General features: G+C 67.1%; 95 protein-coding genes, 1 other RNA gene, 1 pseudogene and 2 riboswitches (1 of these 99 running past the window's edge). Of the genes and pseudogenes, 38 read left to right on the top strand and 59 right to left on the bottom strand.

Annotated elements, in window-relative coordinates; translation table 11 throughout:
• Both ACW5IY_RS03270 and ACW5IY_RS03265 read left to right on the top strand, forming a co-directional pair.
• On the top strand, positions 1-1303 hold the 3' portion of the coding sequence (locus ACW5IY_RS03270; protein WP_049435586.1) for an ABC transporter permease. Its footprint begins 1211 nt before the window's first position; 1303 of the gene's 2514 nt are visible here — the last part of the coding sequence; its start codon lies beyond the left edge, outside the window; it ends in the stop codon at positions 1301-1303.
• 113 nt (positions 1304-1416) lie between these two features.
• A complete protein-coding gene (locus ACW5IY_RS03265) occupies positions 1417-1902 on the top strand; it encodes a hypothetical protein (RefSeq protein ID WP_049435587.1) in 486 nt (161 codons plus the stop codon).
• A gap of 92 nt (positions 1903-1994) precedes the next feature.
• Here ACW5IY_RS03265 and ACW5IY_RS03260 read toward each other — a convergent pair whose 3' ends face one another.
• From ACW5IY_RS03260 to ACW5IY_RS03240, 5 genes are all read right to left on the bottom strand, one after another.
• On the bottom strand, positions 1995-2921 hold the full coding sequence (locus tag ACW5IY_RS03260) for a DUF6607 family protein (protein ID WP_049435588.1): 927 nt from the start codon (positions 2919-2921) through the stop codon (positions 1995-1997).
• 73 nt (positions 2922-2994) lie between these two features.
• Positions 2995-3594 (bottom strand): ChuX/HutX family heme-like substrate-binding protein, encoded by a 600-nt coding sequence (locus tag ACW5IY_RS03255; RefSeq protein ID WP_043398020.1) that lies wholly within the window; start codon positions 3592-3594, stop codon positions 2995-2997.
• Between the two features lie 4 nt (positions 3595-3598).
• On the bottom strand, positions 3599-5842 hold the full coding sequence (locus ACW5IY_RS03250) for a TonB-dependent hemoglobin/transferrin/lactoferrin family receptor (RefSeq protein WP_425602577.1): 2244 nt from the start codon (positions 5840-5842) through the stop codon (positions 3599-3601).
• 153 nt (positions 5843-5995) lie between these two features.
• The gene (hemP, locus tag ACW5IY_RS03245; protein ID WP_005412278.1) at positions 5996-6190 is read right to left on the bottom strand and encodes a hemin uptake protein HemP; all 195 of its coding nucleotides are present in this window, start codon (positions 6188-6190) and stop codon (positions 5996-5998) included.
• 247 nt (positions 6191-6437) lie between these two features.
• Positions 6438-7409 (bottom strand): aldo/keto reductase, encoded by a 972-nt coding sequence (locus ACW5IY_RS03240; RefSeq protein ID WP_049435655.1) that lies wholly within the window; start codon positions 7407-7409, stop codon positions 6438-6440.
• A 193-nt stretch (positions 7410-7602) separates the two neighbouring features.
• Here ACW5IY_RS03240 and ACW5IY_RS03235 point away from each other — a divergent pair, with 193 nt between their 5' ends.
• Together ACW5IY_RS03235 and ACW5IY_RS03230 are read left to right on the top strand one after the other, a co-directional pair.
• Complete coding sequence (locus tag ACW5IY_RS03235; protein ID WP_010481870.1) at positions 7603-8901, top strand: NupC/NupG family nucleoside CNT transporter; 1299 nt, start codon at positions 7603-7605, stop codon at positions 8899-8901.
• A gap of 25 nt (positions 8902-8926) precedes the next feature.
• Positions 8927-9892, top strand: coding sequence for a ribokinase (locus tag ACW5IY_RS03230; RefSeq protein ID WP_049486753.1), 966 nt, complete (start codon positions 8927-8929; stop codon positions 9890-9892).
• 64 nt (positions 9893-9956) lie between these two features.
• Here ACW5IY_RS03230 and ACW5IY_RS03225 read toward each other — a convergent pair whose 3' ends face one another.
• Positions 9957-11174 (bottom strand): MFS transporter, encoded by a 1218-nt coding sequence (locus ACW5IY_RS03225; RefSeq protein ID WP_049435591.1) that lies wholly within the window; start codon positions 11172-11174, stop codon positions 9957-9959.
• A gap of 92 nt (positions 11175-11266) precedes the next feature.
• On the opposite strand from ACW5IY_RS03225, the gene ACW5IY_RS03220 reads away from it, so the two are divergent.
• From ACW5IY_RS03220 to ACW5IY_RS03205, 4 genes are all read left to right on the top strand, one after another.
• Entirely contained in the window at positions 11267-12184 is a 918-nt protein-coding gene (locus ACW5IY_RS03220; protein ID WP_049435656.1) for a LysR family transcriptional regulator, read from the top strand.
• 109 nt (positions 12185-12293) lie between these two features.
• The gene (locus ACW5IY_RS03215) at positions 12294-12725 is read left to right on the top strand and encodes a hypothetical protein (protein WP_049435592.1); all 432 of its coding nucleotides are present in this window, start codon (positions 12294-12296) and stop codon (positions 12723-12725) included.
• Positions 12726-12872: 147 nt separating this feature from the next.
• Positions 12873-13868 (top strand): tRNA dihydrouridine synthase DusB, encoded by a 996-nt coding sequence (gene dusB / locus ACW5IY_RS03210; protein ID WP_049435657.1) that lies wholly within the window; start codon positions 12873-12875, stop codon positions 13866-13868.
• A gap of 62 nt (positions 13869-13930) precedes the next feature.
• Positions 13931-14758: a class I SAM-dependent methyltransferase gene (locus ACW5IY_RS03205; protein ID WP_049435593.1), complete on the top strand. Its 828-nt coding sequence runs from the start codon at positions 13931-13933 to the stop codon at positions 14756-14758.
• A gap of 89 nt (positions 14759-14847) precedes the next feature.
• Here the strand turns inward: ACW5IY_RS03205 and ACW5IY_RS03200 are convergent, their stop codons facing one another.
• The 3 genes from ACW5IY_RS03200 to olsF all read right to left on the bottom strand — a co-directional run bounded on the left by ACW5IY_RS03200 (position 14848) and on the right by olsF (position 18526).
• A complete protein-coding gene (locus tag ACW5IY_RS03200; RefSeq protein ID WP_010481878.1) occupies positions 14848-15894 on the bottom strand; it encodes a metal-dependent hydrolase in 1047 nt (348 codons plus the stop codon).
• A gap of 119 nt (positions 15895-16013) precedes the next feature.
• Complete coding sequence (locus ACW5IY_RS03195) at positions 16014-16814, bottom strand: UDP-2,3-diacylglucosamine diphosphatase (protein ID WP_010481879.1); 801 nt, start codon at positions 16812-16814, stop codon at positions 16014-16016.
• The gene (gene olsF / locus ACW5IY_RS03190; protein WP_049435594.1) at positions 16811-18526 is read right to left on the bottom strand and encodes a bifunctional ornithine lipid synthase OlsF; all 1716 of its coding nucleotides are present in this window, start codon (positions 18524-18526) and stop codon (positions 16811-16813) included. The genes ACW5IY_RS03195 and olsF overlap by 4 nt, the downstream gene beginning before the upstream one ends.
• 312 nt (positions 18527-18838) lie before the next feature.
• Between olsF and metK the strand changes: the two genes are divergently transcribed.
• Together metK and ACW5IY_RS03180 are read left to right on the top strand one after the other, a co-directional pair.
• Positions 18839-20050 carry a methionine adenosyltransferase gene (gene metK / locus ACW5IY_RS03185; RefSeq protein WP_010481882.1) on the top strand — a complete coding sequence of 404 codons (1212 nt, stop codon included), beginning with the start codon at positions 18839-18841 and terminating at the stop codon, positions 20048-20050.
• Between the two features lie 140 nt (positions 20051-20190).
• Positions 20191-20697 carry an acyl-CoA thioesterase gene (locus ACW5IY_RS03180; RefSeq protein ID WP_010481883.1) on the top strand — a complete coding sequence of 169 codons (507 nt, stop codon included), beginning with the start codon at positions 20191-20193 and terminating at the stop codon, positions 20695-20697.
• Between the two features lie 67 nt (positions 20698-20764).
• Here the strand turns inward: ACW5IY_RS03180 and ppc are convergent, their stop codons facing one another.
• A complete protein-coding gene (gene ppc / locus ACW5IY_RS03175; protein WP_049435595.1) occupies positions 20765-23476 on the bottom strand; it encodes a phosphoenolpyruvate carboxylase in 2712 nt (903 codons plus the stop codon).
• A gap of 234 nt (positions 23477-23710) precedes the next feature.
• Complete coding sequence (locus ACW5IY_RS03170; protein WP_049435596.1) at positions 23711-26227, bottom strand: prolyl oligopeptidase family serine peptidase; 2517 nt, start codon at positions 26225-26227, stop codon at positions 23711-23713.
• Positions 26228-26347: 120 nt separating this feature from the next.
• Positions 26348-26431: riboswitch (S-adenosyl-L-homocysteine riboswitch) on the top strand.
• Positions 26432-26467: 36 nt separating this feature from the next.
• On the opposite strand from ACW5IY_RS03170, the gene ahcY reads away from it, so the two are divergent.
• The 3 genes from ahcY (at position 26468) to ACW5IY_RS03155 (ending at position 29060) form a co-directional block, all read left to right on the top strand.
• Complete coding sequence (gene ahcY, locus ACW5IY_RS03165; RefSeq protein WP_019338084.1) at positions 26468-27913, top strand: adenosylhomocysteinase; 1446 nt, start codon at positions 26468-26470, stop codon at positions 27911-27913.
• Positions 27914-28083: 170 nt separating this feature from the next.
• Positions 28084-28557, top strand: coding sequence for a Cys-tRNA(Pro) deacylase (ybaK, locus tag ACW5IY_RS03160; RefSeq protein ID WP_049435597.1), 474 nt, complete (start codon positions 28084-28086; stop codon positions 28555-28557).
• Positions 28557-29060, top strand: a complete 504-nt coding sequence (locus tag ACW5IY_RS03155) for a hypothetical protein (RefSeq protein WP_049435598.1) — start codon at positions 28557-28559, stop codon at positions 29058-29060. The genes ybaK and ACW5IY_RS03155 overlap by 1 nt, the downstream gene beginning before the upstream one ends.
• On the opposite strand, the gene ACW5IY_RS03150 is transcribed toward ACW5IY_RS03155, so the two are convergent.
• Positions 29057-29575, bottom strand: a complete 519-nt coding sequence (locus ACW5IY_RS03150) for an energy transducer TonB (RefSeq protein WP_160314066.1) — start codon at positions 29573-29575, stop codon at positions 29057-29059. The two genes, ACW5IY_RS03155 and ACW5IY_RS03150, sit on opposite strands and share 4 nt — an antisense overlap.
• 204 nt (positions 29576-29779) lie before the next feature.
• A complete protein-coding gene (locus tag ACW5IY_RS03145) occupies positions 29780-30337 on the bottom strand; it encodes a DUF3228 family protein (protein WP_049435658.1) in 558 nt (185 codons plus the stop codon).
• 105 nt (positions 30338-30442) lie between these two features.
• Between ACW5IY_RS03145 and ACW5IY_RS03140 the strand changes: the two genes are divergently transcribed.
• The 3 genes from ACW5IY_RS03140 (at position 30443) to ACW5IY_RS03130 (ending at position 33554) form a co-directional block, all read left to right on the top strand.
• Positions 30443-31573, top strand: a complete 1131-nt coding sequence (locus ACW5IY_RS03140) for a DJ-1/PfpI family protein (protein WP_049435602.1) — start codon at positions 30443-30445, stop codon at positions 31571-31573.
• Positions 31574-31575: 2 nt separating this feature from the next.
• Positions 31576-32265: a response regulator transcription factor gene (locus tag ACW5IY_RS03135; RefSeq protein WP_049435603.1), complete on the top strand. Its 690-nt coding sequence runs from the start codon at positions 31576-31578 to the stop codon at positions 32263-32265.
• A 71-nt stretch (positions 32266-32336) separates the two neighbouring features.
• The gene (locus tag ACW5IY_RS03130; RefSeq protein WP_160314067.1) at positions 32337-33554 is read left to right on the top strand and encodes a histidine kinase dimerization/phospho-acceptor domain-containing protein; all 1218 of its coding nucleotides are present in this window, start codon (positions 32337-32339) and stop codon (positions 33552-33554) included.
• A gap of 47 nt (positions 33555-33601) precedes the next feature.
• Here ACW5IY_RS03130 and ACW5IY_RS03125 read toward each other — a convergent pair whose 3' ends face one another.
• The 3 genes from ACW5IY_RS03125 to ACW5IY_RS03115 are packed head-to-tail and all read right to left on the bottom strand — an operon-like array spanning position 33602 to position 36342.
• Positions 33602-34333, bottom strand: a complete 732-nt coding sequence (locus tag ACW5IY_RS03125; protein WP_049435605.1) for a LytR/AlgR family response regulator transcription factor — start codon at positions 34331-34333, stop codon at positions 33602-33604.
• Complete coding sequence (locus ACW5IY_RS03120; protein ID WP_457326971.1) at positions 34330-35391, bottom strand: sensor histidine kinase; 1062 nt, start codon at positions 35389-35391, stop codon at positions 34330-34332. Before ACW5IY_RS03120 ends, ACW5IY_RS03125 begins: the two co-directional genes overlap by 4 nt.
• 24 nt (positions 35392-35415) lie before the next feature.
• Positions 35416-36342, bottom strand: coding sequence for an alpha/beta fold hydrolase (locus ACW5IY_RS03115; protein WP_049435607.1), 927 nt, complete (start codon positions 36340-36342; stop codon positions 35416-35418).
• Positions 36343-36545: 203 nt separating this feature from the next.
• Between ACW5IY_RS03115 and metF the strand changes: the two genes are divergently transcribed.
• Positions 36546-37373 (top strand): methylenetetrahydrofolate reductase [NAD(P)H], encoded by an 828-nt coding sequence (gene metF / locus ACW5IY_RS03110; RefSeq protein WP_004143823.1) that lies wholly within the window; start codon positions 36546-36548, stop codon positions 37371-37373.
• Between the two features lie 40 nt (positions 37374-37413).
• Positions 37414-37998, top strand: coding sequence for a DUF4124 domain-containing protein (locus ACW5IY_RS03105; protein WP_019338075.1), 585 nt, complete (start codon positions 37414-37416; stop codon positions 37996-37998).
• A gap of 44 nt (positions 37999-38042) precedes the next feature.
• Here ACW5IY_RS03105 and ACW5IY_RS03100 read toward each other — a convergent pair whose 3' ends face one another.
• From ACW5IY_RS03100 to ACW5IY_RS03090, 3 genes are all read right to left on the bottom strand, one after another.
• The gene (locus tag ACW5IY_RS03100) at positions 38043-38999 is read right to left on the bottom strand and encodes a Nudix family hydrolase (protein WP_049435609.1); all 957 of its coding nucleotides are present in this window, start codon (positions 38997-38999) and stop codon (positions 38043-38045) included.
• 113 nt (positions 39000-39112) lie between these two features.
• Entirely contained in the window at positions 39113-41845 is a 2733-nt protein-coding gene (gene secA / locus ACW5IY_RS03095) for a preprotein translocase subunit SecA (RefSeq protein ID WP_049435610.1), read from the bottom strand.
• A gap of 237 nt (positions 41846-42082) precedes the next feature.
• A complete protein-coding gene (locus tag ACW5IY_RS03090) occupies positions 42083-43039 on the bottom strand; it encodes a M23 family metallopeptidase (RefSeq protein WP_049435611.1) in 957 nt (318 codons plus the stop codon).
• Between the two features lie 12 nt (positions 43040-43051).
• On the opposite strand from ACW5IY_RS03090, the gene ACW5IY_RS03085 reads away from it, so the two are divergent.
• Entirely contained in the window at positions 43052-43501 is a 450-nt protein-coding gene (locus ACW5IY_RS03085; RefSeq protein ID WP_049435612.1) for a DciA family protein, read from the top strand.
• A gap of 282 nt (positions 43502-43783) precedes the next feature.
• On the opposite strand, the gene lpxC is transcribed toward ACW5IY_RS03085, so the two are convergent.
• From lpxC to ACW5IY_RS03010, 15 genes and pseudogenes are all read right to left on the bottom strand, one after another.
• Complete coding sequence (gene lpxC, locus ACW5IY_RS03080) at positions 43784-44695, bottom strand: UDP-3-O-acyl-N-acetylglucosamine deacetylase (RefSeq protein WP_005408085.1); 912 nt, start codon at positions 44693-44695, stop codon at positions 43784-43786.
• 192 nt (positions 44696-44887) lie between these two features.
• Positions 44888-46123 carry a cell division protein FtsZ gene (ftsZ, locus tag ACW5IY_RS03075; protein ID WP_043397963.1) on the bottom strand — a complete coding sequence of 412 codons (1236 nt, stop codon included), beginning with the start codon at positions 46121-46123 and terminating at the stop codon, positions 44888-44890.
• A 178-nt stretch (positions 46124-46301) separates the two neighbouring features.
• The gene (ftsA, locus tag ACW5IY_RS03070; protein WP_005408083.1) at positions 46302-47537 is read right to left on the bottom strand and encodes a cell division protein FtsA; all 1236 of its coding nucleotides are present in this window, start codon (positions 47535-47537) and stop codon (positions 46302-46304) included.
• 68 nt (positions 47538-47605) lie between these two features.
• Positions 47606-48283 (bottom strand): annotated as a pseudogene (locus ACW5IY_RS03065) (cell division protein FtsQ/DivIB); the annotation flags it as partial.
• The gene (locus ACW5IY_RS03060) at positions 48280-49242 is read right to left on the bottom strand and encodes a D-alanine--D-alanine ligase (RefSeq protein ID WP_049435615.1); all 963 of its coding nucleotides are present in this window, start codon (positions 49240-49242) and stop codon (positions 48280-48282) included. The gene ACW5IY_RS03060 and the pseudogene ACW5IY_RS03065, both read right to left, overlap by 4 nt.
• Positions 49239-50675 carry a UDP-N-acetylmuramate--L-alanine ligase gene (gene murC / locus ACW5IY_RS03055; protein ID WP_010481926.1) on the bottom strand — a complete coding sequence of 479 codons (1437 nt, stop codon included), beginning with the start codon at positions 50673-50675 and terminating at the stop codon, positions 49239-49241. The genes ACW5IY_RS03060 and murC overlap by 4 nt, the downstream gene beginning before the upstream one ends.
• Positions 50676-50715: 40 nt before the next feature.
• Positions 50716-51801, bottom strand: a complete 1086-nt coding sequence (murG, locus tag ACW5IY_RS03050; RefSeq protein WP_049435617.1) for an undecaprenyldiphospho-muramoylpentapeptide beta-N-acetylglucosaminyltransferase — start codon at positions 51799-51801, stop codon at positions 50716-50718.
• Complete coding sequence (gene ftsW / locus ACW5IY_RS03045) at positions 51798-53117, bottom strand: putative lipid II flippase FtsW (protein ID WP_049435618.1); 1320 nt, start codon at positions 53115-53117, stop codon at positions 51798-51800. The genes murG and ftsW overlap by 4 nt, the downstream gene beginning before the upstream one ends.
• 1 nt (position 53118) lies before the next feature.
• Positions 53119-54204, bottom strand: a complete 1086-nt coding sequence (gene mraY, locus ACW5IY_RS03040; protein ID WP_010481929.1) for a phospho-N-acetylmuramoyl-pentapeptide-transferase — start codon at positions 54202-54204, stop codon at positions 53119-53121.
• Positions 54194-55588, bottom strand: coding sequence for a UDP-N-acetylmuramoyl-tripeptide--D-alanyl-D-alanine ligase (locus ACW5IY_RS03035; RefSeq protein ID WP_049435619.1), 1395 nt, complete (start codon positions 55586-55588; stop codon positions 54194-54196). Before ACW5IY_RS03035 ends, mraY begins: the two co-directional genes overlap by 11 nt.
• A complete protein-coding gene (locus ACW5IY_RS03030) occupies positions 55585-57093 on the bottom strand; it encodes a UDP-N-acetylmuramoyl-L-alanyl-D-glutamate--2,6-diaminopimelate ligase (RefSeq protein ID WP_029379787.1) in 1509 nt (502 codons plus the stop codon). Before ACW5IY_RS03030 ends, ACW5IY_RS03035 begins: the two co-directional genes overlap by 4 nt.
• Complete coding sequence (locus ACW5IY_RS03025; RefSeq protein WP_049435621.1) at positions 57090-58934, bottom strand: peptidoglycan D,D-transpeptidase FtsI family protein; 1845 nt, start codon at positions 58932-58934, stop codon at positions 57090-57092. The genes ACW5IY_RS03030 and ACW5IY_RS03025 overlap by 4 nt, the downstream gene beginning before the upstream one ends.
• Entirely contained in the window at positions 58931-59194 is a 264-nt protein-coding gene (gene ftsL, locus ACW5IY_RS03020) for a cell division protein FtsL (protein ID WP_005412242.1), read from the bottom strand. The genes ACW5IY_RS03025 and ftsL overlap by 4 nt, the downstream gene beginning before the upstream one ends.
• Complete coding sequence (gene rsmH, locus ACW5IY_RS03015) at positions 59191-60159, bottom strand: 16S rRNA (cytosine(1402)-N(4))-methyltransferase RsmH (RefSeq protein ID WP_049435622.1); 969 nt, start codon at positions 60157-60159, stop codon at positions 59191-59193. Before rsmH ends, ftsL begins: the two co-directional genes overlap by 4 nt.
• A gap of 14 nt (positions 60160-60173) precedes the next feature.
• Positions 60174-60575: a division/cell wall cluster transcriptional repressor MraZ gene (locus ACW5IY_RS03010; RefSeq protein ID WP_008266948.1), complete on the bottom strand. Its 402-nt coding sequence runs from the start codon at positions 60573-60575 to the stop codon at positions 60174-60176.
• 368 nt (positions 60576-60943) lie between these two features.
• Here ACW5IY_RS03010 and ACW5IY_RS03005 point away from each other — a divergent pair, with 368 nt between their 5' ends.
• Both ACW5IY_RS03005 and ACW5IY_RS03000 read left to right on the top strand, forming a co-directional pair.
• On the top strand, positions 60944-61696 hold the full coding sequence (locus ACW5IY_RS03005; protein ID WP_049435623.1) for an NRDE family protein: 753 nt from the start codon (positions 60944-60946) through the stop codon (positions 61694-61696).
• Positions 61697-61797: 101 nt separating this feature from the next.
• Positions 61798-62277 carry a DM13 domain-containing protein gene (locus ACW5IY_RS03000; RefSeq protein WP_010481944.1) on the top strand — a complete coding sequence of 160 codons (480 nt, stop codon included), beginning with the start codon at positions 61798-61800 and terminating at the stop codon, positions 62275-62277.
• Positions 62278-62366: 89 nt separating this feature from the next.
• Here ACW5IY_RS03000 and rnpB read toward each other — a convergent pair.
• Positions 62367-62718, bottom strand: an RNA gene (gene rnpB, locus ACW5IY_RS02995) — RNase P RNA component class A.
• Positions 62719-62912: 194 nt separating this feature from the next.
• Here rnpB and ACW5IY_RS02990 point away from each other — a divergent pair.
• Both ACW5IY_RS02990 and ACW5IY_RS02985 read left to right on the top strand, forming a co-directional pair.
• Positions 62913-63572: a type IV toxin-antitoxin system AbiEi family antitoxin domain-containing protein gene (locus ACW5IY_RS02990; protein ID WP_239682835.1), complete on the top strand. Its 660-nt coding sequence runs from the start codon at positions 62913-62915 to the stop codon at positions 63570-63572.
• A gap of 89 nt (positions 63573-63661) precedes the next feature.
• Positions 63662-64438: a nucleotidyl transferase AbiEii/AbiGii toxin family protein gene (locus tag ACW5IY_RS02985; RefSeq protein ID WP_457326964.1), complete on the top strand. Its 777-nt coding sequence runs from the start codon at positions 63662-63664 to the stop codon at positions 64436-64438.
• Between the two features lie 177 nt (positions 64439-64615).
• Here ACW5IY_RS02985 and rsmI read toward each other — a convergent pair whose 3' ends face one another.
• On the bottom strand, positions 64616-65434 hold the full coding sequence (gene rsmI, locus ACW5IY_RS02980) for a 16S rRNA (cytidine(1402)-2'-O)-methyltransferase (protein WP_005412235.1): 819 nt from the start codon (positions 65432-65434) through the stop codon (positions 64616-64618).
• Between the two features lie 81 nt (positions 65435-65515).
• Between rsmI and ACW5IY_RS02975 the strand changes: the two genes are divergently transcribed.
• The 4 genes from ACW5IY_RS02975 to ACW5IY_RS02960 all read left to right on the top strand — a co-directional run bounded on the left by ACW5IY_RS02975 (position 65516) and on the right by ACW5IY_RS02960 (position 69732).
• A complete protein-coding gene (locus ACW5IY_RS02975; RefSeq protein WP_049435659.1) occupies positions 65516-67237 on the top strand; it encodes a penicillin-binding protein activator in 1722 nt (573 codons plus the stop codon).
• Positions 67227-67595, top strand: coding sequence for a YraN family protein (locus tag ACW5IY_RS02970; RefSeq protein WP_026347139.1), 369 nt, complete (start codon positions 67227-67229; stop codon positions 67593-67595). The genes ACW5IY_RS02975 and ACW5IY_RS02970 overlap by 11 nt, the downstream gene beginning before the upstream one ends.
• A 110-nt stretch (positions 67596-67705) precedes the next feature.
• Complete coding sequence (locus ACW5IY_RS02965) at positions 67706-68350, top strand: metal-dependent hydrolase (RefSeq protein ID WP_049435626.1); 645 nt, start codon at positions 67706-67708, stop codon at positions 68348-68350.
• Positions 68347-69732 (top strand): FAD-binding oxidoreductase, encoded by a 1386-nt coding sequence (locus tag ACW5IY_RS02960; RefSeq protein ID WP_049435627.1) that lies wholly within the window; start codon positions 68347-68349, stop codon positions 69730-69732. Before ACW5IY_RS02965 ends, ACW5IY_RS02960 begins: the two co-directional genes overlap by 4 nt.
• Positions 69733-69894: 162 nt before the next feature.
• On the opposite strand, the gene ACW5IY_RS02955 is transcribed toward ACW5IY_RS02960, so the two are convergent.
• On the bottom strand, positions 69895-73116 hold the full coding sequence (locus ACW5IY_RS02955; RefSeq protein WP_049435628.1) for an autotransporter outer membrane beta-barrel domain-containing protein: 3222 nt from the start codon (positions 73114-73116) through the stop codon (positions 69895-69897).
• Between the two features lie 347 nt (positions 73117-73463).
• Here ACW5IY_RS02955 and ACW5IY_RS02950 point away from each other — a divergent pair, with 347 nt between their 5' ends.
• Together ACW5IY_RS02950 and ACW5IY_RS02945 are read left to right on the top strand one after the other, a co-directional pair.
• Positions 73464-75863, top strand: a complete 2400-nt coding sequence (locus ACW5IY_RS02950; RefSeq protein WP_043397917.1) for an autotransporter family protein — start codon at positions 73464-73466, stop codon at positions 75861-75863.
• 539 nt (positions 75864-76402) lie between these two features.
• A complete protein-coding gene (locus ACW5IY_RS02945) occupies positions 76403-76813 on the top strand; it encodes a hypothetical protein (RefSeq protein ID WP_049435629.1) in 411 nt (136 codons plus the stop codon).
• A 95-nt stretch (positions 76814-76908) separates the two neighbouring features.
• Here the strand turns inward: ACW5IY_RS02945 and ACW5IY_RS02940 are convergent, their stop codons facing one another.
• Genes ACW5IY_RS02940 through ACW5IY_RS02930 form a run of 3 tightly spaced genes read right to left on the bottom strand, consistent with a single transcriptional unit; the run spans position 76909 to position 80992 of the window.
• Positions 76909-77418 (bottom strand): fimbrial protein, encoded by a 510-nt coding sequence (locus ACW5IY_RS02940; protein WP_239682836.1) that lies wholly within the window; start codon positions 77416-77418, stop codon positions 76909-76911.
• A 38-nt stretch (positions 77419-77456) separates the two neighbouring features.
• Positions 77457-79973, bottom strand: coding sequence for a fimbria/pilus outer membrane usher protein (locus ACW5IY_RS02935; protein ID WP_049435631.1), 2517 nt, complete (start codon positions 79971-79973; stop codon positions 77457-77459).
• Entirely contained in the window at positions 79970-80992 is a 1023-nt protein-coding gene (locus ACW5IY_RS02930; protein WP_239682837.1) for a fimbrial protein, read from the bottom strand. The genes ACW5IY_RS02935 and ACW5IY_RS02930 overlap by 4 nt, the downstream gene beginning before the upstream one ends.
• Before the next feature lie 202 nt (positions 80993-81194).
• On the opposite strand from ACW5IY_RS02930, the gene ACW5IY_RS02925 reads away from it, so the two are divergent.
• The 3 genes from ACW5IY_RS02925 to ACW5IY_RS02915 all read left to right on the top strand — a co-directional run bounded on the left by ACW5IY_RS02925 (position 81195) and on the right by ACW5IY_RS02915 (position 85583).
• Positions 81195-81707 carry a fimbrial protein gene (locus ACW5IY_RS02925; protein ID WP_049435632.1) on the top strand — a complete coding sequence of 171 codons (513 nt, stop codon included), beginning with the start codon at positions 81195-81197 and terminating at the stop codon, positions 81705-81707.
• Between the two features lie 60 nt (positions 81708-81767).
• Positions 81768-82490, top strand: coding sequence for a fimbria/pilus periplasmic chaperone (locus ACW5IY_RS02920; protein ID WP_049435633.1), 723 nt, complete (start codon positions 81768-81770; stop codon positions 82488-82490).
• Positions 82491-82667: 177 nt separating this feature from the next.
• Entirely contained in the window at positions 82668-85583 is a 2916-nt protein-coding gene (locus ACW5IY_RS02915) for an ATP-binding protein (protein ID WP_239682838.1), read from the top strand.
• 9 nt (positions 85584-85592) lie between these two features.
• On the opposite strand, the gene thiL is transcribed toward ACW5IY_RS02915, so the two are convergent.
• The 5 genes from thiL to ACW5IY_RS02890 form a co-directional block, all read right to left on the bottom strand.
• Positions 85593-86558, bottom strand: coding sequence for a thiamine-phosphate kinase (gene thiL, locus ACW5IY_RS02910; RefSeq protein ID WP_049411221.1), 966 nt, complete (start codon positions 86556-86558; stop codon positions 85593-85595).
• Positions 86559-86688: 130 nt separating this feature from the next.
• Positions 86689-87168: a transcription antitermination factor NusB gene (gene nusB / locus ACW5IY_RS02905; RefSeq protein ID WP_005408062.1), complete on the bottom strand. Its 480-nt coding sequence runs from the start codon at positions 87166-87168 to the stop codon at positions 86689-86691.
• Positions 87165-87632 (bottom strand): 6,7-dimethyl-8-ribityllumazine synthase, encoded by a 468-nt coding sequence (gene ribH / locus ACW5IY_RS02900; RefSeq protein ID WP_010481977.1) that lies wholly within the window; start codon positions 87630-87632, stop codon positions 87165-87167. Before ribH ends, nusB begins: the two co-directional genes overlap by 4 nt.
• 178 nt (positions 87633-87810) lie before the next feature.
• The gene (gene ribB / locus ACW5IY_RS02895; protein WP_049435635.1) at positions 87811-88911 is read right to left on the bottom strand and encodes a 3,4-dihydroxy-2-butanone-4-phosphate synthase; all 1101 of its coding nucleotides are present in this window, start codon (positions 88909-88911) and stop codon (positions 87811-87813) included.
• Positions 88908-89534, bottom strand: coding sequence for a riboflavin synthase (locus ACW5IY_RS02890; protein WP_049435636.1), 627 nt, complete (start codon positions 89532-89534; stop codon positions 88908-88910). The genes ribB and ACW5IY_RS02890 overlap by 4 nt, the downstream gene beginning before the upstream one ends.
• Positions 89535-89608: 74 nt before the next feature.
• Positions 89609-89754: riboswitch (FMN riboswitch) on the bottom strand.
• Positions 89755-89942: 188 nt separating this feature from the next.
• Between ACW5IY_RS02890 and ACW5IY_RS02885 the strand changes: the two genes are divergently transcribed.
• The 3 genes from ACW5IY_RS02885 to ACW5IY_RS02875 all read left to right on the top strand — a co-directional run bounded on the left by ACW5IY_RS02885 (position 89943) and on the right by ACW5IY_RS02875 (position 92401).
• Entirely contained in the window at positions 89943-90563 is a 621-nt protein-coding gene (locus ACW5IY_RS02885; RefSeq protein ID WP_049435637.1) for a hypothetical protein, read from the top strand.
• A gap of 153 nt (positions 90564-90716) precedes the next feature.
• A complete protein-coding gene (locus ACW5IY_RS02880; RefSeq protein ID WP_049435638.1) occupies positions 90717-91601 on the top strand; it encodes a hypothetical protein in 885 nt (294 codons plus the stop codon).
• A gap of 131 nt (positions 91602-91732) precedes the next feature.
• Positions 91733-92401 carry a hypothetical protein gene (locus tag ACW5IY_RS02875; protein ID WP_049435639.1) on the top strand — a complete coding sequence of 223 codons (669 nt, stop codon included), beginning with the start codon at positions 91733-91735 and terminating at the stop codon, positions 92399-92401.
• A gap of 36 nt (positions 92402-92437) precedes the next feature.
• Here the strand turns inward: ACW5IY_RS02875 and ribD are convergent, their stop codons facing one another.
• The 6 genes from ribD to ACW5IY_RS02845 all read right to left on the bottom strand — a co-directional run bounded on the left by ribD (position 92438) and on the right by ACW5IY_RS02845 (position 97150).
• The gene (gene ribD, locus ACW5IY_RS02870) at positions 92438-93523 is read right to left on the bottom strand and encodes a bifunctional diaminohydroxyphosphoribosylaminopyrimidine deaminase/5-amino-6-(5-phosphoribosylamino)uracil reductase RibD (RefSeq protein WP_049435640.1); all 1086 of its coding nucleotides are present in this window, start codon (positions 93521-93523) and stop codon (positions 92438-92440) included.
• 78 nt (positions 93524-93601) lie between these two features.
• Positions 93602-94123, bottom strand: coding sequence for a transcriptional regulator NrdR (gene nrdR / locus ACW5IY_RS02865; protein ID WP_010481984.1), 522 nt, complete (start codon positions 94121-94123; stop codon positions 93602-93604).
• Between the two features lie 149 nt (positions 94124-94272).
• Entirely contained in the window at positions 94273-94722 is a 450-nt protein-coding gene (locus ACW5IY_RS02860; protein ID WP_049435642.1) for a hypothetical protein, read from the bottom strand.
• A gap of 27 nt (positions 94723-94749) precedes the next feature.
• On the bottom strand, positions 94750-95169 hold the full coding sequence (locus ACW5IY_RS02855) for a hypothetical protein (RefSeq protein WP_049435643.1): 420 nt from the start codon (positions 95167-95169) through the stop codon (positions 94750-94752).
• Between the two features lie 68 nt (positions 95170-95237).
• A complete protein-coding gene (gene glyA / locus ACW5IY_RS02850) occupies positions 95238-96491 on the bottom strand; it encodes a serine hydroxymethyltransferase (protein WP_010481990.1) in 1254 nt (417 codons plus the stop codon).
• Between the two features lie 185 nt (positions 96492-96676).
• Positions 96677-97150, bottom strand: a complete 474-nt coding sequence (locus ACW5IY_RS02845) for an RcnB family protein (protein ID WP_019338039.1) — start codon at positions 97148-97150, stop codon at positions 96677-96679.
• Between the two features lie 253 nt (positions 97151-97403).
• On the opposite strand from ACW5IY_RS02845, the gene ettA reads away from it, so the two are divergent.
• The 3 genes from ettA (at position 97404) to ACW5IY_RS02830 (ending at position 101636) form a co-directional block, all read left to right on the top strand.
• Positions 97404-99068, top strand: a complete 1665-nt coding sequence (gene ettA, locus ACW5IY_RS02840; RefSeq protein ID WP_005412220.1) for an energy-dependent translational throttle protein EttA — start codon at positions 97404-97406, stop codon at positions 99066-99068.
• Positions 99069-99231: 163 nt separating this feature from the next.
• The gene (locus ACW5IY_RS02835; protein WP_005408048.1) at positions 99232-100548 is read left to right on the top strand and encodes an NCS2 family permease; all 1317 of its coding nucleotides are present in this window, start codon (positions 99232-99234) and stop codon (positions 100546-100548) included.
• Between the two features lie 95 nt (positions 100549-100643).
• Positions 100644-101636 carry a DUF4434 domain-containing protein gene (locus tag ACW5IY_RS02830; protein WP_049435644.1) on the top strand — a complete coding sequence of 331 codons (993 nt, stop codon included), beginning with the start codon at positions 100644-100646 and terminating at the stop codon, positions 101634-101636.
• On the opposite strand, the gene ACW5IY_RS02825 is transcribed toward ACW5IY_RS02830, so the two are convergent.
• The 8 genes from ACW5IY_RS02825 to ACW5IY_RS02790 all read right to left on the bottom strand — a co-directional run bounded on the left by ACW5IY_RS02825 (position 101630) and on the right by ACW5IY_RS02790 (position 115296).
• Entirely contained in the window at positions 101630-104461 is a 2832-nt protein-coding gene (locus ACW5IY_RS02825; RefSeq protein ID WP_049435645.1) for an NfrA family protein, read from the bottom strand. The genes ACW5IY_RS02830 and ACW5IY_RS02825 overlap by 7 nt on opposite strands.
• Positions 104458-106605, bottom strand: a complete 2148-nt coding sequence (locus ACW5IY_RS02820) for a glycosyl transferase family protein (protein WP_010481996.1) — start codon at positions 106603-106605, stop codon at positions 104458-104460. The genes ACW5IY_RS02825 and ACW5IY_RS02820 overlap by 4 nt, the downstream gene beginning before the upstream one ends.
• A 6-nt stretch (positions 106606-106611) precedes the next feature.
• On the bottom strand, positions 106612-108813 hold the full coding sequence (locus ACW5IY_RS02815) for a membrane protein (RefSeq protein WP_049435646.1): 2202 nt from the start codon (positions 108811-108813) through the stop codon (positions 106612-106614).
• The gene (gene wecB / locus ACW5IY_RS02810; protein WP_049435647.1) at positions 108810-109994 is read right to left on the bottom strand and encodes a non-hydrolyzing UDP-N-acetylglucosamine 2-epimerase; all 1185 of its coding nucleotides are present in this window, start codon (positions 109992-109994) and stop codon (positions 108810-108812) included. The genes ACW5IY_RS02815 and wecB overlap by 4 nt, the downstream gene beginning before the upstream one ends.
• A 266-nt stretch (positions 109995-110260) precedes the next feature.
• The gene (locus ACW5IY_RS02805; protein ID WP_049435648.1) at positions 110261-111295 is read right to left on the bottom strand and encodes a fimbrial protein; all 1035 of its coding nucleotides are present in this window, start codon (positions 111293-111295) and stop codon (positions 110261-110263) included.
• The gene (locus ACW5IY_RS02800) at positions 111286-113850 is read right to left on the bottom strand and encodes a fimbria/pilus outer membrane usher protein (protein ID WP_049435650.1); all 2565 of its coding nucleotides are present in this window, start codon (positions 113848-113850) and stop codon (positions 111286-111288) included. The genes ACW5IY_RS02805 and ACW5IY_RS02800 overlap by 10 nt, the downstream gene beginning before the upstream one ends.
• A gap of 92 nt (positions 113851-113942) precedes the next feature.
• Positions 113943-114671 carry a fimbrial biogenesis chaperone gene (locus ACW5IY_RS02795; protein WP_049411192.1) on the bottom strand — a complete coding sequence of 243 codons (729 nt, stop codon included), beginning with the start codon at positions 114669-114671 and terminating at the stop codon, positions 113943-113945.
• Between the two features lie 85 nt (positions 114672-114756).
• Entirely contained in the window at positions 114757-115296 is a 540-nt protein-coding gene (locus ACW5IY_RS02790) for a fimbrial protein (protein ID WP_010482005.1), read from the bottom strand.
• Positions 115297-115343 lie beyond the last annotated feature (47 nt).

The following is a 115343-nucleotide window of genomic DNA, read 5'->3' as shown; positions in this document are numbered from 1 at the left end:
GCTGGCGGTGCAGGTCACCGGTGACCTCAAGCTGGCGCTGTGGGTGCTGGGTGGTCTGGCCGCGCTGGCGGTGGCGGCCGGGGTGGTCGGCTTCGTGCTGCTGCAGTTGCTGCGCGGCCTGCAGCATCGCCTGCATGGCAACTGGCGACTGGGCCTGGCCGCACTGACCCGGCGCCGCCTGCTGGCGGTGATGCAGCTGGTCGGGCTGTCGCTGTCGCTGTGCGCGCTGTTGCTGCTGGCGGTGACCGGCCCCGGCCTGCTGCAGCAGTGGCGCGAGCGGCTGCCCGCGGACACGCCGAACTACTTCCTGATCAACATCCAGCCCGAACAGCGCGACAGTGTGCTGGCAACGCTGCGCGGGCTGGGTGCCAACGACGCCAGCATCGAACCGATGGCCACCGGGCGCCTGATCGCCATCAACGGCAAGCCGCCGCTGCGCGTGGACCGCGAGCCGGGTCAGGACGGGCAACCGGCGCAGGGCGGCCAGCGCGACGACGATGACGAGAACCGGCCACTGAATTTCAGCTGGCGCAGCACGTTCCCGCCGGCCAATACGCTGGTCAATGGCGCGTTCTGGAAAGCCGACAGCACCGCACCGGAAGCCTCGGTGGAGATCGGCTGGGCCAAGCGCTACGGCGTGTACCCCGGCGACCGCATCACCATTGCGGTGGGCGAGCAGGAGCGCGAATTCACCGTCACCAGCCTGCGCAAGGCGGACTGGAACACCTTCCGCCCCAACTTCTTCGTGCTGTTGAACCCCAATGCCGTGGGTGACACCCCGCACAACCTGCTGTCGGCATTCCATCTGCCTGCCGGCAAGGCGGCCGGGCTGGGCGAGCTGGTGCGTGCGCAACCGAACCTGTCGCTGCTGGACGTGGATGCGGTGATCTCGCAGGTGCGCGATGTGATGGAGCGGGTGGCGCAGGCGGTGCAGCTGGTGATGGTGTTCAGCCTGCTGGCAGGTGTGCTGGTGCTGCTGGCCGCGCTGCAGGCCACGGCCGGCGAGCGCCGCTACGACAGCGCGGTGCTGCGCACGCTGGGCGCGACCCGTCGCCAGCTGCGCGGTGCGGTGCTGGTTGAGTTTGGTGCACTGGGCACGCTGGCCGCGTTGCTTGCGGTGGGTGCGGCCGCCGCCATCGGCGTGGCGGTCTCGCAGAAGGTGTTCGAGCTGCCGTTGCTGCCACCCTGGCCGGGACTGCTGCTGGGCGGCGTGGCCGGCATCGGATTGAGCCTGCTGGCCGGCTGGTGGGGCACGCGGCGCATCCTGCATACCTCGCCGGCGCTGGCCCTGCGCGAAGCCTGACGCGGTTGTGACTCACACGGGTGGGACGGGCGGTATGCTGCGCGCCCCACCCGATCAGATCGTCCGGAAACGCGGAACGTTGCTCCCGCGCTCCCGATGTTCAAGGAACGAAGATGAAATACTGCGTCTGTCTGCGCGCCCTCCTGGCCAGTTCCCCGCTGCTCGCCGCGGTGCTGCCCGCAGGCGCCCGCGCGGCGGATGGCTATGTTCCTGACGCGGTTCAGACCTTCGTGCTGGAAACAGTGCTGGCCGACGAGGTGCGCGCCTTCCACGAAGGCCGCGAGACCTATCTGGTTCCGGCAGGCATGGCGCGCACGCGTGGCGATGTTGAGGTCCTGGCCGACCTGCGTGCGGAATTCGACCGGTTCTACCAGGGCCAACCGAAGCCAAGAAAGGAAGTGGCGCACATGGCGATCCTGGTCGCACAGACCGCGCTGCTGCTGCCCGACCGGAAGGCGTGCAGCACCGATCGCGCGCGCTGCAACGAAGCGATCATGGGCGTCCGCACACGCGATGACGAGGCAAGCCTGCAGGCCACTCTGCGTGCTTTCCAGGACGCCGGGCTGGACCTGAACACCTTTAGTGGGCCGACGTCCTGAGTGCAGGGCATCCACGCGTGGCGTGTGCGTTCAACGCCGAGAGCGTGCCGAGCAAGCTCGGCACCTACCAGGAGCGGATATCCGGCGTGGATCTACTGGGCTTTTTCCACGTACTTGGCGAACACTTCGTCGATCTGCTTGTCCTTCACCTTCTTGCCGGACTGGATTTCTTCGGCCTGGGTGAACAGCGGAATGATCATCGCCATGCCGTCGATCCTGGTCTTCAGGTGCACGCCCGGGGCCTGGGTCAGGAAACCGTCCCAGCGCTGGCGCACCTTGGCCCAGTAACCGGCGGTGGCCTTCCAGTAGTCGCGCGCCGGGGTGAAGTCGACCTCGGTGGTCTTCACGTAGTCGTTGAAGCCGAACTCGCGTGCGATCTCCACCTGGCTGCCGTCGGCGTTGCGCTGCACCTTGGTGTTGAACTGTTCGTGGGTCCAGCCGTTCGGGGTCAGCGTGTGGCGGTTGATCACGGCCAGCGCGTTGTAGTCGCTGCGCTTGGTGTACTCACGGCGCGGCAGCGGGCGCCAGCTCAGGTCGCTGGTCCAGCTCGGCACGTTGTTGGTGTAGGTCCAGGTGCCGGTGCCGCAGTAGCGTGGCGCGTCGCTCACTTCGTACACGCACTGGGTCCAGGCGCCCTGGTTTACCGCCGCCGGAATGCTGCGCACCTTCCAGGTCTGGTCTGCACTGAACTCGAAACGGTTCGGTGCTTCATACACCCAGTCCTGGCGCCAGTGCTTGGTGATGTGGCCGCTCTTCTCGTCCAGCAGCAGGTGCTGCAGCACGATGCGCTTCGGCGTGTCCTCGACCACGATGACCACTTCGCTGCCACCGCTGCGCATCGCCGGTGCACGCTCGTAGCCCGGCTTCAGCAGCACGGTCTCGTCGAACGCGAAGTCCACGGTGTACTCACCCTGCATGGCAAGGATGCTGTCGTGGTCGCGGGCGATATCGGAGGGCTGCGCGCTGGCCACGCCGCTGGCGGCGAGCAGCAGCATGGCGCTGGCTGTCTGGAGCTTCATCGGGGTCTTCCTTCGGGGTTGCAGATTCATTGAGCGGCCATCCGTGGCCAACGGGCGTTCCATCAGGAGAGGGTCACAGGCGGATCAGCGGCAGGTCGCCGGGAATCCGTGGCGCTTGGCGCCGGGCGGCGTCGGCACAACAACAGTCGTCGATTGCCAGTTCGCCTTCAGCGTTTTCCAGGCGTGCGATGCGGCGCGCGGTGGCCGCGCCCAGCGAGGACAGGGTCGACAGGCTGGCCGCCAGGGTGCGCCCGTCGTCGGCGGCATGCAGGCGCAGCGCGCACAGGCGCCAGCGCTGGCCACCGAGATGGCCGGCCAGGCGCCGCCACAGTCGTTCGCCGACGCTGCCATCGCTGTCGTGTTCCGGTCCCGGCGGCAGCGCCGCGACCAGGCGGTCCCAGGCCAGGAAGTCGCTGTCGGGCAGCAGGTACAAACGCCACACGCAGCGGCCGCGGCCATCGAGGAAACACAGGCTCTCGCGCAGGCCTTCACTGTCCACGCCCTGGCAGGCGTGCACGCGTACGGCCTGGCGCCAGCCACCCAGCTCGTTGCCGTCGGCGTGGTACAGGCACAACACGGTGCCGAGCGTGGCCAGCTGTGCCGGGGTCGGCCAGGCCGCGCTGTGCGGCGCGGCGATGGAGTCATTCCTGCGTGCGGACAGTGCTCGGCTCATGAGGTCACCAGGAAACGGCAAGGCTGGCGGAGAAGGTGCGGCCCGGGCTGCTGAAACGATCGCTCAGTGCGCGATTGGTGATCAGGCTCGGGGAGATCGACGACCATTCGATGTAGCGCTTGTCGGCCAGGTTGAACACGCCGACATTGAAGGTGGCACCCGGTGCGAAGTTCCAGTGCGCCATCAGGTCGAGCACGCCATAGCCGGCCGGCTGGTAGACGAAGGGTGCCGGTGCGTTCGGATTGGTCTGCGCAGCAGGCGGCGGCAGGCGCTTCTTGCGCTGCACGAAGGTGCCGGCCAGTTCGACGCCCCAGGTATCGGTGTCGTACATCAGGCCCAGCGTGCCACGCAGCGGATCGACCGAGGCCAGCGGTTCGTCATCGGTCCGGTTGTCACCACGCGACCATGCCAATGCACTGCGCAGCGCCCAGCCCTTCAGCGCCGGGCTGAGCTCGCCGAACTCGATGCCGGCCTTCATTTCCGCGCCATAGATGCGTGCTTCGGCGATGTTCTGCGACTGGAACACGGTCAAACCCTGTGCGTTGCGGCCGGTATCGACGTTGGACTGGATGAAATCCTTGTAGTCGTTGTAGTAGCCGCTGACGCTGACGTACGCCGCCGGCGCGATGAAGCGCAGGCCCAGTTCGTAGCCGTCGCTGGTTTCCGGCTTCAGGTCCGGATTGGCGATGGCGGTATAGCGGAAGGCGACATTGGTCAGGCCGATGTTGACGTCGTTGTACGGCGGCGAACGGAAGCCACGCGCATAACCGGCGAACAGCGACCACTGGTCGGTGAAGCGCCAGACCATGCCCAGCTTCGGCGACACGCTGGTCTTCTTCAGCTGCGCCACGGCCGTGGTCGGGTTGTCTTCGGCGAAGATGCTGTCCACTTCCGGCTTCAGCTCGTAGCGGTCCACGCGCACGCCCGGCACCAGCGACAGCTTGCCGTCGGCCAGGCGCATCTCATCCTGTGCATACAGGCCCAGCTCGGTGGTCTTGCTGATCGGGAAGTCACGCACCGGGAAGGTGTCCGGCAGCACCGTGTTGCTGACCACGCCCGCCTTGCTGACCTGGTAGCCGTCGCGCTTCTGGCGGATCTCGGTACGGGTGCCTTCGAAACCGTAGGTCACTGCGTGCTCGACGCTGCCGGTGGTGAACGCCTTGTTGAACTGCGCCTGCAGGCCATAGGCATGCTGGTCGAAGGAGAACACGCGGTGGCGGCGGGTGCCGTCGGTGCGCGTTTCGTCGGTCTGCTGCCGGGTTTCGCTGTTCTGCGCGTACACCTGCCAGTGCAGGCTGTCGGCGAACGGCTGGTCCAGCGCATCCATTTCGTGGGCGAAGGACACTCGATTGCGCTTCTGGGTGTCGTGGGACTTCATGCCAGTGGCCGCAGCCGTCGCGCCGGGACGCGGCGCAACACTGGCAATCGCCGACAGCACATTGGTATCGGTGGTGTCTTCGTTGCCTTCCACGGTCAGGCGGAAGCGCTGGTCTTCGCTGGGTGCATAGACCAGCTTGCTGAGCAGGCTGCGGCCGTCGCGATCCTGCGGATTGGACGCGGTGCGGGTGTCGTTGTCGCTGCGCACCGTGCCCTTGTTGTCGGTTTCCTGGCCCTGGTGGTGGTTGACGTTGACCAGGCCGCTCCAGTGGTCGCCACCAAAGGCGGCCGTGGCACCGCCGAGCAGGCCCTTCCACTCACCGTCGTAGCCGAACTTCAGGCCGAAGTAGCTGTTCTTGCCGTCCTTGAGGTAGTCGGCCGGGTCCTTGGTGACGAACGCGACCACGCCACCGAGTGCATCGGAGCCGTACAGCGAACTGGCCGGGCCACGCACGATCTCCACGCGCTTGAGCGTATCGAGGTCGGTGAAGTTGCGGTTGGAACTGGCGAACGAACCGATGTCGAACCGGGTCGGCATGACGATGCCATCGGTCTGGATGCGCACGCGGTTGCCGTCCAGGCCACGGATGCGGAAACCATCCAGGCCGAAGCGGGTCGCGCTGCGGGTGACCGACAGGCCCGGTTCGTAGCGCACCAGATCCTTGATGTCCTGCGCCAGGTGCCGGTCCATCTGCTCACGGTCGATGACGTCCACGGTGGCCGCCACGTCGCTCACGGCCCGCTCGGTGCGGGTGGCGGTGACCTGCACCCGATCGAATTCGCGCGCATCGGGTGCGGCAGTGGCAGCAGCGTGGGCGGACAGCGGCAGCGCCATCCAGACAGCAAGGCAAAGGGCGGTATGGCGGGTCATCGGGTTCGTTCGATCAGGCAGGGGAACCCCCGGTTACCGGCACACCCGGAAGGTGCACGCGGTAGACCGAGGGGGAGAGAGCAGGAGCGGACGGGTCGCCCACCCTGCCGGCGCTGCCGGCAGGAGGGAGGGAGGCGGGCGACCAGGCCGCGATTACTTGGTCAGGATCAGCTTGTCGTTGCTGGTGTGCCGCAGGCGATAGAAGCGGTCGCCGTGCTGGATCAGGATTTCACGACGGCCCTTGAGCAGGGCTTCGCTGTCGATGACCTCTTCCGGCGGAACGACGCGGACCGGTCGATCGCGGAGGGTCAGCGTTTCGGGGCGCAGCAGTACAGGTTGAGCATTCATGAGCATCTGGACTCGTGCGAGGGACGAGTTAAATGATAATGATTCTCAGTTGACAATCAACAATCATTCTCAATTTCATTGATGAGATTAATGATCGAATTCGTAAATTCGATAGACATCATCAATCAAAAGCTTGGGCGCGGCACCTTTGTAGAGTCGAGCCACGCTCGACTGCTCCTGGCGCCGTCGCCGGGAAACGCCCGCACTGCGCGCGGAGTCGAGCACGGCTCGACTCTACAAAGGGCTGTCAGGCGAAGACGGCTTCGACCTGGGCCCAGCCGGCCGCGTCGACCTGCTCCAGCACGTCCAGTGCCTGCAGGTTCTGCAGCAGCTGGCTGACCCGGCTGGCGCCGAGGATCACGCTGGAGACATTCGGGTTGCGCAGGCACCAGGCAATCGCCAGCGTGGCCGGGGCGTGGCCCAGCGCGCGTGCCACCTCGCTGAAGCGCCGCACCTGGCCCAGGCGGGCCCCGGCGTCGGCCCCCAGTACCAGGTCCTGCAGCCACTCCATGCCTTCGCGCCCCAGCCGTGCATCGGACGGGATGCCCTGGTCGTACTTGCCGGTGAGCAGGCCCGAGGCCAGCGGCGAGAAGATGGTGGTGCCCAGCCCGGCACCGGCATACAGCGGCGCGTACTCGACCTCGACCCGCTCGCGGTGCAGCAGGTTGTACTGCGGCTGCTCCATCGACGGGCCCTGCAGGTTGCGCGCCTCGGCGATGTCCAGCGCCTGCTGGATCTGCGCCGCCGACCACTCCGAGGTGCCCCAGTAAAGAATCTTGCCCTGCCGTACCAGGGTATCCATGGCGTGCACGGTCTCGGCGATCGGCGCGTCCGGATCCGGGCGGTGGCAGTAATAAAGGTCCAGGTAGTCCACCCGCAGGCGCTTGAGTGCAGCGTGGCAGGCGTCGGTCACGTGCTTGCGCGACAGTCCGCGCTGGGTAGGTCGCGGGTCCTTGGCGCTGCCGAAGAACACCTTGCTGGACACGCAGAAACCGTCGCGCGGCAGGCGCAGGTCGGTGATCACGTCCCCCATGACCTGTTCGGCACGGCCGTTGGCATAGCCCTCGGCGTTGTCGAAGAAGTTGACGCCATGATCCCAGGCGGCGGCCACCAGGTTGCGGGCCTCATCGCGCGGAACCTGATCGCCGAAGGTCACCCAGGCGCCGAAGGACAAGGCGGAAATCGGCAGGCCGGTGGAGCCCAGGCGACGGTATTGCATGCGAATCTCCTGCTGCGGGCCCGCATCCGGGCCGGGATCGAACCCCATTCTACCTGCCGCCGCAAGCCGCAAGCCCTTGCCGTTGCTGGCCTGATCGGCACCGATGGCCGCGCACACGCTGCTTTTTCTTGCCCCGGCCCCTGCCCTGCACTAGGCTTCCCGTTTTTCGCGACGCCCCAGGGGAGTCACTCACATGGTCGAAGGTTTGGGCAGGATCGGCTTCGGCCTGTTCGGGTTGGCGGTGCTGATCGGCATCACCTGGTTGTTTTCCAATAACAAGCGCGCGGTTGACTGGAAGCTGGTTGCCACCGGTATCACCCTGCAGATCGCCTTTGCGGCGCTGGTGATCCTGGTGCCGGGCGGGCGCGACGTGTTCGACGCGCTGGGCAAGGGCTTCGTCAAGATCCTCAGCTACGTCAACGAGGGCTCGGGCTTCATTTTCGGCTCGTTGATGGACACCAAGAATTACGGCTTCATCTTCGCCTTCCAGGTGTTGCCGACCATCATCTTCTTCTCTGCACTGATGGGGGTGATGTACCACCTCAACATCATGCAGGGCATCGTGCGCGTGATGGCCTGGTCGATCACCAAGGTGATGCGCGTGTCGGGTGCGGAAACCACCAGCGTCTGCGCCAGCGTCTTCATCGGCCAGACCGAGGCGCCGCTGACCGTGCGCCCGTACATCGCCAGGATGACCCAGTCCGAGCTGCTGACCATGATGATCGGCGGCATGGCGCACATCGCCGGCGGCGTGCTGGCGGCCTACGTGGGCATGCTTGGCGGCGGTGATCCGGCGCAGCAGGCGTTCTACGCCAAGCACCTGCTGGCAGCCAGCATCATGGCCGCGCCGGCCACCCTGGTCGTGGCCAAGCTGCTGATTCCGGAAACCGGCACCCCGCTCACCCGCGGCACGGTGAAGATGGAAGTGGAGAAGACCTCCAGCAACATCATCGACGCGGCCGCTGCCGGCGCCGGTGACGGCCTGAAGCTGGCGCTGAACATCGGTGCGATGCTGCTGGCCTTCATCGCCCTGATCGCGCTGCTGAACGCACCGCTGACCTGGATTGGCGATGTGACCGGCCTGGCCGCCGCCATCGGCAAGCCGACCAACCTGTCGACCATCTTCGGTTACGTGCTGGCCCCGATCGCCTGGGTGATCGGCACCCCGTGGGCCGATGCCACCACCGTCGGTTCGCTGATCGGCCAGAAGGTCGTGATCAACGAGTTCGTGGCCTACACCGAGCTGTCGCAGATCGTGAACGGCCAGATCGCCGGCGTGAGCCTGTCCGAAGAAGGTCGCCTGATCGCCACCTATGCGCTGTGCGGCTTCGCCAACTTCAGCTCGATCGCGATCCAGATCGGCGGCATCGGCGGCCTGGCCCCGGAACGTCGCCACGACCTGGCCAAGTTCGGCCTGCGCGCCGTGCTGGGCGGTACCATTGCCACCTTCATGACGGCGACCATCGCCGGCGTGCTGACGCACTTCAGTTGAACCCTTGGTTGAGAAAAGATTCCCTATGAGCAGCAGTGTCGTTGTCGTCGGTTCCTTCAATGTCGATCACGTGTGGCGGTGCGAGTCGCTGCCGGCACCGGGTGCGACCATTGCCGGCCGTTACAGCACCGGCCCCGGTGGCAAGGGCTTCAACCAGGCCGTGGCGGCCTGCCGCGCCGGTGCCGACACCCACTTTGTGTGCGCGCTGGGCGACGACGCCGGTGGCGCCACCGCCCGTGAGCTGGCCGCGCAGGACGGCTTCGGCCTGATCGCCGAAGCCAGCAGCGAACCGACCGGCACCGCCGGCATCTATGTGGACGCGCGCGGCCGCAACACCATCGTGATCGGCCCGGGTGCCAACGCCGCGCTCAGCACCGACTTCCTGCAACAGCAGCAGGCGCTGCTGACCGGCGCCAAGGTGGTGCTGGTGCAGCTGGAATCGCCGGTGCAGACCATCGAAGCGGCACTGGCCACGGCCCGCGAGGCCGGCGTCACCACCGTGCTCAACACCGCACCGGCCGATGCCCCCTCCACCATCGGCCTGCTCAAGCTGGCCGATGTGATCACCCCGAACGAGACCGAGTTCGCCGCCCTGCTCGGCCGTCATGTCGGTGAGCGCGTGGATGCCAACGACGTCGCCGCGCTGGATGGCGCCAGCCTGCACGCGCTGTGCCGCAAGCTGGTCGGCAACGGCACCGTGGTGGTCACCCTGGGTTCGGTGGGCGTGTTCGTGTCGCATGCCGACGAGAACCTGCGCGGCGATACCCAGCCGTACTACCGCGTGGGTGCCGAACAGGTGCAGGCGATCGACACCACCGGCGCCGGCGACGCCTTCAACGGTGCGCTGGCCGCATCGCTGGCACAGGTGGCCGACGCCCCGTTCGCCCGCCACGTGCGCTTCGCCAACCAGTTCGCCGGTCGTTCGACCGAGAAGGAAGGCGCGGCGGCGGCAATGCCGCGTTTCACCCCGTCCGACGCCGAAGCAAAGTAATTCCACGCCATGCGTGGATGAAGAAGCCCGGGTGTGCAGACACCCGGGCTTTTCTGTTTGCCTTTCAATGAGGCAGATCCACACCATGCGTGGATGAACGAGACCGCGCAAGCCGCAGCAGCAGGCCCGTGACGATTGCCAGCAGCGCCACGGCAGCGGCCACCACGCCCAGCGATGCCAGGCCGAAGCGTTCGATGGCCCCACCCCCCAGCAGCGCGCCCAGGCCGATGCCGGCATTGGCCGCTGAGACATTCAAGGTTCCGGCCAGCGCCTGTGCCTGCGGCGCTGCACGCATCACCCGCACCTGGCACAGCGGGAACAATGCGGTATGCGCCACGCCCCACAGGGCCAATGCGATCAGCACGAACGTCCCGTGGCCGGCCAGCCCGACACTGGCCAGCATGCCCAGCGCCAGCACCGCGCAGAACACCAGGGTCGCGCCCAGCGGCGCACGATCGACCCAGCGCCCGCCCAGTGCATTGCCGATCAACCCGACAGCTCCGAAGCCCATCAGCCACCAGCCCACCTGTGCCGCCGGTACCTGCATCAGCCGCTCCAGCACATCGGCCAGGTAGGTGTAGGCAGCAAACATCGCGGTGAACACCAGCACCGACAGCAGCACATGGCCCAGCAACTGCGGCTGGCGCAGCACTCGTGCCTGTTCGCCCAGCGCGCGCCGCGGTCCGGCCACGGTGTCCGGCATCCACAATGCCAGCGCGCCCGCCATCAACAGCGACAGAGCCGCCAACAGCCAGAAGCTGCCGCGCCAGCCGAGGGCGTCGGCGGCCAACGTACCCAGCGGGATACCGAACAGCATTGCGGCGGTGATACCCAGGTAGACCCGGGCGACCGCACGACCTCCCTGCCCCGCAGGGGCCAGCTGCGCGGCAGTCTCACTGGCCGTGCCCCAGAACACCGGCAGGGCCAGTGCCGGCAGCACCCGCGCCAGCGCCAGCAGCCACGGCTGCGTGGCCACCGCGGCCAACGCGTTGGAACCCGCGAACAACAGCAGAATGGCCACGAACAGGCGGCGCCGGCCGACGTGTGACAGCAGCGCGGTCAAGGGTGGCCCGGCCAGCATCACGGTGAACGCGAACAAGGTGACCAGTTGCCCGGCACGGGCAATGCCCAGGCCAAGGTCGCGCGCCAGCGCGGGCAACAGGCCGACGATCAGGAACTCGGTGGTGACGATGACGAAGGCGGACACCGCCAGCAGGACGACCGAAAGACGTGCGCGAGGATTTGCGTGGACAGCGGTCACGGCGGAATCGAGGGAGGACATGAGCGGGCATCAGAACAGGGGTCGCCAGCCTATTTCCTCCATGAGTTCCGATTGCTGCTATGTTTTCCACCGATTCCGGACAGAATTTCCCCATGCTTCCCACCGAGCGCCTGCGCGGCATCGAGGCCTTCGTCGCCACCGCCGATGCCGGCAGTTTCACTGCCGCCGCCGAACGCCTGCACCTGACCAGTTCGGCGGTGGGCAAGACCATCGCGCGGCTGGAGGCGCGGCTGGGAGCGCGGTTGTTCGAACGCAGCACGCGCCGCCTTCGCCTGACCGAGGCCGGTGAGGGCTTCTATCGCACCTGCGTGCGGGTGCTGGGCGAACTGGCCGATGCCGAGTCGGTGCTGGTCTCGCACGCAGACGCGCCCGTGGGCCGCCTGCGGGTGGATGCGCCGGCCACCTTCGGGCGCCTCAAAGTCTGGCCGTTGCTGCTGCAGCTGGCCGCCGAGTTTCCACAGCTGCATCCGCAGGTGACCTTCAGCGACCGCTTCAGCGACCTCGCCGAGGACGGCGTCGACCTCGCCGTACGCATCGGCGGTCCCGAGCCGCTGCCCGCCACGCTGGGCAGACGCCTGCTCGGTTACGAATGCCTGCGCTTCTGCGCCTCCCCGGCCTACCTGCTTCGGCATGGCCAGCCCCGCTCGGTCGCCGAGCTGGCCGGGCATGACGGTGTGCTGTTCGGACGCGCCGACGGCAGCATCGGGCCGTGGCAGGTGGCCGATGACAGGCAGCGCAGTACACCGCTGCAGGCCCGTGCGCGCCTGGTGGTTGGCAGCGCCGAGGCCCAGGTGGCGGCGGTCGAGGCCGGCTTCGGCATCGCACAGCTGGCCACCTGGCTGGTCGATGACGCGCTGGCGCGCGGCAGCCTGGTCTCGATCCTGCCGTCGCTGGACTGCCGCGGCCTGCCGCTGCGCCTGTTGTGGCCGCAGGGCCGGCAGCGGCTGCCACGCGTGGACGTGGCCCTGGACCGTCTCGGCGCCGGGTTGCAGATCGATCCGCCGCGCTGAGCGCAGCGCTATCACCTGTGGTCGCATCGAACGGCTGCGACCGCCGGTCGCATTGCCCGCATCCCGCCCCTCACCCACCATCCGCGCAGCGTTTCAGCGTGGGCAGGACATGGACGGATTCCCCTGGTTGCTGGTTGCCGCCGCCGGCAGTGCCACCGCAGCCTTGCTGCACATCGGCTGCATTGCCTTTGGCGCCCCTTGGTACCGGTGGTTCGGCGCTGGCCCGCGCATGGTCCGGCTGGCGCAGGCCGGGCATTGGTGGCCACCACTGATGACCGCCGGCATTACGGCCGTGCTGGTGGCCTGGACACTGTACGCACTCGCAGCCGCAGGCTGGCACTCGCCGCTGCCGGCCAATCGCATGGTCCTGTCGGGCATCACCCTGCTGTTGCTGCTGCGCGCGGCGATGGGCTTCGCGCTGGCGCTGCTCCGGCCCGGCTACAACGGCCGGCGCTTCTGGGCAATCAGTTCACTGGTCTGCCTGGGCCTGGGGCTGGCCTTCGCGCTGGGTACCCGCCAAGCCTGGCAGAGCCTGGGGTAGCCCCCTACCATCGCCCGCCCTTGGGGGCGGCGGAAGCAACCGTCAAGCATCTGCTGATGCCGGTAAGGCATGAGGTCGGTGCCGATCGGCCTGAACCGGACCGCGCCCGACACGGCCGTACCGCCGCCCGCGCCCTACAATGGGCGCATGCAGATCGGCCCGTACACCATTGCCCCCAACGTCGTGCTGGCGCCCATGGCCGGCGTCACCGACAAGCCCTTCCGCCTGCTGTGCAAACGGCTGGGCGCGGGTCTGGCCGCCTCGGAAATGACCATCAGCGATCCGCGCTTCTGGAACACGCGCAAGTCGATCCACCGCATGGACCATGACGGCGAGCCGGCCCCGATCAGCGTGCAGATCGCCGGCACCGAACCGCAGCAGCTGGCCGAGGCCGCGCGCTACAACGTCGACCACGGCGCGCAGATCATCGACATCAACATGGGCTGCCCGGCCAAGAAGGTGTGCAACGCCTGGGCCGGTTCGGCACTGATGCGCGACGAGCAGCTGGTGGCGCGCATCCTCGAGGCCGTGGTCAACGCGGTGGACGTGCCGGTCACGCTGAAGATCCGCACCGGTTGGGACTGCGACCACCGCAATGGCCCGCTGATCGCACGCATCGCCGAGGACAGCGGTATCGCGGCACTGGCGGTGCACGGCCGTACCCGCGACCAGCACTACACCGGCCAGGCCGAGTACGCCACGATCGGCGAGATCAAGGCTGCGCTGCGCATTCCGGTGGTCGCCAACGGCGATATCGATTCGCCGCAGAAGGCCGCCTACGTCCTGAAGGAAACCGGCGTAGACGCGGTGATGATCGGCCGCTCGGCACAGGGCAGGCCGTGGATCTTCCGCGAAGTGGCGCACTATCTGGCCACCGGCGAGGAACTGCCACCGCCGTCGCTGGCGGAAGTGCGCGACATCCTGCTCGGCCACCTGCACGCACTGCATGCGTTCTATGGCGAGCCGCAGGGCGTGCGCATCGCGCGCAAGCACCTGGGCTGGTATGCCAAGGACCGGCCGGAGAATGCTGCCTTCCGCGCCGTGGTCAACCGCGCCGAAGACCCGCAGAGCCAGATCGCGCTGACCACCGAGTACTTCGACCGCCTGATCGCCGGGGAACCGGCGTTGTCTTCGGCCGCCTGACCGCATCGCTGCGTCGCAGAGTCGAGCCTGCTCGACCGTCTTGAACACCGAGAGCCCGCCCCATGACCCCGCCGATTTCTTCCCCGACCTACCTGCACGGGTTTTCCGGCACCGAGCAGCAGCGCCTGATGACCCAGGCCCGCCTGCTGGAATCGAGCATCTTCGGCCAGATCGACTACAGCGGCGCGCGGCGCCTGCTGGAAGTCGGCAGCGGCGTCGGCGCACAGACCGAGATCCTGCTGCGCCGCTTCCCCGAGCTGCACGTGACCGGTGTGGATCTGAGCGAGACCCAGCTGGCCACCGCGAGCGAGAACCTGGCGCGCACGCCGTGGTGCAGCGACCGCTACACCCTGCAGCAGGCCGACGCCGGCGAGCTCCCGTTCGAGGCACGCAGCTTCGACTCGGCGTTCCTGTGCTGGGTACTGGAGCACGTGCCGTCACCTGCGCGCGTGCTGAGCGAGGTGCGCCGGGTGCTGGCACCGGGTTCGCCGGTCTACATCACCGAGGTGATGAATGCCTCGTTCCTGCTCGACCCGTATTCGCCGCACATCTGGCGTTACTGGATGGCGTTCAACGATTTCCAGTACGACCACGGGGGCGACCCGTTCGTTGGCGCCAAGCTGGGCAACCTGCTGCTGGCCGGCGGCTTCCGCGACGTGCACACCGAGATCAAGACCATCCACCTGGACAACCGCGAACCGGCACGCCGCAAGACGATGATCGCGTTCTGGGAACAGCTGCTGCTGTCGGCCGCCGACCAACTGCTGCAGGCCGGGTCGGTTGACGAGGAAACCGTGGAAGGCATGCGTCGCGAGTTCCGCCTGGTGCAGAACGACCCGAATGCGGTGTTCTTCTATTCGTTCGTGCAGGGCCGCGCCACGGTGTATTGAGCCGACGCGGCACTGCTGACTGAATCAGTAGAGCCACGCCATGCGTGGCTGCCACCGTCGATGTCCCTTCATCCACGCATGGCGTGGATCTACTCGACAGCGCCGACTACGGGCGCATGCCAGATCCGCTGCCACATCGCCGCCAGCCGGCGCCCGGCATCAGCGCGCGCGGCGGGACTGCTGTAATCCGCCCGCAGCTGCTCGGGCGTGATTGGCCGCCACTGCCCGTCGACCTGCTCGGCCACGGCGAAGTTGAAGGTGTAGTCCGGCTCCAGGCCCATGCGCAGGTCGCTCAGCACCAGCCGGCCGTCCATCACCTGCGCACGCATGAAGCCACGGTTGAACCAGGTCAGCTGCTGCACCGCCGGGATGCCCCCTGCTTCACGCAGTGCCTGCACGTTGGACGCGTGGCCTTCGAACTGCATCGGCCCATGGTCGGCCACCAGCGAGCGGTCGCCCACCACGTAGCCGTTCGGCGTCATCGCCACCACCCGCCACAGCAGGGTGTTGAACGGCATCGGCACCGAGAAGCGCGGGGCATCGCCCAGGCCCATCGCCGCCAGGCTCTGCTGGGCAGCACGGTCGACCTGGGCCTTGGCGATCAGGCCCCAGCCCAGGTAGGCACTGCTGGCCAGCAACGCCACACCCAGCACCTTGCCAGCCCAGGGGCGGGCGCGGCCAAACCAGGCCAGCACGCAGCCCAGCAGCAGCCACACCGTGTAGCCGGGATCGATGATGAAGACGCTGGAGCCCATGGTCGGGTGTGGACGCAACGGCCACCACAACTGGGTGCCGTAAACGGTGAATGCATCCAACAGCGGATGGGTGACCAGCGCCAGCTGGATCGCCCAGAACCAGCGCACCGGTGACTGCGCAACGCGGCCGTTGCCGAAGCGCTTGAACAGCCACCAGATCAGCGCTGCCACCCAGGGCAGCACCAGCAGCGAATGGCTGAAGCTGCGGTGCTCGATCATGTTCGCCACCGGGTCGGCGGCGGTGAAGCCGAGCCACAGGGCATCGAGGTCCGGCAAGGTGCCGAGCGCGGCACCGGCCAACAGGGCCGCGCGGCGCTGGCCGGGCGGAGCGATGGCAGCGGCGACGGCGCCGCCGAGCACGATCTGGGTCAGGGAATCCATGGACCGATGCTAGCGGCTTGCGGGCGGTGCATGTAGAGCCGAGCCCATGCTCGGCTGCCGTTACACGCAATGAAGAGCAGCCGAGCATGGGCTCGGCTCTACAAGGGGACAATCGCGGGTTACGCCGCCTGCGACAGGCGCGCGCCCGGCAGCTCCACCAGCGTCTGGCCGTTGTGGTCCAGCAGGCGCAGCGCGCCATCGTGGTCTTCGGCCAGTGCTGTCAGGCTTTCCACCCAGTCGCCGTCGTTGGCATAGACCAGGCCGTCGCGTTCAATCAACGCAGCGCGGTGGATGTGGCCACAGACGATGCCATCCAGTCCGCGACGGCGCACGTCGTCCAGGCCGGCCTGCACGAAGCGCTCGATGTAGCGTTCGGCCGCACCGCTGCGCTTCTTCAGGAATTCAGACAACGACCAGTAGCGCATTCCCAACAGCCGCCGCACCGCGTTCAACGCCTGGTTGCCGGTCAGGATGCGGTAGTACAGCCAGTCACCGAACTTTTCCTGCAGGCCGCCGAAGTGGGTCACGCCGTCGTACTCGTCCCCATGCGCGACCAGCAGCCGGCGGCCATCGGCGGTCACGTGGATGGCGCGCCGGCGCACCTGCATCGCCGGCAGCATCAAACCGCAGACCTGGCGCAGCGAAGCATCGTGGTTGCCGGGGATGTAGACAATCTCGGTCCCGGCACGGCGCAACGCGTGCAGGGCCTGGATGACTTCGCTGTGTGACTGCCGCCAGTTGGCCCGGCGATGCGCCATCCACCACAGGTCGATGATGTCGCCGACCAGGTACAACCGTTCGCAACGCAGCTGCGAGAGGAACCGTGCCAGCTCGGTGGCATGGCAATGACGTGAACCCAGATGCACATCGGAGACGAACACTGCGCGCCGGTGCGGCGACAGGTTCGCCAGCGCGCTCATGCCGGCGTCCCCGCGTCGCGCAGGTAGCGTTTGCGCTTGTTCGGCCGGATCGCACACAGGTCTACTTCGATCAGGCCGTCGATCGAATCACTGAAGTCCGGGTCGACACCGAAGGCGAGGAAGCGGGCACCACCGGGTTCGCACAGATCGGTGTACTGGCGGTACAGCGTCGGCACCCCCGTGCCGAGTGCGGCCAGGTTGGCCTTGAGCACATCGAACGCGGCACCGGCATCCAGCTCGCCGAAACTCGGCGGCGCGGCGAAGTACTGGAACGGCCGGTTCGATTCGGCCAGGCCAGCAGTACCGCTGTAGTAGCGCTGGTAGTAGGCCACCAGCTGCTCGCGCGCATCGCGTGGCAGCGCCGCGCTGATCGACACCGCGCCGAACAGGTAGCGGATACCCGGCCGGCACTGCAGGTAGGCACCGATGCCCTGCCACAGGTAGTCCAGGCTGCGGCTGCCCCAGTAGTCGGGCACCACGAAGCTGCGGCCCAGTTCCAGGCCCTCGGCGATGTGGGTGATGGCATCGTCGGAATAGCGGAACAGCGACGCGCTGTAGAGCCCGGACAGTCCGTGCCGGGCCAGCGCATGGGCGCCGCGCATGATCCGGTACGCGCCGGCGATGCGCTGCGCGGCCGCGTCCCAGATCACGATGTGCTCGTACCGCGGGTCATAGTCGTCCAGGTCGCGGCTGCGCCCGGTGCCCTCGCCCACCTGGCGGAACGTCAGTTCGCGCAGGCGGCCCAGTTCAAGCAGCAGCGGTGAATCGGCGCTACAGGTCGCCAGCAGGATCTGCTTGCCATCGGCGGTCTGGCCCAGCTGGGTCGCCGCGGCGATGCCGGCGGCGACCTGCGAAGGCGGCACGGGGGACGCCAGTGGCTCGGGGCCTGCGCAGGCAGCGGCATTACCGGCTGCGCCATTGCGGCCCAGCGCATAGAGTGCGCGGCGTACCGCCAGCAGCTGTGCGCCCGGGTCGCCGCCTTTGCCCAGCTGCATCGGCTCGCCGATGCTCAGGCGCAGCGGGCGGCCACGGCGGGTGAACATCTCGCGCGCCAGCAGCGCGGTGCCAGCCGGCTTGAACAGGGTCGAGGCGCCGTAGAACAGTGCCGAATTGCGTGCTTCCACGCGCACCGGCAGCACCGGCGCACCGGCGGCACGGGCAAAGCGGACGAACCCGCGCTGCCAGCGGCCATCGCGGATGCCGCGCAGCGACAGGCGCGAGACCTCACCCGCCGGGAACACGATCACGCACTGCTCGGCGGCCAGCGCCTCCTCCACCGCGTGCAGACTGCCGCGCTGGGCCTTGCCGCCAAGGATGCGCACCGGCAACAGCAGGTCCTGCAGTGGCGCGATGGCTCCCAACAGATCGTTGGCCACGATCCGCACGTCACGACGGATGCGGCCGACCGCGTCCAGCAGCGCGAGGGCGTCCAGCGCCCCCGAGGGGTGGTTGGCGACGATCAGCAAGCGGCCGGTGGCGGGAATCTTCGCCAGCGCGGCCGGATCCACCTGGTACTGGCCATCGATGAATTCCAGGCCGGCGGCGACGAAGCCGAATCCGCGCAATCCTGCACTGCGCTGCAGGAACGCTTCGATCTGATCCAGGCGCGACCAGCGGCCGACGCTGCGCAGCAACGGCCGTGCCAGTTGGCCCCGGCGGCCGTGGAACCAATCGGGGAAGCGTTGCTGGAGACGCTGTTCAAGTTCCTGCATGGAGGATCCACTCATGCCCGGCGGCCGGATTGGCCGACAGCCTGCGCCCGGCAGGCGGCAGCCAGATGGCGGTTTTTGGGCAGAACGATGACGGCTGGCAGCGTCCGGCCAGGCCGGTAGCCGCCTGCTCCGTTGTCACGCAGGTGGAACACTGGGCCTCGAGGCTGGGGCCCAATCCCGGCCGGACGGCCTCTGCCGGGCCTACACGGGCTTAACCACCGGCAACCGGTACCGGTTCACAATGCACAGGCGGCGCACCCCGTGTATCATTCGCGCCCATCTTTCCATCCGAATCAAGGGATATTACGCCTGATGTCCAGCTATCTCTTCACCTCCGAGTCGGTCTCCGAAGGCCATCCGGACAAGGTTGCCGACCAGATCTCCGATGCGGTGCTGGACGCGATCCTGACCCAGGACCAGCGCGCCCGCGTGGCCTGCGAGACCATGGTCAAGACCGGTGTTGCCATCGTGGCCGGTGAAATCACCACCAGCGCCTGGATCGACCTGGAAGCGCTGACCCGCAAGGTCATCACGGACATCGGCTACGACAGCTCCGACGTCGGCTTCGACGGCGCCACCTGCGGCGTGCTGAACCTGATCGGCAAGCAGTCGCCGCACATCGCCCAGGGCGTGGATCGCAAGAAGCCGGAAGAAATGGGCGCTGGCGACCAGGGCCTGATGTTCGGCTATGCCACCAACGAGACCGACAGCTACATGCCGGCCGCGATCCACCTGTCGCACCGCCTGGTCGAGCAGCAGGCCAAGATCCGCAAGAAGAAGAACTCGCCGCTGTCGTGGCTGCGCCCGGACGCCAAGAGCCAGGTCACCCTGCGCTATGAAAACGGCGTGGTCTCGGCCATCGACGCCGTGGTCCTGTCGACCCAGCACGCCCCGGGCATCAAGCAGAAGGACCTCATCGAGGCCGTCCGCGAAGAAATCATCAAGCCGGTGCTGCCGGCCAAGTGGCTGCACAAGGGCACCAAGTTCCACATCAACCCGACCGGCAAGTTCGAGATCGGTGGCCCGGTGGGCGACTGCGGCCTGACCGGCCGCAAGATCATCGTCGACACCTACGGCGGCTGGGCCCGTCACGGTGGTGGCGCCTTCTCCGGCAAGGACCCGTCCAAGGTCGACCGTTCGGCAGCCTATGCGGCCCGCTACGTCGCCAAGAACGTGGTTGCCGCCGGCCTGGCCGACCGTTGCGAAGTGCAGGTCTCCTACGCCATCGGCGTGGCTGAGCCGACCTCGATCTCGGTCACCACCTTCGGCACCGGCAAGATCAGCGACGACAAGATCGAGAAGCTGATCCGCAAGCACTTCGACCTGCGCCCGTACGGCATCATCAAGATGCTGGACCTGGTGCACCCGATGTACCAGCAGACCGCGGCCTATGGCCACTTCGGCCGCAAGCCGAAGGAGTTCAGCTACCTAAACGGCGAAGGCGAGACCGTCAACGCCACGGCCTTCTCCTGGGAGAAGACCGATCGCGCCGCCGCCCTGCGCGCCGATGCGAAGCTGAAGTAAGAAACACGAAGGGCCGCTCACGCGGCCCTTCTGCTTTCTGTAGAGCCGAGCCCATGCTCGGCTTTCTTTTTCCTGCGACAAGAGCAGCCGAGCATGGGCTCGGCTCTACAAGAGCTACGCCACGCCGATACAATCGCCCCATGTCGACCGAACTGAAAACCCACCAGCTGTCCATGACCGTGCTGATGTCGCCGGAGATGGCCAATTTCTCCGGCAAGGTCCACGGTGGCGCGATCCTGCGGCTGCTCGACCAGGTCGCCTATGCCTGTGCCAGCCGCTACGCCGGCAGCTACGTGGTCACCCTGTCGGTCGACCAGGTGATGTTCCGCCAGCCGATCGCGGTGGGCGAGCTGGTCACCTTCCTGGCCTCGGTGAACCATACCGGTACCTCGTCGATGGAAATCGGCATCAAGGTGGTGGCCGAGGACATCCTCAAGCGCAGCGTGCGCCACGCCAACAGCTGCTTCTTCACGATGGTGGCGGTGGACGAGGAAGGCCGGCCGACGCCGGTACCGCCACTGCAACCGGCCACCTCCGACGAGAAGCGCCGCCAGGCCGCCGCACAGATCCGCCGCCAGCTGCGCCAGGAAATGGAACAGCGGCACCTGGAACTGCTGGCGTCGAATCCGCCGTCGCCGGAGGAGTGAGGGCGTGCGGGGCACGCCCCGCACCCACCGAGGCAGGTAGCGCCGGGCCATGCCCGGCGGACACGCATCACCCGGTGTTCTGCACGCCCTGCGAAACACCGTTCACGCACGCCACGAGCGCGCGCAGCAGTTCGTCATCCTCGCGTCCGCTGGCCCGCCAACGCTGCAGCAGATCCACCTGCAGCACGCTGATCGGATCGACGTAGGGATTGCGCAGGCGGATCGACAGCGCCAGCCGCGCATCGTGGTCCAGCAGCGTCTGCTGGTCCATCAACGCCAGCAGCCAGTGCCGGGTGAGTTCCAGTTCACGCTGCACCTGCGGGAAGAAACGCCCATGCAGGTCGCCCGACAACAGCGAGAACTGCTCGGCGATGGTGATATCGCCCTTGGACAGCACCATCGCGATGTCGTCCAGGAAGGTGCGGAAGAACGGCCAGTCACGCGCCATATCGCGCAGGGTCTGTTCGTGGCCGGCATCGACCGCCGCCTGCAGGCCACTGCCCACGCCGTACCAGCCGGGGATGACCGCGCGTGCCTGGCTCCAGGCGAACACCCAGGGAATCGCGCGCAGGTTGCCCAGTGCCGCGTCCTGGCCGAGCCGACGCGAAGGACGCGACCCCAGCGTCATCCGCTCGATCACGTCGATGGGTGTGGCGGTACGGAAGTAGTCCATGAAGCCGGCCTGGCCAACGAACACGCGATACACCTCGCTGCTGGCCGAGGCCACCGCGTCCATCACCGGCCGCCACTCATCCTCGCGCGGCTCGGCGGCACGCGGGCGCAGGCTGGCGCGCAGCACTGCACCGGTGGCCTGTTCCAGCGAGCGAAGGGCCAGCGCGCGGATGCCGTATTTGCGATGGATCACCTCGCCCTGCTCGGTCACCCGCAGGCGGCCATCGATGCTGCCGCGCGGCGACGCATCGACCGCGTGCGTGGTCTTGCCACCGCCACGGCTGATCGAACCGCCACGGCCATGGAAGAAAGTCAGGCGGATGCCGGCCTCGGCCGCCACCTCCAGCAGTTCCACCTGCGCGCGCTGCAGGCCCCAGCGCGAAGCGGCAATGCCACCATCCTTGCTGCTGTCCGAATAGCCGAGCATCACCATCTGCACGTCGCCGCGCGCACGCAGATGGGCGCGATACACCGGGTCGGCCAGCAGGTCGCACAGGGTGGCCGTGCCACGCTTGAGGTCATCCACGGTCTCGAACAATGGGGCGATGTCCAACGGCACCGCCCCACTCTCTTCCACCAGGCCGCCACGGCGCGCCAGCGCCAGCACCGCCAGCACATCGCTGCGGTCGTGTGCCATCGAGATGATGTAGCTGCCCAGTGCATCGTTGCCATGCCGCGCGCGCGCATCGGCCAGCGACGCGAACACGGCATCCAGACGCTGATTGCCCTCGTCATCACCCTTGGGAAGCGGTGCTTCGCCGCTGGCATGCGGGCCCAGCAGCCGCGCACGGCCCACCGCATCCAGCGCCTGCCAGGCCTCCTCGCCGCCCAGCACGGCGGCCAGCGCGCGCGCATGCACGCTCGACTCCTGGCGCACATCCAGCCGCGCCAGATGGAAGCCAAAGGTCTTCACCCGCCACAGCAGGCGCTGCACCGCAAAACCACCAGCGTGCTCGCCACGGTTCGCACGCAGGCTGTCGAGGATCAGCTGCAGGTCGTCGATCAGCTCGTCCGGGCCAGCGTAGTTGCCTTCGCCATGATCCAGCGTGGCCTGCAGGCGCGCGCGCATTCGGTCGTTGAGCAGGCGGTACGGCATGTCGGCATGGCGTGGGCGCGACTGCACCTGCGGCAGCAGCTGCTGGTAGTGCGCCACGCGCGCCTGCAGCGCCTCGCTCACGCCCACCCGCTCGGTGGACTGGCTGAGCAGGCTGGCCAGCTGCAGCAGTTCCTTCTGGTAGCGCCCCAGCACTGCCTGCCGCTGCGCATCCAGTGTGTTGCGGATGGTGGTGGCATCCACGTTCGGGTTGCCGTCCATGTCGCCGCCTACCCACGTGCCGAAACGCAGCAGGCGCGGCAGCGGCAGTTCTTCACCGTAGGTATCGCGCAGTGCCTGCTGCAGCGATTCGTACAGCACCGGGATCACCCGGTACAACACCTGCACCAGATAGAAGCCGACGTGCTCGCGCTCGTCATCGACGGTAGGCCGCACCGGCGAAGAATCGGTGGTCTGCCACGAAGCGGTCAGCGCCATGCGGAAGCGCGCGGCATCGGCGGCAGCTTCCCCCGGCGTGCGTTGGCCGTCGAGGTTGTCGACCAGGCTGGCCACCATCAGCTGCTCTTTTTCCAGCAGCGCGCGGCGCACCGCCTCGGTCGGGTGCGCGGTGAACACCGGTTCGATGTCGATGCGCGGGAGCCACTGCGCCAGTTCGTCCAGGCCCACGCCCTGCGCCTTCAGGTGCTGCAGCGCATCCTGCAGGCCATCAGGCTGTGCACCTGCGGTACCGGCGCGCTGGTAATCACGGCGACGGCGGATGCGGTGCACGCGCTCGGCGATGTTGACCACCTGGAAGTACGTGCTGAACGCACGCACCATGGTTTCGGCCTGCTGCGGCGTGCGCCCGGCCAGGCCATCGGCCAGCTCCGACAATGGAGCTTGATTCTCGCGGCGGGCGATGGCGCGGGTGCGCACGTCTTCGACGTCGTCGAGAAACGCGGCGGACACCTGTTCAACCAGCAGGTCACCGACCAGCGCGCCGAGCCGGCGCACGTCATCGCGAAGCGGAAGATCGGGAGAAGCAAACTCGATGCTGCTGCGGTACTCGTTCATCGGCGACGCACAGGCCTCGGTCAACGGATCCAGGCCCCAAGCCTAAACCAGAACGGGCGTCGTGCTGCGATGCAAAAATGGTTTCATCTGCACGTATCCATGACGGACGCAGCCGAGCATGGGCTCGGCTCTACAAGCGTCGTGGCGCGTGACACCGTGTAGCGCCCGAGCCCATGCTCGGGCGGCGGCGCAGCCGCACAGGCGGCCCCGTTGCGGGGGCCGCCGTCACACTAGTCAGCGCTTCTTCTTCGCCTTGACCTGCTCGGCCGGGCCGATGGTCTGTTCCAGCCAGCGCTCGCTTTCGGCCAGCATGGTCATGATCGATTCGCGTGCGCGGTAGGCGTGCGATTCGTTCGGCAGCATCACCAGCCGCGCGGTGCCACCCAGGCCCTTCACCGCGGCGAACATGCGCTCGCTCTGGATCGGGAAGGTGCCAGAGTTGTTGTCGTCCACGCCGTGGATGAAGAGGATCGGGTCCTTGATCTTGTCGGCATAATTGAACGGCGCCATCTTCTGGTAGACGTCCTGCGCCTGCCAGTAGTTGCGTTCCTCGGCCTGGAAACCGAACGGGGTGAGCGTGCGGTTGTAGGCGCCGCTGCGCGCGATGCCGGCCTTGAACAGGCGGGTGTGCGCCAGCAGGTTGGCGGTCATGAACGCACCGTAGGAATGGCCACCGATGGCGATGTGCTCGCGATCGGTCACGCCACGACGCACCACTTCATCCACCGCGGCCTGCGCGTTGGCCACCAGCTGTTCGATGTAGGTGTCGTTCGGCTCCTTGTCGCCCTCACCGATGATCGGCATCGATGGGCTGGCCAGCACCACATAACCCTTGGCCAGGAACGCCTGCGGGCCCCAGTAGCTGACCGCATTGAAGCGGTACGGCGAATCGGTCACCTGGCTGGCCGCCGCCGCGCTCTTGAACTCGCCCGGGTAGGCCCACATCAGCAGCGGCCGCGGGCCGCCGCGCTTCGGGTCGTAGCCCGGCGGCAGCAGCAGGGTCGCGGTCAGGTCGACGCCATCCTTGCGCTTGTAGCGGATCTGCTCCTTCTGCACGCCCTTCAGCTGCGGCAGCGGATGGGCGAAATGGGTCAGCGCGCGCGGTGCGGCACCGGCATCGGCCAGCGACTGCACGTAGAAGTTGGCCGGCTCATCCGGGCTTTCACGGCTCAGCAGCAGCGAGCTGCCCCGGTCGTCCAGCAGCGCCACTGGCGCGGCGTAGCTGGGCGCCTGCGAGTGGAACAGGCGGGTAGCCTTGCCACTGGCAATGTCGAAGCGGTCCACGAACGGGCGGTCGCCCTCCGGCGAAGCACCGGCACCGGCCAGATACAGGCTGCCGCCATCGGCGGTGGTCTGCAGCAGCGAGCGGCCGCGGTCGTCGCTGGACAACAGCGGACGGCCCGGATCGGAATAGCGGTCCTGCGCGTCACGATCCCACAGCAGGCGCGGCTCGGCACCGGCATTGTCCGGGGCAATCAGCCAGGTCCTGGTCTTGCGCGTCTTCCACCACGACTCGGTCAGCAGGGCCAGGTCGCCACGGCCCCAGTTGATACCCACCAGACGGCTGCCGAGCTGGGCCAGGGTCACCGGCGGCTTGTCGAACGGCGCGGCCTGCATCAACACCGCATCGCGCACCTTGGCCTCCCGGTTCGGATCGCCGCCGTCCTGCGCTTCGGCCCAGACCAGGGTGGCATCGGCATCACCGCGCCAGCTGATGTCGCGCACGCCGGTCACTTCGGCGTCGTTGCCGGTAGGCAGGCCTTCCACCAGCGGACGCACGGCCACGGTGTGCACCAGCTTGCCGCTGGCACGGTCGATCACTTCGATGCGGCGCGGGAAACTGCTCACCGGCACCACGTAGGAGTACGGCCGCTGCACCGGCTGGCGCAGCACGAAGCGGCCATCCGGCGACACTGCAAAGCCCATGAAGATGCCGGCCGCGCCGATCGCGCGGGTACGGCCATCCAGGCTGACTTCCATCGGCTGGGTGGTGGCGTAGTAATCGAACTGGCGCGCGTCGGCCTCGTTCTTCAGCAGGTCCTGGTAGGTACGGATCGACACGACGCCGCCGCCCTGGCTGGTCTGCTGCACGGCCGGACCGGTCGGAATGCCGTCGGCGGCCGGGGCCGCACCGAGGTTGGCCGGGCGGGTGAACACCACCAGGCCGCGGCTGTCCGGCAGCCACTGGTAGCCGCTGCCGATCACCGTGTTCAGGCCGGCAACCAGACGGCGGGCACTGCCACCGGCCACGTCCACAAGCCACAGTTCATTGGCGCCACTGGCGGCATCGACCTGGTTGAAGGCCAGCCACTTCTGGTCCGGCGACCACATCACACTGGCGATCGACAGCTTGGCCGGCAGGCCGCTGATCTGCCGTTCCTTGCCGTCGGCAACGTTCATCAGCCACAGCTTCTCGCCGAAGCTGAAGCGGCTGTCGGAGAACGTGCGCGGGTTGATACGCAGGCCGGCCAGCTTCAGTTCCGGCTGCGCCACCACCTGGATCGACGGCAGCGACGGCATCTGCATCATCGCGGCCACGTCGCGGCGTGGCGACAGGTACAACGAGGGCGCACGGGGCGCGTCCACCACCGCCTGCAGCGCGGCCGACGGCAGTTCGTAGCCATTGACGCCCTGGGCCTGTGCGGCCACAGGCTGCGGCGCTGCCGCCCAGGCCAGCGGGGCCACCGCCAGCAGTCCCATCGACAGGACCAGGCCGGTCCAGCGCCGTGTGCGGCGCGCGTGCATGCTCATCGTTCCACCTGTGTGATGCGTGAAAACACCGACCTTAACAGTCTGTGCACGCGATCCCATCTGCCGATGGTTGGGTCGTTCCGATGTCATGCCGGGGCCGCGATATACTGGGCGTTCTCCCCTGCCGAGGGGCGCTGCGACCGGATCCCATGAGGCCCGGCCAGGCTCGGTAAGGTGGCTTTGTAACAACGGCGCCCGGCTAGATGCGAGCACCCGCTCGTCCACAACCGGAGCACACGAATGAACGCTGTTGCCAAGACCTTCTCCACCGAAGGTGATTACAAGATCCGCGATATCACGCTGGCCGACTGGGGCCGCAAGGAACTGGACATCGCCGAGCACGAAATGCCGGGCCTGATGTCGATCCGTCGCAAGCACGCCGCCAGCCTGCCGCTGAAGGGCGTGCGCGTGACCGGCTCGCTGCACATGACCATCCAGACCGCAGTGCTGATCGAGACCCTGAAGGACATCGGCGCCGACGTGCGCTGGGCCTCGTGCAACATCTTCTCGACCCAGGACCACGCCGCTGCGGCGATCGCCGCCACCGGCACCCCGGTGTTCGCGTGGAAGGGCGAGACCCTGGAAGAATACTGGGACTGCACCCTGGACGCGCTGACCTTCACCCTGGCCGATGGCACCCTGACCGGCCCGGAGCTGGTGGTGGACGACGGCGGTGACGTGACCCTGCTGATCCACAAGGGCTACGAGCTGGAAAACGGCAGCGACTGGGTCAACACCGCCTCCGCCTCGCACGAAGAACAGGTCATCAAGAACCTGCTCAAGCGCGTCGCCAAGGAGCGACCGGGTTACTGGGGCCGCGTGGTCAAGGACTGGAAGGGCGTCTCCGAGGAGACCACCACCGGCGTGCACCGCCTGTACCAGCTGGCCCAGGCCGGCACCCTGCTGATTCCGGCGATCAACGTCAACGACTCGGTCACCAAGAGCAAGTTCGACAACCTGTACGGCTGCCGCGAGTCGCTGGCCGATGGCCTGAAGCGCGCGATGGACGTGATGCTGGCCGGCAAGGTGGCCGTGGTCTGCGGCTACGGCGACGTCGGCAAGGGCTGCGCCGCCTCGCTGCGTGCCTATGGCGCGCGCGTGATCGTCACCGAGATTGACCCGATCTGCGCCCTGCAGGCGGCGATGGAAGGCTATGAAGTCAACACCATCGAATCGACCCTGGGCCGTGCCGACCTGTACGTCACCACCACCGGCAACAAGGACATCATCCGCATCGAGCACCTGAGCGCGATGAAGGACCAGGCCATCGTCTGCAACATCGGCCACTTCGACAACGAGATCCAGGTCGATGCGCTGGTGTCGTTCGCCGGCATCAAGCACGTCAACATCAAGCCGCAGGTGGACAAGTACATCTTCCCGAACGGCAACGCGATCTTCCTGCTGGCCGAAGGCCGCCTGGTGAACCTGGGCTGCGCCACCGGCCACCCGAGCTTCGTGATGTCCAACAGCTTCGCCAACCAGACCCTGGCACAGATCGACCTGTGGGCGAACAAGGACAGCTACGAGAAGAAGGTCTACCTGCTGCCGAAGAAGCTGGACGAAGAAGTGGCCCGCCTGCACCTGGAAAAGATCGGCGTGAAGCTGACCACCCTCAGCCAGGAACAGGCCGACTACATCGGCGTGCCGGTGGAAGGCCCGTTCAAGCCGGACCACTACCGCTACTGATGACTGTGGGGTGCCGGCCAACGGCCCGCACTTCCGGTGCATGCGACACGGACGGGCGCCTTCGGGCGCCCGTTCAGCGTTTGCGCACGGCCGAACATCACGCATCCACCAGAGTGGGGGCCAATAGCCTCGGTCAAGGCAGCACTCTCAGCGCGCGCTACGATGCCCCCATGACCCCGGCCATCAACCTGCTCAAGCGCGAGAAGATCGCCCACACCGTGCGCAGCTACGTGCACGACGCCCACGCCGAATCCTATGGCGGCGAAGCCGTCGACAAGCTCGGCCTCGATCCGGCCCAGGTGTTCAAGACCCTGCTGGCCAGCACCGAGGCACACGAACTGCTGGTGGCGATCGTGCCGGTGGCCGGCCAGCTGGACCTGAAGGCATTGGCCGAAGCGGCCGGCTGCAAGAAGTGCGAGATGGCCGCCGCCGACGCCGCACAGCGCGCGACCGGTTACCTGGTCGGTGGCATCAGCCCGCTCGGGCAGAAGAAGCGCCTGCGCACCTTCCTGGACGCCAGCGCGCAGGCATTGCCCGCGCTGCATGTCAGCGCCGGTCGCCGCGGCCTGGAAGTGGAACTGGCGCCCACCGATCTGCTGCGACTGACAGCCGGCCACTACGCGGCGATCGGCAAGGCACGTTGATGCGCTGGCCGTGGTCCGCAGCGCCGTCGCCCCGGCTTGAGGATGCTCAGGCCGATGTGCTGCTGCAGGACCTGTTGTCGCGCGACGCAACGCGCATCACCGATGCCGCACCCACCGTCGCCCGATTGTTCACTCCCGCATCCCTGGAGGCGTTGAGCGCGCATGCGGATACGATTGAACGCAGCTGCCAGGGCGTCGCCCTTGGCGGCATGCTGATCAGCAACCAGGCTCACCTCAAGGCGGCCCTGCAACGGCTGCGCTACTGGCAGGCGCGCGAAGGCTGCCTGTGCGCGCTCTACCCTTCCTATGTGTTCTTCAGCCCCGAGCCGCTGCTGGAACAAGGTCACGTGCAGCTGCGTGCACGGGGCGAAGCGGAGGACGGCTGGGGCGAATGCTACCGGCTGACGTGCACCTGCTGCGCGCAGCCATGGAGCGCGACCGAGCGCGAGTACCACTACCGCTGGTGGGAGTGGAAGGCCGAGCCCGCCCTGCAGACGCCCTAGTTGAGCTTGAACGTGACCGTTCCGCGTATCAGGCTCATGTTTGGCGCCTTGCCCGCCGCTTCACGCTCATAACGCCAGTCACGCGCGTGCTTGAGCGCCGCCGCATCGAGCAGTGGGTACCCACTGGACCGGGACAGGATGATCGCCTGGGTCTTGCCCTGTGCATCCAGCAGCAGCATCAGCTCGACACCGCCCTGCTGGGCTTCGCGCATGGCAGCCGCAGGATACGCCGGGACCGACGAGAGCCGCCGCTGGTGCCAGCCTCCTTCCCGGCCAATCAACGGCGTGCTGGAAGAGAGCGGGCAACGCGCAGGCATCTGCAGGTCGAAGCCCGCAGCCCCTTGCGAAGGCCGGGTGGTGGCTGGCCCACCACAGGCAATCGCCGACACGCTCTGGAGCAACGACTGCTGACGCGAAAGCGCTGCTGCGTCATCCGCTTCCACATGGAACGTGCAACGCCCCGAGGTTGCCTGCGCGTGCAGTGAACCCACGCCCGCGTCGCGGATCAGCGTCACGTCGGACAGGGCCCCACAGGCAGCGCCTGCATCGTACTTTGCTGCCGAGCTTTCACTTGCGGCCAGCAGGCCTGCGGCGCCCCATGCAAACGGCATCCAGCTGCGAACATTCATCCCTGTGCTCCCTGCGTTGATTCACCGCCATGGTAGCGCTCCACTGCCGTCACCCTGTTCACATGCCGGCTGTCCGGCCACAGCGTGGGCTCAGGGCCGCCAGTTGGCGTTGTTCTCCCAGAACGCCACCGAGCGCCGGTAGGCCTCCCGGTCCAGCGGCACACCGGAACCGCCCTCCTCCACGCCCAGCGCATTGCGCATCATCGTGATCGGCGCCATCGGCACCTCTTCCGGTTCGGCGGTGTAGATGCAGCCGACGATGCCCCACTCGGCCTCGATCGGTGAACCTTCCTTCGCCAGCTGCCCAGCGCTGTACAGGATCACCACCAGGTAGTTCGCACGCGGTGATTCCACGCCCTCGAACCAGCGCACCAGCACCGGCAGTTCCTCGCGGTTGCGTGCCTCGTAACCACTGCGCAGCAGATGGCGGTTGGCCTCGGTGACCGGCACCGTCAGGCAGCGCGTGCTGGTCCAGTTCTCGTAGACGAACAGCTTGCAGAACGGGGCGTAGCCGTCGAGCACCTTCAGCGGCGCATGCGCGTTGAGGTGTGCCTCGAACTGCTCGGCAGTGCAGTCCTGGATGGTGTTGCCGCGCGGCACGCGCGGAAACAGACGGGGACGGGCGAAATCGGTGAGGACGATGGACATGGCATGCACGAGCGGGAACAGGCCCTCAGGGTAACGGTCGATGCGCTTGAAGTCTGCTTCACATTTGCCGGCCACAGTGCGCGTACATCTCCCGGAGAATCCTGCATGAACCGCTTCCGCTCCCCCCTGCTGTCCGGCCTGCTGGCCGTCCTTCTCCTCCCTGCCATGACCCCATCTTCCGCGTCTGCCGCAGCATCGCGGGTGCTGCTCGTTGTCAGCAGCGAAGGCCGGGACCAAGGGAAGACCCGCCCGGGCTTCGAGATGGACGAATTCGCCCAGGCCTGGCTCATCCTCAAGCAGAACGGCTTCGACATCGACGTGGCAAGTCCGCGTGGCGGCGCCGTCGAGGCTGACAAGTACAACCCCACCGAGGCCTTCAACTCAGCCGTCCTTGCCGATTCCCAGGCAATGGGCAAGCTTGCCGCGACGCTGCCCACTGCACAACTGCGCGCCAGCGACTACCAGGGCGTCCTGGTGATCGGCGGCAAGGGTGCCATGTTCGACCTTCCGGCCGACAAGGCCCTGCATGCCACGATTGCCGGAATCTGGCAGCAGGGTGGACTGGTCGCGGCGGTATGCCATGGTCCGGCCGCACTGGCAGGTGTTCGCCTTCCCGATGGCCGGGCCATGGTGGAAGGCCGCGCCATGACCGGATTCACGGAAGAGGAAGAAGCACTGTTCGGCAAACGTTGGGCGAAGGAATTCGCGTTCCAGCTTGAACCGCGCATGCGCGAGCTGGGCGCACGCTGGCAGGAGGCACCGCTGATGATGCCCAAGGTCGTAGTCGATGGACGCCTGCTGACCGGTCAGAACCCGTTCTCGACCGCCGCACTGGCTGACGCCTTCGTGCGCGCCAGCGGGCGTGTGCCACTGGCACGGCAGGCATGGCGCGATGAACGCAGCATGGCGCTGGTGGAGCAGCACCTGCAGCAGCGCGATGGGCAGGCGGCGCAGATACTGGCGCAGCGCCCGTCCGACCATCACGTCGAGCTGATCGGCATGCTGGGTTTCTACCAGCTGAAAGCGGCAAAGGACGCCACTGCGACCGCCGACGCGCTGTCCATCATGCAGTTGGCCAGCCCGCATATGGACGAGCCGAGGCTGCAGGTTGCGATGGCAGAAGCGCACTGGCGCCTGGGCCGGACCGATCTGGCCCGTTCGCAGGTACTGGCGGTGCTGGAAAAGCAGCCCGGTCTGGACGAAGCTAACGCTCTCCTGGCCCGCATGCAGCCCTGACCATGGACGCCGAGCGCCTGCGCCTGCTGTTGATTGAAGACAACCTGCCGTTGGCCTCGGCCATCATCGACATGCTGCAGGTGCATGGCCATCTGGTCGATTTCGCCGCTGACGGACACGTCGGGCTGCAGTTGGCGCTGGCGTCACCGCCGGATGTGGTGCTGCTCGATATCGGGTTGCCGGGCACCGATGGTACGACGGTCTGCCGTCGGTTGCGCGAGTGCAGTGATCGGCACGTCCCCGTCCTGATGCTGACCGCACGCGATGCGATCGACGACAAGCTGCAGGGCTTCGCTGCGGGTGCGGATGACTATCTGGTCAAGCCCTTCGACGATGCCGAGCTGCTCGCCCGCTGTCTCGCCCTCGCCCGCCGCCATCGCGTGGGCCAACCGAACCTCCTGCAGATTGGACCGTTGAACATCGACCGCCGCAGCGGCCAGGCCTGGCGCGCGGGATTGCTGCTGGAGCTGGCACAGGTTCCGCAGCGCATCCTGCTCGTACTGGCCGAGGCCTGGCCGCGAACCGTCACCCGCAGCGAGCTCGTTCAACGCCTGTGGGGGGACGAAGCACCTCCTTCCGATCCGCTGCGCTCGCATCTGTACCTGTTGCGGCAGGTACTGGACAGGCCGTTCGAAGGCGAGATGCTGCGCACCGTCCACGGTGTCGGCTTCCGTCTGGAAGCTTCGCCATGAAACCGCGGCCCACCCAGCACCTGCGCCGTCGACTGCTGATCACATTCACAGCCTTCGCGCTGTTCACCGCCATGGTGTTCGGCACCTACTCGCTGGTGTTCATGTATGTGGTGGAAGACAGCATCTTCAACGCCCAACTGGACCGTGAAGCACGCACTCAGCTCGCCCGGTACGCGCACGAAGGGGACTGGCGCACACCTGCCGATGCCGCAATCCAGCTGCATCGTTCACCCTCTACCTTCCCCGACGATCTGCGCAGCGGGTTCGTAAAGGAACCGTGGCGCTCGGAGTTCGCGGGTGTCGATGGCCGGCACTACCATCTCAAGCGGATCGATCCCCCGGCCGGCGCCCGCCCTGCTTGGCTTGTGTCGGAGGTCAGTGCGCAACTGGTGGTCCGGCCGATCCGCGATCGGGTCGTAATGCTGCTTGCCGGCACAGCACTGCTGGTCCTGATTGCGGCGATTGTCCTCGGCATCTGGCTCGCCCATCGCAGCACACGCTCGCTCTACGCGCTGGTCGAAGAGGTTGAAGCGCTGAAGCCGGAACCAGGCCCCGGCGTGCGCCTGGCAGCACGTTTCGATGATGACGAGATTGGCGTGCTCGCGCGCGCGCTGGATGGATTGTCCGCACGCGTCGCTGCCTTCGTTGCCCGCGAACACGCGTTCACGCGCGATGCCAGCCACGAACTGCGCACCCCCTTGAGCGTCATCTCCAGTGCGGCGGGCCAGTTGGCCAGCGAGTCGGGCCTGTCCGAGCGTGGCCGCCAGCATGTGCAGCATATCCGTCTTTCGGCACTGCAGCTGCAACAGGCCATTGCGGCGCTGCTGGCGCTGGCTCGCGAGGAAACCGCCAGCCACGGCGCTCCGCCGGTCAAACTTGTGCCGCTGCTGGAACGGGTGATCATCGAGCAGTCTCCGTTGCTGGCTGCACGGCCAGTCGAGGTACAGCTGACCGTGCCCGAAGGGGCCACGCTGCGCGCGCCCGAGGCGGCCCTGCGCGTAGTCCTGGCCAATCTGGTCGGCAATGCGTTCGCGCATACCACGCAGGGCCAGGTCCTGATTGCATGGCAGGACGCTCAGCTGCTGGTGCACAACACGGCAGGTACTTCACCCTTCCTTGGCAACTGGCCCGAGCCGCGGCCATTCGACAAGCGTGATGGCAGCGAGGGAAACGGCCTGGGCCTGGATATCATGCGGCGACTGTGCAGCCACTACGGGCTCGAACTGGTCATCCAGCAAGGCGGTGGCGGGGTGATGGCCCGCTTGAGGGGGCAGCCAGCCGAGGCATGAAGCGCCTCCGGCGGTCCAGCCCCGTCAGTGCCGAGTTGTAGCGGCCCCTACAACGCCATCCGTTCACGCAGTTCACGCGCCTGCCGGCGCGACACCTCCACCTCGCTGCCGTCATCCAGCGTCAGGTCGTAACCATCGCCGATGCTGGGCGTCACGCCGCGGATGCGGCGCAGGTTGACCAGGGTATTGCGGTTGGCACGGAAGAACAGATCCGGCGGCAGGCGTGTTTCCAGTGCGCTCAGGCTGCGGGTCAGCAAGGCGTTCTGGTCGCGGAACCACAACCGGGTGTAGTTGCCATCTACCACCAGCCGGCGGATCTCGGAGACCGCCACGAACCAGCAGCGTTCGCCCTCGCGCACGAACACCTGGTCCTGCGCGCCCAGCGTGCCACGCATCTCTGGCGCTTCGGCTGAAGCCACTTCGCGCTGGCGTGCCCGCTCCAGCGCCTCCAGCAACCGGGGCGCTTCCACCGGCTTCATCAGATAGTCCAGCGCGTTGGCCTGGAATGCGCGCACCGCGTAGGTGTCGTAGGCAGTAACGAAGACCACCGCCGGCACCGTCTCCAGGCCGTCCAGCACATCGAACCCACTGCCGGAAGGCATCTGCACATCCAGCAGTACCAGGTCCGGCGCCAGCGTGGCGATCGCCTCGCGCGCGGCAGGCACATCGTCGGCCTCACCCACGCACTGCACCCAGGGCAGCGCCGACAACAGCGTGCGCAGCTCCTGCCGCGCCAGCCGCGCATCATCAACGATCAACACACGCAGCATGGCACTCATTGTGGAATCTCCAGCAGGGCCTGCATGCGATCGCCGACCGGTTGCAGGGTGAAACGGCCGCGCGAACCGAGCTGCGCACGCAGGTAGGCCAGGCCGACGCCATGCCCGTCGGCAGGCTCGCTGGCGCTGCCCAGCGGGTTGTCCACCTGCAGTCGCAATACATCGCCGTCCAGCGTGGCCTGGATCTGTACCTCGCCACCACCGGGGCGGCTGGCAATACCGTGCTTGATCGCATTCTCCACCAGCAGCTGCAGCGCCATCGCCGGCAACTGCGCCTGCAGGGCGTCAGCATCGATGCGCCGAGCTACCTGCAGGCGCTGCTCGAAGTGGATGGCCTCGATCGCCAGATAGTCGTCCACCACCGCCAGTTCTTCGGCCAGCGTGACCTGCTCACTGCGGTTGTGCGCCAGCGCCTGGCGCAGTGTGCGCGACAGGCGGGTGACCATGTCACGCGCACGCTCGGGATCTTCCAGGATCAGCGCGCGCAGGTTGTTCAGCGCATTGAACATGAAGTGCGGGTTGAGCCGTGCGCGCAGTGCATCGCGCTCCAGTGCGCTGCGTTCGGCTTCGGCGCGCAGCCGGGCCAGTTCACTGTGGCGCGCCCGGCGCAGACCGTGCAGGCCGGCCCACAGGCCGGCCCACAGGCCGGTCCACATCAGCAGGAACAGCGCGGTGTTCATCCAGTACACCAGCAGCGAAGACCACCGGTAATCCGCGTGGCCGCCAGGCAGCTGCACCCAGCCCAGTGCCAGCGCCGGCAGCAGCAGCGCCGCCGTCATCGCCTGTGCGACGCTGGCACCGGCCACCACACCGGCGGCCAGTTTCAACACCAGGCTGCCCAGGCTCCCCTCCCACCAGCGCTGGCGCAGCGCCATCGCGCGCAGCATGCCGCTGCACACCCAGAGGCAGGCGGCCACGCTGACGGTGATCAACACGATGCCGCTGAACACCACGCCGCCGCCGATCCGCATCCCGGCCCACAGCCCGTACATCGCATAACCCGCCCATGCCAGTGCATTGAGCGTCCAGAAGCGGCGGGATGAGGTGGTGGCGTCCATGCGAGCTCTCGGCGAGGACAAGGGTCAGGGGTGCGCGGCGAGGAAACGCTGCACCTGCTCCTGCAGCCAGCGCGGATCATCCCACATCAGGAAGTGGAACCCCTGTGCGCTCATCGCGATCTGCACGCCCTTCAGTTTCGCGTACTGCGCCTGAAACACCGCGCGGGTGCTGTCCTCGGTGCCGCCCATCGGCTGGTAGCCGGCCCAGCTGCCCAGCACCAGCGTCGGTGCGCTGATCGAGGCGATGCTGTCGCGCAGGTCGGTGGTCATCACCGCATGCATGGCATCGGCGGTGGTCTGGCGGTCACTGCCTTCGCCCCAGCGGCCCAGCTCGGCCTGGCGCTGCGGATCACGGGTCATGCCCGGCAGGCCCGCCTTCAACTGCGCCTGCCATTGCGGGGCGTCGGCAGCGAGCATGCCCTTGCGCAGCTGGTCGGCCATCGGGCGCACGCTGTCTGCGGTGGCCTTCGGGTCACGCGCGGCTGGCAGGAACGGCAGTGCATCGACCACCACCAGTGCGCTGACCGCCGTCGGCTGGGCCTGCGCCATCTGCATGCCCAGCAGGCCACCCAGGCTGTGTCCGATCACCACCACCGGGCCCAGGTGCTGGTCATGCAGGTAGGCCAGCAGCTGCCCACGCATCGCCGGCAGGAACTCGGCCGGGCGCGGATCAGCGGCTTCGGCGCCGGCAAAACCGGGCAGCTGCACCAGATGGCACTGCACGTCCTTCAGCGCCAGGCAGGTCTCGCGCCAGACCTCGGCGCTGCTGTTGAGACCGGGAATCATCAGCAGCGGACGGCCCTTGCCGACCACCTCGACCTGCACCTTGCCGGTGCCTGTGGCGGCCGCCGCATGGGCCGAACCGGAGCCAAGCACGGCCATCGCCATGCCAATCATCGCCAGCCGGGCCAGCGCCTTCATTGCGTACCACAGTGCCAGGAAGATCTTCATCGTCTGCTCCTTCGTCGGGTGGATGTTGCCGGGATGGGAGCAGCGTGGGCCGGGCCGAGGCGTCCCGGTTGTGATTTCGGAGCAACGGCCGGACACCGGGGCGAACGGTCGCGTGCCACGGATGGCCTGCCCTCACGCAGCCGTCAAACATCCATCTTGATGAAGCGATATACTGACCCGCACCCGCCGCCACCGCCCGTGCCATGACTGCCATCAGCTTCGAGTTCTATCCGCCCAAGACCGACGAACAGCGCAGCCAGCTGGACCGCGCCGCGGCCAAGCTGAAGGACTACGGCCCCGAGTACGTGTCGTGTACCTTCGGCGCCGGTGGCTCGACCCTGAGCTACACCTCCGAAACCGTGCGCCATCTCAACCAGCACCACGGTTTCGATGCCGCGCCGCACCTGTCGTGCGTGGGCGGCACCCGCCAGGAAATCCGCGAGCTGCTCAAGCTGTACCGCGCCATCGGCTGCCGCCGCCTGGTCGCGCTGCGCGGCGACCTGCCGTCGGGCATGGGCTTTCCCGGCGACATGCGCTATGCCGCCGAACTGATCGACTTCATCCGCGCCGAGCACGGCGATGCGTTCCATATCGAAGTGGGCGCGTACCCCGAAACGCATCCGCAGGCCTCCGATGCACTGGCCGACCTGAAGCACTTCAAGGCCAAGATCGATGCCGGTGCCGATGCGGCGATCACCCAGTACTTCTTCAACCCGGACGCGTACTTCCATTTCGTCGACGAAGTGCGGCGGTTGGGCGTGCAGGTACCGATCACCCCCGGCATCATGCCGATCGCCAACTTCAGCCAGCTGCGTCGCTTCTCCGAACAGTGTGGTGCGGAGATTCCGCGTTGGATCAGCCGCAAGATGCAGGCCTACGGCGATGATGCGGAGTCGGTGCGTGCATTCGGCACTGAAGTGGTGGCCCGGCTGTGCCAGCGCCTGATCGAAGGCGGCGCACCCGGCCTGCACTTCTATACACTGAACCTGGCCAAGCCGACCACCTCGGTGCTGAAGCTGCTGCAGGGCTGAGCGCACGGCGCGCCAGCGTGATCGGCGCTACCCTGTGGCGATGATCCGGCTTTCCTTCCTGCTGTTGCTGCTGCCGCTGTGCGTGCTGTCGAGCGTCGCCCAGGCACAGTCCACGCGCCTGAACCGCTGCACCGATGCCCAGGGCCAGAGCGTGTATACCGACCGTCCCTGCGACAGCCTGGGTGCGCAGTCGCGGCTTCCGCCGCCTGCGCCCGCCGGCAACACCCTGCAGCGCGACACCCTGGGGGCACGCTGCCCGCGGCGGCTGAGCGAACTGGTGGATGCGCTGCGTACTGGCATCCTCAGCAACGACGTGAACCGGCTGTCCTCGCTGTACCTGTGGGGCGCGGTCTCCGATGCGGGTGCGCAGCGCATCCTTGGCCAGCTGGAATCGTTGGCGCGGCGGCCATTGGTGGACGTGGTGCCGGTGTATCCCTCGCAGGCGCTGCCGCAATCGCAGGATGAGGGCCAGAGCCCTGCTGCGCAGGGATCCGACTCTGTGGCCTCTGTGGCGCGGCATCCGATCGGCCTGCGCCTGGAACAGACCTTGCCCGGCAGCGTGTCGCGCGCTTCGACGGTGCTGGGGTTGCGGCGGCAGTATGGGTGTTTCTGGATCACGTTGTGATCGGGAGGGTCAGAGCCCCGCGTTGCGATGATCCGACCCTGACATCACGCCGGCCACAGCGCACGAATGGCGGCGATGCCCTGCCCACCATGGCGACGCGCCTCACTGATGTGGCCACTACCCATGCCACCCAGCGCGTAGATCGGCAGTGACACCTGCGCACGCAGCTCGGCGAAGGCATCCCAGCCCAGCGGCACGGCATCGGGATGGCTGGCCGTGGCCTGCACCGGACCCAGCACGGCGAAGTCGCAGCCCAACTGCTGTGCGGCCTGCAGCTGCTGCAGGTCATGGCAGGACGCGGCCACCAGCTGGCCTTCGGGCAGCGGACGCTGCGACAGCTCCAGCAGCTGCTCGCTGCCCAGATGCACGCCCACGCCCAGTGCGCGTGCCAGCTCGATATCGCGGTTGAGCAGCCACTGCACCCCGCTGCGACGATGCGCGCGCAGGGCCTGCTCGACCATCGCCTGGCGCTGCGGATGCGCCGTCGGCAAGCGCAGCTGGATGCGCTGCTGGCCCGCGGCCACCGCGCGCTGCAGCTGTTCGTGCCAATGCTGCATGCCGCCCTCATCATCCGCCGGCGCCGGGGTGATCAGGTAGCTGTCAGGCTGGCGCAGGGCGGCCACCACCGGCAGGTCTGCCGGTGGCATTGAATAGCAGCCCAGCTTGTCCGGCGCCACCCAGGTAATGGCCTGCCCTTCACGGCCCCGGGGGGTTCCCTTCCAGCTGCGCACGTGGCGCACCTCCAGGGTCAGATGCTTGTCCGGATAGCGCTGCGGCACGTCCATCAGCCACTCGCCGATATCGGCCTCGATGCCCAGTTCCTCGCGCAGCTCGCGCACCAGCGCCTGTTCGGAGGTCTCGCCGGATTCGCGCTTGCCGCCGGGGAACTCCCACAGGCCGGCCATGTCGCGGTTCTCGGTACGGCGGTTGAGCAGCACGCGGCCACGGGCGTCGGTGATGACGGCGGCCACAACGTGGATCGATCGGGTGGGGGAAGGCATGGAGGAAGCATGCCCAGAACAGGGCGGCCCGCGCAATCTCGGATCGGGCCGGATCAGCCCTGCGAAACAGCCGCCCTAAAAGAAGAGCCCCGCTTTCGCGGGGCTCTTCGGGGTCAGCTCAGCTGGCCGTGGCAGTGCTTGTACTTCTTGCCACTGCCGCACGGGCATGGATCGTTGCGGCCGATCTTCGGCTCGTCGCGCTGCACCTGTGCGATGCCCTGCTGGGCAGCCTGCACCTGCGCGGCTTCCTCGTCGGCGCTGTAGCCGCCCACGTCCTGGTGCTGGAACTGCGACTGGCTCAGGCGGGCTTCGGCCTGCTGGCGTTCTGCCGCTTCCAGCGCCTGCACTTCCTCGTCGCTGCGGATGCGCACGCGCGACAGCAGGGTCACCACTTCGCGCTTGACGTTCTCCAGCATGTCCGAGAACAGTTCGAAGGCTTCCTTCTTGTACTCCTGCTTCGGCTGCTTCTGCGCGTAACCACGCAGGTAGATGCCCTGGCGCAGGTAATCCATGCGGGCCAGGTGCTCCTTCCAGCTCTGGTCCAGCACGGTCAGCATCACGTGCTTCTCCAGTGCGCGCATGGTCTCTTCGCCCACGCCGGCTTCCTTCTCGGCGAAGTGCTGGTTGACGCGCTCCTGCACCTTGGCGGCGATGGCTTCGGCGTCCAGCTCTTCGTGCGACTTGACCAGGTCGGTCAGCGACATCTGCAGGCCGAAGTCCGACTCCAGGGTCGCTTCCAGGCCACGCAGGTCCCACTGCTCGTCGATCGAGTTCGGCGGCACGAAGCGGGCCACCACGTCGAAGATCACGTCGTCGCGGATGCCGTCGACGTTGTCCTTCACCGACTCGGCGTCCAGCAGTTCGTCGCGCTGGGCGTAGATCACCTTGCGCTGGTCGTTGTTGACGTCGTCGAAGTCCAGCAGGTTCTTGCGGATGTCGAAGTTGTGGGCCTCGACCTTGCGCTGCGCCTTCTCGATCTGGCGGCTGACCAGGCGGTCTTCGATGACGTCGTCTTCCTTCATGCCCATCATGCGCATGGCCTTCTGCACCCAGTCAGAGGCGAAGATGCGCATCAGGTTGTCTTCCAGCGACAGGTAGAAGCGGGACGAACCCGGGTCACCCTGGCGGCCCGAACGGCCACGCAGCTGGTTGTCGATACGGCGCGATTCATGGCGTTCGGTACCGACGATGTGCAGGCCGCCGGCAGCCTTGACGGCCTCGTGGCGCTTCTGCCATTCGGCCTTGACCGCGGCCTTCTGCTCGTCGGTGGCACCTTCGCCCAGCTCGTGGATTTCCGCTTCCAGCGAACCGCCCAGAACGATGTCGGTACCACGGCCGGCCATGTTGGTGGCAATGGTCACGGCCGCCGGACGGCCGGCATTGGCGACGATGGTCGCTTCGCGGTCATGCTGCTTGGCGTTGAGCACTTCGTGCTTCACGCCCGCCTTGCGCAAGTGCTCGGACAGCATTTCCGAGGTTTCGATCGAGGTGGTACCCACCAGCACCGGCTGGCCACGCTTGGCGCACTCTTCGATGTCGGCCAGCACCGCATTGAACTTGCCCTTGCGGTTGAGGAACACCTGGTCCGGGCTGTCCTTGCGGATGGTCGGGCGGTTGGTCGGAATCACCACCACTTCCAGGCCGTAGATGCTCTGGAACTCGAAGGCTTCGGTATCGGCCGTACCGGTCATGCCGGACAGCTTCTTGTACATGCGGAACAGGTTCTGGAAGGTGATGCTCGCCAGCGTCTGGTTCTCGCGCTGGACCGGCACGCCTTCCTTCGCTTCCACGGCCTGGTGCAGGCCATCGGACCAGCGGCGGCCGGACAGGGTGCGGCCGGTGAACTCATCGACGATGACCACTTCGCCATCGCGCACGATGTAGTCCACGTCACGCTGGTAGATCGCGTGCGCGCGCAGTGCGGCGTTGAGGTGGTGGACCACGGTCAGGTTCTGCGGCGCGTACAGGCCTTCGGTCTCGCCGTCGAGGATGCCGGCCTCGACCAGCAGCTGCTCGGCGTGCTCCATGCCCGCTTCGGACAGGTGCACCTGCTTGCCCTTCTCGTCGACCCAGAAGTCGCCCTCGCCGTCTTCCACTTCCTGCTTGACCAGGTTCGGCACGACGCGGTTGACGCGGATGTACAGCTCCGGGGAATCATCGGCCGGGCCGGAGATGATCAGCGGGGTACGCGCTTCGTCGATCAGGATGGAGTCGACTTCGTCGACGATGGCGTAGTGCAGGCCGCGCTGGTAGCGGTCGGCCTTGGACAGCGCCATGTTGTCGCGCAGGTAGTCGAAACCGAATTCGTTGTTGGTGCCGTAGGTGATGTCCGAGGCGTAGGCTTCGCGCTTGTCGCTGTGCGGCATGCCCGGGTACACCACGCCCACGCTCAGGCCCAGCCAGTTGTACAGCTTGCCCATCTGCGCGGCGTCACGGCGCGCCAGGTAGTCGTTCACGGTGACCACGTGCACGCCCTTGCCTTCCAGCGCGTTGAGGTACACCGGCAGGGTCGCCACCAGGGTCTTGCCTTCACCGGTGCGCATTTCTGCGATCTTGCCCAGGTGAAGCACCATGCCGCCGATCAGCTGCACGTCGTAGTGGCGCATGCCCAGCACGCGGCGACCGGCTTCGCGGCAGACCGCGAACGCTTCCGGCAGCACCTTGTCCAGGGCTTCACCATCGGCGATGCGCTGCTTGAACTCCGGCGTCTTGGCCTGAAGCTGCTCGTCGGAAAGCTTCTCGATCTCCGGCTCCAGCGCATTGATCTTGGCGACGATGCGGTTGAGCTGGCGCAGCTGTCGTTCGTTACGACTGCCAAATACGCGGGTAAGCAGGCTGTTGATCATTGAAGGAACCGGGTTGGATGGACACGACGCCCGGCCTCCCCCTTGGGATCCGTCCGCCGCAAACGAAACAGGGCGCCTGGCGCCCTGTCGATGGCAACACCCATTGTAGCTTGGGACGGCCGGCTGAGGTTTCAAGCGTCGATCCGGTCGCGATCGCCCCGGATTCGGCAAAGAAACACGAATGCGGGGTCGGATCCCTTTCGCCACGGCGAATGGGATCCGCCCCCGGACCGGGGATCAGCCGCGGCTGACGCGGCCGACCGGCGTGTTGCCGCCGTCGCCGAGGAACTTGCGCGGGTTGACCACGTTTCCGTTCTCCCACACCTCGAAGTGCACGTGGGCGCCGGTCGAACGACCGGTGGAACCGGCCTTGGCCACTTCCTGCCCGGCACGGACCAGGTCGCCGACCTTCACCACCAGGCGCGAATTGTGCGCATAGCGGGTGACGTAGCCGTTACCGTGGTCGACGTCGACCACGTTGCCGTAGCCGCCCTTGACGCCGGAGAAGCTGACCACGCCTTCGGCCACGGCCATCACCGGGTCACCGACCTTGGCGTGGAAGTCCATGCCCTTGTGGGTGGCGGCACCGCGGCCGAACGGGTCGGCACGGGTGCCGAAACCAGAGGTCACATAGCTGTTGCGGATCGGCATGCGCGAGGGCACGGCGTTCTGCTGCAGCTGGTGGTCGAACATCAGTGATTCCATTACCGACAACTGGCGGCCTGAAGCAGCGAAGCGCTGCTCCAGCACCTGTAAGTCGGCGTTGACGTCCTTGACCGGGATGTCGCTGGTCGGGCCGCCTGCGTCACCGTCACCGAGACCGGGGGTCTCGTTGAAGTCGAACTCGCCGTCTTCCAGCTTGCCCATCTGGGTCAGCCGTTCGCCGAGGGCGTTGAGGCGGGTGGCCTGGGCCTGCAGCTCGCCGAGGCGGGCCGCCAGCGCGTTGACCTGGGTCTGCGCATCGCGCTTGACCTTGGCCAACTCCGCATCCTGGCGCTCGACCTTGGCCTGCAGCCGGGAATCATTCAGCGCGCTGGCGCCAATGCCGCCAGCAAGGCCGATAATGCAGCCTACCCCGAGCACGCTGCCCAGCAGGGCGCGGGGGCGGTCCTCGAAATAGAACCGCAAACGCGCGATGGGCGACGATTTGGCCTGTCCTTCACGCGTTTTGATTACGATCTTTTTGAATGCCATCAGTGAGTTTTCATGTCTGAGCCGAAATCCAGCGTTCGCCCCGCGTCAGTGCCGAAGCCGGCGCTGGATGCGGTGATGGCGGACAAAAGCGGGAACCCGCTGCGGCGTGCCTTGTGGCTCGACGCGCTGGACCGTCAGTTGCGCCCCCAGTTGCCGCCACCTCTGCGCAGCCGTTGCCGGCTGGCCAATGTGGACGGGGAACACCTCGTTTTTCTCGTCGAGTCCCCGGTCTGGCATGCCAAGTTGCGGCTTGCCGAAGCCCAGTTGCTCGACGCGGCCCGTTCCATCGGGCTGAAGGCCACCAAGGTGACCATCAAGACTGCGTCTCCCACTCCCACGCACTCCCCAGCGCTCGACAACCGGAATGGACCCCACGCAGTTTCAGCCGCCACGCACAAAGGGCTACGCGACGCCTTGGCTTGCCTGCAGGACGTTCCTTCGAAGCCGAAGAAGCGGTCCTGACGACAACGGAGCATCCGGCTCCGCTCCCCGTCGCACGTGTCACCACGGCGTGAAACATTTCGGGGGCCGGGTCGCATCCTAGCTGCCATCCGGGGGCCTGTCGTTAGATTGTTGTTAAAACTACGTTAAATTCAGGCTTCCGATCCAACAGGTTCACAAAACCGTGACCTCGAACCGGCCTTGACGCGCGTCAAGCATGCTGAATGCGACGAAGACACCTGAAACGACAACGCCGCCCTGGAAGGCGGCGTTTTTGTCTTTCAATTCAACAACCTGCAGGAATCAGGCGTAGGCCGGAGTGGCATATTCCACCGGATCCGGCGTGGCCGGCGAGTCGAAGCTGACCCATTCCCAGGCGGTAGCGTCGGCCATCAGCGCGCGCACCAGCTTGTTGTTGAGGGCGTGACCCGACTTGAAGCCCTCGTAGGCACCCAGCACCTGGCCACCGGCCAGATAAAGGTCGCCGATCGCGTCGAGGATTTTGTGGCGCACGAATTCGTCGGCGTAGCGCAGGCCGTCTTCGTTGAGCACGCGGAACTCGTCCAGCACGATGGCGTTGTCCATCGAACCGCCCAGGCCCAGGTTGCGCTCGCGCATGTATTCCAGGTCGCGCATGAAACCGAAGGTGCGCGCGCGGGAGATTTCCTTGGTGTAGGCCAGCGTCGAGAACTCGATTTCCTGGCGCGACTGCTTGGCCGGGATCATCGGGTGATCGAACTGGATGGTGAAGCCCAGCTTGTAGCCCTCGTACGGGCTGAAGCGGGCCACCTTGTCGCCCTCGGTCACTTCCACGGTCTTCAGCACGCGGATGAAGCGCTTGGGCGCATCCTGTTCCACGATGCCCGCCGACTGCAGCAGGAACACGAACGGGCCGGCCGAACCGTCCATGATCGGCAGCTCGGCCGAGGACAGTTCGACGATGATGTTGTCCACACCCAGGCCGGCCAGCGCCGACATCAGGTGTTCGACGGTCTGGATCTTGGCGTCGTTGCAGGTCAGGCCGGTGCACAGGGTCACTTCGGTGACCAGCTCGGCCTTGGCCGGCACTTCCACCACCGGGTCCAGGTCCACGCGGCGGAACACGATGCCATGGTTGACCGGTGCCGGGCGCAGGGTCATGTAGACCTTGTCACCGCTGTGCAGGCCAACGCCGGTGGCGCGGATCGTGTTCTTGAGGGTGCGTTGCTGGATCATGGGGGATGGACCGGAAGTGACACATTAGATTAACACGCACGGTCCCCTACCCCGGCTGAAAGGCAGGCAGGACACACCGGCGCGCCAATGGGACGCACATGAAGCAGGGCGGCCGGGCCCATCCTGGCCCGGCGCCCGCGTTTTCAGGACATGGTGGCGCAACCCGGGGAGGACAACCCCGGGCCGCCCCGCTCAGTCCGCCTGGCGGCGCAGGAACGCCGGGATGTCCAGGTAGTCGTTCGGCAGTTCCGCCGCCGCCGGTGCCGAAGCCGCCGGGGCCGACGGGGCCGAAGCCGCCGCGGTATCGCTGCTGGCACGACGCAGGCCCAGGCCCATGCCACCGACGGCCTTGGACACAGCGTCGCCGCCGTTGTCGAAGTCACCGAATTCCGGCTGGCCGGTGGTGGCATTGCGGACCAGCTTGATCGGCGCACGCTCGCCCGGACGCTGGGTCTTGCTGGCCGACACGCGGTTCAGGCCGGTAGCGACCACGGTCACGCGCACTTCGTCCTGCATGTCCGGATCCAGCACGGTACCGACCACCACGGTGGCGTCTTCGGAAGCGAAGCCATCGATGGTGCGGCCGATCTCGTCGAACTCGGCCATGGTGAAGTCGGCGCCGGCGGTGATGTTGACCAGGATGCCGTTGGCACCGGCCAGGTTCACATCGTCCAGCAGCGGGTTCTGGATCGCGGCTTCGGCAGCGGCCTGGGCACGGTCATCACCACGGGCGGTGCCGGTACCCATCATCGCCAGGCCCATTTCGGACATGACGGTGCGCACGTCGGCGAAGTCGACGTTGATCAGGCCCGGACGCACGATCAGGTCGGCGATGCCCTGCACGGCGCCCTGCAGCACGTCGTTGGCGGCACGGAAGGCCTGGATCATGGTCGCGTTGCGGCCCAGCACGGTGATCAGCTTCTCGTTCGGGATGGTGATCAGCGAGTCGCAGTGCTGGCTCAGTTCCTCGATGCCCTTCAGCGCCACCTGCATGCGGCGACGGCCTTCGAACGGGAACGGCTTGGTGACCACGGCCACGGTCAGGATGCCCATTTCCTTGGCCAGCTGTGCCACCACCGGTGCCGCGCCGGTGCCGGTGCCACCGCCCATGCCGGCGGTGATGAAGACCATGTCCGCGCCCTGCAGCGCGTCCATGATGCGCTCACGGTCTTCCAGCGCGGCCTGGCGGCCAACTTCCGGATTCGCGCCTGCGCCCAGGCCCTTGGTCACGTTGGTACCCAGCTGCAGCTGCAGCTTGGCACCACAATTCTTGATGGCCTGCGAGTCGGTGTTGGCGGTGATGAATTCCACGCCATCCACCGCCGAGTTGACCATGTGCGCCACGGCATTGCCGCCGCCGCCGCCCACGCCAACCACCTTGATCACCGCATTGGGTGCCATCTTTTCGATCAGTTCAAAATGCGCCATGTCCGTGTCCTCGTTGTATCCGCTTTGGCTGGCATGGGCATTCGGGCGTCCTGCCGTCCTGCCGTCCTGCTGCATGCCAACGTTGCGGCTGTGTGGGTTGTGTGTTGCCGGTGTTGCGTTGTGATGCGGGTACTGCGGGTACTGCGACCGGGCCAGGCCCAGTATTACGGGTTCCGCGTCAGAACTCGCCGCGGAACCAGGTCTTGAGTTTCTTGAACATGCTTCCAGCGCGCCCGGTCGGCAGCGACGGCCGGCGCGGATGCTCGATCTGGCTGCCCATCAGCAGCAGGCCCACGCCGGTGGCATGCACCGGGTTGCCCACCACTTCGCCGAGGCCGGTGACGTGCTGCGGAATGCCCACGCGCACCGGCATCTGCAGCATTTCCTCGGCCAGCTCGACCACGCCTTCCATCTTCGAAGCGCCACCGGTCAGCACCATGCCGGCGCGCACCAGTTCCTCGAAGCCGGAGCGGCGCAGTTCGGCCTGCACCATCTCGAAGATCTCCTCGTAACGACCCTGCACCGCCTGCGCGAGCGAGTGGCGCGGCATGCGACGCGGCGGGCGGTCGCCCACCGACGGCACCTGGATGCTTTCCTCGGCGGTGGCCAGCTGGGCCAGGGCGCAGGCGTAGCGCACCTTGATCTGCTCGGCTTCCGGGGTCGGCGTGCGCAGCATGTGCGCGATGTCGTTGGTCACGTGGTCACCAGCGATCGGCAGCGAGGCGGTGTGGCAGATCGCACCCTGCACGAACACCGCGATGTCGGTGGTGCCGGCGCCCATGTCGACCAGCACCACGCCCAGCTCGCGCTCGTCGGCGGTCAGCACCGCCACGCTGGAGGCCAGCGAGGACAGCACCAGGTCATCCACCTGCAGGCCGCAGCGCTGCACGCACTTGCTGATGTTGGCCGCGGCCGACTGCGCGCACACCACCAGGTGCGCGTGCACCTCCAGGCGCACGCCGGTCATGCCGACCGGATTGCGGATGCCTTCCTGCGAATCGTCCAGCACGTACTCGCGCGGGATCGCATGCAGGATCTTCTGGTCGGCCGGAATCGCCACCGCCTTGGCCGCATCGAGCACGCGATCCAGGTCACCCCAGGTCACTTCCCCGTCGCGGATCGGCACGATGCCCGGCGAGTTCTTGCACTGCACGTGGTTGCCGGAGATCGAGGCGTACACCGAGCGGATCTCGCAGCCGGCCATCAGCTCGGCTTCTTCCACCGCGCGCTGGATCGACTGCACGGTCGATTCGATGTCCACCACCACGCCGCGCTTCAAACCGCGCGACTCGTGCGAGCCGATGCCGATCACTTCGATCGGGTTGCCCGGCGAATACTCGCCCACCAGCGCCACCACCTTGGAGGTGCCGATGTCCAGGCCAACGATCAGCGATTTGTCACCCTTGCGATTCATGTCCTTTCCTGCGTCCTGCTGGCTGGGGTCGCCGGCGTTTTCGCCGGCGTGGCCGGGGTACCCCAGCTCAGCGTGAAACCATTGGTGTAACGGAGGTCGGCGCGCTCGATCGGCGCGTCCTGGCGGTTCAGCTGCGGCAGCACCTTGACGAAGCGCTGCATGCGCGAGCGCGCGTCGTCACGGCCGACCACCACTTCGGTGCCGTTGCTCAGCACCAGCGACCAGCTGCCGCGTGCATCCATCGTCACCCGGCGCACATCGACGCCGGCCGGTGCGAACAATGCACGCGAGTCGCTGTACAGCTTCATCACTTCTTCGGTCTGGCTGTCCGGGCCATCCAGTTCGGGCAGCGCCAGATCGGCCAGCTTCTTCGGCGTGGGGAACAACTTGCCCTGCTCGGAAACCAGGCGGTCGCTGCCCCAGCGTGCGAACGGCTTGTGCTCGACCAGGGTCACTTCCAGCACGTCCGGCCACTGCTTGCGCACCTGCGCGCTTTCCACCCACGGCAGCTGTTCCAGCGCGTCCTGCGCGTCCTGCAGCTTGACCGCGAAGAAACCCGCGTGCGCATACGGCAGCAGCACCTGCTGCAGCTGCTCGGCCGGCACCCGCTTGAACTCACCATGCACGCGCAGCTTCGCCAGCGGCCAGCGCTCGGCGCCGACCCAGCCATTGACCACGGCCACCACCGGCAGTGCAACCACCGACAGCGCCAACAGCCAGACGAAGATGCGCAGCACCGCGTTCATGCGTGCGAGGCCTCCAGGGTCTGTTCCAGCACGCGCCACACCAGCTCTTCGAAGCTGATGCCGGCCTGGCCCGCGGCCTTGGGCACCAGCGAATGGCTGGTCATGCCCGGCGCGGTGTTCACTTCCAGCAGGAAGAAGCGGCCGCTGCTGCGGTCACGCATCACGTCCACGCGGCCCCAGCCACGGCAACCGGCGGCACGGAACGCGGCCAGTGCGATGCGCCGGATTTCTTCTTCGTCGCCACCGTCCAGGCCCGGGCACAGGTACTGGGTGTCCTCGGCGATGTACTTGGCGTTGTAGTCGTACCACTGGCCCTTGGGCACGATGCGGATCGACGGCAGCGCGACGTCACCGAGGATGGCCACGGTCAGTTCGTCGCCGACCACCATCTGTTCCATCAGCAGCTGGCCGTCGTAGCGCGCGGCCAGCGCCACGGCCTCATCCAGGCCGGCATCATCGGTCACCCGGCTGATGCCCACGCTGGAACCTTCGTTGGCCGGCTTAACCACTACCGGCAGGCCCAGTTCGGCGGCATTGGCGTGCACGTCCTCGGCAGTGACCTTGCGGTACTGCGGGGTCGGCAGGCCCAGCGACAGCCACACCTGCTTGGTGCGGATCTTGTCCATGCTCAGCGCCGAGCCCAGCACGTTCGAGCCGGTGTACGGCACGCCGAAGGCGTCCATCAGGCCCTGCACGATGCCGTCCTCACCACCACCGTTGTGGCCATGCAGGATGTTGAACACGCGATCGATGCCGCCGGCGGCCAGCGCCTTGGCCAGCGCCGGGATGCCGTCCACGGCAAACGCATCGACGCCGCGTGACTGCAGGGCTTCGAGCACGTTGCGGCCGGAATCCAGCGATACCTCGCGTTCGCTGGAGGTGCCACCGAGCAGCACGGCGACGCGGCCGAAGCGGGCCGGGTCGGTCACGTGCAGCGGCGGGAAGGTCAGGGTGCTCACGCCTCGCCCTCCCCCTTGAAGCCTTCCACCGCGATGTGGGTGGCCACGGCGCCGATGTCGCCCGCCCCCATCATCAGCAGCAGGTCGCCGTCCTGCAGCACGTCCGGCAGCACGCTGGCCAGTTCGGCAGCCTTGCCCACCACCACCGGCTCGCTGCGGCCGCGCGCACGGATGGCACGGGCCAGCGCGTGCGAATCGGCACCGGCAATCGGCTCTTCACCGGCCGGGTAGACCTCGCTCAGCACCAGCGCGTCGACACTGGACAGCACCGCGGCGAACTTGTCGAACTGGTCGCGGGTACGGCTGTAGCGGTGCGGCTGGAAGGCCACCACCAGGCGCTTGTCGGCCCAGCCACCGCGGGCGGCGGCGAACACGGCTTCCAGCTCGCTCGGGTGATGACCGTAGTCGTCGATGATGCGGACCTTGGCACCGCTGGCGGTGGTCACTTCGCCCAGATCGTTGAAGCGACGGCCGACACCGGCAAAGGCTTCCAGCGCGCGTGCGATGGCATCCGGGGCCACGCCCAGCTGCCAGCCCACTGCAGCGGCGGCCAGCGCGTTCAGCACGTTGTGCTTGCCGGGCAGCGCCAGCACCACTTCCTGGCTGGTGCCCTGCGGCAGGCGCAGGGTGAAGCGCATGCGCGAGCCTTCCTGCACCACGTTCTCGGCGCGCACGTCGGCCTGCGGGCTCATGCCGTAGCTCATCACGTGGCGCGGGGTCTTGGCGGCCAGTGCAGCCACTTCCGGGTCGTCGATGCACAGCACCGCCAGGCCGTAGAACGGCAGGCGCTGCAGGAACTCGGCGAACGCCGCCTGCACGCGGGCGAAGTCGTTGCCGTAGTTCTCCAGATGATCGGCATCGATGTTGGTGATGATCGACATCAGCGGATTCAGGCGCAGGAAGCTGCCATCGCTTTCGTCGGCCTCAGCCACCAGCCACTGCCCACCGCCCAGCTTGGCGTTGGCGCCGGCGGCCAGCAGCTGGCCACCGATCACGAAGGTCGGGTCCAGGCCACCTTCGCTCAGCACCGCAGCGGTGAGGCTGGTGGTGGTGGTCTTGCCATGGGTACCGGCCACGGCGATGCCACGGCGGAAACGCATCAGTTCGGCCAGCATCGCTGCGCGCGGCATGATCGGAATGCGCTGGCTGCGCGCTTCCATCAGTTCCGGGTTGTCTTCGCGGATGGCGCTGGAGACCACCACGCAGTCGGTGCCCAGCACGTTGGCCGCCGAGTGGCCGCGCATGATGCGCGCACCCAGGCTGGCCAGGCGGCGGGTCGCCACGTTGTCGGCGTTGTCCGAACCGGACACTTCATAGCCCAGCGTCAGCATCACTTCGGCGATACCGCTCATGCCGGTGCCGCCGATGCCGACGAAATGCACGCGCGGGAATGCGCGCACCAGGTCGTTGGTATCGTGCAGGCGGCGGATCATGCGCGGCCTCGCGCAGGGCAGGCGCGGTGGCATGCCTTCTTCATACAGCTTCCTCAAGAATGATATCGGCGATGCGCTCGGCGGCATCGACCTTGGCCAGGGCACGCGCGGCTTGCGCCATCTGCATGCGGCGGGCGGGATTTTCGGACAGATCGCGCAGCAGTGCGGCAATGCCGTCGGCCAGCGTTCCGTCCTGCTTCAGCAAAACCGCCGCGCCACGCTCGACCAGGAACTCCGCATTGCGGGTCTGGTGATCGTCGACGGCGGCAGGGAATGGCACCAGCACGCTGCCGACACCGACCGCGCACAGCTCGGCCAGCGTCGACGCGCCGGCACGGCACACGACCAGATCGGCCCAGGCGAAGGCTTCGGCCATGTTCGCGATGAACGGGGTGATTTCAGCCTGCACGCCGGCCTTGGCATACGCCTCGACCGCTTCGGCATGCAGCTTCTCGCCGCTCTGGTGGCGCACCTGCACCGGCACGCTCGTGCCCAGCGCAGCAATCGCCTGCGGCACGCCGGTGTTGAGCGCACGCGCGCCCTGGCTGCCACCGACCACCAGCACGCGCAGCGGGCCATGGCGGTCGGCGAATCGCTGTTCCGGCGGTGCGATGGCGGCGATCTCCGCACGTACCGGGTTACCGACGAACTCCTCGCCCTTGGCGAAGGTACCCGGGAAACCGGTCAGCAACCGGCGCGCATAGCGCGACAGGATGCGGTTGGTCATGCCGGGCGCGCGATTCTGTTCGTGCACCAGCAGCGGCAGGCCGTGCAGGCGGGTGGCCATGCCACCGGGGCCAGAGGCAAAGCCACCGAAGGCGACCACCGCACGCGGCTGGCGCTTGCGGATGATCATGCCGGCCGCGCGCAGCGCGCGCATCAGCCGCCACGGCGCGCCCAGCAGGGCCAGCTTGCCCTTGCCGCGCAGGCCGGTGATGGCCAGCGTGTCGATTGGAATGTCGTGCTGCGGCACCAGGCGCGTTTCCATCGCACCGTCGGCGCCCATCCAGGTGACCGGCACGCCGCGCTGGCGCAGCACCCGGGCCACGGCCAGGCCGGGGAAGATGTGACCGCCGGTGCCACCGGCCAGGATCATCACCGGGCGCACGTTGGAAGCGCTGCTCATGACAGCCTCCCGAAGGTCGGTTCGATGCGCGACTGCAGGCGGCTGGTGCCACGCGCAGCGTTCGGCGCAGCGGCAGCCACCGGCTCGGCGCTCATCGGTACGCTGGAGGCCACCGGCGCGACCGGCGCGTCGCTCGGCTCGGCAGCGGCGTCTTCGGCGCCGCCGATGCGCACGGCCTGGCGGCGCTCGGCGCGCTTGAGCTCATAGGACACGCGCAGCAGCAGGCCCATCGCCACGCAGGTCATCAGCACCGACGAACCACCGGAAGAGATCAGCGGCAGGGTCAGGCCCTTGGTCGGCAGGATGCCCAGGTTCACGCCGATCGAGACGAAGGTCTGCATGCTGATCCACAGGCCGATGCCGAAGGCGATATAGCCGGAGAAGTGGCGCTTCATTTCCACGCAGCGCATGCCCAGCCAGAAGGTGCGGCCGACCAGCAGCGCGTACAGCGCCACGATCACGCAGGTGCCCAGGAAGCCGAATTCCTCGGCGGTGACCGAGAAGATGAAGTCGGTGTGCGCTTCAGGCAGGTAGTACAGCTTCTGCACCGAGTTGCCCAGGCCGACGCCGGTCCACTCGCCACGGCCCACCGCCATCAGCGCGTTGGACAGCTGGTAGCCGTCGCCCTGCTGGTCGGCCCACGGGTCCAGGAAGGAGGTGATGCGGCGCATGCGGTACGGCTCGATGATCGCCAGCGCACTCATGCCGACCAGGCCGATGATCACCGGCATCGACATGCGCGGCATGTTCACACCGCCCAGCACCAGCATGCCGGCGGTGATCGCCAGCAGCAGGGTGGACGAACCGAAGTCCGGCTGCAGCAGCAGCAACAGCACCAGCGCACCGGCCACGCCCAACGGCTTGAGCATCGCCGGCCAGGTCGCGTTGACCTCGTCGCGGAAACGCACCAGGTAGCTGGACAGCCAGACGATGTAGAGCACCTTCACCGCTTCCACCGTCTGGAACTTGGAGATGCCCAGGTTGATCCAGCGGCGTGCGCCGTTGACCGTGCTGCCCAGGCCCGGTGCGAACACCGCCAGCAGCAGCACGAAGCAGCCCAGCAGCAGCATCTGGTTGTACTGCTCGATGGACTTCAGTTCAGTGCGGGCGGCAACGACTGCCAGCACGATGCCCACCGCCAGGAAGATCAGGTGGCGGTTGAGGTAGTAGAACGGGCTGCTCATCAGCGCGATCGAACTGGACGCCACCATCACCACGCCAATGCCCGTGAGCGCGATGATCGCGCCCAGCAGCCACTTGTCGTAGCTGCCTTCGATGGCTTCAAGGCGTGTTGCCTGGCGGGACAGGTCGTTCATCTCAGCGCACCTTCAACGTAGCCAGGCCGATCAGCACGAGCACGACGGAGATGATCCAGAAGCGCACGATCACGCGCGGCTCCGGCCAGCCCTTCAGTTCGAAGTGGTGATGGATCGGCGCCATGCGGAACACGCGCTTGCCGGTCAGCTTGAACGAGGCGACCTGGATCATCACCGACAGCGTTTCGATGACGAACACACCGCCCATGATCACCAGCACCAGTTCCTGGCGGGTGATCACCGCGATCGTGCCCAGCACCGCACCCAGCGCCAGTGCACCGATGTCGCCCATGAACACCATGGCCGGATAGGTGTTGAACCACAGGAAGCCCAGGCCCGCACCGGCGATGGCCGCGCAGATGATGACCAGCTCGCCGGCGCCCGGGATCTGCGGGATCTGCAGGTAGTTGGCGAACACCACGTTGCCCGAGGCGTAGGCGAACACACCCAGCGCGCAGGCCACCAGCACGGTCGGCATGATCGCCAGGCCGTCCAGGCCGTCGGTCAGGTTCACCGCGTTGGAGAAGCCGACGATCCAGAAGTAGGCGATGGCCACGAAGCCGATGCCGGCCAGCGGCAGCGCGATCGACTTGAACATCGGGATGTAGAAGGTCAGCGCCGCCGGCACGTCGGCCGTGTAGAACAGGAACAGGCCCGCGGCCAGGCCGAAGATCGACTGCAGCAGGTACTTCCAGCGCGACTTCAGGCCGTTCGGGTCGCGGCGGACGATCTTGATCCAGTCGTCGTACCAGCCGATGGCGCCGAAGCACAGCATCACCGCCAGCACCAGCCACACGTAGCGGTTACGCAGGTCGGCCCACATCAGCACCGACAAGGTGATGGTGAGCAGGATCAGCGAACCGCCCATGGTCGGCGTACCGGCCTTGGAGAAATGGGTCTGCGGACCGTCCTTGCGGATCGGCTGGCCGCCCTTGAACTGGGCAAGCTTGCGGATCATCGCCGGGCCAAGCCACAGCGACAGGAACAGGGCCGTCAGCGCGGCAAGGATGGCGCGGAACGTCTGGTAGTTGAACAGCCCGAACAGGCTCTCCAACTGCTGCAACCATCGAGCCAGTTCATACAACATGCGGGGATTCCTCTCCTTGCGCCAGCAGCGCTTTGACAATCGTGTCCATGGCGCTGCCACGGGAACCCTTGACCAGGCAGCGCACGCCGGCGTGCAGCTCGTCCTTCAGCGCCTGCGATAGCGCGTCATGGGTGGCGAAATGACGGCCGCCTTCGCCGAAGGCAGTGGCGGCAGCGGCGCTGAGCGGGCCCAGCGCATACAGGCGCTTGAGGCCAGCAGCGCGCGCGCGGAGCCCCGCCTGCGCGTGCAGTGCCTCGGCGTCCGGACCCAGCTCGCGCATGTCGCCCAGCACCAGCCAGCCCTCTTCTGGCGCCGCGACCAGGGCGTCGATGGCCGCAGCCAGCGAACCGGGATTGGCGTTGTAGCTGTCGTCCACCAGCACCGCGCCGTTGCGCAGCTGATGGGCGATCTGGCGGCCCGGCACCGGCTGCGCTTCGGCCAGGCCGGCCGCAATCAGCGCCAGATCGACACCAGCGGCCAGCGCCAGGCTGGCAGCGGCCAGCGCATTGCTGACGTTGTGGCGACCCGGAAGGCCGAGCACCACGCGCGCTTCGCCGGCCGGCGAAACCAGGGTGAACTGGCTGCCCTGCGCACCGGCGCGGATGTCGCGCGCGGTCACGTCGGCGGTATGTTCCAGGCCATAGCGCAGCACGCGGCAGCGCGGCAGAGTGCCGACGAAATGCTGTTCGAACCAGCGGCCGTAGGCATCGTCGGCGTTGATCACCGCCACACCATCGGCCGGCAATGCGGCATAGATCGCGCCCTTGGTCACCGCCACGCCGAGCAGGCTGCCCATGCGTTCCAGGTGCGCCGGGGCAATGTTGTTGACCAGCGCATAGCGCGGGCGGGCGATGTCGGTCAGGTAGGCAATGTCGCCCGGCTTGCCGGCGCCCATCTCGTAGACGGCGTAGTCGGCATCTTCCGGTGCATCGATCACCGCCAGCGGCAGGCCGATCTCGTTGTTGCGGTTGCCCGGGTTGGCGTAGACCACCTTGTGCGCGTGCTGTGCCATCTGCTGCAGGATCGACAGCAGCAGGCTCTTCACGCTGGTCTTGCCGTTGCTGCCGGTGATCGCGAACACCTCGGTGCCGCGGTCACGCTGCATGCCGGTGGCGATCTTCGCCAGCGCCAGTTCACTGTCGGCCACCAGCACCTGCGGCAGCTCGATCGGCAGCAGGCGCTCGACCAGCAGCGCACTGGCACCGCGCGCCTGTGCGTCGGCGGCGAAATCATGGCCGTCAAAACGCTCGCCGCGCAGCGCCACATACAGGCTGCCCGGACCGAGGCTGCGGGTGTCATTGCTGACCGCATCGATGGCCACGTCGTCGCCGTGGATCTCGCCGCCGGCCCAGTGTGCGATCAGCGAAAGCAGGGTGCGCTTCATGCGATGCCCTCCCCGGCCTGCGAGCTCAGAACACCGGCCTTGGCAGCCAACGCAGCGGCGGCCACTTCGGTGTCGTCGAAGTCATGGCGTACGCCATTTACTTCCTGGTATGGCTCGTGGCCCTTGCCGGCAATCAGGATGATGTCGCCGGCACCGGCGCGCTTCACCGCCAGGCCGATCGCACGCGCGCGGCTGCGCTGCACGGTCACGGCATCGGCATTCTGGAAGCCCGCCAGGATGTCGGCCACGATCACGTCGCCATCCTCGCCACGCGGGTTGTCGTCGGTGACGATGACCTGGTTGGCCAGGCGCTCGGCGATCGCGGCCATCTGCGGACGCTTGCCGGTATCGCGCTCGCCACCGCAGCCGAACACGCAGAACAGCGCGCCGTGCAGGTGGCCGTGCAGGCTGTCCAATGCCTGTTCCAGCGCGTCCGGGGTATGTGCGTAATCGACCACCACGGTCGGCAGGCCGTCTTCGCCGCCGAGGCGGTTCATGCGGCCACGGATCGGCTGCAGCGCCGACAGCACTTCAGCGATGCGCGGCAGCGGCTGGCCCTGTGCATGCAGGGTACCGGCCACGGCCAGCAGGTTGTCCACGTTGAAGCGGCCCAGCAGCGGCGACTGCACTGCAGCACGTTGGCCGTCGATGACCAGTTCGAAGGCAATGCCTCGGCCATCCAGCTGCAGCGCTTCAGCGCGCACGCTGGCATCGCTGGCACCACGCGAGCTCAGTCCGATCGGCTGCACGCCCGCCGGCAGGCCGGCAAACAGCTGGCGGCCGAAGGCGTCGTCAAGATTGATCACCGCGGCCTTCAGGCCCGGACGATGGAACAGCCGCGCCTTGGCCGCGCCATAGCTGGCCATGTCGCCGTGATAATCCAGATGGTCGCGGGTGAGGTTGGTGAACACCGCCACGTCGTAGTGCACGGCGTCGACGCGGCCCTGGTCCAGCGCGTGCGAGCTGACTTCCATCGCCACCGCGCGCGCACCGGCGTCGCGCAGCTGCGCCAACAGCGCGTGCATCTGCAGCACCAGCGGCGTGGTGAAGCCGGTCGGTTCAACTGCACCATAAAGTCCGGCGCCCAGCGTGCCGATACTGCCACTGGGCGTGCCGAGCAGGTGCCAGGCCTGGGCCAGCAGCTGCACGGTGGAAGTCTTGCCGTTGGTGCCGGTCACGCCGACCATCGCCATCGCCCGCGACGGTGCGCCATGGAACTGGTCGGCCATCGCGCCCATGCGCGCACGCAGGCCCGGTACCGCGATCGCATCGGCCGGGGCCGGCAGTTCGGCGGGCGCCGGCGGTTCGAACAGGATGGCGCCCGCGCCGGCCGCACGGGCCTGCTCGACAAAGCCCAGGCCATGGGCGCCGAAACCGGCGATGGCGACGAAGGCATTGCCGGGGCGCACGGCGCGGCTGTCCAGCACCAGGCCGGTCAGAACGGGATCATGGCCCGCCAGGGCCACGTCCGGAAGCAACTGCGAAAGCAACATCGAAGGACTCATTGCGTGCCTCCCGTAGCGGGGGGCGTCTGGGCATGCGCGCTGGGCAGCGCAGCATCGAATTCAGCGGCGGCATCGGCCGGCAGCGCGGCTTCGGCCGGCGGCGCGGGCAGGATCGAGGCCGAGTGGCCGACCTTGCCGGACTGCTGCGCGGCCAGCCACGACTGCAGGTCGTCCAGCGGCACGTCCATCAGGCGCAGGGTGCCTTCCATCACGTTGTGGTAGACCGGCGCCGACACCAGGCCGCCGTAGAACTTGCCGGCCTGCGGGTCGTTGATGACGATGACGGTGGCGAAGCGCGGGTTGGTGGCCGGCACCACGCCGGCGAACAGCGCGTTGTAGTGACCGCGCTCGTAGCCGCCCGGACCGGCCTTTCGCGCGGTACCGGTCTTGCCGGCCACGCGGTAACCCAGCACCGCCGCCTGCTTGGCGCCGCCCTGGGTGACCACCGTTTCCATCATCGCCACCACCTGCCTGGCGACGTTCTCGTCGATGATCTGCTGGCCTTCATTGCGCTGGCCCTTGACGAAGGTCGGCGCGATCAGACGACCGCCGTTCGCCAGTGCCGAATAAGCGGTAGCGATCTGCAGCGGCGTCACGTTCAGGCCGTAGCCGTAGGACATCGTGGTCTTGGTGGTGCCCGACCAGCGTGCCGGGCGCAGCACCACGCCACCGGACTCACCCGGGAAACCGCTGTGCGGTACCGAGCCGTAACCGAAGCGGCGCACGCCGTCATAGAACACCTGGTCCGGCATCTTCGCCGCAACCTTGGCCGCGCCCACGTTCGAACTGCGGGTGATCACGCCGGTCACGTTCAACACGCCGTTGTTGCGCGGCACGTCGCGGATGGTGAAGCGGCCCAGGGTCATGTAACCCGGGTTGGTATCGATGATGGTGTCCTTGGTCACCGCACCCGCCTGCAGCGCGGTGGCGATGGTCAGCGGCTTCATCGTCGAACCCGGCTCGACCAGGTCGGTCACCGCGCGGTTGCGGCGGGTGTCCGGAGCCGCACCACCCACCGAATTCGGGTTGTAGGTCGGCAGGTTGACCATGGCCAGGATCTCGCCGGTGGTCACGTCCATGATCACCATCGAACCGCCGGCCGCCTTGTTGGCCACCAGCGCGTTGCGCAGTTCCTTGAACGCCAGGTACTGGATGCGGCGATCGATGCTGAGGGTCAGGTCCTTGCCCGGTTCAGCAGCGCGCAGCAGATCGCTTTCGACGGTCTCGCCCTTGCGGTTGCGGATGACCCGCTTGGCACCGGCCTTGCCGCGCAGCCATTCGTCGAACGCCAGCTCCAGGCCTTCCTGGCCGCGGTCGTCGATGTTGGTGAAGCCCAGCACGTGCGCCATCGCCTCACCCTGCGGGTAGAAGCGGCGGAACTCGCGCTGCGCGGCCACGCCCGGAATCTTCAGCGCGACCACCTTTTCCGCCTCGTCCGGATTGATCCGGCGGCGCAGGTACATGAATTCCTTGTCCGACTTCTGCGACAGGCGGCTGCTCAGCTCGTCCACCGACATGCCGACCGCCTGGGCCAGCTCCGGAATGCGCTCGGGCGAACGCAGCAGGTCCTGCGGATTGACCCAGATCGAGGCGACCGGGGTGGACACCGCCAGCGGCTCGCCGTTGCGGTCGGTGATCATGCCGCGCGAGGTCTTGATCGGCAGCTCGCGCAGGTAACGGGCCTCGCCCTGGCGCTGGTAGAAGTCGCTGTTGATGATCTGCACGTAGGCGGCACGACCGACCAGCGACACCGAGCACAGGCCGAGCGCCAGCGCGACCCAGCGCAGGCGCTGGCGCAGGTTGAAGGCGTTGCGCGGGCGGTTGCGGCCGGTCTTGCTCATGGCCGCACCACCACGATGTCGGCGGCCTCGGGGAACTTCATGCCGAGCTTCTCGCGGGCGATGCGATCGACACGGTTGGCTTCGGCCAGCGTGGCCTGCTCCAGCTGCAGGCGGCCGAATTCCAGATTGATGTCATCGCGCTTGCGCTCGGCGCGCGACAACTCGATGAACGTCTGCCGGTGACGGTGGCGCACGAACACGACGCCGATCGCCGAGGCCACGGTGGAAGCCAGCAGGATGATCAGCAGCAGCCGGCTCATGCGTCGGCCCCCCGCTTCTGGGCCACGCGCAGCACGGCGCTGCGGGCGCGCGGGTTGGCGGCCAGCTCTTCGTCGGTGGCCTTGATGGCACCGCCAATCAGGTCCAGCGTCGGCACGAACACCTGCGCTTCGGGCAGGCGGCGGTTGGCCGGCGGCGCCTTGGCCAGGCGGTTCATGTACTGCTTGACGATGCGGTCTTCCAGCGAATGGAAGCTGATCACCGCCAGGCGGCCACCGGGCTTGAGCCGTTCCACTGCCGCATCGAGCCCGGCTTCCAGATCGGCCAGCTCGCGGTTGATGTGGATGCGGATGGCCTGGAAGCTGCGCGTGGCCGGGTGGATCTTGTCTTTCCCACGCGGCATCACCGAGGCGATCAGCTCGGCCAGTTCGGCGGTGCGGGTGAACGGCTGCTTCTCGCGGCGGGCCACGATGGCGCGGGCGATGCGGCGGCTCTGGCGTTCTTCGCCGTAGGTCCACAGCACGTCGGCAATTTCGCGGTCTTCCACGCGGTTGATCCACTGCGCGGCGCTTTCACCGCTGTCCGGGTCCATGCGCATGTCCAGCGGGCCGTCCTTGCCGAAGCTGAAACCCCGCTCGGCCACGTCCAGCTGCGGCGACGACACACCCAGGTCGAACAGCACGCCGTCCAGGCCCTCGGCCGTCGCATCCCACTGCAGCAGCTGGGCGAAGCTGCCACGGAAGATGGACACGCGCGGGTCCGGCGCGAAATCGCGCTCGGCAACGGCGATGGCTTCCGGATCCTTGTCCATGACCAGCAGGCGCCCCTCGGGACCAAGCTGGGTGAGCACGCCACGTGCATGACCGCCACGACCGAACGTGCCATCCAGATAACGTCCGTTTTCGATCACCCTCAGGCCTTCGATGACCTGGGTGTACAGGACCGGCAGGTGCACCGCCGGCGACTGCGACACCGGAAGGTGACCGGCCTGCGCTTCTGGGCGCATCCGGGCACCCCGGCTCACAACTTCAGGTCGAGCAACCCATCACCCAGATCCTCGTCAGACAACGTCTGCTGGATCAGGGCCCGATGCGCCTGCTCGCTCCACAATTCGAACTTGTCGCCCATACCGAGCAATACCGCCTTCTTCTCAATGCCCACCGCACCGCGGTGGCTGGCGGGGATGCTGATGCGACCGTTGCCGTCCAGCTCCAGATGGGCGGCCGAGCCGACCAGCTTCTGCTGCAACAGGCGCACGACGCGCTGGGTGTTGGGCTTGGACATGACGTCGTCGCGGACCCGCTCCCATTCCGACTCTGCATACAGCCACAGGCAGCCGGCTTCGAACGGGTTGTAGGTCAGCACGAGACGGTTGTTGCTGGCGCGCGCGACGAGGTCGCGGTAAGCGGTGGGAACCGCCATGCGCCCTTTATCGTCAACTGTGATGGCCGTCTCGCCCTGGAACACGACGCGTGCACCTATCCTTCGCCCGGTGAAACATTGAACCACGAAAACCCACAAAACACCCGGATTTCCCTCTGATGCCCACCTTAGCAGCGGCCGAAGGGTTGTCAACAACTTTTCAGCGGGGAAATCGCCAGCCGCATCAATGGCTTGCAACAACCTTTAGAGAATTGTTCAAGGCTTATCCACAAGTTGCTGATCCGTCTCAATTTTTGAGATTGAACGGAAGTTCAGGGCTGTGGACAGCGCGTGAAACATCGCCCGCGCATTCATCCAAAACGGGCCGGAAGCGGCGCCAGACTGCGCAAACCGTGCACAATGAAGCCATGTGCCTGCTCGCTCTTGGCTGGATGCACCACCCGCGCTGGCGGCTGGTGATGACCGGCAACCGTGATGAGTTCCACGCCCGCCCGACGGCGGCGCTGGCCCCCTGGCAAGATGAGACCTCCGTCATCGGGGGGCGCGACCTGCGCTCCGGCGGTGGCTGGGCCGGCGTCGGTGCCGGCGGCCGCATGGCGGTGGTCACCAATGTCCGCGATCCGCTGGCCGCCCAGACCGGTCCTTCACGGGGCGCGCTGGTGGCCGACTTCCTGCGCGGCCGCGACCCGGCCGCCGTGCATATCGACCGACTGGCAACGGTGGCCGCCGCCTACGCGCCATTCAACCTGTTGCTGGCCGATGGCGACAGCCTGGAGTACCTGGGTAACCACCCGGCCGAGCGCCAGCGCCTGGGCCCCGGCGTACATGGCATGTCCAACGGCGCGCTGGACGCGCCGTGGCCGAAGACGCGGCGGCTGATGGCTGCGCTTGAAGCCTGGTTGGAGGCCGGCGATGAGGACCTGACCGCGCTCTGGGCCGCTCTGGCCGACGAACATCGCCCCGCCGACAGCGACCTGCCCGACACCGGCATCGGATTGGAACGCGAGCGCTGGCTGAGCCCGGCCTTCATTCGTGGCGACGACTACGGCACCCGCGCCAGCACGGTGCTGCTGATCGATGCCGATGGCCACGGCCAGATCCACGAGCGTCGCTTCGGCCCGCAGGGTGGCGCCCTCGGCCAGAGTCAGGTCGATTTCTGACCCTGTACCTGTTTTCTGTGTCTATAAATGTCTGCACGCACGCCACACGATGACCCGGCGCGGTTCTGCCGCGCGCCTCACCGATCCACAGGGAGTCATCGATGCGCCGTGTTCTCGTACTTGTCGTCACCCACCTGCTCGCCCTCGGCCTGGGCTTCGGCCTGGGCATCTACCTGCTGCCGATCCTGATCGCTCCCGACGACCCGCCGGTCGCGCAGGTACAGGCGGCGATGGGCGACGCCCGTTACCACACCACCTTTCGTCGCGACCTCAAGGGCAGCGACGCCGTGCACTGGGCCGACGGCAAGGTCAGCGTCAGCCCACGCCAGGTCGCGTTCGACGGCAAGATGGGCCCGGGGCCGGACTACAAGGTCTACCTCGTGCGCGACTTCGTCGACAACAAGGCCGATTTCCTGAAGATCAAGGCACAGGCCCAGCGCATCGGCGAAGTGAAGACCTTCAACCGGTTCCTGGTGGACGTGCCTGAAAGCGTCAACGTGGACGACTACACCACCGTGGTGGTGTGGTGCGAGCGCTTCGAGCAGTTCATTTCGGCCGGGCAGTACCGTACGCCGGGTTGAACAACACCCCAAGCATCTGGGCGGAGAGCAACCGAGCATGGCTCGGCTCTACTGTAGAGCCGAGCCATGCTCGGTTTACCGTAAGAAAGAGGCGGAGCCGGCCGATAAGCCGGGTTCTGTCGTGGACAGTCATTCCTCTAGGCGTTACGTCACCGCAACGCTCAAGCAACCTACCCGGATCCAACGCGGGCCGCGCCAAAGGATCCCTATTTGGTCTTGCTCCAGGTGGGGTTTGCCGTGCCGGTCTGTTGCCAGACTCGCGGTGCGCTCTTACCGCACCATTTCACCCTTACCGGCCTTCCGAAGAAGACGTAGGCGGTATCTTTCTGTTGCACTTTCCGTCGGCTTGCGCCGCCCAGGCGTTACCTGGCACCTTGCCCTATGGAGCCCGGACTTTCCTCGGCACCCCCGAAGGGATGACGCGACTGTCTGGCCGGCTCCGCCAGCGCATATTCTAGCCTACGCACGCCCTTCCTGCCGCGCTGATCGCGACGTGCGGTTCATCCATCCACGCATGGCGTGGATCTACCGATCGCGCTGCCCCGGGGATGCCGATCCCGCTGCTCTGGTGGGTGCGGATTCCGTTCTGGTGGGTGCGGACCTTGGTCCGCACCATCCACTCGCCGTAGCCGGCGATGTTCCTTTTTGTCGGTCGATATTCAAAACACCCGACGTTATGGAACAATGCCGTCATGGGAAACGCTGAGGCCAAGGCACGAAAGCTATTGCGACGCGCAGGCACCCTGCGCGCCCGCGAACTGGTGACCGCGGGGATCGCCCGCACCCAACTGACCCGCCTGGTCGAGGCAGGTGCACTCATCCGGTTGTCCCGTGGCGTCTACACGTTGGCGGAAAGAAACAGCGATGACACCGATGATGGGCTGCGGGTCATCGCAGAACGCCTGCCGCACCCCCGTCTATGCCTGTTGAGTGCCCTGCGCCTGCATGGCCTGACCACCCAGGCGCCATTCGAACGCTGGGTCTCCATCGGCAACAGCGACCGCGCTCCGCGGATCGATTGGCCGCCCCTTCGTGTGGTCCGCATGTCGGCAACGACCCTCAATGCGGGGCTGGAAGAACGTCGCGTAGGCAGACGCCTCATATACGTCAGCAATGTAGCGAAAACCGTCGTCGATTGTTTCAAGTTCCGCAATCTCGTAGGACTTGATGTCGCACTTGAAGCCCTGCGTGACGCGCTTCACAACCGTGCGACCACGCCGGATGCGCTGATGAAGTATGCGCGGATCTGTCGCGTTGCCAGACTGATGAGACCGTACCTCGATGCCCTGGCGTGACCCACTCTCCACCACTCCCCCAGCGCGTTGCTTCCATCCGGCAACGGCTGCTCGATGGCGCGCGCAGCCGAGGCGAGGACTTCCAGTTCGTGCTGGACAGGTTCGCCGTTGAGCGCCTGCTCTACCGTCTCTCCACTTCCCGATACCGCGATCAGTTCCTGCTGAAGGGCGCCATGTTGTTCGCCGTGTGGTTTGACATGCCCCATCGCCCCACACGCGATGCAGACTTTCTACGATTCGGCACTGCAGATCCCGACCATCTGCTGCACATCGCACGGTCGCTCTGCGCAATACCGGACGACGACGGCCTGTGCTTCGACCCAGGCAGCATCGCCATCGAGGCCACCCGCGAAGAAGCGGAGTATGAGGGGCTGCGAATGCGCCTGACCGCACATCTTGGCCGCTCGCGCTGCCACGTACAGTGGGACGTGGGGTTTGGCGATGCGGTGACTCCCCCACCGCAGGAAATCGCCTACCCGGTAATGCTGGATGACTTTCCCGCACCCTTCCTGCGCGTCTATCCACGCGAGACCGTGTTTGCCGAAAAGCTGGAGGCCATTGCGGCACTGGGCGTCGCCAACAGCAGGATGAAGGACTTCTTCGACTTGCTGGCACTGGTCCGCGAAGACGCCATGGATCGCCCGCACCTTGTTGCGGCCATTGGCGCGACGTTTGATCGACGAAGGACCCCGGCGCCGACGCCCTTGCCCTACGGACTGACTCAGTCGTTCGCCGCAGATACCCAGAAGCAGACCCAGTGGCGCGCCTTCCTGCGCAGGAATCGCCTGATCGCGCCGGATCTCTCTTCGGTGATTGCCGAGATTGCCGAGTATCTGGACACCCTCGACACAACCGTACAGTCCTGACGCCGCATGGCCTGGCGCTATCGGTTCCGCCCGGGTGGGTGCAGCCCCTGCCGCAGCCCATCCATCCACGCATGGCGTGGATCTACCGATTCACTGGACAGGGCCGACGAAACCCACGCCGCTCTGGTGGGTGCGGATTCCGCTCTGGTGGGTGCGGACCTTGGTCCGCACGATCCATCAACTCCCGTACAACGCCTTGCGCGGCGCGCCGGTCAGCTCGGCCGCCAGCTTCGCCGCGGTCGACGGCGGCAGATGCTCGCTCAGCTTGGCGTAGACACGGCGGCCATGCGCCAGCTGCGCTTCCTCATCGTCGCCGGCGCCCTGCACCATCACCACGAACTCGCCCTTGCGCTGGTTCTCGTCGGCTTCCACCTTGGCCAGCAGGCCGGCCAGATCGCCATCGAGCACGGTCTCGAACAGCTTGGTCAGCTCGCGCGCCAGCACCGCCGGGCGCTCGCCGCCGAAGATCGCGGCCATGTCGGCGAGCGACTCGGCGATGCGGTGCGAGGATTCGTAGAACACCATCGTGCGCACTTCACCCGCCAGCGCCTGTAGCCGGTCGCGGCGGCCGCTGGCCTTGGCCGGCAGGAAACCTTCGAAGCTGAAGCGGTCGCTGGGCAGGCCGGCCACGCTCAGCGCGGCGATGGCGGCACAGGCCCCGGGAATCGGGCTGACCTTGATGCCGGCCGCGCGCGCGGCACGCACCAGGCGGAAACCGGGGTCACTGACCAGCGGGGTGCCGGCATCGCTGACCAGCGCCAGCGACTCACCGGCCTGCAGGCGCGACACCAAGCGCTGCGCCAGGGCCTCTTCATTGTGTTCATGCAGGGCCACCAGCGGCTGCTGGATGCCGAAATGGGACAGCAACTGGCCGCTGCGGCGGGTGTCCTCGGCACAGATGGCCGCCACCGAACGCAGCACCTCCTGCGCGCGCGGGCTCAGATCGGCCAGGTTGCCGATCGGGGTGGCGACGACGTACAGGGTTGGGACACTCATTTCAGCGGTACTCACGGGGCAAGGGTAGAATCGTAGCGTGTACCCGGCCAAGGCCGCTGCCCTCATCGCATGGACCCGATCATGAACAAGCCCGCCGCACGGATCTCCGCCCTGTCGCTGTCGCTGATGCTGCTGGCCGGCTGTGCCACCACCAGCCTGACCAGCGCGCCCGAATCGCCGGCCCAGAGCCAGGCGCTGGCGCTGATCGAACAAGGCAAACCGCGCGACGCCGCCCTGCAGCTGGAAGCGCTGGCCGCAACCCTGAAAGGTGGCGCCCGCAGCAACGCCCTGGCCGATGCCGCCTGGGCCTGGCACCTGGCCGGCGACAGTGCCCGCGCGCGCAGCCTGCTTGGCCAGCTCACCGCCCGCCAGCTGTCCGGCACCAGCCTGCAGCGCTACCAGCTGACCGGCGCCGAGCTGGCACTGGCCGACAAGCAGCCGGCGCAGGCCCTGGCCCTGCTGAAGGAACAGGGCGACAACGTCTTCCCCGCGCTGCGCACGCGCTGGCACGTAGCCCGCGCCAACGCGCTGCAGGGCACCGGCGATGCCTTCGGTGCCGCCACCGAGCGCGCCCGCGCCCACGCCAGCCTGACCGGCAGCGCACGCAGCGAGAACCAGGCCGCCATCGCCGGTCTGCTCGGCACCCTCGACGACGCCACCCTGCGCAGCCGTGCCGCTGCCCTGCCGGCCAACGACCCGCTGTACAACTTCGCCGGCCGCGCACTGATCGCGCGTGGCCTGCCGCTGCCGCGCCCGTTCGACCGCGATGGCGCCGCCCAGTTCGATACCAGCAAGCGCCCGCCGGCCATGAGCGACGGCTACCGTCCGCCGGCCAAGCTGGCCGTGCTGCTGCCGCTCAGCGGCCGCCTGGCCACCGCCGCGCAGCCGGTGCGCGATGGCCTGCTGGCCGCGTACTACGGCGAGACCCGCCGCCGCCCGGACATCAACTTCATCGACACCGCCGGTACCCCGGCCGGTGCGCTGGCCGCGTATGACAAGGCCGTCGCCTCCGGTGCCGACTTCGTGGTTGGCCCGCTGGGCCGCGACGAAGTGGACGCCGTGTACGGCCGCCAGCAGCTGCAGGTGCCGGTGCTGGCCCTGAACCGTGGCAAGGATGCGCCGCCAGCCGGCAGCGCCGGTTTCTCGCTGGCACCGGAAGACGACGGCATCGTCGCTGCCGAATACCTGCGTGGCCGCGAGCGCGGCAAGGCGCTGGTGATCAACAGCGCCGACGACACCGGCCGCCGTGCCGCTGCGGCCTTCGCCCAGCGCTTCGCCCAGCGTGGCGGCCAGGTGGTGGCCACCGTCGGCGTCAGCGACGCGGTTGGCGATGTCGGCGCGCAGGTGCGCAATGCCGGCCAGGTCGATGCCGTATTCCTCGCCGTGCGCGCGCCGCAGGCCCGCCTGCTGGCGCCGCAGCTGGCGCTGGCCGGTGCCGGTGGCGCCACCCGCGTGGGCACCTCGCAGCTGACCGTCGGCAGCGGCAAGGTGGAAGAAGACGTGGCGCTGGACGGCATCGTCTACCCGAACGAAGCCTGGAACGTGCGCAGCGTGTCCGGCCTGCCCTCGGCCAGCCAGGTCGCCAGCACCCTGCCCAGCGCACGCGGTGCCGCCGGCCGCCTGTTCGCCTTCGGCGCCGATGCCTGGAAGATCACCGCCTACTTGGACAAGCTGTCCAACGAAGGCGGCCTGGACGGCGCCACCGGCACCCTGTTCCTGGACAGCAACGGCAACATCCTGCGCCAGCCGGCCTGGTCCACCTTCAATGGCGGCCGGCCGATGCCGATCGTCGGTGGTCGCTGAGCGCAGCCAACGGGGCTCGGCGGTGGAAGCCGCCGCCGAGCAGCATCTGCAACAGGCCGGACTGCAGCCGCGTGCGCGCAACGTGCGTTATCGCGGCGGTGAACTGGACCTGGTGATGGACGACGCCGGCACCGTGGTGTTCGTGGAAGTGCGTTACCGCGCGCGATCCGATTTCGGTGGCGGCGCGGCCTCGGTGGATGTGCGCAAGTGCCGACGCGTGGCGCATGCCGCGTTGCTGTACCTGCAGGACCATCCCGCGCTTGCCGATGCGCCCTGCCGTTTCGATGTGGTGGAAGCCACGGGCGAGCCGCCGCAGTTGAACTGGCTGCGCGATGCGTTCCGGCTGGATGATTGCTGATGTGTACCGTCCACTCTAGCAAAGGCCGACCTTGGTCGGCGCTTCTGTGCCAACCAAGGTTGGCATCTACCAGCGCGCAGCCTGGCCGGCACGACCATGGTGCGTGACTGATGCCGTCGATCATCACCCATGCCGCTGTACCGCTGGCGCTGTGGTGCGCCGCCGATCGCGGCCGCATTCCGGCATGGCTGCTAGCTGCCGGTGTGGTCGCCGCGATGCTGCCCGACGCCGACGTGCTGGCCTTCGCCCTGCACATTCCCTATGCCGATGCGTTCGGCCATCGCGGTGCCAGCCATTCGTTGTTGTTTGCCTGCGTGCTGGCGGTGTTGGCCGCGGTGTGGGCGTTCTTTGGTAGCGGCCGACCTTGGTCGGCACCACACAGCTCCGGTAGTCGCCGACCTGGGTCGGCGGTTTCGTGCCAACCAAGGTTGGCACCTACCCAGCGAGGGCCAACGTTGGCGTCCACCGTACAGGCGGCGACGTTCGTCTTCATCTGCGCCGCCAGCCATCCCCTGCTCGACGCGATGACCTCCGGCGGCCTCGGCGTTGCCCTGGCCTGGCCGTGGAGCGAACAACGCTTCTTCGCCCCGTGGCGGCCGATCCGCGTTTCACCGTTTGCGCCGCAGTTCTTCAGCGCGCGCGGCATCGCCACCCTGCTCTCTGAACTGCGCTGGGTCTGGCTGCCGCTGGCCGCCGCCGTTGTTGCCTGGAAACTGATCCAACCCGCTCCTGCTGCCCCACGAGATCCGTCATGAGTACTGCCCTGCCCGCTGCCCTGGTTGCCGAACTGTCTGCCGTGCTGGGCGTGGAGGGCTGGCGCACGGATGACAACGCTCTGGAAGCGAACGCGCAGGACAATTCCTGGCGCCGCCAGCGCCCGGCGGCCGTTGCACTGCCGGCCGATATCGAACAGGTGCAGGCGCTGGTGCGCGCGTGCCGTGCGCATGGCGTGGCGCTGGTCGCGCGCGGCGCGGGCACCGGCACCACCGGCGCTGCCGTGCCGTTGCCGGGCAGCATCGTGCTGTCGTTCACCCGCATGGACCGCATCGTGGAGATCCGTGCCGGTGATCGCTGCGCCGTGGTGCAGCCGGGCGTGCTCAATGGAACGCTTCAGCAAGCCCTGGCACCGCACGGCCTGTTCTGGGCGCCCGATCCTTCCAGCGCGGAGATCTGCAGCGTGGGTGGCAACCTGGCCTGCAACGCCGGTGGCCCACGCGCGGTGAAGTACGGCACCAGCCGCGACAACGTGTTGGGCCTGGTGGCCGTCACCGGCACCGGCGAGGTGATCCGCTGCGGGGGTGCCTACACCAAGGATTCCACCGGCTACGACCTCACCCACCTGCTGGTGGGCAGCGAAGGCACGCTGGCGCTGATCGTGGAAGCCACCCTCAAGCTGACCCCGCTGCCGGTCAGCCAGGCCGGTCTGCGCGTGCTGTACCGCGACGCCGACGCGGCGGCGGCAGCGGTATCTCGCCTGATGTCGCAGCCGGTGGTGCCCACGCGCCTGGAATTCATGGATGCACGCAGCCTGGAGCTGTTGCGCCTCAATGGTGCTGACGTACCCGAGGCAGGCGCGATGCTGCTGGTCGAAGCCGATGGTGACCACGACACCCTGCCCTACCTGCTGCAGGCACTGGCCAGCGCCGCCGAAGGCGACGGCATGATCGAGCTGGACGTGGCGATGGAAGGCCGTGCACGCGACCAGCTGTGGGCCGCACGAAAGGCCTTGTCGCCCGCACTGCGTACCGTCGCGCCCGGCAAGATCAATGAAGACGTGGTGGTGCCGGTGTCGCGCATTCCGGAACTGGTGGCAGGCGTGCAGGCATTGGCACGCGAGTACACGCTGACCATCGTCACCTTCGGTCATGCCGGCAACGGCAACCTGCACGTCAACATTCTTTACCACCCGGACGATGCCGATGAGAACGCACGCGCGCATGCCGCGCTGCCGAAGATCTTCGAACTGACGCTGTCGCTGGGCGGTACGCTCTCTGGCGAACACGGCATTGGGCTGGCCAAGCGCGATTTCATGACGCAGGCGTTCAGCCCGGCCACGCTGGCGACGATGCGCGCCATCAAGACCGCGCTGGACCCGGATGGAATTCTCAACCCGGGCAAGGTGCTGCCGCCGGTGTGATGCGCGCCGAGCATGGCCCGGCGCTACCAAGGCGTGCACTGTAGAGCCGAGCCCACGCTCGGCTGCTCTTCGTTCAGATCACGATGCACCCGCGCTTCGCGCGGTGAGCCGAGCATGGGCTCGGCTCTACAGAGGTCCGCGTGCCGACCCCGGCACGCCCGCTTACCAGGCCATGCGCACGCCCACCTGGCCACCCACGTTGCGGTAGCCATGGTCACCGCGCTGTACACTCAGCCCGCCCCATGCGCCCCAGCGCTGGCCCAGCTTCAACTCGGCACCGGCCTGCATTTCATAGCGATTGCGCGGCACATCCGCGCCCAGCGTGTCATCGTTGAACTGCAACGTGCTGGTACCGCTGCCGCGCAGCCAGTTCACACCCAGGTACGGCTGCACGGTGTTGCCACCCGCAATGCCATGGCCGAACACGCGCACGCCCAGGCGCCCGCTCAGGCCACCTGCATCCGCATGGTCGACAACCGTGCCATTGCTCTCCACGTGGCGATCCGCACGGTAGTCCGCATACGTCAGCTGCAGCTGCGGCTGCACGTAGAGCGAACTGCCAGCACCCTGCCGCACATTGAAGGTATGGCCCATCTCCAGTGACGCAGTGGCCACACGCGCATCATAGTGCTCCGGCTCCAGGCCGATACCCTGCACACGGTTGTCGAAGCGGCCAAACTGCATGGCTGCGTCCACGTAGGCACCGCCGGTTCCTTCTGCATCCTGCAGCCAGGTGCCGTACACGCCCAACGCAGTGCCACGCACACGCCCCTTGGCGCTGTAGCCGGTCAGCTCGGATAGCACACTGCTGTCAGCGCGCCCGTTGCCCAGCATCACACCGAACGCGGCGTTGCCACGACGCAGCAGATCACTGCCGATCTGCAGCACCGAGGTGTTGCCATCCACCGACAGCTGCCCCCCCACTGCAGTGAAGTCCGCATTGCTACGACCCACGCGTGCCCATGCAGTGCGCTCACCCGTGAGGGCACCGGTACGGTCATGCATCCGATGCGCAAACATGTTCACCGCAGCCGACTGGTTCGCAAGATAGGCACCCGCCTCCGGGCGCAACACAGGCGGCGGCCGGATCGGATCGACGATGCCGCCACCGTCCTCACCCTCGCCGCCCTCGATCGGGTCCGGGCCCGGGTTCCCCACGCAACCCGGCGCACCCGGGTCGTCTTCGCAGACATCAAACCACTGCGAACGCAGGTACCAGTGGCCATCGGTGGGATCGGCCAGACCGCCCTGGAACAGGAAGTACTCGTACGAACCACCCACCGCACGCCCGGTCAACGCGTAGCTGGCCAGCGATGCACCGTCCACTTCGATCAGCTGGATGCCATCCACGGTGGGCGCTCCCACACCGCCGATGCTCCTCACCGCAATCAGGGCATCACCCGAGGTATCACCGCGCACGTGCAGGCGGTCGATGGCCGAATCATCACCGGCCAGCGCGCCCTGGAACAGGAAGGTGGCGCCCTCGCTGTGCAGGTCACCTTCCACCGTGAGCGTATTGAAGCGGCCGCTGCCATCGGACAACGCCACCACGCTGTCGCGCGCCTGCAACTCGCCCACGATGGCATCGCCGGTCAACGTCCATTGGCTGCCGCGTTCAAGCGCAAGCGTCTGCACCAGATCGGAAGACCCCTGCCACAGCGCGCCATCCGCCAGACGCACATGCACCTCGGACTGCGGCACCAGTCCGGCGTCTTCGTCCTCCGGCGTGATGACGATATCGCCGTGCAACTGCGAGCCACCGTCCAGCGCCACGTCGAAGCGTCCGGCCACGGCAGCATCCAGTGCCAGGCCGATGCCGTTGCCACCGGACACCACCACACCGTTACTCAACGTCAGCACTGGATCGCGGCTGCTGCGCAACCAGATGCCACCGTGCTGCGCACTCACCAGCGAGCCGCCGTCGATGCTCATCTGGCCGTTGTCGTTGATCACCGCCGCCCAGGCACCTTCGCCTTCAGTGCGCACATGGGTATTGACCAGCGTCATTTCGCCCCTGCCCCCCGACAACACACCGTGTGAATTGATGCCGGTGGTGCGCACCACGCTGTCTGCAAGGTGTACGGTGCCGCCAAGGCGGGCGATCGCACCAATGGCGCCGTCGCCTTCGGTAAGAATATCGATCATGTTGCCGTTCGCTATTGGTGCAGCAGATACACCGCCTTCGGCATACAACCCATGACCGTTCTGGCCAAGGGTCCGCAATCGGCTGCCGGTAACCTGCGCGGTACCTCCCAGCACCGATATCGCCTGCCAATAAGTGCCATTGGCCGTGATGGTCGATCCGTCGACTACCAGATCGCCATTCGTCACTCGAATGCCAACGCCATTGCGAGTGGTGATGAACGAATCGGTCACACTCGCAACCACATCGCGCTGGTTCATGTCGATGCCGATCGACACGCTGTCGAGCCGGCTGCCGTGCAGGGTAAGGTCCGCGCCTTCGGTCATATGGATGCCGAAGTGACCGGACAGCTCCACCCCATCCAGGCGCAGCACGCCGCCGCCACCGGTAGCGAAGCTGACCGCGGTGGCGTTGTCGCCACGTGCATGCACGCTGCCTCCGCGCATCTCAAGCTCACCGCCGACGAACAATCCCATTCCGGAGCGCTCGTGGGTCAGATCGATGTCGACATCTTCCAACACCACCTTGCTGCCCAGCCCCACCAGCACGCCCGATGCACCGGCGCCGCTGCCATCTATCCGCGCCGAGCGCAGGGTGACATCGCTGCCACCCTGCGCCCACACCCCATGGCCTGCCCCCGCCACAGCGATCTGCAGACGTTCGGCCAGCAGTGTTCCATCACGCACGTCCAACCCATTGGACTGGTCGCCAAGAATCTCGATCGCGCTGTCGCGCACTACTGCCTGCCCCTGCTGCACGCTGATGCCATGGGCCAACCCGCCACGGGTAGTGATCCGCACGTTGTCCAGTGACAGCGCACCGGACAGCGCTTCCGCCCCCGACGCTGCCGTGCCGCGCGTTTCGATATGCGTTCCGCTGGCGTGAACCTGGCCGCCATTGGCGGCGGAAAGGCCGGCAGCACCATAGCCGGAGGTCAAGACGCTACCCGCCTGCAGTTCGATACGACTTCCCGCACCCTCGGCGCGTGCAGCGGCAGCACGCAGCCCTTCGGTAATCAAATTGACCGGCCCGGTTGGAATGAGGCTGCCACCGTTGATGGCAAGGAACGCATGCCCACCCGGATTGCCCGGCTCCACCGGGTCAGTGGTGCGGTAATCGCCCGCAGCCGGGTTCTGTTCGTCGCCATCGGCGATGACCTGCTGTGCCATGGCGACCGACGACGCCAGGGCGGCGGACAACCCCACGGCAAGCAGATGGGGGCGGGGAAGTACACGACGCATGCGGGGGACGCTCCAATGGAAGGGCCCATACCGTAGGAAGCGGCCGCAATGGCGCCTATCGAATTGGTTGCATACCGCAGCCGCTGCGTCGTCCTGCCGCGCCCAAGTACGGACCGGATTCACTGTGCTGAACATCGGCCGACCCGAGCGTCCAGACGGCCAGCGCTTTGCAACTAATTGCATGGGCCGGAGCCGTGCCCGCGGCCAGAATTCGTGCCGATCAAGACACAGGTTGCCTGCTTAGGCTCATCACGCGCGCTTCACGCGAAGAGGTCGAAAAGGCCACATCCGTGAACGAGCGCCTGAACGACTCCCTGTGTCGACTCTTTCCCAGAAAGGACAAGACCATGAACCGTCATCGCACCCGCACTGCTCATCCTCATCAACGCCCGCTGGCGCGTGGCATCGTCCTCGCACTCTGCATGCTGCCGCTGGCCGGCGCCTGGGCCGGTGATCTGGACGGTACCGTTGGGTTGGTCAACAACGGCGACCCGATTGAAGAGTGGACACTGCGCAACAACGCGGTGTTGACAGTGGTCGGTGGGCAGACCAACAGCATCCGTGCGGTTGATTCACTCGTGTACATGTCAGATGCCACCATCAACCGCAGCGGCTCCTACCAGCGTGCTGTCGAGCTGGATGGCACGGCGAGCCTGCAGTCGGAACGCAGCACGTTGCGTGGCGGCGGCATCTTGGTCCAGGGCTCCTCGTCGGCGCACCTGATCGGCAGCCGCATTCTTGTCACCGCTGCCGACGGCCTGCTGCCAAGCAATCCACTCAGCATCGGCCTGACGCTGGGCAGCACCCCCGGCGGCATTCCCTTGCCCGGCGCTTGGTCTATTCTGGATTCCACCTACGTACGTGTGGAAGACACTGCAGGCGGCAGCGATATTGCCAGTGGCTTGGGCGTGCGCATGGAAAATGGGCGCGTGGACATCGTCAATGGCTCGGAAATCGACGCCGACAACGTGGGGGTGTTGATGTACGGCTCGATCCATACGCCCGACACGCTACGTCTGGGTATTGACGGTTCCACTATTCGCTCCGGGCGCGGCGCGGCGATCCGCGTGGGCGCCGACGAGGCTGCCGACTTCGAGATCACCGTGGCAAACGGTGCACGGTTGATCGGGGGGAATGGCAACCTGCTGCAGGTGGACTCGCTTACCGGTAGCAGCACGCCGGGGGCCAGCCATGTGCGCTTCAACGTGGATGACGCGCGCCTGATCGGCAATGTCAGCTTCGATGCCGCAACGGTTGATGGCAGCCTGGACGTCTTCCTGCGCAACAAGGCGCAGATCGACGGCCGCTTCATCAACGTCACCAGCGCCACCATCGATACCGACAGCGCCTGGCTGATGACCGGCGACAGCAGCGTGGGCCATCTCACCCTGGGCGCCGGCGGTACCGTGGCGCTGGGCAATGGCAGCAGCTTCAACACCCTCAGCCTGGACGAGTTCACCGGCAACGGCGGCACCCTGTTGTTCAACACCCAGCTGGGTGACGACGCCTCGCTGACCGACAAGCTGGTGATTGCTGGTGATGCCAACGGCCAGGCCAACGTGCGCGTGCTCAATGCTGGCGGTGCTGGTGCCAAGACCGATCGCGGCATCGAGCTGATCGATATCGGCGGCGCCTCCAACGCGCAGTTCGATCTGGTCGGCCGCGCCGTGGGCGGTCAGTACGAGTATTTCCTGGTGAAGGACGCCAACGGCAACTGGTACCTGCGTTCGGAACTGGCAACCACGCCGGATCCGTGCCTGGCTGACCCGACCCTGCCGCAGTGCAAGCCGATCATTGATCCGATTGATCCCATCGACCCGATCACCCCCATCCCGATCCTGCGCCCGGAGACCGGCGCCTACCTGGCCAACCAGTTCGCGCTGGACCAGATGCTGCGCCACAGCTACCGCGATCGCCAGGGCGGCGCCGCGGCGGCGGAGGGCATCCGTGGCTGGGCCCGCGTGGACGGCACCCAGAGCAAGCTCGGTGCAGTGGATGACCAGCTCGACCTGCGCGTGGACCGCTCGCGCCTGCAGCTGGGTGCGGACATCGGCGTGTTCGATGACGGCCGTGGCCGCGTCGGCGTGATGGGTACCGCGGCACGCAGCAGCGCCACCTCGCGTTCGGACGTGACCGGTTTCAGCGCACGCGGCAAGGTGGAAGGTGGTGCGCTGGGCGTGTACGGCAACTGGGCCAACGACGCGATGTACGTGGATGCCAGCGTGCAGCGCGGCCAGTTCCGCAACCGCGTGCAGGGTGATGGCCTGGCCGAGGAGCGCTACGACTCGGATATCTGGCAGTCGTCTGTGGAGGCAGGTTACCGCTTCGACATCGGCCAGATTGGCAACACTGCGCTGAGCCTGCAGCCGGAACTGCAGTTGGTCTATACCGATGCGAAGACCGATGTGCATACCGAGACCAACGGCACCGTGGTGCATGCGCAGGGCAACAGCGGCCTGTCTGGTCGTGCCGGCCTGCGCCTGCAGGGTGAATCGCGCTCGGCCGCGGGTGCCTCGGTCAGCCCGTATCTGGCGGCCAACTGGTACCGCGATGGTGCGGGCAATGGCATCGCCTTCGATGATGAGCTGTTGAAGGCGGGCATTCCACGCAACCGCTATGAGCTGAGTGCCGGTGCGCGTGTGGAGTTCCGTTCCGGCTTCAGTGCCTGGGGCGGGTTTGGGGTGATGCGCGGTGATAGCGGGTATCGCGAGGCGACTGCCAATCTGTCTGTGGCCTACAGCTGGTAATGAAACAAGAACGGCGCCGGAGCAATCCGGCGCCGTTCCAATGTGCACGATGCGCTTTCTGTAGAGCCGAGCCCACGCTCGGCTGATCTCCGATCAGATCACGAAGAACGCCGCGCTTCGCGCGGTGAGCCGAGCATAGGCTCGGCTCTACAGTGAAGCCGTGCGAACTCTGACGCATTCGCCTCACTCTGCATGACGATCTTCCGCGCGCATGCAGATTGCAACAAACTTGAATTTGAAACTTTTCTCATTGGTACAGCGACACCTACGTGCGCAAGATGTAGATGCCACCGACAACGGGTGGCACGGGCTTGCAATCCCGTTTGGTAACTACGTTGTTTACGCTTGTCTGTCGGCGTCGCTCATCCATCGGGCGGCGTCGGCAGACATTCTGTCCGCGCTTACATGGCGGACGGTGTGTGGGGGCCTCGTGCCCGCCGGCGTTTCGCGTAGTTACCACCGGTATTGCAACCACGCACCGTCCGCCACCCTCGCTGTTAAGCGGGGTGGCCCCTTGCTTCGCACACAAGGACGCCGCCATGACCACATCACACTATCCCCACCTGTTCGCCACTCTGGGCGAGGCCGCCACGCGCCTGCCTGACGATCTGGCGCGCACGCTGGAAAGCACCTTCGCCGCACTGCAGGAAGGCGAAGCGCCCGGCACCATCACGCTGCTGCATTGCCTGCAGCACATCCGCCAGGGCGACGCCGCCGATGGGCAACCGTGGCCGGGCAAGGGCCGTACGCCGGGGCAGCGGCTGGCACTGGCGCGCATCGACCGCGCCAATGCCGGGCTGACGTTTCTACTTGAGCTGCTGCACGCTACAGAACGCGTGCGCGTGGATGGCGAGATCAGCCAGCAGGTGGACGATGACACGCGCGAGGGGTTGCTGCTGGCGTGCCGCGGGCTGGCCGAGTATGTGGATGTGCAGTTGCACGCAGCTTAGCGGCTTCTGTAGAGCCGAGCCCATGCTCGGCTTGCCCGGAACCTGACCGAAGAGCAGCCGAGCGTGGGCTCGGCGCTACAGGGCCGTACCGGCTTTCAATCGTAGGCGGCGGTGACCACGATCTCGGTGGAGATATTGCCGGCGTTGATACCACTGGTGTTGGGAATGAAGTAACCCGCGCGCAGCGGATAGGACGCCGTCGCGCCAGAGACAGCCACCGGAATATCAGTGTCGCCCTTCTTCAGGTAGGTGTTGCCGGTCGCGCCGGCCAGCAGCGCGATCGTCACGCCCGTTGCTGGCGTTGTGGCGGCGGTGTTCTTCCAGCGCTCCGGGTCGCCGTCGGCGGCCGTGCCATCGAAGGACAGGCGCGCGCGGCTGACGCCCACACAGCCGGTGAAGTTCAGTGCACCGGCCTTCACGCTGCTGGCGGCACCCGGCGTCATTTCATCGGCCTTCACCGGGTCCAGCGCGATCGCCGGGGCTGCCAGCGTGCAGGTGCCCGGCAGCACACGGCCGCTGATGGTGAGAGTGGCCTGGGCATGCGCGGCTGAAGCAATCAGGCACAGCATCGGCACTGCAATCAGTTGAAATCGGGTAGGGAACATGGCGTTGCTCCTGCAGGTTGATTTGAGGAAACGAGGGATCACGGTGCGGTGATGTCCATTGGATCGGCTGCACGTACTTGCAGACCCTCCGGCGGCAGCGGCAGCGGCACGCACACGGCCTGGCTCCACGACAACCCGTACGCATCCGGCGCGTCGGGCATGCGGTAGTCGATGCGGCAGCGTCGCTTGCCATCGGGGTCGACGATCAAACTGCCACTGTCCTGCGCACCGCGCAGCTGGATCACCCCGCCCTGCCCCACCGCGCCGACCGGCGCGCCGTCTTCGCTCTGCACCACCGCCGCAAACGGCAGCGGCTGACCCAGGGCATCGGTGGCGTCGATGAACAGCGTGCGCTCGCGGCGCACCTGGAACGGCACGCGCACGATGCCACCGGCGGTGGGCGCCACACGTTGCGAGGTCTGCAGCAGCTCCACCTCGATCGGCAGGCCGGACGGATCCAGGTCAATGGTGTTCCAGCGATAGGGGCTGATGTGCGGCAGCAGCGCGTAGCCGTTGCGGGCCACACGCAGGTCGGTACTGCTGCCGATGCGTGCACCCTGCGCACCCGGCGCCTGCACCAGCGCGAAGCCCTCGCCCACCGGCGCGCCCAGGTTCAACCCGCCGCCGTGCAACACCACGCTGCCCGACGCACCCAGCGACAGGCTGCGGTAGTCGCCGCTGCGGCTGTAGCCGGCGTTGAGGTTGCCACGGCTGCCCTGCCACGCGGCATAGGCGCTGTGGCTGTTCTGTCCATTGCCTTGTGCGCTGGACAGGCTGTAGCTCAGCGCACGTGACTCACCCAGGCTGCCGGTGATGCCCAGCTGCGACTGCCTGTCACTATCGGCCTGGCTGAGCTGGGTGCTGGCACGCGGTGCGTTGGCGCTACGGCCCAGCGGTACACTGAGGGTGAATGCGTAGCGGGTGTCCTGGCGGCCATCGCCCACGCGGAAGCGCAGCGCGGACACACCGTAGTTGACCCGCCCCAGCGTGCTCTGGAAGCCCACCTGGAAATCGTTGCGGCGTCGGGCGCTGTCCCAATAAGACACATGGCCGCCGCTGAGATACAGGTTGCTGCGCTGGCCCACCCTCTGCGAGAAGTTCACCTGGTAGCGCTGGCGGGCGCGCTGTCCCAGCCCCCAATCGTCGTTCTGCTCTCGCGCCACGTCGTTGAGGCTGAGAAACCCACGGGTGCTGTAGCGGTACGCAGCCAAGCCAACATTGGTACCGGTTCGCGCCACATAGCGCTGGTAGTTCAGGCGGAAGCTGTTGCCCGCAATGGTTTCGCTGCCACGCTGCCGGGCGCGCGAATGGGTGACATCGGCACCGAATGCACCGATGGCCGTGTTGACCGCAGCACCGGCGAGCAGGGCGCGATAGTCCTCACCCAGCTGGGCGCCACCCAGCACGGTAAGCCGGTTGTTCAGGCCGCGCGCGTAGGTGCCCTCGGTGAAGCGCAGCGTCTGCAGCGTGTTGCCGGTGTCGCGCAGTTCACCGGCAGTGACCGCGAAGCGCGACGAACCCGCGCGAAGCGCCTGCGGAACGGCCGAGAAGTTGACGCTGAAACGCTGCACGCGGCCATCGGCTTCGGTAACGCTGACGTCCAGATCGCCGCCGAAGTTGGTGGGATACAGATCCTCGATAGTGAACGGGCCTGGCGCCACATTGCTTTCGTGGATGATGCTGCCGTTCTGGCGGATGGTGACCACCGCATTGCCTTCGGCAATGCCCTGCACCACCGGCGCATAGCCGCGCAGCGAATCGGGCAGCATGCGTTCGTCGCTGGCCACGCGCACGCCGGTGAACGGCACGCTTTCGAACAGCTCGCCACCGGTGTTGCCCTGGCCCAGCAGCAGCTGGCTGCTCCAGCGCGGAATGTCGCGTTGCAGATGGCTGCTGATGACCTCGTGCCGGGTGCCCTGTCTGCCATGGGTGAACGATGCGCGGTGGCGAAGCCGCCATGCGCCCAGGTTCACGCCTGCCCGCAGCCCAAGGTAACTGCTGTCGCTGCCTTGGCTGCGGTAGTGGTTGGCGCTGTAATCGATGAAGGCAGCGGTGATGCCGTCGTCGCGCAGTTCCGGTGCCACGAAGCCACGCGCGGCGATGGCCTGTGCCGCCTGCGGAATGCTGAGGGACAACTTCAGCTCGCCACTGTCGAAGGTGGTGCTGGCGCCCTCCACCAGCGCTGACAGATCCACACAGGTGCTTTCTTCGGCGGGCAGTGCCTCCAGGAACGCAGGCTTCAACGGCAGCCCGCGTACCAGCGCCGGTGACAGGCATGGCACCGCAATCTGCGGGTCGTCCTGGATGACGAAGCGGATGTCCTGGCTGCGCAGGAACTCGCCGTTCACATGCACGTCCACCGCGTAGTCGCCGGCCGGCAACGGGTTGCCGTTGGCGTAGCGCGCCATGTCGATGGCTTCGCCGCCGATCAGGAAGCCTTCGCTGAACTCGACCGGCGCGGCGGCGGCATCGAACGCCAGCCCCGTCGACAGCACCGCACCGATGGCGGCGCAGAGCGAGCGCGCGGTGGCACAGGTGCGATCAACGGTGTTCATCGGTAGTCGGCGGTCAGCACCGCCTCGCCCTTGACGTCGCCGGGCACCAGAGGGTCGGCCGTACGCAGATAGCGCGCACTGAACGGAATGGCCTGCTGGCCCTTGCTGGACCAGCCGTGCGACCAGACCTGGCCGAACTGCACCGGCTGGCCACCGCGCAGCAGCTGCACCTGCACGCCGCCAGCGGTGGTACCTGGAGCCGGTGCGAGTTGGCCATTGCTGCTGCCAGGGTCATTGGCGTCAGCCAGCGACAGCTGCACATCGATGTTGTCCATCGGGCAGTTCATCGCGACGTCGAAGCTGGATTCCTTCGCGTTGCTGCCGCTGGCGGCGAGTTCGTTGGCAAGAACGTCGTCGAGGGTGTGGGAGGCGTTGGCGAGCGTGCAGGTGACGGGGGGGACGATGATTTCCAGCCGCACATGGTGCTGCATCGACTGGCTTGGATCACCTTCAACCGACGAGGTGATGGTGCCCAGGTCGGTCATGGGAATGCTCTCCATGGCACCGCCGCGGAAGAAGATCACCATGTAGACATCCACGTTCATCGGCTCTGTTTGGGTGACAGATTCTCCGGGGTGTCGGTTGCGAACTCCGAGCTCGATGGGAGGACCGCCATAGCTTCCCTGACTGCTTTTCTTCACGCTGAAGCTGAAACCAATCAGTGGCGATCTTGGTCCTGTGCTGTAGACCTTATAGAGGTAGCTGTCCATCTGAACATCCCGCACATAGGTGAGACCCGTGAGTGGTGCATCGATGTTGAATGCAGTTTGTCCTGCCGTGCATTCGAAGCCACCAGGAATCTGGCCAGCATTGAACACTCTGTAACGCGTATCCGGCCGATCAATGTTCGGCATCGTCAGCGACACCGTCAGATCCTGATCACCCGGATTCAACCTCACACAGCTCGCGTTGGCCTGCTGTGCTTGCAGCGCCATCGCAGCGATCATCAGTAGCGCCACCAACGCTGGCACACGCGATATGCGCCGCGCAGCGGCGGAGGGAAGGATGGGAACGCACATGGCGATTCCTTCGGCAACGAATCGAGGCCGCGCAGTCTAGGCAGCGGCACTGTCACTTCCTATCGGATTTATTGCAGTTCGCGAACGTCAACGCGCTTTTGCAACTTGTTGCATTCCGCGGCCTGGCGCGCGCATCGAAACTGGTCGCACTGGCTGCCATGGGCGGTCACCGCGTGCCTTCATTCCACAATCGAGAACTGTCATGTCCCTGACGCTCCGTCTGCTGTCCCTTTCTGTCTTCGCCATCGCCGCACCGTCGGTGTCTGCCGAATCGCTGGAAATCACCGGCGAACTGATGACCTCCACCTGCTCGGTGGGCTCCACCGGCGGCACCATCACCGTGCCGATGGGCAAGGTGGACCTGGCCTCGGTCAACGCCAGCGCCCGTGCCGGCCAGAAGAACTTCACCATCGCCCTGGACTGCTCGGGTTCGGGTGCGTCGCAGGATGTGGGTGTGCGCTTCGGCGGCACGCCCGACGGCAGTACCGGCAACCTCGCATTGACCGCCGCATCGACCGCCACCAACGTGGGCGTTGCGCTGTACGACGCGGCCGGTAACCAGCAGAAGATCGGTGAGGACCCGGCCGTGTGGGTGACCATCGCCGCCGGTGGCAGCGGCCAGCTGGACTACAGCGCGTGGTACGCCTCACCGGCGCAGAACGCGCGGGCTGGCACCGCCAATGCCTCGGGCGACTTCGTGGTGGTCTACAAGTAACGCGCTTCCGGCAGGCTGGCGCCACGCAGCGACGGCCTGCCCCTTTCAACGAGGTTGACCATGAAACTCCGCGCCAGGACGTGGATATGCGCGCTGCTGGCCGTGTCGGCGGCGCTGCCGGCATCGGCTGCGGTGACGCTGCAGGGCACACGCATCGTGCACGATGCCAGCAAGGGCCGCGACGTGACGGTCAGGGCGAGCAACGTGGGTGAGCTGCCGGCAATGACGCAGGTGTGGGTCGACGACGGCGACAGCCAGTCGCGCCCGGAGAACGTACGCACGCCGTTCCGGCTGACACCGGCTGAGCCACGCCTGCTGCAGCCCAAGCAGGGCCAGGCGTATCGCGTCACCTACGCACCGCGCCCATCGGAGGCGCCGCTGCCGACCGACCGCGAATCGGTGTTCTATTTCAATCTGCTGGACATTCCGCCCAAGCCCAGCGATGCCAGCGGCAAGAACCTGCTGCAGTTCGCGGTGCGTACGCGGGTGAGGCTGTTCCATCGCCCGGCCGGGCTGCCGGGCAGTGCACGCGATGCAGCGGCCACGCTGCAGTGGTCTGCCGATGGTGATGGCCTGCAGGTGCGCAATCCGAGTGCGTACCACGTCTCGTTGAGTTCATTGACGCTGGCCGATGGCCGCCGCGTGGACGTGGATATGATCGCGCCGGGGGCACAGGTGCGCTATGCGCTACCGGAAGGTGCCGCGATGCCAGCAACGGTGGCGTTCAAGTGGCTGGATGATTACGGCACGCCCCGTGAGGCCGAGGCGCGCGTTGAGCGGTAAACGTAGATCGGGCTTCCGCAGTGCACCGGCAACGACTTGCACTGAGGGTGGCGTACGGGTCACGCTGCAGGTCACAGCCTCACAACGCAGGTTCGCACCATGGCGTCACCCTTGGGCTCCGTGCTTGCCACCCTGCAAGGCTTGCAGCGCCGGCTGCTGTTCGGCGGCGGTGCCATCTTGACCCTGCTTCTCCTGGCCGCCGGCTGCGCGGCGCTGTGGCTGCGGCTGGAAACGGTGCACCTCAACGAGCGCGAGGCGCTGCAGCGCGGCCAGCAGACGGTGGATCGCTACATTGGCGAGCGCAGGCGGGCCTACGTGGCCAGCTTGAACACCAACGCCATGCTGTGGGCTACCCAGCAAACCGCACTGGTGGCCGGTGGCCTGCCTGTTGCTGCCCGCTTTTCAGCACAGGATGGCCAGGCCGGCGTGGTGGCACCCGGCGCCCTGTCCGTCCCCTGGCTGGCGTTGTCCCCGCGCGAGGGCCGTCTTCCGCCACAGGCGGAGGCGGCGTACCTGGGCATGGTGCAGACCTATTCGGCATACATGGCCGCAACCGTGGCCGCGCAGGATTCGCCCACTTCCTTGATCTCCTTCGCCTTCGAACCGGAAGGGCGCCTGTTTGCGATCGCCGGGCTGCATGATGAAGCGCAGCTGCTGCAACTCATGAAGGTGCCTACCCGTGAACAGGCACTGGCCGCGCTGGCACAGACCGCCGATGCCGGCTGGCAGTCAGCGGGGGCGGAGTCCGAGCTTCAACTGGCCAGCGGCCAGCTGCGCGCCTACTTCGGCCGCAATCCGTTCACCGGCGAGGATGCACTGGTCACCCAGATGCGCCTGCGCAGCAATGGCGTCCCCTTCATCAACCGGCTGACGTTTGAACCGCTTCAAGGCCTGCGCGAGCGGTTGGAGGAGGCCAGCCCGGGGATGTGGGTGGTGCTGGACCGGCAGGGAAACGATGTTCTGCGCAGCGCTGCGGACGCTGCGATTTCCGGGCGTGCGCTGCGCGCCGCGCCATCGCCCCGGCCTACGCTATTGGCACTGCCTGCCGGCCGTGCCTTCGTGATGTCCGCACCCTTGCAGGGCATCGACTGGACGCTGCTGCGGCTCTACCGCTGGACCGACATCTGGGCGGCGCAGCGGACCTATCTGCTCGGCGGTGGGCTGGCCCTGGCCGCCCTGCTGGCCGCACTGTGGACGCTGTTGCTGCTGGTGGACCGGCGCGTGCTGCGGCCGGCGCTGGAAGAAGCCGCACGGGTGCATGAAAGCGAAGCGTTGAGCCGCACCTTGATCGAAACGTCGCCGGTCGGCCTGTGCCTGCTCGATCAGCAGAGCGGGCAGGTGATCCTGCACAACCAGGCACTGCAGCAGCTGATCGGCGACACCACCGGCAACCTGTTGGACGCACTGGTCGGCCGCCTGGTGCAACGCGTTGACGGCCAGGTACACGGGCAGCTGTTCGAGGCGCCGTCCGCGGATGAGCACGGTCCATCGCGCTACCTGCAATCCATCGTGGCCGCCGCGCGCTACCAGCGGCGGGCGATCTGGGTCTGCGCGGTGACCGATGTGACCGCACAGACCGAAACCCAGCAGCGCCTGCTGGATGCACGGCGTCATGCCGAACAGGCCCAGCACGATGCCGAGGCCGCGGACCAGGCCAAGACCGCCTTCGTGGCAATGATCAGCCATGAAATACGTACCCCCTTGAGCGGCGTGCTCGGCCACCTTGAACTGCTTGCCCGCCAGACCATGCCGGCGGCGGCGCACGCGCATGTCACGCGCGCGCGCAGCGCCGCCGATGTGCTGCAGGGGCTGGTGAACGACACCCTGGATCTTTCCCGTATCGAAGCCGGGCTGATGACGCTGGAACCGGCGCCTTTCGATCCGCGTGCGCTGCTGCAGCAGACCGCGACACTGTTCGAGCCACAGGCCACCGCGAAAGGCCTGCGCCTGGAGCTGCACACCGGCGATGCGCTGGGGCCAGCCTACGTGGCCGACGCAGGCCGCGTGGCGCAGGTGATCAACAACCTGGTGGGCAATGCGGTGAAGTTCACGGCATCGGGAACGGTGGCGGTCAGCGTTGATGCCTCGCTGCGGCCCGATGGCAGCGAGTGGCTGCACGTGGAAGTGCGCGATACCGGCCCGGGCATCGTTGCCGAGGCGCAGGCCGTATTGTTCAAGCCGTTCGTGCAGGTCGGTGCCGGTTCGGCACGGCAGCACGGCGGCAGCGGCTTGGGACTGGCCTTGTGCCAGCGCTTCGCCGAACTGCTCGGCGGCACCCTCGGCGTGCGCAGCACCCCGGGTACCGGCAGCGCTTTCCACCTGGACATTCCGGCACGCCGGACCACCGCCGTGGCAGGCACGCCGCCACGGCCAGCGCCTGTAGAGCGCGCGCATTCCCCGCGTGGCCACGCCTTGCTGGTGGATGACAGCGTGATCAGCCGTGACGTGACGCTGGGGCAACTGCATGCGCTGGGTTGGCAGGTCACCCTCGCGGCCGACGGCGAGGAGGCGTGGCAACGCTGGCGCGAGGGCCGGTTCGATATCGTGCTGACCGATCTGAACATGCCGCGCCTGGACGGATACGGGCTGGCCCGGAAACTGCGTGCGGATGACTCCTCCATCCCCATCGTCGCGCTCACCGCCAATGCGATGCCCGAGGACGCGCAGCGCGTGCGCGAGGCCGGCATGTCCACGCTGCTGCTGAAGCCGCTCGACCTGGCGTCGCTGCAGGCCGCGCTGCATGGATTCGACCTCGATCGCTCGGCACAGGCACCCTTACCTCCGGTGGTGAGCGAGGCGGTTCAGCGGCAGATGCGCGAGGCGTTCCTGCAGACCGCGCATCGCGACTACGCGGCGCTGACCCAGGCGCTGGACAGTGCCGACGCACCGGCCATGATCGATCAGCTGCACAGCTTCGCCGGCGCGCTGGTATTTCTGGGAGAAGCCCAGGCAGCGCGCAGCTGCCAACAGGCCGAACAGGCCCTGCGCAGCACCGGCGCGACAGATGCGGCGTCGAAGGCGATCGTCATTGAGGCTATCGCGTTGATCGCGGCGAGCATCGAACGTCAGGTTGCCGCGCAGCAGCAGGCATGACCTGCGTGCTCAGCCGGCGAAGTGCTCGTACCCGCTGGGGCCGTCGTGGCCTTCGGTGTGCACGCCCTGCCCTTCCATGATGCGGCCGATGCGGGTGATCGGCAGATCCAGCGATTCGGCAACGAAGTGCAACGCGTCGCGCTGGTCGGCGGCGGCGGTGAAGCACAGTTCGTAATCGTCGCCGCCGTGCAGCGCGCACTCACGGGCAGCATCGCGGCCCAGCAGTTCGCGCAGCGCCGCTGACATCGGCAACGCATCGGCATCGACTTCGGCACGCACACCGCTGCGTGCCGCGATGTGGCCAAGGTCGGCCAGCAACCCATCGGAGATATCCACGGCCGCATGCGCGAACGCACGCAGGCGCAGGCCGAGGGTGACGCGCGGGGTCGGCCGCAGCAGGCGCAGGCGCAGGCTTTCGTAGTCGGCCAGCAGGGTGGCGGTGGCCACGTTCAGCGCACCCTGCTGCCACAGGCGCAGTGCACCGGCGGCGTCGCCGAGGGTGCCGCTGACCCAGATGTCATCGCCAATCTGTGCGCGATCACGACGCAGCGCCTGGCCGCGTGAGACCTGACCCATCGCGGTGACCGACAGCGACAGCGGGCCACGCGTGGTGTCGCCACCAATCAGGGCGATGTCGTGCTGGTCGGCCAGTGCGAAGAAACCGTCGGCGAAGGCCTCGATCCAGTCTTCGCTGGCTTCCGGCAACGACAGCGCCAGCGTGCACCACGCCGGGCGCGCGCCCATCGCGGCGAGGTCGGAGAGATTCACGGCCAGCGTCTTCCAGCCGATATCGAACGCCGGCGTTTCGGCCGGGAAGTGCACGCCGCTGTTGAGTGTGTCGGCGGTGACCACCAGCTGTTCGTTCGGGCGCGGCTGCAGCAGTGCAGCGTCATCGCCAATACCGAGCACGATGTCGTCGCGCTCGACGGTGCGGGCGCGGATGCGGTCGATGAGGGCGAATTCAGCCAGGGACATGGGGCGTTCCCGTGGGGGTGGCGGCGATCTCGGGCATCGGTGCCAACCAGGGTTGGCACCCACCAGAAGCGGAGTCAGGGCCGGTATCGACCCAGCAGGTCACGGCCCGTCCAGGACGAGCAGAACCGGGTCAGTGACCCGATTCGACCTTGCGCCATTCCACGGCGGCACGATCCAGCACGCCGTTGACGTAGGTGTGGCCGTGTTCGGAACCGAAGCGCTTGGCCGATTCGATGGCTTCGTTGATCACCACGCGGTACGGCACATCCAGGCGGTAGCGCAGTTCGTAGGCGGCCAGGCGCAGCACCGCACGTTCGATCGCGTCCACTTCCTCGATGCCACGGTCCAGGTACGGGCCGAGCGCTTCGTCGATGTCACGACGGTTGTCGAGCACGCCGTGCAGCAGCGCCTCGAAATACGCCAGATCGGCGATTTCGCGGGCCTGCTCGTGAGCGAACTGGGCGATCAGCGACTGTGCGTTGCCGCCGGAGATCTGCCAGGCGTAGATGGCCTGCACGGCACGACGGCGGGCGCGCGAGCGCAGCACCGGATCGACGCCATCGCGGCGGACGGGTTTACCGGAGGGCTTGCCCTGGGTGTTCTTGTTCATGGCAGCTGCTCCAGAAGATTGACCATTTCCAATGCGGCGAGTGCGACTTCCTCGCCCTTGTTGCCGTGGCTGCCGCCTGCGCGGGCCTCGGCGTCTTCAACGCGTTCCACCGCCAGCACGCCGTTCAGCACCGGCACGCCGAAGTCCAGCTGCACGCGCATCAGGCCTTCGGCGCAGCGGTCGGCCACGTGTTCGTAGTGGCGGGTATCGCCACGGATCACGCAGCCCAGGGTGAGGATGGCGGCGTGTTCATGGGCGGCAGCCAGGCGCGCGGCCACCAGCGGCAGCTCCCAGGCACCCGGCACGCGGATCACGTCGATGTTGGCTTCGGTGATGCCGTTGCCGGCCAGGCTCTGGCGGGCGCCAGCGACCAGCGTATCGGTGATGCGGGCGTTCCAGCGGCTGGCCAGGATGGCGAAGCGCGCCGATTCGGGAGTGCGAAGATCGCCTTCGTAGTGGCTCATATGCGGCTTGGGGGACTCGATAAGGGGGTAATTCTAGCGTGGATGGGTCCCGGCCGTGGCTGGCGGGGCCTGCAGGGTGTGCCGACCAACGGTCGGCACCCACCACAGGTAGGGCATGGTCGGCACCCACCAGAGGGCGGACGGTGGGTGCCGACCGTTGGTCGGCACACCAAGGGGGTTACAGGGCCACCGTCTCCACCACTTCCAAGCCGTACCCGGCCAGGCCGATCTGGCGGCGTGGGGTGCCCAGCACGCGCAGCTTGCCCAGGCCCAGGTCGGACAGGATCTGCGCGCCGGCACCGTTGCGGCGCCACTGGCTCACGTCCTTGTCCTTGCCCGGCACCACCGGCGCCGGCTGCTGGCGCAGGCGGGCCAGCAGGGCTTCGCCATCACGCGGGGCCTGCAGCACCACCATCACGCCACTGCCTTCAGCATCGATCGCACGCAGGGCATCGGTGGCGGCCACGCCGAAATCGTCGCGGCGCCAGTGCAGCAGGTCGGCCAGCGGGTTTTCCACCTGCACCCGCACCAGGGTGGGGGTGTCGGCATCCGGCGTGCCACGGACCAGGGCGAAATGCAGGTCGTGGGCGATGCGGTCGCGGTAGGTGACCAGCTTGAACGGGCCGAATTCGGTCTCGATCTCGCGCTCGTCCACGCGTTCGACGGTCTTTTCGGTGGCCAGGCGGTAGGCGATCAGGTCGGCGATGGAGCCCATCTTCAGGCCGTGCTCGCGGGCGAACACTTCCAGTTCCGGGCGGCGCGCCATGCTGCCATCCGGGTTCAGGATCTCCACCAGCACGCCGGCCGGTTCCAGCCCGGCCAGCATGGCCATGTCCACGGCGGCTTCGGTGTGGCCGGCGCGGGTCAGCACACCGCCCGGCTGGGCGATCAGCGGGAAGATGTGGCCCGGCTGGTGCAGGTCCGACGGCTTGGCGTTGGGTTTCACCGCAGTGCGGATGGTGTGGGCGCGGTCGTGCGCCGAGATACCGGTGGTGACGCCCTCGGCGGCTTCAATACTGACGGTGAAGTTGGTCTGGAACTGCGCGGTATTGGCCTGCACCATCGGCGCCAGGCCGAGATCGGCGGCGCGGGTACGGTTCAACGGCAGGCAGACCAGGCCACGGCCATGGGTGACCATGAAGTTGATGTCGCTGGCCTTGACCAGCTCGGCGGCCATGATCAGGTCGCCTTCGTTCTCGCGGTCTTCGTCATCGACGATGACCACCATGCGGCCCAGGCGGATGTCTTCCAGGATGTCCGGAATCGGGGCGAAATTCATGCGACATCTCCCTGTGGGGGCTGACCGTTGGTCGGCACACTGATCAGGCGCTCCACATACCGGGCGACCAGATCGATTTCAAGATTGACCGCGCTGCCCACGCCTGCGGCGGAGAAGGCGGTGTTGGCGACGGTGTGCGGAATGAGGGCGACTTCGAAGCCTTCATCGTCCACTTCGTTGACCGTGAGGCTGACGCCATCCACGCAGATCGAGCCCTTCTTGGCGATGTAGCGGCGCAGCGCGGCCGGCGCGGCGAAACGCCAGCGCTGGGCACGCGCGTCTTCGTGGATGGACAGCACCTGGCCCAGGCCATCGACGTGGCCGCTGACCAGATGGCCGCCCAGGCGGTCGGTCGGGCGCATGGCGCGTTCCAGGTTGATGACCGCACCCTCGCCCAGCTGGCCCAGCGTGGTCAGGCCCAGGGTCTCGGTGGAGGCATCGGCCTGGAAGCTGCTGGCGTCGAATGCGATGACGGTGAGGCAGACGCCGTTGATGGCAATGCTCTCGCCCATCTGCACGTTGTCGAACGGCAGATTCCCGACATTGAAGGTGAAGCGGACATCGCCGCCGATGGATTCGCGTGCGGCCAGACTGCCGACGCCTTCGATGATTCCAGTAAACAAGAAACGTTCTCCGCGAAAAGTGAGCGAAAAACGCCGCAAGGCAAACAGGCACGCGCAGGGCATGAGCCCTGTGGCACCGTCTTCTTTCATCCGGACTATGACCGTCGGCTCCGGCATTGGACCGGATCTGCTGACCCCCGGCCGTGGGCCGGGGCGCTCGCGGGCTCGTGCTTGCGCACCTACCGCCGGTGGGGAATTGCACCCCGCCCTGAAGACGTTTGTGTACCGGCGAACCGGCGTCGCTAGTGTACCAGCCCGGGCTGAACGGGGTCGGATGCCACAGCTGTGACGGCCGTCGCTCGCAATTTGTAAAACTTTCATTAAAATTCCACCCCGGACGACATGAGGTCGCCACGGGCAGCCCGCTGGGGCAGGCCCGCCAAAGGACTGAAATTCACAGGAATTCCCATGCGCAAGATGCTGATCGTGGCCGCCCTGCTGGCCGCCGCCCCGCTCTCGGCTTCGGCCGACGCCCTGAGCTACACCTACGTCGAAGGCGGTTGGACGCAGGTCAAGGTTGACGACAACGCACTGGACGACCCGAAGGTCGACGGCGGCTACCTGCGTGGCTCCGTGGCCATCGCCGAACAGGTCTACGTGTTCGGTGGCTGGTCGCGCACCAGCAAGACCTACCATTACAGCGACGGCTCGCTGAAGCTGGAACTGAACCAGCCGGAGCTGGGCATCGGCTACCACATGCCGTGGACCGACCGCCTGGACTTCACCGCCGATATCGCCTGGGTGCGCCAGAGCGCTGAACTGACCGACCGTTACGACGGCTACAGCGACCGCTACAAGGATCACACCAACCTGGGCCGCGCCACCCTGGGCATCCGCGGCAAGCCGTCGCGCATGACCGAAGCCTGGGCCAAGGCCGGCTACATGGACGGCGGCAACAACTTCAAGGGCACCTGGGTCGGCACCGTCGGCGGCCAGATCAACTTCACCAAGACCTGGGGTCTGGTGGGCGAGATCTCCGGCTACCGTGACGTCACCCAGTACTCGGCCGGCGTGCGCGCCAGCTTCTGATCCAACGATCGCTCCTCGTCGTGCGATCGAACGGGCCCCGCAAGGGGCCCGTTTTTTTTGGCTGCTGCACGCCGTCACCTGGCCGCGTGGCGCCATCGAAAGTGCAGGCAGATGCGCTAGGCTTGCGCGCCTCTGGAACAGGAATACACCGTCATGAAGACCCCCACCCGTACCCTTCTGGCCAGCGTGCTGCTGTGCGCCCCGCTGTTTGCCAGCGCTGCACCGGCCCAACTGACGCCCGAGCAGGCCTTCGACCTGTACGCACGCGTGCTGCTGGAAGACGATGCGGCCGCCACGCGCACGCTCAACGACGCACTGAAGCCGGCGTTCGAAGGCCAGGACGCCGTGACCCCCAACCCGGGTGCGCTGGCCAAGGCATTGGCCGAACCCTGGCAGACGGTACTGGCCAGCACCGGCGCCAAGTCAGACGCCGCGGCCACCGAAGCGCTGTATGCCAAGGCGCTGCGTGATTCGAAGTGCCGCGCGACCAAGAGCGTGGTCGAAGACAACGAATACGTTGAAGACCAGAAGCTGGCGCGGATCACCTACAGCTGCCAGCTGCCCGACCTGGGCAAGGTCCGCCCGCTGTTCGCCGCGAGCCTTGCGTCTGACGCCAGCCCGGCCGCGCGCAAGCAGTTCACCGATGCCTACACCCAGGCACTGCAGAGTGGCGTGCGCGTGCCGGTCAGCGGCACCTTCACCCTGTACCCGGCCAAGGACAACGGCTACTGGTACAGCGGTAATTTCGATGATCTGGTGGGCACCGTAGCCGGTGCGCTGGCGCCGTTCGAGGACTGGATGCAGGATGCACAGGCGGCCAACGCGCCGAAAGTAACCGGCGTACCGGGCTGCGACCTGCTGCTGCAGCAGCACCGCGCCTGCGTGGCGAAGATCGCGCCGGACCAGATCAGCGGCGTGGATGCGATGGCCGAGGAACTGAAGGCCAAGGCGCAGGTGCAGTCGGCCGAGGAAATGACGCAGGAGTGCAAGGCACTGCGCCCGATCGCCGAGATGATGTGGACCGACGAGTGCGCGTGAGGGGGTAAGCGGTAGCGCCGGGCCATGCCCGGCGACGCCCGCAACGCTGCACATTTTCAGACAAGTTGCATGGACCCGCGCAAGGAACGCCCCTGATCCTCGGGGCCCTCCTGGATTGCCCGTGTGCCGCCATGCTGAAACCCGTCTTCATCCTGCTGCTGGGCCTGCCGCTCTGGGCGGTAGCCTCCGCGCCAGCCGATCTTTCGCCGCAGGCCGAATACACGCTGCAGGCGCAGGTGCTGCTGCACGACGATGCCGCGGCCCGGCAGATACTGCGCGAGCAGGGAGAGGGATACGAGCCTGCCGTTGCCCTGGAGTGGCAGTTGCTTGTGGACGATGTGCCTGCGGCACTCGCGCGGCAGGGTTCTACTGCGCCTTCCCCGGCTGCCACGCAGGCCTTTGTACAGGCACTGGCAATGCGACTGCCGAGGGTCAGCTGCGCTGCCCGGAAGTTCGTGCCGTCGGGATCGCCGGAGATCGGCCTGTACCCACTGGTCTGCCAGCATCCCGACGTGGAACCCCTCCGGCAGGAGTATCTGGCGTTGCGGGCCGCACCTGAAGCAGGGCGCCAGGCACGCATCGATACGCTCTTCCTGCGTTGGGCGGCGGTGCTGCGCGACGGACCCGATGTACCACATTGCAGTCGGGTCACCGGGTGGTACCAGGCGCGCCATGCGTTCGCCCATGCCGAGCGCGTGCATCAGCTCTACCAGACAATCCTGTGGCGATTGCTGCCGATCGAGTTGTGGCTGGGTGAACCGCTGCTGCCGCAGGAGGATGAGCTGTGTGATGACGCTTGAAGTCCGTCGGGCGCAACCCTGCACTACCTAGGCCCGTTATGCCCGCAGCAGCAACCTGATGTCTTCGCCCACCTGCCGCTGGTCGACCACACGCAGGCGGCGCTGCTGGTCCATCGCCTCGATGCCGAGGCCGGCCAGCAGCGGACGGCCGTTGTCGCCCAGCAGCGTGGGCGCCTGATACAGCAGCAGCTCGTCCACCCAGCCGCCGCGCAGCAAGGCACCGGCCAGCGTCGCGCCGGCTTCGGTATGCACTTCGTTGATGCCACGTTCGGCCAGCAGGGCCAGCACCGCACCAAGATCCAACCTGCCACCACTGCCCGGGACGCTGGCAAATTCGGCGTCGGCCGCATCCGGTGCGCTTACTGCTGCGTCATGCAGGTACAACGTCGGCGCCCCACCCTCGCGCACGCGGCTGCATTCCAGCGAGCGCAGGCGTGAATCGAGCACCACGCGCAGCGGTGGCATCACCTCGGTATCGGCCAGGCGCACGGTCAGCATCGGGTCGTCGGCAATCACGGTGTCGGCGCCGGTCAGGATCGCACCCGCACGTGCGCGCCAGTGCTGCACGTCTTCGCGCGCGGCCGCACCGGTGATCCACTTGGAGCTGCCATCGGCCATTGCGGTACGGCCATCGAGGCTGGCCGCAAGCTTCACCCGCAGCCACGGGCGGTTGCGCTCCACGCGCGACAGGTAACCCTTGTTGAGCTCGCGCGCCTGTGCCGCCATCAGCCCTTCGGCGACGTCGATGCCGGCATTGCGCAGCAGATCGAAGCCACCGCCATCGACCTTCGGGAACGGATCGCGCATCGCCGCGACCACGCGCGACACGCCCGCTTCGATCAGTGCCAGTGCACACGGTGGCGTGCGCCCATAGTGCGCGCAGGGTTCCAGGGTGACGTAGGCGGTGGCACCGCGGGCCTCGCTGCCGGCCTCGCGCAGCGCGAACACTTCAGCGTGCGGACCGCCTGCCCGCTGGTGCCAGCCCTGCCCGACCACGCGTTCGCCATGGGCGATCACGCAGCCGACCATCGGGTTGGGGCGGGTGGTGTAGGCGGCACGCTCGGCCAGGCGCAGTGCGTTGGCCATGTGCAGGTGGTCGAGGACGGAGAACGGGGTGGTCATGCGGCCATGGTAACGCCGCCGGTGTGCATCCATGCCATCAGTGCCAACCAAGGTTGGCATCTACCAGGGAAAAGGCGGTCAGCCCTTCTTCTTCTTGGTCAGGGCAATCACGTCACCCAGCAGCTGCAGCTGTTCGGTGCTGGACGGCAGGTCGCGTTCCAGCTTCTCGATCTCCTCGCGGAAATCGGCCACGTCCTCGAAGCTGCGATAGACCGAAGCAAAACGCACATAGCCGACGTGGTCGAGCTTGCGCAGTTCGTTCATGACGAACTCGCCGACCTTGATCGAAGGCACTTCGCGCTCGCCGCTGATGCGCAGCTGGTGGACCACGGCGCGTACCGCCGCTTCGATCTTGTCTTCGGCCACCGCACGCTTCTGCAGCGCGCGGTCGAAGCCAGCGCGGACCTTGCGCTGGTCGAACGCCTCGCGGGTGCCATCGCTCTTGACGATGGCCGGCAGCTTCAGCTCAACCGTTTCCAGGGTGCTGAAGCGCTCGCCGCAGGCTTCGCATTCACGCCGACGACGGATCGTCGCGCCGTCTTCGGAGACGCGCGAGTCGATGACCCGGGTATCGGCATGTTGGCAGAAGGGGCAATGCATGGAACGCCTGGCTCAGGGAAGTACCTATTGCCACGGTCATGGCAGCGTCGCAAAGGTACCTGAGAAAGGGCCCCGCAGCAAATGCTGTCTGCGCGGAAGTGCCTGCATTTCGGCCGAACAGAGCCTCCAGCGCGGTCAGGGCTGTGCGCTCAACCGGGTGCCGGCGGCACCGAGGCTCCGCGTGCCCAGCGCAGCCACACCAGGTGCCCGGCCATCACCAGCAACGGTGGGCCAAAGCCGAGGAAGGCCAATGTTGAGATCTCCCCGTGCTTGAAGGTGAAATACAGCGTGGCGGCAACCACGGCCAACGCGGCCAGGCCCCCCAGCGCCAACCCCACCCAGGCGACAACCGGGGAATCGCGCAGACCGACAAGGCCACGCCACAGGAACAGGCCGCTCAGCCACAACCACGACAGCAGGCCGATGATTCCGGCCGTCGACCACAGCAACAACAGTGTGTGCTCGTCGCCTGTCAGGTACTTGCCATCCCATACGACCATCAGCCCCAGCACGGCACCCGTGCCGCCTGCCGCCACGGTGGGCAGGCCTATCAGCAGGCCGGCGATCGCCATCCAGCGTTTGTGCAGACGCTCATCCATGCGTTCGATTTCCTTCCATGGGCCACGTCATGCGCGGCGTTTGATCCACACCAGCATCGCAGCCGGCACCAGCATCGACGGGCCCAGCAGCAACAGGGTGATGCCTTCGGCGTGCACGGTGACGCTCCACCACAGCGCCAGCCCCAGCGGGGGCAAGGCGGCGAGACCGCCCGCCAGCAACATCCACCACCAGAGGCGGTGCACGTGCAGCCCGGCACGCCCCTGCATCAGGAAACCCGCGCTGAGCCACAGCCAGGCCAGGCAGCCGGCAATGCCGGCCAGGCCCCACAGTGGCATCACCGTCACCGAGGCCAGCGTGCCATGACCGAACTGGCCCAGCCCCATCAGCAGCAGCATGGTCGCTGCCGCGCCGCCCATCGCCAGGCTGGGCAGGCCAAACAGCACCGCCAGCACGGTGTACAGGTACTTGAGGTGGCGCTCATCCATGCGCGGTTGCTCCAATGCCGGGGTCAGAGCCCTTCCCTCGCGGGAAGGGATCCGACCCCACTCCCCGATCAGCCGTAGACCGGGTACTTGCGGCACTGCGCGCTGACGGCGTCGCGCACGCGGGCGATCACGGCGTCATCGTTCGGCGCGTCGAGCACGTCGGCGATCCAGTTGGCCAGGTCCACACAGTCCTGTTCCACATAACCACGGGTGGTCACCGCCGGGGTACCCAGGCGCAGGCCCGAGGTCACGAACGGCGAACGCGGGTCGTTCGGCACCGAGTTCTTGTTGACGGTGATGTGCGCCTTGCCCAGCGCGGCTTCCGCGTCCTTGCCGGACACGTCCTTGCCGATCATGTCCACCAGCATCAGGTGGTTCTGGGTGCCACCGGAGACGATCTTGTAGCCGCGCGCGATGAGCGTGTTGGCCATCGCCTGGGCGTTCTTCACCACCTGCTGCTGGTAGGCCTTGAAGCCCGGTTCCAGCGCTTCCTTGAAGGCCACGGCCTTGCCGGCGATGACGTGCATCAGCGGACCACCCTGGATGCCCGGGAACACGATCGACTGCAGCTTCTTGACCAGGTCTTCGTCGGCGCCCTTGGCGACGATGATGCCGCCGCGCGGGCCGCGCAGGGTCTTGTGGGTGGTCGAGGTGACCACGTGGGCGTGTTCCAGCGGGCTCGGGTAGACGCCTGCGGCGACCAGGCCGGCAACGTGGGCCATGTCCACGAACAGGTAGGCACCGACCTTGTCGGCGATGGCGCGGAAGCGCGCCCAGTCGATCACCTGCGAGTAGGCCGAGAAGCCGGCCACGACCATCTTCGGCTTGTGCTCCAGGGCCAGGCGCTCGACTTCGTCGTAATCGATCAGGCCCTGGTCGTTCACGCCGTACTGCACGGCGTTGAACAGCTTGCCCGAGGCGTTGACCTTGGCACCGTGGGTGAGGTGGCCGCCGTGGGCCAGGCTCATGCCGAGGATCGTGTCACCTGGCTGCAGCAGGGCGAAGTACACGGCCTGATTGGCCTGCGAACCGCTGTGCGGCTGCACGTTGGCGTAGTCCGCGCCGAACAGCTGCTTGAGGCGGTCGATCGCCAGCTGCTCGGCGATGTCCACGTATTCGCAGCCACCGTAGTAGCGCTTGCCCGGGTAGCCTTCGGCGTACTTGTTGGTCAGCTGGCTGCCCTGCGCTTCCATCACCGCCGGGCTGGTGTAGTTCTCGCTGGCGATCAGCTCGACGTGGTCTTCCTGGCGCTGGGTTTCAGCGGCGATGGCCTTGGCCAGTTCGGGATCGTAGGATTCGATGCGGACGTCACGCGGGAACATCGGGTACTCCAGCAGGCAGGGAAAAGGGGGGTACGGCTCAGCCCCCGATTGTAGCCCCGCACCGGCCTGCTGGGGCCGAAACGGACGGGGCCGGCATCCCCGAAGGAATCCGGCCCCGTATGGTTTCGATTGTGCTGCCCCGCCGTGCCAGTAGATCCACGCCATGCGCGGACATGACCGCCGACTCAGCGGTTGCTGAGCACGTACTGGGCGATCACACCGGTGGCGATGGCAACCAGCAGCATGTTGCCGCGGTCATCACGGATCCAGTGGTGCCCGTAGGGCGGGCGACGCAGGTGATAGCGCGGGTAGTCGTTCACCACATAGATCGGGCCGCGGTAATAGTCGCGGTAGCGATGGCCGACCTTCCAGCCATAGCCCGGGCCATAGGCCGGGCGGTACACCACACGCGGCGGTGCCGGGCGGTAGTAGCGGTCATGATCACGGTGCCACTCGCGGCGATCCTGGCGGTAGTCGCGCCGGGCCTCGCGGCGGTCGCGCTCCCAGTCACGGCGGTCGTGGCGCCACTCACGGCGATCCTCGCGCCATTCGCGGCGGTCGTGGTTGCGGCGATGATCGTTGTCGGCGAACGCCGGGGCCACGGCGCCCAGCGCCAGCACAGAGGCCACGGCACTGGCCATTACTCGATTGATGCGCATGTCAGACCTCTGCTCGGGTGGGTGGTGAGCCCATATTGCGCATACGATCTGAACCGTTTCCGGCTGGAAACGCTTCCCGCTGCAGGACTGTGACGCAGTATTCAGGCCACGGCCAGCCCGGCGCCCTTCCCCGGGCGCGGCCCGGAACCGGTTCCGGCTATAATTGGCGGTATTCCATTTCAGTCTGTGCCCGCTGCCGCAACGGGATCTTCCCGTGACGGACCGGGCGCAGGGCCGCGCCTACGGAGACCGCATGTCCTCGCAATACATCTACACCATGAACCGCGTGTCCAAGGTGGTCCCGCCCAAGCGGCAGATCATCAAGGACATCTCGCTGTCCTTCTTCCCGGGTGCGAAGATCGGCCTGCTGGGCCTGAACGGCGCCGGCAAGTCCACCGTGCTGAAGATCATGGCCGGCGTGGACACCGATTTCGAGGGCGAAGCCCGCCCGCAGCCGGGCATCAAGGTCGGCTACCTGGCGCAGGAACCGGAGCTGGACCCGACCAAGACCGTGCGTGAAGCGGTCGAGGAAGGCGTGGGCGAAGTGCTGCAGGCCCAGGCCGCGCTGGACGCGGTGTACCTGGCCTACGCCGAGGAAGGCGCCGACTTCGACGCGCTGGCCAAGGAACAGGAGCGCCTGGAGGCGATCCTCGCCGCCGGCGACGCGCACACGCTGGAAAACCAGCTGGACGTGGCCGCCGATGCGCTGCGCCTGCCGCCGTGGGATGCCGTGGTCGGCAAGCTGTCCGGTGGTGAAAAGCGCCGCGTGGCCCTGTGCCGCCTGCTGCTGCAGAAGCCGGACATGCTGCTGCTCGACGAACCGACCAACCACCTCGACGCCGAGTCGGTGGAATGGCTGGAACAGTTCCTGGCGCGCTACACCGGCACCGTGGTGGCGGTTACCCACGATCGCTACTTCCTGGACAACGCCGCCGAGTGGATCCTGGAACTGGACCGCGGCCGCGGCATTCCGTGGAAGGGCAACTACACCGACTGGCTGACCCAGAAGGATGAGCGCCTGAAGCAGGAAGACAACCAGGAAAAGGCCCGCCAGAAGGCGATCCAGAAGGAACTGGAGTGGTCGCGCCAGAACGCCAAGGGTGGCCGCACCAAGGGCAAGGCCCGTCTGGCCCGCCTGGAAGAACTGCAGTCGGTCGATTACCAGAAGCGCAACGAGACCAATGAAATCTTCATCCCGCCGGGCGAGCGCCTGGGCAATGCGGTGATGGAGTTCAAGAACGTCTCCAAGAAGTTCGGCGACCGCCTGCTGTTCGACAACCTGAGCTTCCTGGTGCCTGCCGGCGCCATCGTCGGCATCATCGGCCCGAACGGTGCCGGTAAGTCGACCCTGTTCAAGATGATCACCGGCCAGGAAAAGCCGGATACCGGCGAGATCGTGGTCGGCCCGACCGTGAAGCTGTCCTACGTGGACCAGAGCCGCGACGCACTGGAAGGCAACCACAACGTCTTCCAGGAAATCGCTGGCGGCCTGGACATCCTCAACATCAACGGCATCGAGATCCAGTCGCGCGCCTACATCGGCCGCTTCAACTTCAAGGGCCAGGACCAGCAGAAGATGGTCGGTTCGCTGTCCGGTGGTGAGCGTGGCCGCCTGCACATGGCCAAGACCCTGCTGCAGGGTGGCAACGTGCTGCTGCTCGACGAACCGTCCAACGATCTGGACATCGAAACCCTGCGTGCGCTGGAAGATGCGCTGCTGGAGTTCCCGGGCAACACCTTCGTCATCTCGCATGACCGCTGGTTCTTGGATCGCATCGCGACCCACATCCTGGCGTTCGAAGGCGACTCGCACGTGGAGTTCTTCCAGGGCAACTACCGCGAGTACGAAGAAGACAAGCGCCGCCGCATGGGCGACGACGCTGCGCCGAAGCGCCTGCGCTTCAAGGCGCTGAAGTAAGGCAACCGGAAAGGCCGCGCTCGCGCGGCCTTTCTCCTTTCGGTAGGTCACCACCGTTGGTGGTGACGCTTCAAGGCGTACCGACCAACGGTCGGTACCCACGTTCTGCATTCGGGTAGGTCACGACCGTTGGTCGTGACACCTTATCGTCGCGAGAATCTCCATGTCCCTGTTCGAGCGCCTGTTCCAGCTGCAGCAGCACGGCACCACCGTGCGTACCGAGCTGCTGGCCGGTGTCACAACCTTCCTGACGATGTCCTACATCGTCTTCGTGAACCCCGAGATCCTCGGCACCACCGGCATGGATGCCGGCGCGGTGTTCGTGGCCACCTGCCTGGCTGCTGCACTGGGTTCGGCAGTGATGGCGCTGGCCGCCAACTTCCCGGTGGGCATGGCACCGGGCATGGGCCTGAACGCGTTCTTCGCCTTCACCGTGGTCGGTGCCGCTGGCCTGCCATGGCAACAGGCACTGGGTGCGGTGTTCATCTCCGGCCTGGTGTTCCTGGTGCTGTCGCTGACCGGCGTGCGTGCGTGGCTGGTGTCCGGCATCCCCTCGTCGCTGCGCTCGGCCATCGTGGCTGGCATCGGCCTGTTCCTGGCGATCATCGCGCTGCAGAAGTCCGGCGTGATCGTCGGCAATGAAGACACGCTGGTGGCGCTGGGCCCGTTGAACACGGCGCCGCCGCTGCTGGCACTGGCCGGCTTCCTGCTGATCGCGGTGCTGGAAGCACGCCGCATCCGCGGTGCGATCCTGATCGGCATCCTGGCGGTGACCGGTGCGGGCTGGGCATTGGGCGATGTGCAGTACCAGGGCCTGGTCTCGTTGCCGCCGAGCCTGGCACCCACCTTCCTGCAGCTGGACCTGCCGGGCCTGCTGCACCATGACGGTGGCGCACCCATCGCAGTACTGCTGCAGGTGGTGCTGGTGTTCGTGCTGGTGGAAGTGTTCGATGCCACCGGCACGCTGTACGGCGTGGTCGGTCGCGCCGGCCTGCTGAAGCTGCCGGGCGCGCAGAAGCGTTTCGGCCGCGCGCTGCTGGCCGACAGCACCGCGATCGTGGCCGGTTCGATGCTTGGCACCAGCAGCACCACGGCCTTTGCCGAAAGCGCCTCGGGCGTGCAGGTGGGCGGCCGTACCGGCCTGACTGCATTGGTGGTGTCGGCGCTGTTCCTGGCCGCGCTGCTGTTCTCGCCGCTTGCGGCGATGGTGCCCAGCTATGCCACCGCGCCGGCACTGCTGTTCGTGGCTGGCCTGATGCTGCGTGAGCTGGTGGAAGTGGACTGGAGCGACCTGACCGAATCGGTGCCGGCCGCGCTGTGTGCGCTGGCGATGCCGTTCACCTACTCGATTGCCAACGGCCTGGCGTTCGGCTTCATTGCCTATGCCGCGCTGAAGGCCGGTACCGGGCGTTGGCGCGAAGTGCATCCGGCGGTGTGGCTGGTGGCGGTGCTGTTCACCCTGCGCTACGCGCTGGAATAAGCGGCCGGCACTACCAGAGCACGCTTCGGCCCGCGACCGGGACTACCAGGCGCGGGGTTCACCCGCCACGCACGGCGCTCTGGGATGATGCGGGCATGGTTCGGCCCGACCTCCCCGCGGATCCGTCTTCGCCGTTGCGCCGTCGCTTGCTGCGCGCGGCAGTGCTGGCACCGTTGGCCGCTACGCTCGCCACCCTGCCCGGCTGCTCACTGCCGGTGCAGGTGGATGGCACCTTCCTGCAACCGTGGCGCAGCCACCTGCAGTGGGGCCTGGCCGACTGGCAGCGTTCCTTGAAGCTTGCGCATACGCTGGGCTGCCGGCAGCTGGTGCTGCAGTGGACCGGCATCGTCGGTGGCAGCGACGGCGACTGGTCGCTGCCCGACCTCAGCCTGCAGCAGCTGTTCACCGCCGCCGGCGAGAACGACATCCGCATCCGCGTCGGCCTGCCCTTCCAGCAACGCTGGTGGCAGGCTATCGGCGCAGACGACGCCACGCTGCAGGCCTTCCTGGCCGAGAGCCTGGCGCACGCACGCAGCTGGTTGGCACAGGCGCCCTGGGCGCAGCAGCCGGCCTTCGGAGGCTGGTACCTGCCCTACGAACTGGAGCAGTACCACTGGGCCGATCCGGCCCGCCAGCAATGGCTGGCGCAGTGGCTTCACGGGCTGGTGCAGGCCGCCAGCACGCGCGGCGGTGACTGCGCGATCTCCTGTTACTTCAGCCGCCTGCAGACCGATGGCAACCTGGTCACGCTGTGGCAGGCGGTGCTGGCACAGGCCACGCTGCGGCCGATGGTGCAGGATGGCGTGGGGGTGGCCGGTGCCGGCAACGTGCAGCAGCTGCAACCGCTGCTCGATCATTTCCACGCACACGGCATCGGCTTCGATGCGATCGTTGAGCTGTTCCGCGAACTGCCCGACGGCAGCGGATTCAAGGGCGAAACGGCCGATGCCGCTCGCATCCAGCGGCAGTTGGCATGGGCACGCGACAGCGGCGCACAGCACGTGCTGGTCTATGCGCTGGAGCCGTGGCTGACCCAGGACACGCCGCAGGCCGCAGCGCTGCGGCGACGCTGGGGCCTGCCTCAGTAGTAGAGGATGGCGGTGGCGAACAGGCCCTTGGCGCGCTGCGTATCACCGCCGCCGATGGCCAAGCGGTACTGCACGGTCAGGTCCAGGTAGGAACGAGGCGTGTTGTAGTGGTCCTCGCGGAACCAGTAGCGCACGCCCACGCCCGGCCCTGCGCCAAGTGACCAGCTGCGCTGCGTATCGTTGAGCGCGAACGACTGCGCCGGGAACGGCGGGTAACGGATGTCGCGCACGCGCGAGCGCTGGTCCAGCCAATCGGCACCGACCACGACATAGGGTGTGACCACCCAATGCGTCTGCCCTGCACCGAAACGGAAGCTGCGGCCGGCGCGCAGTTCACCGGCAGCGAACCACTGTTGGCGATGCAGGCGCCCATTGGCCTCACCCAGGCGCCGCACCGGCGTGCCGTTGGCATCAAGCGCGTCGAGGGTGAAGGTGGCACCGTTGTCGTCCCAGGTGTATCCCCCCTGCGCGTAGCCACTGACCATCCACCACTGGTTCACATCGGTGCGCAGATCGGTGCCATGGTAGTAGCCATAGGTCAGGTAGGACATCCAGCCACCGGAACCACTGGCGAGCCGGTAGCGCGCCAGCGTGCTGGCTTCCAGTGGCCGGTTCAGGGCCAGCTGCAGGCGGCACTGCACTGCTGCCGATTCGGGGTAGACCTCGCCCTGGCGGGTTGCACTGCCGAGGAACTGTCGGCGCTCGATGCCAGCACTCAGACCGGTCTGGCCAAACGCGTAGCGCATGCCGAAGGACGCGATCGTGGAGGGCCAGCCGGTAGTGGAACGCGAGTGGCTGAGGCGCTCGGCGCGTGCACGCGCATCCGGCGTTGATTCGCCGGTGCACGGGTCCACCGCGCGGATCGATTCGTACGTGCCGCCCTCGTCGTACAGCGTGTTGAGCAGGCGTGCGTAGAGTTCCAGCGTGCCATGCTGGTCGTTGAAGGCCGGGGGCCGCCAGAACGCTTCCAGCGTGCTGAACACCGAATCGCCGGGCGTGCTGATCGCCGCACCGCCCACATTGGTCGCCGCCTGGCGCGCACCGCGGAAACCCGCCGAGGCGATCACGCCCCACTCGCGCGAATAGTTGGCGATGGCATTGCGCACGTTGTAGCGCTGATGCGCATCCAGTGACAGCTCGCCGGCATCGGCGCGATCGATGGCGCTGCGCAGCAGTGACACTGCCTGCGGATGATCGCCGTTGGCTGCGCTGGCGTAGGCCTGGTCTAGCACCACGCTTTTCGGTGCCTTTCCGGTGGCCTCGGCGGCACGGAAGTCGGCCAGTGCGCGCGCCGGTTCCTGGGCCTTCTGGTTGAGGTAGCCGCGCTGCATCAGCGCCCCCGCGTCATCAGGACGCTGCGCCAGTGCCGCATCCAGGCGCTGCCGCGCTTCGTCCTGTTGGGCACGATTGCCCGCCGCCAGCGTGGTGGTCAGCAGGCCTTGCAGGTTCGCGTCGTCCGGTGCGAGCTGCACGGCCTGCCGTGCCTCACCGATGGCATCGGCGTAATCCTGGCGCGCGTAGGCAGCGTAGGCAGCGTAGGCACGCTGTGCGGCACCGCCATCCCCCTGCAGGTCGGCCGGCATCAGTTCGCAGACGTTGCCGCTGTCCCCGGACGGGCAGTGCTGGACCGGTGCCGGGTAGGCTTCGGTGCTGATGCGGGGAAGGTCGCGACTGGAACGGATCGCCCGGCTGCGCTGCGCGATGCCCTGCTGCAGCAGCTGCCGTGTCCGTGCATCGCCTTCACCTGCCGGTAGCGCCGCCTGCAACGGTGCCAGCAGTGCAGCTGCGCGTACCCGATCACCTGCGGCCAGCGCCGCATCCACCGCCAGCAGGCGCACGTTGCGCTGCTGCGCGGTTGATCCCGGCGTGGCGAGCGCGGCATCGAAATCCTCATTGGCCCGCAGCGTACTGCCCTGGCGCTGGCGCAGGTAGCCACGCATCACCCGGGCATTGAGATCGTTGGCGTCCACCTGCAATGCCTGATCAGCACTATGCTCAGCGTCGGCCAGCTGATCGCCCTGCAGCTGCGCGGTGATCAGCAGCAACCGGTATGAAGCAACGTCGGGTGCCAGTTCCACGGCGGCGTGCGCCTGCTCAATGGCGGCGGCATCCTCGCCTGCGGACAGCGATTGATAGGCCAGCTGGGCTTGCAGCAGCGCGCGTTGGCGGCCCAGTGTCACGCGCCGCGCGCGCAGCGCTTCGACATTCGGTGCGCCCAGCTGCAGCGCGGTGCCGATGGCGGCGTCGGCCTGTTCGGGCTGTTGCTGTGCCTCCAGCGCCGCCACCCACAGCAGGGCCCATGCGCCCTGTTTCGGCTGCTGCCGGAACGCCTGTTCGGCCTTGCTGGCGGCGATGCCCATCTGCCCGGCGTCGTAGGCCGCATAGGCTTCGGTTGCCAGCATGTAGGCCTGCCGGTTGTTGCGGTCGGCCACCGTTGCGGGTGCACGCGGCACCGCTGTGCTACGCGCTGCACCTGTGGTCGTCCTGGGCGCAGCGGCCGCCAGCGCCGGCAAGGCCGGATCCTTCATCCCCGCGTCCAGCGCACGGCGCGCCTGCTGCTGTGCTTCTTCGCCACGACCAAGCTTCTGAAGCGCATAGATCTGCAGCAGGCGCAGCCGCACCACGTCCGGGCGCAGCCGGATCGCTTCGCTGGACTGCCGGTAGGCCGTGGGGTAATCGCCACGTTCATAGGCAGCAAACGCCTGCTCGGCGATGTGGTAGGCCGCACCGGACAGCGGCAGTGCCGCATCGGCCTGCGCCAGCACCGGCGCGGCGGCCGTGGCCAGTGCCACGGCAATGACGGTGGACAGCAGCGTGGTCTTCATGCCGGCAAGGCTCCGGGCGGCGGCGACTGCAGCGTGGCCGCACGCCGGCGCTGCTCCTGCATGGCCTGGGCCACGGCCTCTTCGGTGGTGATGCCCTGCTTGACCAGGTAGTCGCCGATGCGGCCGTCGCGCTGCGGCATGTAGTCGTCCAGTGCGATCTCGAAGCGTGCGTGATCGATCAGGCGCATTTCCACCAGCAGGTCGCCCAGCAGGGGCACGTTGTCCAGGTGCCACTGCCGTTCGCCACCGATCAGGCGCAGGCCCGCGTTGATCTCGCTTTCGCGGGCAATGCTCTGTTCGATGTGCTCGCTGCGCGTTTCCTGCTTCAGCAATGCCACGGCGTCCTCGGGCAGCGGACTGGCCACGGCCAGCCGCAGGGTGCCTTCCTGGCGCGGCGGCAGCGGCAGCATGCGCCATTGCACGCAGGCATCGGCACTGACCGGGAACTGGCAGGCACGCAGGTAATCCACGTCGATCACCGCGCGTGGCAGGTCGCCCTGGAAGGCGATGGCCTCGGCCAGGGTCTCGTCATCCAGCCAGCCCTGGGTGAGCAGGATGCGGCCCAGCGGTTGCTGGCGGCCTGCCTGCTGCTGGTCCAGCGCCTGCTGCAGGCGTTCGGGTTCCACCGCCTGCCAGGTGGTCAACAGCTCGCCCAGCTGCTTGCGGGTCTGCACCAGCTGCGCCGCATCGGGGAAGTCGTGCATGGTCTTGTCCCAGACCATGCGCTTGCCGAACAGCAGGTAGGCCAGGAACACCTTCCAGGCTCGGGCGGTGGCCATGAAATTGATCATGTTGCCGACCACCATGCGCGGGATCGACATCAACGCATGCTCCCAGCCGTACAACCGGTTGACGAAATAGAAGCGCTGCACGACCCGGGTCGCCAGCGCTGCGGTGGTCAGCAGCGCGACATTCATCTGCCAGGTACCGGCCTGGAACACGCTGGGAAACTGCATCGTCCACAGCCCGGTCATCTTCAACAGCCAGAACAGCAGCAGCTGCAGGAAGATGATGTACGCAATGATGCTGACGAACGAGGTGATGATGCCCTTGCGGTCGCGTGCCAGCAGGTACTTGGTGGCCAGCGAGCCGCGCCAGCCCAGCGACTCCCAGCTCTGCAGGCCGATGCCCAGCACCCACCGCGCCTTCTGCCGGTACGAGGCACGGAAGTTGTCGGGGAAGTACTCGCGCACGCACAGCGCCATCTGCTGGGTACGCTCGCGCACCGGCCCCCAGCCGAACCATGACGGACGGCGCACGCGGAACTGCACCGGGAAGCGGGCGAAGATCGACTGCATGCCCATCGCCGCCAGCCGCGCACCGACGTCGTAATCCTCGGTGAGGCTGTCGGTATTGAAGGGCTGGTTGTCGGTCTGCGCGCTCAGCGCCAGCAGCGCGCGCCGCGAGAAACAGGTACCAACACCGGCTGAGGGCACCATGCCGGACACGCTCTCGCGCACCACCAGATCCTTTGCGTGCCATTCGGCGAATTCGTCCATGTAGACGCCGGCCACCAGTTCGTACCACTCACGGTCCAGCGAGGTGACCGGCAACTGGATCATGTCCTTGCGTGGCAGCAGGTAGTTGTAGAAGCGCAGTTCCATCGGGTGCAGCACGTCCTCGCTGTCGTGCAGGATCACCCCGGCGAATTCGATGTCGTGGCGCTTCTCGTAATCGAAGATCGCCAGGATCAACCAGTTCAGGCAGTCGGCCTTGCTGGTCGGCCCGTCGTGCGGCACCTCCACGCGGCGCAGGCGCTTGTAGCGGCGGCGCATGCGCTCCACTTCATCGATGGTCTGCTGGTCGTTGGGATAGGTGCCGACGAACACGACGTACTCGCGGTAGTCGAGCACGTTGATCATGTTCTCCACCATCTGCGCGATGACGTCGTATTCCATCCACGCCGGCACCATGATCGCCAGCGGCTGTTGCGGCCGCTGCATCAGGTCTTCCTGGGTCAGCGGCCGGTACGCTTCGCGACGCTTGATGGTGAGCGCGCGCCAGCTCTCGCGCACCCAGTACCAGACATCGATGAACAGGTCATCGAGGCTGGAGATCAGGATCAGCACGGCCACCGCCGCCGCCGTGGTTTCCAGGGCGGCGTAATAGTTGGCCAGCTGGATGTTCCAGAACAGACCGTCCACGGTGGATCAGTGCCCTGTGTTGGCGGACTTGCGGCGGCGCACCTGGGTGACGCGGGCGGCCAGCAGCGCGAACACGATCACGCCGACCAGCAGCAGCAACCAGACCATGTGCCGTTCCCACTTCGATTGCGGATTGCCATCCTGGGCAACGCGGCTTCCGTAAGGATCCTGGCGATCGAACTCGCGCACGGCATCAGTGCCGTCGAGCACCGCAAGATCACCGCGCAGCAGCCGGAACGGTGCGCCGAACGACGGTGCCTGCGCGCCCAGGTCGCTGTACAGCACCCCGAGCTGGCCGCCGGAGGTGCCGACCTGCACCACTGCGGCGCGATCCAGGCCGCCGACATCCAGCAGCGGCTGCGGCTTCCCGCCGATCAGCAGGTGGCCGTCCTTCAGGCCGGCCACATCAACACCCGACGGCGCCACACCGAAGGCCAGCCACGGCGTACCCGGGCTGACCGCCGCACCGGCATCGACCACCTTCAGCACCGACGCCTCCGGCGAGGCGCCCACTGCACTGGCCACCGCGATGACCTTGCGCAGCGATGCCGGCGCATCCTGCAGCCACGTGGCGGGCACGAACACCTGGTTGCCGCGTGACAACTGGCTGCTGGCACCGACGAAATCACTGCCCAGCGCACGCTTGGCCAGGGTCAGGTGGCTGCTGGGCAGGATCGAGACCGGATAGGCGGTGGCCGGATCGTGGCAATAGGGGCGTGCCGGCTGGCGCAGGAAGCTGACGCGGATCTCGTTGCGCGCCGACAGCGCATAGGCCGGCACCTTGGCCACCAGCCGCTGCGGCTGGCCGTTGGCCGACAACACCTTGCCCCCCAGCAGGTAATCGTTGAAATGGATCGTGGCCACCGCGCCCTGCCCGGCCGCATTGGGGGCCGCCGAGACGTCGATCACCACCTCCTCGGGCAGGCGCCCGTCGGCCGACAGCGCACCGAGGTCGAAGGTGGCGCTGCGGTCCGCGCGGGTGACGACATCCATCGTGCCGGCGATGTTGCCGAGCCGGCTCAGCAGCACCTGGTCACCGTCCAGCTTCGGCGTGCCCGCCGCGCTGACCTGCAGGCTGCGGCCCAGCGCATAGCTGCGCCACTGTTCGGCGAACAACCCGGCGACCTTGCCCGCCGCCGCCGGGTCGACCACCAGCGTCGGACGGCCGGCAACGGCCACCACGCTGACCGAGGCGGTGGTCGCGGGCTTTTCCAGGCCACCCATGTCGGTACCGCGCCACGCGGCGAACGCCGTGCCCGCGTCGGCGCCAGCGGTGGCAACCTGTGCGGCCAGCGCATCCAGTGCCGCGCGCACGCCGGCCCGCAGCGCATCGCTGCCGATCATCACATCGGCGGCCAACGGCCCGCTGTCTCGCAGCGACAGCAGCGCACCGACTTCGGCCAGATCCTTGATCGCGTATGCCCGCTCTCCTGAAGCCAGCGCTGCATAGGCCGACACGCCCTGCAGGCTGGCCGGGATGCTGATGCCGGTCAGGTCGACGCTGTCACCGACCTTGGGCAGCGCCACCACCTGCACCTGCTTGCCACCGGCCTGCAACGCGGTACCGATGCGCCAGGCCGCATCGTAGGCGGGCGCCTGCAGTGCCTTGCCATCCACCAGCAGGCGCACCTGCGGGGGCAGCGCGCCCCACGCCTTGGCCACGGTATCCACGGCGCGGCCGTCGAAGCGGTAGCTGAAACGCGAGTCCGGCGACAGCCGCAGCACGTTGGCCGGCGCGCTCTGGTCGGCACATTGGTAGTCGGACACGATCGACCACCAGCCGACGCCGACCCGCACGAAGCCGTTCTGGCGGGGTTCGCCATCGATGGCCAGCAGCTGGCTGGCATCGCCCTGGGCATCGGTGATCGAACGCGCGGCGATTGGATCGCCATCGACCGACCACAGGCCGGACGTGCGCCCGGCGTGGCCACGCACATAGCGCCCGTCCAGCTGCAGCTGCGCATCGCGGGTAGCGACGCCGGCCGGCACCGGCAGGTAGACCTCGCGCTGGCTCTCCTGCCCGCTGAGCACCAGCGGTTGGCGGAAACCGAGTTCGCGCAGGGTCATCTGCCGGTTGACCGTGCTGTCGCCGCTCCATTCGGCGAACTGGCCGGCGACGCTGTCGGCGGCATGGGCACTGCCAACCACGCCCGACAGGACGAACGCGGCGGCGGATGCAAACAGGGAAGAGCGGCCGGTCTGGGTCATGGCGTCACTTCGCGTGGATGGGAGTGGGCGGCACCGCCGCTGCGGAGGCCAGGCGAGAAGTCGGGAAGGGGCGTGCCACGCAGGGCGGCGACGATGCGCGCGCTGGCACGGCCATCGCCGTAGGGGCTGGCGTCGGGATCGAAGTGGGTCCGGTGCGGTGGTTGTGCCAGTGCCGCGTTGACCGCCGCGACAATGCGCGAGGGCGTGGTGCCGACCAGCGTCACCACACCGGCCTCGACCGCCTCCGGGCGTTCGGTGACGTCGCGCATGACCAGCACGGGCTTGGCCAGCGCCGGCGCTTCTTCCTGCACGCCACCGGAGTCGGTGAGGATGACGTCGGCGCGCTGCATCAGGCGCACGAAGCGCAGGTAGTCCTGCGGCGGCACCAGGTGCACGTTGTCGAGATGGCCGAGGTGGGCGTTGACCGGGCCCTGCACGTTCGGGTTGAGATGCACCGGGTACAGCACCTGCAGGTCCGGCCGCCGGGCCAGCTCGGCCAGCGCGCGGCAGATGTCCTCGAAGCCCTGGCCGAAGCTCTCGCGACGGTGGCCAGTGACCAGCAGCAGGCGACGATCAGGATCAAGCATGTGGAAGGGTTCGTCAGCCCGCGCACGCAACGCCGGGTCGGCATCCAGGCGCTCCACGGTCTGCTGCAGGGCATCGATGACGGTGTTGCCGGTGACCAGGATCTGCCCGCCGAGGTGTTCACCGGCCAGGTTGGCGCGCGAGCTGGGCGTGGGCGCGTACAGCTGGTGGCCGACCACATCGATCACCCGCCGGTTCATTTCCTCCGGCCACGGCCGGTTGATGTCACCGGTGCGCAGTCCGGCCTCGACATGGCCGATCGGAATGCGGTGGTGGAACGCGGCCAGCGCGGCGGTCATCGCCGTGGTGGTATCGCCGTGCACCAGCACCCGATCCGGACGGACCTGCGTGTACAGCGCGTCAAGCCGCTCGAACAGCTTCGCGCACAAGCCATTGAGGGTCTGGTTGGGCACCATGACATCGAGGTCATGGTCGGCGGTGATCTCGAACAGCGACATCACCTGGTCCAGCATTGCCCGGTGCTGGCCGGTGATGCAGACCACCGATTCGATATCCGCAGCCTCGCCCAGGGCACGCACCAGCGGCCCCATCTTGATCGCTTCCGGTCGCGTGCCGAACACCGACAGGACCTTCACCGCAGCGCTCCGGACGGACGGCGCGAGGAAATGCCAGGAGCTGTAGCCACGTCTGGATCCTTTCGGCGTTCCCGTCCAACACCCGCAGGCAGGAGACGGTCACCTCATGAGGAAACTCCAAAATCGCGACGTACATCACATTCGAATGATGGTACGCGCGTCGTGGCATTGATCTTCATCGTTGGAAGATCAAGACGCAGTCAACGCCGCCCGTGGAACGGGCGACGTTGCAGTGAAACGCAGCAGTGGCCGCAGCCTGGGTTGCCTTACTCGTACTGGATGGTGAAGGTGGCCTGGCCGTTCGCGACACCCGCACCCACCGTGCCGGCCTGGGTCTGCACATAGCGCGCGCGCAGCGGCAAGGTCATCGTGCTGGTGCCGGGGGTGGTGGTACCGATGTTGACGGTCTGGCCGAAGCGCACTTCGCGCTCGGTGCTGCCATCACGCTGGACCATCTGGATGCCGATGCGGGTGGCGCTGTTCGTCGCCGCGCTCAGCTTCAGCACGCCCGGCATGTTCGAGCTGTCCTGGTCGGCATCCAGGCGGATGCCGATCTTGCTCTGGTAGGCCGCAACATTGCTGCCCTGGCAGTTCAGGCGGATCTCGAAGTCACGATTGACCGCCTTGGAACCGACACCGGTGAAGCTGGTGTTGGGCACACTGCCGAAGTCGACGGCAATGTTCCGGCTGCCGGCCTGCACTTCGCAGGTCGGGCTGACCACGGTGGTGCCCGAGCCCTTGAAGGTTGAAGTCAGCACTGGGCGGCTGGCACTGTCACCGTCGAAGTAGTATGTGGTGAAGCGCCCATTGGGCGCGATCACGCCCGAGCCAGTCTGTGCGGCGGTCTTGATCAGCTGGATGCGGAAGCGACCGCCAATCAGCGTAACGGTGCTACCACCGCCAAAGCTGAGCTGATGCGGGTAGTAGACCTGGATCGACCCGGAATCACGGAACAGCTTGATGCCAACACCGGGTACGTCGGTTTCATAGGTATTCGCAAAACCAGGAACCGGGCGCTTCTGTGCCGCGTTGACGTACTCGCCGATCGAACGGCCACCGTTCCAGTCGCAGCTGGCCACACGGTCGCGCTGGGTGATCGACTCGCTGATTTCCTTGATCACACCGCCCACCGGTGTGCTGGGCAGGATCACGATCTGGCCCATGTCCATGGTGACGTCCTGGGCCGTGAACCAGCTGGAGCTGATCCGGCACGCAGCACTGGCCTGCTGCGCCAGCAACACACCACCGAGCACGGCCACGGCAGCCAGCGCCTTGCGGCCTCGGGAAGAAATCATCGGCATGCTGCCTCCAGCGGGATGAAGCCGGTCTTGGACGCATCGGCGCCCGCCGGAACCTGGTAATCGACGGTGCAGCGCTGGTCGGCGCCTGCGCCCCACTCCACCAGCAGGCGGCCCTGGTTCTTTTCGCTGCGCACATACAGGCGGCCGCCCTGGCTGACCATGCCCACCGGCTGGCCCTGCTCGTCCTTGACCTGCGCACCGAACGGCATGGTGCGGCCATCCGGGTTGCGCACCTGGATCAGCAGCGCGTTGCCCTTGCGGGTATCGAAGCGCAGGTAGCTGATGGCACCGGCGAACGGCGCGATCGCCTGGCTGGTGCTTTCCAGCTCGACGTCGTGGGCCATGCCCTGCGGGTCGAGGGTGACGGTGTTGAGGCGGTACGGCGACACGTACGGCACCACGGCGTAGCCGCGGCCATCGACACGCAGGCCCGGGGCGTTGCTGACGATCGCATCGCGCGCGCCCGGTGCTTCCACCAGCACCATGGTGTCGCCACGCTGCGGGGTGAAGGTGAAGCCGCCCGGATGCACGACCACGCTGCCATTGGCACCCACCGAAGCCTGGCGGAAGTCACGCGAGTGGCTGTAGCTGGCGTTCAATGCGGAATAGCGGCTGCGGTATTCGACGTTGCCGATCGCGGTGGTGCTGCCCTCGCGGGAATCGGACAGGGCCGCGCCATAGCTGAAGTTGTTGTCGACACCGGCCGAACCGGTGATGCCAACGCGGCTGTTGTCGTAGCCCCCGCGGTCGCGCACGCCGAGATCAGCACTGAACGACACCGGGTGGGTACCACGGCCCAGCGGCACGCTCATCGACAGCAGGTACTGGGTATCCGAGCGGCCGAGTACGCCCTCTTCGGTGCGCAGCGCCGAGAAGCCGTAGTTCACCGAACGCCAGGCGTTGTTGTAGCCGACCTGGTACTGCTTGGAGGTGCCGGAACGGTCGTAGAAGTCGCGCACCGAGCCGGTCACGTACAGCGCGCCGCCACGACGGCCCAACGGCTGGTTCAGGGTCACCTGGAACTGGCTGCGCTGGCGACCACGGGTGGTCGGATCGATGCCACGCTTGTCCGAATCACGGCCGTACAGCGCATCCTGCAGGCTGTAGAAGCCTTCGGTCGAATAGCGGTAGGCGGCCAGGGTCAGGTTGGTCCCGGTCTCGCCGATCATGTTGCTGTAGCTCAAGCGCACGCTGGCACCGGTGTGGTTGCCGTAGTGGTCGAACGTCGTACGTGCGTGGGTGACGTCGGCGGCGAACGCGCCTACCGGCGTGGACAGGCCGACGCCGTACAGCAGCGACAGGTAGCCGTCGCTCAGTGCACTGCCGCCGTACAGCGTCAGCTGGTTGCCGATACCGCGCTGGTAGGTGCCCTGCACCAGCCACGGCTCATCGGCCAGCAGCTTGTTGCGCACCTGGCCGGCGGTCAGCGAGTAGCGCGACACGCCTTCGCGCAGCATCTGCGGCACCGAACCGAACGGCACCTTGAATTCGCGGCGGCGGCCATCGGCCTCGATCACGCTCACTTCCAGATCGCCGCCGTAGCCGGTCGGGTACAGGTCGTCGATGACGAAGCTGCCCGGCGACACGGTGGAGGAGTAGATCAGCTGCTCGTTCTGGCGCACTTCGATGCGTGCATTGGTCTCGGCGATGCCGCGCACGACCGGCGCGTAGCCGCGCAGCGAATCGGGCAGCATGCGGTCGTCGCTGGCCAGGCTGGCACCGCGGTAACCGATCGAGTCGAACAGTTCACCGGTGGTGTAGGCCTCACCGATGGTGAGCATGCCGCGCACCTGCGGAATGCCGCGCTGTGCATAGGTGGCGATGCTCTGCCAATGGCGGCCGTCGCCCTCGGACCAGGTCAGGTTCGAATCGTGGCGGAACTGCCAGCCACCCAGGTTCATGCCGGCGTTGAGGCCGAGGTAGGCACTGCGGTTGCGCTGGCCACCTTCGACACGGCTGTCGCTGTCGATGGCATTGAAGCTGTAGCCGACGAAGCCGGCATTGATGCCGCGGTCCCACAGCGCCGGGTTGACGTAGCCGCGTGCCTCACGGCGCAGGAACACCTGCGGGATGCTCAGGTCGTAGCGCAGGTTGCCGCTGTCATAGACACCATAGGCATTGGCCATGCGCTGCTGGACCGGCACGCAGCTGGTCTTGTCGGTCGGCACGGACGGATCCTGCTGCAGCAGCACGGCTTCGCTGTCCACGCCCATTTCTTCCAGCATCGGCAGCGGCAGGCAGGCGTCGACACGGCCCTGCGCATCGGCCTTGAACTGCAGATCGCGACGGCCCTGCCAGGCACCGTTGACGTAGACGTCGACCCGATAGTTGCCGGCCACCATCGGGTTGCCGTTGCTGAAGGCCGCCAGGTCGACCTGCTTGGCCTGGCCAGACAGGAAGCTGGAATTGAACTGGGCCGACTCCGGTGCACGCGCATTGGCCGCACCACTCTGCGCCATCAGCGCCTGTTCGCCGAGATTGGCCGGGGCAGCCAGCGCCCATCCTGGGCAGGCCACGCCAGCAACCAGCAGGCAAAGCGCCTGATGGATCGACAATGTCAATCTGTTTCCGATCACACTGACATTCCTTCAATTCGCCGCACAGCGGCGGTGGCGGGATGCGCAGGCCAGGGGCCAGCGCGGCGCGTTCAGCCCCCGGTGCTGCCGAGGCGGATGGTGTGTTCCACCCGGCCGCCGTAGTCGTTGATGGTGATGAAGCGGACCTGGTCGGTGCCCGCCGGTGCGGCGAACTCCAGGCTCTGCTTCGGCGCGACCATCGCGCCCTTGTCCTCGACGGCCTTTTCACTGCTGCCGGTCACGGCATGTACTTCGGCCAGAGTGACGTGGAAGGGGCTCGGGTTTTCCACCCGCAGGCGGTCGCCGGTGCGGGTCCAGCGCAGCGCTGCCGGCGCGTCGTTGGCGACGCCCTTCAGGCCCTGCGGCCGGTAGAAAAGCTTCAGGCGCGAACGAAACGCGACCTGCAGGTAATTCTGTTCGCCGCTGTCGGCGTTGTCCGGGGACGGCGGAACATCCAGCACGTTGAGCCAGAACACCGACTCACGGTCGGTCGGCAGCTGCGCGCCGGAGAAGATCAGGCGAAGCGCCTGGCTGCGGCCCGGTTCGACGCGCGCGATCGGCGGCGTCAGCACGAACGGGGCATCGCTGGTATCGGCGGTCTGGTTGGCGTCGCCGCTGTCGATCCAGGCCTGCACCAGCGCCGGCGAATCGCCCACGTTGTCGACCTGCACGGTGACTTCGCGCGCCTGCGCCGGATAGATCACTCGCGTGCCATTGACCACCACGCCGGCCAGAGCGTTCTGGCAGAAGGGCAGCGTGAACGCTGCCAGCAGCAGCGCCCGGGGAAAGATTGCTTTCATCGGAAGTACTACGCTCGAGGTATGTGGCCTGGGGCCGCGATGCACTGGCCGGCGCGTACGCCGGCCAGTGCGGGTACGACTACGATCAGTTGTAGATGATCGTGTACTTGACGCTGCTGGTGACGTCGCCCGGGGTGGCGGCGGCAGTGGCGTAGTACTCAGCGTAGTAGTTCAGGTTGGCGGTGCCGTCGCCGGCCACGGTCACCCACTGCGAGTTGTCCTGGGCCAGACCGGTGCCAGCCGCCTTGATCGGCAGGAACGTGTTGTTCGAGCCCAGCAGCTGCAGCTGCACGTTGGTGGCAGCGTTGGCCGAAGCCTGGTTGACCAGGCGGCCGCTGTTGAAGTCAACGGTGGAACCCGGCTCGAAGTAGGTGGCGACGTTGCCGGCGCTGCACTTGCTCAGGTTGATGGCGAACGGGGTACGGCCCGCAACGGCACCGGCGGTGGCCAGGGTGTTCTTGGACACGGTCGGCAGGTTGACGGCGAAGTCCTTGCCGCCCGGGGTCGAGATGGTGCAGGTCTTGTCGGTCACCTTGCCGTTGAAGGTGATGGTGCCGTCGGCGGCGTTGGCGGCCAGCGGAGCGGCGGCCAGCATCAGAGCGGCGATGATATTGATCTTGTGCATTCGCTTTTACCTAACCCTACTGAAGAGATGAGAAGTAGAGGAGGAAG

Source organism: Stenotrophomonas sp. C-A (genome assembly GCF_054030835.1).
This window is presented reverse-complemented; position numbering and strand designations above follow the sequence as displayed.

Bases quoted from the DNA above. Each gene is read 5' to 3' on its own strand.
- ybaK (WP_049435597.1), top strand. From the start codon at position 28,084: ATGACCCCGGCCATCAACCTGCTCAAGCGCGAGAAGATCGCCCACACC.
- ACW5IY_RS02920 (WP_049435633.1), top strand. From the start codon at position 81,768: ATGAAACTCCGCGCCAGGACGTGGATATGCGCGCTGCTGGCCGTGTCG.
- ACW5IY_RS03105 (WP_019338075.1), top strand. From the start codon at position 37,414: ATGATCCGGCTTTCCTTCCTGCTGTTGCTGCTGCCGCTGTGCGTGCTG.
- ACW5IY_RS02965 (WP_049435626.1), top strand. From the start codon at position 67,706: ATGCCGTCGATCATCACCCATGCCGCTGTACCGCTGGCGCTGTGGTGC.
- ACW5IY_RS02935 (WP_049435631.1), bottom strand. From the start codon at position 79,973: ATGAACACCGTTGATCGCACCTGTGCCACCGCGCGCTCGCTCTGCGCC.
- ACW5IY_RS03215 (WP_049435592.1), top strand. From the start codon at position 12,294: ATGGACGGATTCCCCTGGTTGCTGGTTGCCGCCGCCGGCAGTGCCACC.
- ACW5IY_RS03220 (WP_049435656.1), top strand. From the start codon at position 11,267: ATGCTTCCCACCGAGCGCCTGCGCGGCATCGAGGCCTTCGTCGCCACC.
- ppc (WP_049435595.1), bottom strand. From the start codon at position 23,476: ATGAACGAGTACCGCAGCAGCATCGAGTTTGCTTCTCCCGATCTTCCG.
- ACW5IY_RS02790 (WP_010482005.1), bottom strand. From the start codon at position 115,296: ATGCACAAGATCAATATCATCGCCGCTCTGATGCTGGCCGCCGCTCCG.
- ftsL (WP_005412242.1), bottom strand. From the start codon at position 59,194: ATGAGCCGGCTGCTGCTGATCATCCTGCTGGCTTCCACCGTGGCCTCG.
- ACW5IY_RS03115 (WP_049435607.1), bottom strand. From the start codon at position 36,342: ATGAAGATCTTCCTGGCACTGTGGTACGCAATGAAGGCGCTGGCCCGG.
- ribB (WP_049435635.1), bottom strand. From the start codon at position 88,911: ATGAATTTCGCCCCGATTCCGGACATCCTGGAAGACATCCGCCTGGGC.
- ACW5IY_RS03025 (WP_049435621.1), bottom strand. From the start codon at position 58,934: ATGAGCAAGACCGGCCGCAACCGCCCGCGCAACGCCTTCAACCTGCGC.
- ACW5IY_RS03085 (WP_049435612.1), top strand. From the start codon at position 43,052: ATGTCTGAGCCGAAATCCAGCGTTCGCCCCGCGTCAGTGCCGAAGCCG.
- murC (WP_010481926.1), bottom strand. From the start codon at position 50,675: ATGATCCGCCGCCTGCACGATACCAACGACCTGGTGCGCGCATTCCCG.
- ACW5IY_RS03145 (WP_049435658.1), bottom strand. From the start codon at position 30,337: ATGTCCATCGTCCTCACCGATTTCGCCCGTCCCCGTCTGTTTCCGCGC.
- ACW5IY_RS02950 (WP_043397917.1), top strand. From the start codon at position 73,464: ATGAACCGTCATCGCACCCGCACTGCTCATCCTCATCAACGCCCGCTG.
- ACW5IY_RS03130 (WP_160314067.1), top strand. From the start codon at position 32,337: ATGGTGTTCGGCACCTACTCGCTGGTGTTCATGTATGTGGTGGAAGAC.
- ftsZ (WP_043397963.1), bottom strand. From the start codon at position 46,123: ATGGCGCATTTTGAACTGATCGAAAAGATGGCACCCAATGCGGTGATC.
- dusB (WP_049435657.1), top strand. From the start codon at position 12,873: ATGCAGATCGGCCCGTACACCATTGCCCCCAACGTCGTGCTGGCGCCC.
- nrdR (WP_010481984.1), bottom strand. From the start codon at position 94,123: ATGCATTGCCCCTTCTGCCAACATGCCGATACCCGGGTCATCGACTCG.
- metF (WP_004143823.1), top strand. From the start codon at position 36,546: ATGACTGCCATCAGCTTCGAGTTCTATCCGCCCAAGACCGACGAACAG.
- ACW5IY_RS03225 (WP_049435591.1), bottom strand. From the start codon at position 11,174: ATGTCCTCCCTCGATTCCGCCGTGACCGCTGTCCACGCAAATCCTCGC.
- ACW5IY_RS02925 (WP_049435632.1), top strand. From the start codon at position 81,195: ATGTCCCTGACGCTCCGTCTGCTGTCCCTTTCTGTCTTCGCCATCGCC.
- ACW5IY_RS03235 (WP_010481870.1), top strand. From the start codon at position 7,603: ATGGTCGAAGGTTTGGGCAGGATCGGCTTCGGCCTGTTCGGGTTGGCG.
- ACW5IY_RS03140 (WP_049435602.1), top strand. From the start codon at position 30,443: ATGAACCGCTTCCGCTCCCCCCTGCTGTCCGGCCTGCTGGCCGTCCTT.
- ACW5IY_RS03180 (WP_010481883.1), top strand. From the start codon at position 20,191: ATGTCGACCGAACTGAAAACCCACCAGCTGTCCATGACCGTGCTGATG.
- ACW5IY_RS02945 (WP_049435629.1), top strand. From the start codon at position 76,403: ATGACCACATCACACTATCCCCACCTGTTCGCCACTCTGGGCGAGGCC.
- ACW5IY_RS03120 (WP_457326971.1), bottom strand. From the start codon at position 35,391: ATGGACGCCACCACCTCATCCCGCCGCTTCTGGACGCTCAATGCACTG.
- rsmI (WP_005412235.1), bottom strand. From the start codon at position 65,434: ATGAGTGTCCCAACCCTGTACGTCGTCGCCACCCCGATCGGCAACCTG.
- ftsA (WP_005408083.1), bottom strand. From the start codon at position 47,537: ATGAATCGCAAGGGTGACAAATCGCTGATCGTTGGCCTGGACATCGGC.
- ACW5IY_RS03090 (WP_049435611.1), bottom strand. From the start codon at position 43,039: ATGGCATTCAAAAAGATCGTAATCAAAACGCGTGAAGGACAGGCCAAA.
- ACW5IY_RS02990 (WP_239682835.1), top strand. From the start codon at position 62,913: ATGTTCCTTTTTGTCGGTCGATATTCAAAACACCCGACGTTATGGAAC.
- ACW5IY_RS03250 (WP_425602577.1), bottom strand. From the start codon at position 5,842: ATGACCCGCCATACCGCCCTTTGCCTTGCTGTCTGGATGGCGCTGCCG.
- ftsW (WP_049435618.1), bottom strand. From the start codon at position 53,117: ATGAACGACCTGTCCCGCCAGGCAACACGCCTTGAAGCCATCGAAGGC.
- ACW5IY_RS03010 (WP_008266948.1), bottom strand. From the start codon at position 60,575: ATGGCGGTTCCCACCGCTTACCGCGACCTCGTCGCGCGCGCCAGCAAC.
- metK (WP_010481882.1), top strand. From the start codon at position 18,839: ATGTCCAGCTATCTCTTCACCTCCGAGTCGGTCTCCGAAGGCCATCCG.
- murG (WP_049435617.1), bottom strand. From the start codon at position 51,801: ATGAGCAGCGCTTCCAACGTGCGCCCGGTGATGATCCTGGCCGGTGGC.
- ACW5IY_RS02930 (WP_239682837.1), bottom strand. From the start codon at position 80,992: ATGTGCGTTCCCATCCTTCCCTCCGCCGCTGCGCGGCGCATATCGCGT.
- ACW5IY_RS03035 (WP_049435619.1), bottom strand. From the start codon at position 55,588: ATGAAGCGCACCCTGCTTTCGCTGATCGCACACTGGGCCGGCGGCGAG.
- ACW5IY_RS02880 (WP_049435638.1), top strand. From the start codon at position 90,717: ATGAAGACCCCCACCCGTACCCTTCTGGCCAGCGTGCTGCTGTGCGCC.
- ACW5IY_RS02855 (WP_049435643.1), bottom strand. From the start codon at position 95,169: ATGGATGAGCGCCACCTCAAGTACCTGTACACCGTGCTGGCGGTGCTG.
- ahcY (WP_019338084.1), top strand. From the start codon at position 26,468: ATGAACGCTGTTGCCAAGACCTTCTCCACCGAAGGTGATTACAAGATC.
- ACW5IY_RS02795 (WP_049411192.1), bottom strand. From the start codon at position 114,671: ATGAAAGCAATCTTTCCCCGGGCGCTGCTGCTGGCAGCGTTCACGCTG.
- ACW5IY_RS03170 (WP_049435596.1), bottom strand. From the start codon at position 26,227: ATGAGCATGCACGCGCGCCGCACACGGCGCTGGACCGGCCTGGTCCTG.
- ACW5IY_RS02825 (WP_049435645.1), bottom strand. From the start codon at position 104,461: ATGAAGACCACGCTGCTGTCCACCGTCATTGCCGTGGCACTGGCCACG.
- thiL (WP_049411221.1), bottom strand. From the start codon at position 86,558: ATGTCCCTGGCTGAATTCGCCCTCATCGACCGCATCCGCGCCCGCACC.
- hemP (WP_005412278.1), bottom strand. From the start codon at position 6,190: ATGAATGCTCAACCTGTACTGCTGCGCCCCGAAACGCTGACCCTCCGC.
- ACW5IY_RS02860 (WP_049435642.1), bottom strand. From the start codon at position 94,722: ATGGATGAGCGTCTGCACAAACGCTGGATGGCGATCGCCGGCCTGCTG.
- ACW5IY_RS03260 (WP_049435588.1), bottom strand. From the start codon at position 2,921: ATGAAGCTCCAGACAGCCAGCGCCATGCTGCTGCTCGCCGCCAGCGGC.
- ACW5IY_RS03195 (WP_010481879.1), bottom strand. From the start codon at position 16,814: ATGAGCGCGCTGGCGAACCTGTCGCCGCACCGGCGCGCAGTGTTCGTC.
- rsmH (WP_049435622.1), bottom strand. From the start codon at position 60,159: ATGCGCCCAGAAGCGCAGGCCGGTCACCTTCCGGTGTCGCAGTCGCCG.
- ettA (WP_005412220.1), top strand. From the start codon at position 97,404: ATGTCCTCGCAATACATCTACACCATGAACCGCGTGTCCAAGGTGGTC.
- mraY (WP_010481929.1), bottom strand. From the start codon at position 54,204: ATGTTGTATGAACTGGCTCGATGGTTGCAGCAGTTGGAGAGCCTGTTC.
- ACW5IY_RS03255 (WP_043398020.1), bottom strand. From the start codon at position 3,594: ATGAGCCGAGCACTGTCCGCACGCAGGAATGACTCCATCGCCGCGCCG.
- ACW5IY_RS03155 (WP_049435598.1), top strand. From the start codon at position 28,557: ATGCGCTGGCCGTGGTCCGCAGCGCCGTCGCCCCGGCTTGAGGATGCT.
- ACW5IY_RS02830 (WP_049435644.1), top strand. From the start codon at position 100,644: ATGGTTCGGCCCGACCTCCCCGCGGATCCGTCTTCGCCGTTGCGCCGT.
- ACW5IY_RS03205 (WP_049435593.1), top strand. From the start codon at position 13,931: ATGACCCCGCCGATTTCTTCCCCGACCTACCTGCACGGGTTTTCCGGC.
- nusB (WP_005408062.1), bottom strand. From the start codon at position 87,168: ATGAACAAGAACACCCAGGGCAAGCCCTCCGGTAAACCCGTCCGCCGC.
- ACW5IY_RS02960 (WP_049435627.1), top strand. From the start codon at position 68,347: ATGAGTACTGCCCTGCCCGCTGCCCTGGTTGCCGAACTGTCTGCCGTG.
- ACW5IY_RS02955 (WP_049435628.1), bottom strand. From the start codon at position 73,116: ATGCGTCGTGTACTTCCCCGCCCCCATCTGCTTGCCGTGGGGTTGTCC.
- ACW5IY_RS03125 (WP_049435605.1), bottom strand. From the start codon at position 34,333: ATGAGTGCCATGCTGCGTGTGTTGATCGTTGATGATGCGCGGCTGGCG.
- ACW5IY_RS02885 (WP_049435637.1), top strand. From the start codon at position 89,943: ATGCGCAAGATGCTGATCGTGGCCGCCCTGCTGGCCGCCGCCCCGCTC.
- ACW5IY_RS03135 (WP_049435603.1), top strand. From the start codon at position 31,576: ATGGACGCCGAGCGCCTGCGCCTGCTGTTGATTGAAGACAACCTGCCG.
- secA (WP_049435610.1), bottom strand. From the start codon at position 41,845: ATGATCAACAGCCTGCTTACCCGCGTATTTGGCAGTCGTAACGAACGA.
- glyA (WP_010481990.1), bottom strand. From the start codon at position 96,491: ATGTTCCCGCGTGACGTCCGCATCGAATCCTACGATCCCGAACTGGCC.
- ACW5IY_RS03000 (WP_010481944.1), top strand. From the start codon at position 61,798: ATGCGCCGTGTTCTCGTACTTGTCGTCACCCACCTGCTCGCCCTCGGC.
- ACW5IY_RS03200 (WP_010481878.1), bottom strand. From the start codon at position 15,894: ATGGATTCCCTGACCCAGATCGTGCTCGGCGGCGCCGTCGCCGCTGCC.
- ACW5IY_RS03240 (WP_049435655.1), bottom strand. From the start codon at position 7,409: ATGCAATACCGTCGCCTGGGCTCCACCGGCCTGCCGATTTCCGCCTTG.
- ACW5IY_RS02805 (WP_049435648.1), bottom strand. From the start codon at position 111,295: ATGCCGATGATTTCTTCCCGAGGCCGCAAGGCGCTGGCTGCCGTGGCC.
- ACW5IY_RS03230 (WP_049486753.1), top strand. From the start codon at position 8,927: ATGAGCAGCAGTGTCGTTGTCGTCGGTTCCTTCAATGTCGATCACGTG.
- ACW5IY_RS02835 (WP_005408048.1), top strand. From the start codon at position 99,232: ATGTCCCTGTTCGAGCGCCTGTTCCAGCTGCAGCAGCACGGCACCACC.
- olsF (WP_049435594.1), bottom strand. From the start codon at position 18,526: ATGCAGGAACTTGAACAGCGTCTCCAGCAACGCTTCCCCGATTGGTTC.
- ribD (WP_049435640.1), bottom strand. From the start codon at position 93,523: ATGACCACCCCGTTCTCCGTCCTCGACCACCTGCACATGGCCAACGCA.
- ACW5IY_RS03265 (WP_049435587.1), top strand. From the start codon at position 1,417: ATGAAATACTGCGTCTGTCTGCGCGCCCTCCTGGCCAGTTCCCCGCTG.
- ribH (WP_010481977.1), bottom strand. From the start codon at position 87,632: ATGAGCCACTACGAAGGCGATCTTCGCACTCCCGAATCGGCGCGCTTC.
- ACW5IY_RS02875 (WP_049435639.1), top strand. From the start codon at position 91,733: ATGCTGAAACCCGTCTTCATCCTGCTGCTGGGCCTGCCGCTCTGGGCG.
- ACW5IY_RS03005 (WP_049435623.1), top strand. From the start codon at position 60,944: ATGTGCCTGCTCGCTCTTGGCTGGATGCACCACCCGCGCTGGCGGCTG.
- lpxC (WP_005408085.1), bottom strand. From the start codon at position 44,695: ATGATCCAGCAACGCACCCTCAAGAACACGATCCGCGCCACCGGCGTT.
- ACW5IY_RS02815 (WP_049435646.1), bottom strand. From the start codon at position 108,813: ATGACCCAGACCGGCCGCTCTTCCCTGTTTGCATCCGCCGCCGCGTTC.
- ACW5IY_RS02940 (WP_239682836.1), bottom strand. From the start codon at position 77,418: ATGTTCCCTACCCGATTTCAACTGATTGCAGTGCCGATGCTGTGCCTG.
- ACW5IY_RS03100 (WP_049435609.1), bottom strand. From the start codon at position 38,999: ATGCCTTCCCCCACCCGATCGATCCACGTTGTGGCCGCCGTCATCACC.
- ACW5IY_RS03030 (WP_029379787.1), bottom strand. From the start codon at position 57,093: ATGAGTCCTTCGATGTTGCTTTCGCAGTTGCTTCCGGACGTGGCCCTG.
- ACW5IY_RS02845 (WP_019338039.1), bottom strand. From the start codon at position 97,150: ATGCGCATCAATCGAGTAATGGCCAGTGCCGTGGCCTCTGTGCTGGCG.
- ACW5IY_RS02975 (WP_049435659.1), top strand. From the start codon at position 65,516: ATGAACAAGCCCGCCGCACGGATCTCCGCCCTGTCGCTGTCGCTGATG.